The sequence below is a fragment of the Mesorhizobium sp. WSM4887 genome (assembly GCF_029625865.1).
Lineage (GTDB): Bacteria > Pseudomonadota > Alphaproteobacteria > Rhizobiales > Rhizobiaceae > Mesorhizobium.
Map to the genome: position 1 here is coordinate 421,814 of NZ_JARTVP010000003.1, position 114,178 is coordinate 535,991.

108 protein-coding genes, 1 tRNA gene, 2 rRNA genes and 1 pseudogene (2 of these 112 cut by a window edge) are annotated in these 114,178 nt (G+C 64.2%); 70 read left to right on the forward strand and 42 right to left on the reverse strand.

Going from position 1 to position 114,178, the window contains the following annotated elements; genetic code table 11:
* From P9230_RS15650 to P9230_RS15705, 12 genes are all read left to right on the forward strand, one after another.
* Positions 1-1,580 (forward strand): 23S ribosomal RNA (locus P9230_RS15650) (it extends 1,349 nt beyond the left edge of the window).
* Positions 1,581-1,805: 225 nt separating this feature from the next.
* A 5S ribosomal RNA gene (gene rrf, locus P9230_RS15655) occupies positions 1,806-1,920 on the forward strand.
* A gap of 210 nt (positions 1,921-2,130) precedes the next feature.
* Positions 2,131-2,207: transfer RNA gene (locus P9230_RS15660), tRNA-Met, on the forward strand.
* Positions 2,208-2,779: 572 nt separating this feature from the next.
* A complete protein-coding gene (locus P9230_RS15665) occupies positions 2,780-5,161 on the forward strand; it encodes a phosphoketolase family protein (RefSeq protein WP_278119809.1) in 2,382 nt (793 codons plus the stop codon).
* A gap of 59 nt (positions 5,162-5,220) precedes the next feature.
* Complete coding sequence (locus tag P9230_RS15670; protein WP_278119811.1) at positions 5,221-6,420, forward strand: acetate/propionate family kinase; 1,200 nt, start codon at positions 5,221-5,223, stop codon at positions 6,418-6,420.
* 166 nt (positions 6,421-6,586) lie between these two features.
* Positions 6,587-7,228, forward strand: coding sequence for a ThuA domain-containing protein (locus P9230_RS15675; RefSeq protein WP_067319633.1), 642 nt, complete (start codon positions 6,587-6,589; stop codon positions 7,226-7,228).
* 169 nt (positions 7,229-7,397) lie between these two features.
* Entirely contained in the window at positions 7,398-8,141 is a 744-nt protein-coding gene (locus P9230_RS15680; protein WP_082953630.1) for a FadR/GntR family transcriptional regulator, read from the forward strand.
* A gap of 90 nt (positions 8,142-8,231) precedes the next feature.
* Positions 8,232-9,395, forward strand: a complete 1,164-nt coding sequence (gene dgoD, locus P9230_RS15685; protein WP_278120035.1) for a galactonate dehydratase — start codon at positions 8,232-8,234, stop codon at positions 9,393-9,395.
* A 2-nt stretch (positions 9,396-9,397) separates the two neighbouring features.
* Positions 9,398-10,174 (forward strand): SDR family oxidoreductase, encoded by a 777-nt coding sequence (locus tag P9230_RS15690; protein ID WP_278119813.1) that lies wholly within the window; start codon positions 9,398-9,400, stop codon positions 10,172-10,174.
* Between the two features lie 84 nt (positions 10,175-10,258).
* Positions 10,259-11,251, forward strand: a complete 993-nt coding sequence (locus P9230_RS15695) for a substrate-binding domain-containing protein (RefSeq protein WP_082953661.1) — start codon at positions 10,259-10,261, stop codon at positions 11,249-11,251.
* A gap of 64 nt (positions 11,252-11,315) precedes the next feature.
* Positions 11,316-12,836 (forward strand): sugar ABC transporter ATP-binding protein, encoded by a 1,521-nt coding sequence (locus P9230_RS15700; protein ID WP_278119815.1) that lies wholly within the window; start codon positions 11,316-11,318, stop codon positions 12,834-12,836.
* Complete coding sequence (locus P9230_RS15705; protein WP_082953629.1) at positions 12,833-13,822, forward strand: ABC transporter permease; 990 nt, start codon at positions 12,833-12,835, stop codon at positions 13,820-13,822. The genes P9230_RS15700 and P9230_RS15705 overlap by 4 nt, the downstream gene beginning before the upstream one ends.
* A 12-nt stretch (positions 13,823-13,834) precedes the next feature.
* Here P9230_RS15705 and P9230_RS15710 read toward each other — a convergent pair whose 3' ends face one another.
* The 3 genes from P9230_RS15710 to P9230_RS15720 form a co-directional block, all read right to left on the reverse strand.
* Entirely contained in the window at positions 13,835-15,190 is a 1,356-nt protein-coding gene (locus tag P9230_RS15710; RefSeq protein WP_278119817.1) for a glutamine synthetase family protein, read from the reverse strand.
* A 289-nt stretch (positions 15,191-15,479) separates the two neighbouring features.
* On the reverse strand, positions 15,480-16,178 hold the full coding sequence (locus P9230_RS15715) for a GntR family transcriptional regulator (protein WP_066990043.1): 699 nt from the start codon (positions 16,176-16,178) through the stop codon (positions 15,480-15,482).
* 204 nt (positions 16,179-16,382) lie between these two features.
* Positions 16,383-17,192, reverse strand: coding sequence for a helix-turn-helix transcriptional regulator (locus P9230_RS15720; protein ID WP_278119820.1), 810 nt, complete (start codon positions 17,190-17,192; stop codon positions 16,383-16,385).
* Positions 17,193-17,311: 119 nt separating this feature from the next.
* Between P9230_RS15720 and P9230_RS15725 the strand changes: the two genes are divergently transcribed.
* The 5 genes from P9230_RS15725 (at position 17,312) to P9230_RS15745 (ending at position 22,115) form a co-directional block, all read left to right on the forward strand.
* Positions 17,312-18,448 carry an ABC transporter ATP-binding protein gene (locus tag P9230_RS15725; protein ID WP_278119822.1) on the forward strand — a complete coding sequence of 379 codons (1,137 nt, stop codon included), beginning with the start codon at positions 17,312-17,314 and terminating at the stop codon, positions 18,446-18,448.
* Positions 18,429-19,592, forward strand: coding sequence for a spermidine/putrescine ABC transporter substrate-binding protein (locus P9230_RS15730; protein WP_095800622.1), 1,164 nt, complete (start codon positions 18,429-18,431; stop codon positions 19,590-19,592). The genes P9230_RS15725 and P9230_RS15730 overlap by 20 nt, the downstream gene beginning before the upstream one ends.
* Positions 19,593-19,666: 74 nt before the next feature.
* On the forward strand, positions 19,667-20,530 hold the full coding sequence (locus P9230_RS15735; protein ID WP_095823603.1) for an ABC transporter permease: 864 nt from the start codon (positions 19,667-19,669) through the stop codon (positions 20,528-20,530).
* Entirely contained in the window at positions 20,530-21,342 is an 813-nt protein-coding gene (locus tag P9230_RS15740) for an ABC transporter permease (protein WP_127335397.1), read from the forward strand. The genes P9230_RS15735 and P9230_RS15740 overlap by 1 nt, the downstream gene beginning before the upstream one ends.
* A gap of 11 nt (positions 21,343-21,353) precedes the next feature.
* Positions 21,354-22,115: a glucose 1-dehydrogenase gene (locus P9230_RS15745; RefSeq protein WP_095823547.1), complete on the forward strand. Its 762-nt coding sequence runs from the start codon at positions 21,354-21,356 to the stop codon at positions 22,113-22,115.
* A gap of 19 nt (positions 22,116-22,134) precedes the next feature.
* On the opposite strand, the gene P9230_RS15750 is transcribed toward P9230_RS15745, so the two are convergent.
* Positions 22,135-22,575, reverse strand: a complete 441-nt coding sequence (locus P9230_RS15750) for a GFA family protein (RefSeq protein ID WP_067319017.1) — start codon at positions 22,573-22,575, stop codon at positions 22,135-22,137.
* 499 nt (positions 22,576-23,074) lie between these two features.
* Here P9230_RS15750 and P9230_RS15755 point away from each other — a divergent pair, with 499 nt between their 5' ends.
* Positions 23,075-24,448: a glutamine synthetase family protein gene (locus P9230_RS15755; protein ID WP_278119826.1), complete on the forward strand. Its 1,374-nt coding sequence runs from the start codon at positions 23,075-23,077 to the stop codon at positions 24,446-24,448.
* A 2-nt stretch (positions 24,449-24,450) separates the two neighbouring features.
* Positions 24,451-25,743, forward strand: coding sequence for an FAD-binding oxidoreductase (locus tag P9230_RS15760; RefSeq protein WP_164746883.1), 1,293 nt, complete (start codon positions 24,451-24,453; stop codon positions 25,741-25,743).
* 81 nt (positions 25,744-25,824) lie between these two features.
* On the opposite strand, the gene P9230_RS15765 is transcribed toward P9230_RS15760, so the two are convergent.
* The 6 genes from P9230_RS15765 to P9230_RS15790 form a co-directional block, all read right to left on the reverse strand.
* Positions 25,825-26,331, reverse strand: a complete 507-nt coding sequence (locus P9230_RS15765; RefSeq protein ID WP_127241440.1) for an L-2-amino-thiazoline-4-carboxylic acid hydrolase — start codon at positions 26,329-26,331, stop codon at positions 25,825-25,827.
* Positions 26,328-27,107 carry an ATP-binding cassette domain-containing protein gene (locus P9230_RS15770; protein WP_127403892.1) on the reverse strand — a complete coding sequence of 260 codons (780 nt, stop codon included), beginning with the start codon at positions 27,105-27,107 and terminating at the stop codon, positions 26,328-26,330. The genes P9230_RS15765 and P9230_RS15770 overlap by 4 nt, the downstream gene beginning before the upstream one ends.
* Positions 27,104-27,982, reverse strand: coding sequence for an ABC transporter ATP-binding protein (locus tag P9230_RS15775; RefSeq protein ID WP_278119828.1), 879 nt, complete (start codon positions 27,980-27,982; stop codon positions 27,104-27,106). The genes P9230_RS15770 and P9230_RS15775 overlap by 4 nt, the downstream gene beginning before the upstream one ends.
* On the reverse strand, positions 27,979-28,809 hold the full coding sequence (locus tag P9230_RS15780) for an ABC transporter permease (protein WP_278087021.1): 831 nt from the start codon (positions 28,807-28,809) through the stop codon (positions 27,979-27,981). The genes P9230_RS15775 and P9230_RS15780 overlap by 4 nt, the downstream gene beginning before the upstream one ends.
* Positions 28,806-29,792 carry an ABC transporter permease gene (locus P9230_RS15785; protein ID WP_278119830.1) on the reverse strand — a complete coding sequence of 329 codons (987 nt, stop codon included), beginning with the start codon at positions 29,790-29,792 and terminating at the stop codon, positions 28,806-28,808. Before P9230_RS15785 ends, P9230_RS15780 begins: the two co-directional genes overlap by 4 nt.
* A 117-nt stretch (positions 29,793-29,909) precedes the next feature.
* On the reverse strand, positions 29,910-31,520 hold the full coding sequence (locus P9230_RS15790; RefSeq protein WP_095800612.1) for an ABC transporter substrate-binding protein: 1,611 nt from the start codon (positions 31,518-31,520) through the stop codon (positions 29,910-29,912).
* A gap of 340 nt (positions 31,521-31,860) precedes the next feature.
* On the opposite strand from P9230_RS15790, the gene P9230_RS15795 reads away from it, so the two are divergent.
* The gene (locus P9230_RS15795) at positions 31,861-33,051 is read left to right on the forward strand and encodes a Xaa-Pro peptidase family protein (RefSeq protein ID WP_278119833.1); all 1,191 of its coding nucleotides are present in this window, start codon (positions 31,861-31,863) and stop codon (positions 33,049-33,051) included.
* 184 nt (positions 33,052-33,235) lie between these two features.
* Positions 33,236-33,643 (forward strand): nuclear transport factor 2 family protein, encoded by a 408-nt coding sequence (locus P9230_RS15800; protein WP_067318995.1) that lies wholly within the window; start codon positions 33,236-33,238, stop codon positions 33,641-33,643.
* A gap of 142 nt (positions 33,644-33,785) precedes the next feature.
* Here P9230_RS15800 and P9230_RS15805 read toward each other — a convergent pair whose 3' ends face one another.
* Genes P9230_RS15805 through P9230_RS15815 form a run of 3 tightly spaced genes read right to left on the reverse strand, consistent with a single transcriptional unit; the run spans position 33,786 to position 36,285 of the window.
* Positions 33,786-34,208 (reverse strand): cupin domain-containing protein, encoded by a 423-nt coding sequence (locus P9230_RS15805; protein ID WP_067318993.1) that lies wholly within the window; start codon positions 34,206-34,208, stop codon positions 33,786-33,788.
* Between the two features lie 4 nt (positions 34,209-34,212).
* Positions 34,213-35,076, reverse strand: coding sequence for a phosphoenolpyruvate hydrolase family protein (locus P9230_RS15810; RefSeq protein WP_127241780.1), 864 nt, complete (start codon positions 35,074-35,076; stop codon positions 34,213-34,215).
* Between the two features lie 12 nt (positions 35,077-35,088).
* Positions 35,089-36,285, reverse strand: coding sequence for a Tm-1-like ATP-binding domain-containing protein (locus tag P9230_RS15815; RefSeq protein WP_278119835.1), 1,197 nt, complete (start codon positions 36,283-36,285; stop codon positions 35,089-35,091).
* 118 nt (positions 36,286-36,403) lie between these two features.
* Here P9230_RS15815 and P9230_RS15820 point away from each other — a divergent pair, with 118 nt between their 5' ends.
* The 7 genes from P9230_RS15820 (at position 36,404) to P9230_RS15850 (ending at position 43,115) form a co-directional block, all read left to right on the forward strand.
* On the forward strand, positions 36,404-37,093 hold the full coding sequence (locus tag P9230_RS15820) for a TetR/AcrR family transcriptional regulator (RefSeq protein ID WP_278119837.1): 690 nt from the start codon (positions 36,404-36,406) through the stop codon (positions 37,091-37,093).
* Between the two features lie 353 nt (positions 37,094-37,446).
* A complete protein-coding gene (locus P9230_RS15825) occupies positions 37,447-38,763 on the forward strand; it encodes an extracellular solute-binding protein (protein WP_066989980.1) in 1,317 nt (438 codons plus the stop codon).
* Positions 38,764-38,830: 67 nt separating this feature from the next.
* Complete coding sequence (locus P9230_RS15830; protein ID WP_095780122.1) at positions 38,831-39,736, forward strand: sugar ABC transporter permease; 906 nt, start codon at positions 38,831-38,833, stop codon at positions 39,734-39,736.
* Between the two features lies 1 nt (position 39,737).
* Positions 39,738-40,694 carry a carbohydrate ABC transporter permease gene (locus P9230_RS15835; protein ID WP_066989974.1) on the forward strand — a complete coding sequence of 319 codons (957 nt, stop codon included), beginning with the start codon at positions 39,738-39,740 and terminating at the stop codon, positions 40,692-40,694.
* The gene (locus P9230_RS15840; RefSeq protein ID WP_066989971.1) at positions 40,691-40,912 is read left to right on the forward strand and encodes a hypothetical protein; all 222 of its coding nucleotides are present in this window, start codon (positions 40,691-40,693) and stop codon (positions 40,910-40,912) included. Before P9230_RS15835 ends, P9230_RS15840 begins: the two co-directional genes overlap by 4 nt.
* The gene (locus tag P9230_RS15845; RefSeq protein WP_067318983.1) at positions 40,909-42,012 is read left to right on the forward strand and encodes an ABC transporter ATP-binding protein; all 1,104 of its coding nucleotides are present in this window, start codon (positions 40,909-40,911) and stop codon (positions 42,010-42,012) included. Before P9230_RS15840 ends, P9230_RS15845 begins: the two co-directional genes overlap by 4 nt.
* Positions 42,012-43,115 carry an ABC transporter ATP-binding protein gene (locus tag P9230_RS15850; protein WP_278119840.1) on the forward strand — a complete coding sequence of 368 codons (1,104 nt, stop codon included), beginning with the start codon at positions 42,012-42,014 and terminating at the stop codon, positions 43,113-43,115. The genes P9230_RS15845 and P9230_RS15850 overlap by 1 nt, the downstream gene beginning before the upstream one ends.
* Positions 43,116-43,146: 31 nt before the next feature.
* On the opposite strand, the gene P9230_RS15855 is transcribed toward P9230_RS15850, so the two are convergent.
* A complete protein-coding gene (locus P9230_RS15855; protein ID WP_095826818.1) occupies positions 43,147-43,578 on the reverse strand; it encodes a DUF4437 domain-containing protein in 432 nt (143 codons plus the stop codon).
* A gap of 110 nt (positions 43,579-43,688) precedes the next feature.
* Entirely contained in the window at positions 43,689-44,654 is a 966-nt protein-coding gene (locus tag P9230_RS15860; RefSeq protein ID WP_278119842.1) for an AraC family transcriptional regulator, read from the reverse strand.
* 137 nt (positions 44,655-44,791) lie between these two features.
* On the opposite strand from P9230_RS15860, the gene P9230_RS15865 reads away from it, so the two are divergent.
* Positions 44,792-46,006: an MFS transporter gene (locus P9230_RS15865; protein ID WP_095823533.1), complete on the forward strand. Its 1,215-nt coding sequence runs from the start codon at positions 44,792-44,794 to the stop codon at positions 46,004-46,006.
* Positions 46,007-46,067: 61 nt separating this feature from the next.
* Here the strand turns inward: P9230_RS15865 and P9230_RS15870 are convergent, their stop codons facing one another.
* Positions 46,068-46,415: a GFA family protein gene (locus P9230_RS15870; protein WP_095823532.1), complete on the reverse strand. Its 348-nt coding sequence runs from the start codon at positions 46,413-46,415 to the stop codon at positions 46,068-46,070.
* A 112-nt stretch (positions 46,416-46,527) separates the two neighbouring features.
* On the opposite strand from P9230_RS15870, the gene P9230_RS15875 reads away from it, so the two are divergent.
* Positions 46,528-47,823, forward strand: a complete 1,296-nt coding sequence (locus P9230_RS15875; protein ID WP_278119844.1) for an amidase — start codon at positions 46,528-46,530, stop codon at positions 47,821-47,823.
* An 18-nt stretch (positions 47,824-47,841) separates the two neighbouring features.
* Here P9230_RS15875 and P9230_RS15880 read toward each other — a convergent pair whose 3' ends face one another.
* The 4 genes from P9230_RS15880 to P9230_RS15895 are packed head-to-tail and all read right to left on the reverse strand — an operon-like array spanning position 47,842 to position 51,661.
* Complete coding sequence (locus tag P9230_RS15880) at positions 47,842-48,819, reverse strand: hydroxyacid dehydrogenase (protein WP_278119846.1); 978 nt, start codon at positions 48,817-48,819, stop codon at positions 47,842-47,844.
* Between the two features lie 5 nt (positions 48,820-48,824).
* Entirely contained in the window at positions 48,825-49,541 is a 717-nt protein-coding gene (locus P9230_RS15885; protein WP_067318961.1) for a FadR/GntR family transcriptional regulator, read from the reverse strand.
* 2 nt (positions 49,542-49,543) lie between these two features.
* The gene (locus tag P9230_RS15890; protein WP_127243361.1) at positions 49,544-50,713 is read right to left on the reverse strand and encodes a mandelate racemase/muconate lactonizing enzyme family protein; all 1,170 of its coding nucleotides are present in this window, start codon (positions 50,711-50,713) and stop codon (positions 49,544-49,546) included.
* Positions 50,714-50,773: 60 nt separating this feature from the next.
* Positions 50,774-51,661 (reverse strand): sugar phosphate isomerase/epimerase, encoded by an 888-nt coding sequence (locus P9230_RS15895; RefSeq protein ID WP_066989944.1) that lies wholly within the window; start codon positions 51,659-51,661, stop codon positions 50,774-50,776.
* Positions 51,662-52,060: 399 nt separating this feature from the next.
* Here P9230_RS15895 and P9230_RS15900 point away from each other — a divergent pair, with 399 nt between their 5' ends.
* The 3 genes from P9230_RS15900 (at position 52,061) to P9230_RS15910 (ending at position 55,392) form a co-directional block, all read left to right on the forward strand.
* A complete protein-coding gene (locus P9230_RS15900; RefSeq protein ID WP_127215387.1) occupies positions 52,061-53,116 on the forward strand; it encodes a sugar phosphate isomerase/epimerase in 1,056 nt (351 codons plus the stop codon).
* Positions 53,117-53,268: 152 nt separating this feature from the next.
* Complete coding sequence (locus P9230_RS15905) at positions 53,269-54,456, forward strand: Gfo/Idh/MocA family oxidoreductase (protein ID WP_127215391.1); 1,188 nt, start codon at positions 53,269-53,271, stop codon at positions 54,454-54,456.
* Positions 54,457-54,540: 84 nt separating this feature from the next.
* Complete coding sequence (locus tag P9230_RS15910) at positions 54,541-55,392, forward strand: sugar phosphate isomerase/epimerase (RefSeq protein WP_127215388.1); 852 nt, start codon at positions 54,541-54,543, stop codon at positions 55,390-55,392.
* Between the two features lie 146 nt (positions 55,393-55,538).
* Here P9230_RS15910 and P9230_RS15915 read toward each other — a convergent pair.
* The 7 genes and pseudogenes from P9230_RS15915 to P9230_RS15945 all read right to left on the reverse strand — a co-directional run.
* Positions 55,539-55,778: pseudogene (locus P9230_RS15915) on the reverse strand (transposase); the annotation flags it as partial.
* 84 nt (positions 55,779-55,862) lie between these two features.
* The gene (locus P9230_RS15920; RefSeq protein WP_278119850.1) at positions 55,863-56,879 is read right to left on the reverse strand and encodes a zinc-binding alcohol dehydrogenase family protein; all 1,017 of its coding nucleotides are present in this window, start codon (positions 56,877-56,879) and stop codon (positions 55,863-55,865) included.
* 68 nt (positions 56,880-56,947) lie between these two features.
* Positions 56,948-57,913 (reverse strand): ABC transporter permease, encoded by a 966-nt coding sequence (locus P9230_RS15925; RefSeq protein WP_127215389.1) that lies wholly within the window; start codon positions 57,911-57,913, stop codon positions 56,948-56,950.
* Entirely contained in the window at positions 57,910-59,463 is a 1,554-nt protein-coding gene (locus P9230_RS15930) for a sugar ABC transporter ATP-binding protein (protein WP_095800596.1), read from the reverse strand. The genes P9230_RS15925 and P9230_RS15930 overlap by 4 nt, the downstream gene beginning before the upstream one ends.
* A 154-nt stretch (positions 59,464-59,617) precedes the next feature.
* Complete coding sequence (locus P9230_RS15935) at positions 59,618-60,613, reverse strand: ABC transporter substrate-binding protein (protein ID WP_067004132.1); 996 nt, start codon at positions 60,611-60,613, stop codon at positions 59,618-59,620.
* 191 nt (positions 60,614-60,804) lie between these two features.
* Positions 60,805-61,803, reverse strand: a complete 999-nt coding sequence (locus P9230_RS15940) for an aldo/keto reductase (protein WP_095800595.1) — start codon at positions 61,801-61,803, stop codon at positions 60,805-60,807.
* 43 nt (positions 61,804-61,846) lie between these two features.
* Positions 61,847-63,352, reverse strand: a complete 1,506-nt coding sequence (locus P9230_RS15945; protein ID WP_067004128.1) for an altronate dehydratase family protein — start codon at positions 63,350-63,352, stop codon at positions 61,847-61,849.
* A 247-nt stretch (positions 63,353-63,599) separates the two neighbouring features.
* On the opposite strand from P9230_RS15945, the gene P9230_RS15950 reads away from it, so the two are divergent.
* From P9230_RS15950 to gndA, 6 genes are all read left to right on the forward strand, one after another.
* Complete coding sequence (locus P9230_RS15950; RefSeq protein WP_067318943.1) at positions 63,600-64,502, forward strand: GntR family transcriptional regulator; 903 nt, start codon at positions 63,600-63,602, stop codon at positions 64,500-64,502.
* 128 nt (positions 64,503-64,630) lie between these two features.
* Positions 64,631-64,978 (forward strand): DUF2946 family protein, encoded by a 348-nt coding sequence (locus tag P9230_RS15955; RefSeq protein WP_278119854.1) that lies wholly within the window; start codon positions 64,631-64,633, stop codon positions 64,976-64,978.
* 93 nt (positions 64,979-65,071) lie between these two features.
* Entirely contained in the window at positions 65,072-65,599 is a 528-nt protein-coding gene (locus tag P9230_RS15960; protein ID WP_127247063.1) for a copper chaperone PCu(A)C, read from the forward strand.
* A 26-nt stretch (positions 65,600-65,625) separates the two neighbouring features.
* Positions 65,626-66,144: a YcnI family protein gene (locus tag P9230_RS15965; protein WP_067318938.1), complete on the forward strand. Its 519-nt coding sequence runs from the start codon at positions 65,626-65,628 to the stop codon at positions 66,142-66,144.
* Positions 66,145-66,196: 52 nt separating this feature from the next.
* Positions 66,197-67,834, forward strand: a complete 1,638-nt coding sequence (locus P9230_RS15970) for a copper resistance CopC/CopD family protein (RefSeq protein WP_278119857.1) — start codon at positions 66,197-66,199, stop codon at positions 67,832-67,834.
* 108 nt (positions 67,835-67,942) lie between these two features.
* Positions 67,943-69,364 (forward strand): NADP-dependent phosphogluconate dehydrogenase, encoded by a 1,422-nt coding sequence (gene gndA, locus P9230_RS15975; protein ID WP_278119860.1) that lies wholly within the window; start codon positions 67,943-67,945, stop codon positions 69,362-69,364.
* A gap of 116 nt (positions 69,365-69,480) precedes the next feature.
* Here the strand turns inward: gndA and P9230_RS15980 are convergent, their stop codons facing one another.
* Positions 69,481-70,524, reverse strand: coding sequence for a LacI family transcriptional regulator (locus P9230_RS15980; protein WP_278119861.1), 1,044 nt, complete (start codon positions 70,522-70,524; stop codon positions 69,481-69,483).
* Between the two features lie 381 nt (positions 70,525-70,905).
* Between P9230_RS15980 and P9230_RS15985 the strand changes: the two genes are divergently transcribed.
* The 8 genes from P9230_RS15985 (at position 70,906) to P9230_RS16020 (ending at position 78,802) form a co-directional block, all read left to right on the forward strand.
* On the forward strand, positions 70,906-72,144 hold the full coding sequence (locus tag P9230_RS15985) for an ABC transporter substrate-binding protein (protein ID WP_127216906.1): 1,239 nt from the start codon (positions 70,906-70,908) through the stop codon (positions 72,142-72,144).
* An 85-nt stretch (positions 72,145-72,229) separates the two neighbouring features.
* Positions 72,230-73,123, forward strand: coding sequence for a sugar ABC transporter permease (locus P9230_RS15990; protein WP_278119864.1), 894 nt, complete (start codon positions 72,230-72,232; stop codon positions 73,121-73,123).
* A complete protein-coding gene (locus P9230_RS15995) occupies positions 73,116-74,060 on the forward strand; it encodes a carbohydrate ABC transporter permease (RefSeq protein WP_095800588.1) in 945 nt (314 codons plus the stop codon). Before P9230_RS15990 ends, P9230_RS15995 begins: the two co-directional genes overlap by 8 nt.
* On the forward strand, positions 74,060-75,169 hold the full coding sequence (locus tag P9230_RS16000; protein ID WP_278120037.1) for an ABC transporter ATP-binding protein: 1,110 nt from the start codon (positions 74,060-74,062) through the stop codon (positions 75,167-75,169). The genes P9230_RS15995 and P9230_RS16000 overlap by 1 nt, the downstream gene beginning before the upstream one ends.
* 47 nt (positions 75,170-75,216) lie before the next feature.
* Positions 75,217-75,963 carry a sugar phosphate isomerase/epimerase gene (locus P9230_RS16005; protein WP_278119866.1) on the forward strand — a complete coding sequence of 249 codons (747 nt, stop codon included), beginning with the start codon at positions 75,217-75,219 and terminating at the stop codon, positions 75,961-75,963.
* A gap of 11 nt (positions 75,964-75,974) precedes the next feature.
* The gene (locus tag P9230_RS16010) at positions 75,975-77,117 is read left to right on the forward strand and encodes a Gfo/Idh/MocA family oxidoreductase (protein ID WP_278119868.1); all 1,143 of its coding nucleotides are present in this window, start codon (positions 75,975-75,977) and stop codon (positions 77,115-77,117) included.
* Between the two features lie 106 nt (positions 77,118-77,223).
* Complete coding sequence (mgrA, locus tag P9230_RS16015; protein WP_278119870.1) at positions 77,224-78,270, forward strand: L-glyceraldehyde 3-phosphate reductase; 1,047 nt, start codon at positions 77,224-77,226, stop codon at positions 78,268-78,270.
* Between the two features lie 127 nt (positions 78,271-78,397).
* A complete protein-coding gene (locus P9230_RS16020) occupies positions 78,398-78,802 on the forward strand; it encodes a Fur family transcriptional regulator (RefSeq protein ID WP_059184736.1) in 405 nt (134 codons plus the stop codon).
* Between the two features lie 47 nt (positions 78,803-78,849).
* On the opposite strand, the gene polA is transcribed toward P9230_RS16020, so the two are convergent.
* The gene (polA, locus tag P9230_RS16025) at positions 78,850-81,813 is read right to left on the reverse strand and encodes a DNA polymerase I (RefSeq protein WP_278119872.1); all 2,964 of its coding nucleotides are present in this window, start codon (positions 81,811-81,813) and stop codon (positions 78,850-78,852) included.
* Between the two features lie 434 nt (positions 81,814-82,247).
* On the opposite strand from polA, the gene P9230_RS16030 reads away from it, so the two are divergent.
* From P9230_RS16030 to P9230_RS16070, 9 genes are all read left to right on the forward strand, one after another.
* Positions 82,248-83,633 carry a M20/M25/M40 family metallo-hydrolase gene (locus tag P9230_RS16030; protein WP_278087041.1) on the forward strand — a complete coding sequence of 462 codons (1,386 nt, stop codon included), beginning with the start codon at positions 82,248-82,250 and terminating at the stop codon, positions 83,631-83,633.
* Positions 83,634-83,774: 141 nt separating this feature from the next.
* On the forward strand, positions 83,775-84,395 hold the full coding sequence (locus P9230_RS16035) for a ribonuclease D (protein ID WP_278119875.1): 621 nt from the start codon (positions 83,775-83,777) through the stop codon (positions 84,393-84,395).
* A 64-nt stretch (positions 84,396-84,459) separates the two neighbouring features.
* Positions 84,460-84,666 carry a hypothetical protein gene (locus P9230_RS16040; RefSeq protein WP_095778715.1) on the forward strand — a complete coding sequence of 69 codons (207 nt, stop codon included), beginning with the start codon at positions 84,460-84,462 and terminating at the stop codon, positions 84,664-84,666.
* Positions 84,667-84,723: 57 nt separating this feature from the next.
* On the forward strand, positions 84,724-84,870 hold the full coding sequence (locus tag P9230_RS16045; RefSeq protein ID WP_082980768.1) for a hypothetical protein: 147 nt from the start codon (positions 84,724-84,726) through the stop codon (positions 84,868-84,870).
* Between the two features lie 117 nt (positions 84,871-84,987).
* Entirely contained in the window at positions 84,988-85,617 is a 630-nt protein-coding gene (locus P9230_RS16050) for a hypothetical protein (protein ID WP_278119877.1), read from the forward strand.
* Positions 85,618-85,717: 100 nt separating this feature from the next.
* Positions 85,718-85,969, forward strand: coding sequence for a hypothetical protein (locus P9230_RS16055; protein ID WP_278119879.1), 252 nt, complete (start codon positions 85,718-85,720; stop codon positions 85,967-85,969).
* Between the two features lie 189 nt (positions 85,970-86,158).
* On the forward strand, positions 86,159-86,542 hold the full coding sequence (locus tag P9230_RS16060; RefSeq protein WP_067004095.1) for a hypothetical protein: 384 nt from the start codon (positions 86,159-86,161) through the stop codon (positions 86,540-86,542).
* Positions 86,543-86,740: 198 nt separating this feature from the next.
* The gene (locus tag P9230_RS16065; RefSeq protein WP_278119881.1) at positions 86,741-88,987 is read left to right on the forward strand and encodes a transglycosylase domain-containing protein; all 2,247 of its coding nucleotides are present in this window, start codon (positions 86,741-86,743) and stop codon (positions 88,985-88,987) included.
* A gap of 63 nt (positions 88,988-89,050) precedes the next feature.
* Complete coding sequence (locus tag P9230_RS16070) at positions 89,051-89,800, forward strand: SDR family oxidoreductase (protein WP_278119883.1); 750 nt, start codon at positions 89,051-89,053, stop codon at positions 89,798-89,800.
* A 66-nt stretch (positions 89,801-89,866) separates the two neighbouring features.
* On the opposite strand, the gene ybaL is transcribed toward P9230_RS16070, so the two are convergent.
* Positions 89,867-91,669, reverse strand: coding sequence for a YbaL family putative K(+) efflux transporter (gene ybaL, locus P9230_RS16075; protein WP_278087042.1), 1,803 nt, complete (start codon positions 91,667-91,669; stop codon positions 89,867-89,869).
* Between the two features lie 211 nt (positions 91,670-91,880).
* Positions 91,881-92,321: a host attachment family protein gene (locus tag P9230_RS16080; protein ID WP_164747059.1), complete on the reverse strand. Its 441-nt coding sequence runs from the start codon at positions 92,319-92,321 to the stop codon at positions 91,881-91,883.
* A gap of 418 nt (positions 92,322-92,739) precedes the next feature.
* Between P9230_RS16080 and cysG the strand changes: the two genes are divergently transcribed.
* The 6 genes from cysG (at position 92,740) to P9230_RS16110 (ending at position 98,522) form a co-directional block, all read left to right on the forward strand.
* Positions 92,740-94,188 carry a siroheme synthase CysG gene (gene cysG, locus P9230_RS16085; protein WP_278119885.1) on the forward strand — a complete coding sequence of 483 codons (1,449 nt, stop codon included), beginning with the start codon at positions 92,740-92,742 and terminating at the stop codon, positions 94,186-94,188.
* A complete protein-coding gene (locus P9230_RS16090; protein WP_095800580.1) occupies positions 94,185-94,490 on the forward strand; it encodes a DUF2849 domain-containing protein in 306 nt (101 codons plus the stop codon). Before cysG ends, P9230_RS16090 begins: the two co-directional genes overlap by 4 nt.
* A 39-nt stretch (positions 94,491-94,529) precedes the next feature.
* The gene (locus P9230_RS16095) at positions 94,530-96,200 is read left to right on the forward strand and encodes a nitrite/sulfite reductase (protein ID WP_278119888.1); all 1,671 of its coding nucleotides are present in this window, start codon (positions 94,530-94,532) and stop codon (positions 96,198-96,200) included.
* On the forward strand, positions 96,175-96,939 hold the full coding sequence (locus P9230_RS16100; RefSeq protein ID WP_127324656.1) for a phosphoadenylyl-sulfate reductase: 765 nt from the start codon (positions 96,175-96,177) through the stop codon (positions 96,937-96,939). The genes P9230_RS16095 and P9230_RS16100 overlap by 26 nt, the downstream gene beginning before the upstream one ends.
* 186 nt (positions 96,940-97,125) lie before the next feature.
* Positions 97,126-97,659 (forward strand): DUF934 domain-containing protein, encoded by a 534-nt coding sequence (locus P9230_RS16105; protein ID WP_067318908.1) that lies wholly within the window; start codon positions 97,126-97,128, stop codon positions 97,657-97,659.
* Positions 97,660-97,901: 242 nt separating this feature from the next.
* Positions 97,902-98,522, forward strand: a complete 621-nt coding sequence (locus P9230_RS16110; RefSeq protein WP_127216994.1) for a DJ-1/PfpI family protein — start codon at positions 97,902-97,904, stop codon at positions 98,520-98,522.
* A gap of 40 nt (positions 98,523-98,562) precedes the next feature.
* On the opposite strand, the gene P9230_RS16115 is transcribed toward P9230_RS16110, so the two are convergent.
* A complete protein-coding gene (locus P9230_RS16115) occupies positions 98,563-98,760 on the reverse strand; it encodes a hypothetical protein (RefSeq protein WP_278119891.1) in 198 nt (65 codons plus the stop codon).
* A 218-nt stretch (positions 98,761-98,978) separates the two neighbouring features.
* Here P9230_RS16115 and grpE point away from each other — a divergent pair, with 218 nt between their 5' ends.
* Both grpE and P9230_RS16125 read left to right on the forward strand, forming a co-directional pair.
* Positions 98,979-99,629, forward strand: a complete 651-nt coding sequence (gene grpE, locus P9230_RS16120) for a nucleotide exchange factor GrpE (RefSeq protein WP_067318900.1) — start codon at positions 98,979-98,981, stop codon at positions 99,627-99,629.
* 111 nt (positions 99,630-99,740) lie between these two features.
* Positions 99,741-100,373, forward strand: coding sequence for a trimeric intracellular cation channel family protein (locus P9230_RS16125; protein WP_067318898.1), 633 nt, complete (start codon positions 99,741-99,743; stop codon positions 100,371-100,373).
* Positions 100,374-100,489: 116 nt separating this feature from the next.
* Here P9230_RS16125 and P9230_RS16130 read toward each other — a convergent pair whose 3' ends face one another.
* From P9230_RS16130 to P9230_RS16155, 6 genes are all read right to left on the reverse strand, one after another.
* Positions 100,490-101,374 carry a GNAT family N-acetyltransferase gene (locus P9230_RS16130; protein WP_082953625.1) on the reverse strand — a complete coding sequence of 295 codons (885 nt, stop codon included), beginning with the start codon at positions 101,372-101,374 and terminating at the stop codon, positions 100,490-100,492.
* Between the two features lie 186 nt (positions 101,375-101,560).
* Positions 101,561-103,840 (reverse strand): PAS domain-containing hybrid sensor histidine kinase/response regulator, encoded by a 2,280-nt coding sequence (locus P9230_RS16135; RefSeq protein WP_095800575.1) that lies wholly within the window; start codon positions 103,838-103,840, stop codon positions 101,561-101,563.
* A gap of 143 nt (positions 103,841-103,983) precedes the next feature.
* Complete coding sequence (locus P9230_RS16140; protein WP_278119894.1) at positions 103,984-104,973, reverse strand: MDR family oxidoreductase; 990 nt, start codon at positions 104,971-104,973, stop codon at positions 103,984-103,986.
* 52 nt (positions 104,974-105,025) lie between these two features.
* Positions 105,026-105,514, reverse strand: a complete 489-nt coding sequence (gene lspA, locus P9230_RS16145) for a signal peptidase II (protein WP_067318893.1) — start codon at positions 105,512-105,514, stop codon at positions 105,026-105,028.
* 13 nt (positions 105,515-105,527) lie between these two features.
* Positions 105,528-106,388 carry an RNA methyltransferase gene (locus P9230_RS16150; protein ID WP_127216572.1) on the reverse strand — a complete coding sequence of 287 codons (861 nt, stop codon included), beginning with the start codon at positions 106,386-106,388 and terminating at the stop codon, positions 105,528-105,530.
* Positions 106,389-107,447: a class I SAM-dependent rRNA methyltransferase gene (locus P9230_RS16155; protein WP_278119897.1), complete on the reverse strand. Its 1,059-nt coding sequence runs from the start codon at positions 107,445-107,447 to the stop codon at positions 106,389-106,391.
* A 124-nt stretch (positions 107,448-107,571) separates the two neighbouring features.
* Between P9230_RS16155 and P9230_RS16160 the strand changes: the two genes are divergently transcribed.
* On the forward strand, positions 107,572-108,282 hold the full coding sequence (locus tag P9230_RS16160; RefSeq protein ID WP_278119899.1) for a YafY family protein: 711 nt from the start codon (positions 107,572-107,574) through the stop codon (positions 108,280-108,282).
* Positions 108,283-108,351: 69 nt separating this feature from the next.
* Positions 108,352-108,732, forward strand: coding sequence for a VOC family protein (locus P9230_RS16165; protein ID WP_278119901.1), 381 nt, complete (start codon positions 108,352-108,354; stop codon positions 108,730-108,732).
* Between the two features lie 66 nt (positions 108,733-108,798).
* Here P9230_RS16165 and P9230_RS16170 read toward each other — a convergent pair whose 3' ends face one another.
* The 4 genes from P9230_RS16170 to sppA form a co-directional block, all read right to left on the reverse strand.
* On the reverse strand, positions 108,799-109,770 hold the full coding sequence (locus tag P9230_RS16170) for an ornithine cyclodeaminase family protein (RefSeq protein WP_278119903.1): 972 nt from the start codon (positions 109,768-109,770) through the stop codon (positions 108,799-108,801).
* A gap of 22 nt (positions 109,771-109,792) precedes the next feature.
* Positions 109,793-110,125: a DUF1049 domain-containing protein gene (locus P9230_RS16175; protein WP_067004057.1), complete on the reverse strand. Its 333-nt coding sequence runs from the start codon at positions 110,123-110,125 to the stop codon at positions 109,793-109,795.
* Positions 110,126-110,185: 60 nt separating this feature from the next.
* Positions 110,186-110,470: an integration host factor subunit beta gene (locus P9230_RS16180; RefSeq protein WP_027165368.1), complete on the reverse strand. Its 285-nt coding sequence runs from the start codon at positions 110,468-110,470 to the stop codon at positions 110,186-110,188.
* 75 nt (positions 110,471-110,545) lie between these two features.
* Positions 110,546-111,499 carry a signal peptide peptidase SppA gene (gene sppA / locus P9230_RS16185; protein ID WP_278119905.1) on the reverse strand — a complete coding sequence of 318 codons (954 nt, stop codon included), beginning with the start codon at positions 111,497-111,499 and terminating at the stop codon, positions 110,546-110,548.
* 306 nt (positions 111,500-111,805) lie between these two features.
* Here sppA and lptC point away from each other — a divergent pair, with 306 nt between their 5' ends.
* The 4 genes from lptC to rpoN form a co-directional block, all read left to right on the forward strand.
* On the forward strand, positions 111,806-112,519 hold the full coding sequence (gene lptC / locus P9230_RS16190) for an LPS export ABC transporter periplasmic protein LptC (RefSeq protein ID WP_067004053.1): 714 nt from the start codon (positions 111,806-111,808) through the stop codon (positions 112,517-112,519).
* Positions 112,506-113,123: an LptA/OstA family protein gene (locus tag P9230_RS16195; protein ID WP_067004051.1), complete on the forward strand. Its 618-nt coding sequence runs from the start codon at positions 112,506-112,508 to the stop codon at positions 113,121-113,123. The genes lptC and P9230_RS16195 overlap by 14 nt, the downstream gene beginning before the upstream one ends.
* Positions 113,123-113,941, forward strand: a complete 819-nt coding sequence (gene lptB / locus P9230_RS16200) for an LPS export ABC transporter ATP-binding protein (protein ID WP_067318880.1) — start codon at positions 113,123-113,125, stop codon at positions 113,939-113,941. Before P9230_RS16195 ends, lptB begins: the two co-directional genes overlap by 1 nt.
* A gap of 189 nt (positions 113,942-114,130) precedes the next feature.
* Positions 114,131-114,178: the beginning of an RNA polymerase factor sigma-54 gene (rpoN, locus tag P9230_RS16205; protein ID WP_095823503.1), read on the forward strand. 1,482 nt of this gene lie beyond the right edge of the window; the window shows 48 of its 1,530 coding nt (coding positions 1-48); the start codon lies at positions 114,131-114,133; its stop codon lies beyond the right edge, outside the window.

The following is a 114,178-nucleotide window of genomic DNA, read 5'->3' on the forward strand; positions in this document are numbered from 1 at the left end:
TCACGAGCGGTAGCGGAGCGTTCTGTAAGCCAGTGAAGCCGTACCCGTGAGGGGCGGTGGAGGTATCAGAAGTGCGAATGCTGACATGAGTAACGTAAGGGGAGTGAGAGACTCCCCCGCCGAAAGACCAAGGGTTCCTGCTTAAAGTTAATCTGAGCAGGGTTAGCCGGCCCCTAAGACGAGGCGGAAACGCGTAGTCGATGGGAATCACGTTAATATTCGTGAGCCTGGAGGTAGTGACGGATCACACAAGTTGTCCAATCTTATCGGATTGAAAGGGCAGCGGAGTGGTTCCAGGAAATAGCTCCTCCTTATAGACCGTACCCGAAACCGACACTGGTGGTCTGGTAGAGTATACCAAGGCGCTTGAGAGAACTATGCTGAAGGAACTCGGCAAATTGCACGCGTAACTTCGGAAGAAGCGTGACCCTTTTTTGCGCAAGCAGAGGAGGGTGGCACAGACCAGGGGGTAGCGACTGTTTATCAAAAACACAGGGCTCTGCGAAGTCGCAAGACGACGTATAGGGTCTGACGCCTGCCCGGTGCTGGAAGGTTAAGAGGAGGGGTGCAAGCTCTGAATCGAAGCCCCAGTAAACGGCGGCCGTAACTATAACGGTCCTAAGGTAGCGAAATTCCTTGTCGGGTAAGTTCCGACCTGCACGAATGGCGTAACGACTTCCCCGCTGTCTCCAGCATAGACTCAGTGAAATTGAATTCCCCGTGAAGATGCGGGGTTCCTGCGGTTAGACGGAAAGACCCCGTGCACCTTTACTATAGCTTTACATTGGCATTCGTAGTGGCATGTGTAGGATAGGTGGTAGGCTTTGAAGCCTGGGCGCCAGCTCAGGTGGAGCCACCCTTGAAATACCACCCTTATCACTATGGATGTCTAACCGCGGCCCGTTATCCGGGTCCGGGACAATGTATGGTGGGTAGTTTGACTGGGGCGGTCGCCTCCTAAAGAGTAACGGAGGCGCGCGATGGTGGGCTCAGAACGGTCGGAAATCGTTCGCTGAGTGCAATGGCATAAGCCTGCCTGACTGCGAGACTGACAAGTCGAGCAGAGACGAAAGTCGGTCATAGTGATCCGGTGGTCCCGTGTGGAAGGGCCATCGCTCAACGGATAAAAGGTACGCCGGGGATAACAGGCTGATGACCCCCAAGAGTCCATATCGACGGGGTTGTTTGGCACCTCGATGTCGACTCATCGCATCCTGGGGCTGGAGCAGGTCCCAAGGGTATGGCTGTTCGCCATTTAAAGCGGTACGTGAGTTGGGTTCAGAACGTCGTGAGACAGTTCGGTCCCTATCTGCCGTGGGTGTAGGAATATTGAAAGGATCTGTCCCTAGTACGAGAGGACCGGGATGGACGGATCTCTGGTGGACCTGTTGTGGCGCCAGCCGCATTGCAGGGTAGCTATATCCGGACGGGATAACCGCTGAAGGCATCTAAGCGGGAAACCCACCTTGAAACGAGTATTCCCTGAGAACCGTGGAAGACGACCACGTTGATAGGCCGGGTGTGGAAGAGCGGCAACGCTTGAAGCTTACCGGTACTAATAGTTCGATCGGCTTGATCGTTCTCATTCCTAATATCCATCCGACAAAGTCGGATGGTCTGCCTGCGCTCACGCATGAGCGGCCCTTACGGGCCTATGCTCCGCGAGGGCGCCGGACGACCGGCGACGCGCAGTCGCGCTTGCGGGCTTCGCCCGTAGGCAAAACGCAGACGTCGCCTTGGCACAAAACGACGATCCTTTGGATCGCGCTTGAACAGCTTCTCGATTTGAACGTGCGTTTCGCCGACCTGGTGGTTATGGCGGAGCGGCTGCACCCGATCCCATTCCGAACTCGGCCGTGAAACGCTCCAGCGCTGATGGTACTTCGTCTCAAGACGCGGGAGAGTAGGTCGCTGCCAGGTCTGCCAAGCGCACGTTCATCTCACATCCGGATCCGGATGCAGACAAATCTTCTCCTTGCGATTGTTGTGATGCATGTCGTTGCCTCAAAACCGCTAACACTTTTGAGCGACATGCATTAGGCCCGCCAAACGGGATCCCGGGCCGCGCAAGCGGCCCTTTCATTGGGCGGTCCCTTGAATACGGTAAGCGCAAACTTACCTCTATGGTGACGCGGGGTGGAGCAGCCCGGTAGCTCGTCAGGCTCATAACCTGAAGGTCACAGGTTCAAATCCTGTCCCCGCAACCAATCCAAAAACGCCCGCCTCGTGCGGGCGTTTTTGTATCTGGCCATACTGGCCGGCTGATGTGAGCGGTCATCAGGCCCGCAAGCAGCGAACCGACGCAGCGCCGGCAGACAAGCCAAATCCTGTCCCCCACACCAATCCACGGCCCGCCAACGCAGGCCGTTTGCGTTTCGGCCCTACATTGCCCTCAAGCTCGACTCGACTTTTTGCTGCGATGGTCGCCCGGGCGTGCGTCGTCGGAACGATGCTCGAGGAGGAGAGCTTCGCCGTGCGCGTGGAAAGCACCACCGGGGCCTTCGTGGAGCCGGCGGTGCCGAAGTCGGCCTGATGGTGCAAAGCTTGCAAAGCTGAAGAGGCCAACCTCACCAAAGCGGTCGAAACGGCGCTGGCCTTGGCGGCTATAACGCGGCATTGCCGGACGCGTTTCGCGCATCGACGCTACCAGTTCATGTGCTGGCAGTGGGCCGCGTGTCGCAATGGGGCCCGCTCGCGGCGCCGACCGGTCATGAACCGGCGGCGACGTCCATGCGTTGTGTCTCAGCCGGGTGAGTTTGGAACAGCGAAGGAGTCGGAAATGACCACGCATCCCAGCACCAATCGCTTGTCCGCACAGGAGCTGCACGACATCGATGCCTACTGGCGTGCCGCCAACTACCTGACCGTCGGGCAGATCTATCTGCTCGACAATCCGCTGCTTCGCGAGCCGCTTCGGCTGGCGCACGTCAAGCCCAGGCTGCTTGGGCATTGGGGAACCTCGCCGGGCCTCAGCTTCATATACGCGCATCTCAACCGCGCGATCAGACTTCGCGATGTCAACGTCATTTACATCTGCGGCCCCGGCCATGGCGGACCGGCCATGGTTGCAAACAGCTATCTCGAAGGCACCTATAGCGAGATCAATCCGGATATTTCCCTCGAAGAGGCCGGAATGAGGACGCTCTTCCGGCAGTTTTCCTTTCCGGGAGGCATCCCGAGCCATGCCGCTCCCGATGTGCCCGGGTCGATCCATGAAGGCGGCGAGCTCGGCTACGCGCTTTCGCATGCCTTTGGCGCGGCCTTCGACAACCCGGATCTTATCGTCGCCTGCGTCGTCGGCGACGGCGAGGCGGAAACCGGCCCGCTCGCCACATCCTGGCACTGTAACAAGTTCCTCAACCCGGCGCAGGACGGCGCGGTGCTGCCGATCCTCCATCTCAACGGCTATAAGATCGCCAGTCCCACCATTCTCGCCCGCATCTCTGACGAAGAATTGCGGGCGCTATTCGTCGGCTATGGCTACGAACCGCTGTTCGTCGAGGGTGACGATCCGCCCCTGATGCATGAGCGGATGGCCGTCGTACTCGACGATGCGCTGGACCGCATCCAGGCAATTCAGCAGGCGGCGCGCAGCGGCGGAGAGACTGCCGACGGCCGGCCGAAATGGCCGATGATCATCCTTAGAAGCCCGAAGGGCTGGACAGGCCCCAAGGAGGTCGACGGGCTGAAGACCGAAGGATTCTGGCGCGCGCATCAGGTTCCGCTCTCCGGTCTCGCCGAAAACCCTGCGCATCTGAAGATGCTCGAGGAGTGGCTGAGAAGTTATCGGCCCGAAGAGCTTTTCGATGCCGAGGGCGCGCCAGTGGCCATGATCCGCGCCACTGCCCCGCAAGGCGGCAGACGCATGAGCGCCAATCCGCATGCCAATGGCGGCCTGCTGCGCCGCTCCCTCCAACTGCCAAGCCTGCAAGAGCATGCCGTATCTGTCCAGCAGCCCGGCGGCGTGAAAGCAGAGTCGACCCGTGTGATGGGCGGTTTCCTGCGCGACGTCATGGCATTGAACCAAAGCGCCAAAAACTTCCGCATTGTCGGTCCCGACGAGACGGCTTCGAACCGGCTGCAGGACGTCTTCGAGGTGACCGAGCGCGCCTGGATGGAAAAGATTCTGCCCGAAGATGTGCATCTCGGCCGCGAAGGCAGGGTTCTGGAAATCCTGTCCGAGCATACCTGTCAGGGCTGGCTGGAAGGCTACCTGCTTACCGGCCGGCACGGCCTGTTCTCCTGCTACGAGGCCTTCACGCACATTGTCGATTCCATGTTTAACCAGCATGCGAAATGGCTGGATGCCTGCGGCAAGCTGCCGTGGCGGCGGCCGATTGCGTCCTTGAACTATTTGTTGTCGAGCCATGTCTGGCAGCAGGAGCACAATGGCTTCAGCCATCAGGATCCGGGCTTCATCGATGTCGCCTTGAACAAGAAGGCGGACATCGTGCGCGTCTATCTGCCGGCGGATGCCAACAGCCTGCTTTGCTTGACGGATCATGTGCTTCGGACATGGAACCGCATCAACGTGATCGTCGCCGGCAAAGCCAATTCGTGGCAGTGGCTGTCGATCACCGAGGCGAAAGTCCACTGCAAGGCCGGTATCGGCATATGGGAGTGGGCGTCGACCGACGGCGGGGCAGAGCCGGATGTGGTGATGGCCTGCGCCGGCGACGTGCCGACGCTCGAGACGCTGGCCGCGGTCCAAATTCTGAAACGCCACGTTCCCGGCCTCAAGGTGCGGGTGGTCAACATAGTCGACCTGATGACTTTGCAGCCCAAGGAACACCACCCGCACGGCCTGTCGGATCGTGAATTCGACGCGTTTTTCACGGCCGATAAGCCAGTCATCTTCGCGTATCACGGCTATCCATGGACCATCCATCGCCTGACTTACCGGCGGACCAACCACGACAACATCCACGTGCGCGGCTACAATGAGGAAGGGACGACGACGACGCCCTTCGACATGACCGTCCTCAATGGCCTCGACCGCTATCATCTCGTCTTGGGCGTGCTCGACCGCATTCCCGACCCGGCCGGCGCGCATATCCGGCTGAAGCAGGCGATGGAAGGCAAGCTGATCGAGCACCGGGCCTATATCCGCGAGCATGGGCAGGACATGCCCGAGGTCCTCGGCTGGAAATGGGAGCAGTAGTCGATGCCGAAGCGCCAGGCCAAATGGACGAGCGCACGATTGGCCGGGACCGGCCGACCATGACCGATGCCATTCTCGTCCTCAACGGCGGCTCCTCAAGCCTGAAGTTCGCCGTGTTTCAGCAGCAAGACGAGCTTCACCTGCTGGTGCGCGGCAGCGTGTCGTCGATCGGACATCATCCACGATTGCATGTCGCGCCCTCAGAATTGTCACGCGAAATCGACAGGAGCCTGGGGGACGAACCGATCGGGATAGCAAAGGCGTTCGAGGCCATAGTTTCCTATCTCGAGGATCACGCTCTTTTGCGCCGGATCGGCACGGTCGGGCACCGCATCGTCCATGGCGGGCAAGAACTTACCCAAGCGACCTTGCTCGACGAGCGCACGCTCGACGCGCTGCATAGGCTTGAGCCGCTCGCACCGATCCATCAGGCGATCAACCTGGAGATCGTCCAACTGGCCGGTCGGCTTTTGCCCGAAGCCAAGCAGGTCGGTTGCTTCGATACGGCCTTTCACACGGCGCGGCCGGAGCTTGCCAGGCTCTATGGCTTGCCGCGAGAGATGTCGGAACAGGGCATCGTCTCCTACGGCTTCCACGGGCTCTCCTACAGGCACATCGCAGCGAAGCTCCGCGAGCGCTACGGCGACGCTGCCGGTGGCCGAACGATTGCCGCCCATCTCGGCAGCGGCGCGAGCCTGTGTGCGATGAAGGCAGGAGTAAGCCTCGCCACGACCATGGGTTTTTCGACGCTTGACGGCCTCGTCATGAGCACCCGTTGCGGCGCCATCGATCCTGGCGTGATCCTGCACCTTCTGCAGGAGCGCAAGCTGTCGGCCGACCGAGTGACCGAATTGCTCTACGAGCAGTCCGGCCTGCTGGGCGTATCCGGCATTTCCGGAGACATGCAGGCGCTGCTTGGGTCGAAAGACCCGGCGGCGGCGCGTGCCGTCGCGCTCTTCGTCTATCGCGCCGGACGTGAGATCGGATCGCTCGCGGCCGCGCTTGGAGGCCTCGACACGCTCGTGTTCACCGCCGGCATCGGCGAAAATGCATGGCAGATCCGGCAAGAGATCTGCGAGGCTGCTGCCTGGCTTGGTGTCGTGGTCGACCATGGTTTAAATCGCAGCGGCGAAGCGCTGGTCAGCGCGCGAGAGTCCAGCGTCGATGTTCTTGTCATTCCGGCCGACGAGGAACGTGCCGTGGCCACGCAGCTCCTCGACTTCGACCCCGCGGCAGGATCGCAGGGATCAGCTCGGTAACTGGCGCAGAGCTTCCGCTGAACCAGGACGAGCGTCGGGCGATCGGGCGTCGCGCGGGCCGTTTTCGTTCGCGTCACTTTCCCTTCAAGCTCGACTCGGCGATGGTCAGCCCGGCGCCTCGCTGCCCTATATCCGGCCGCGCGGCCAAATGCATAAGGAGCGGAAGATGCGGCAGGCACTGATCGTATGGGGCGGCTGGGAAGGGCATGAACCCGAAGCCGGGGCGCGCCTCCTCAAAGCGATGCTTGAGGAGGAAGGCTTTGCCGTGCGCTTGGAAAATACGACCGCGGTGTTCGCCGACCCGGCGATCGCCGACCTCAGCCTGATCGTGCCGATCTACACCATGTCCAAGCTCGCCAAGGCCGAAGAGGCGAACCTCACCAAAGCGGTCGAAAACGGCGTCGGCCTCGGCGGCTATCACGGCGGCATGGGCGACGCGTTTCGCGAATCGACGGACTACCAGTTCATGTGCGGCGGCCAGTGGGTTGCCCATCCCGGCAACATCATCGACTATCGTGTGAATATCGTGCGGCGCGACGACCCGATCGTGGCAGGCATCGACGATTTCCAATACCGCTCCGAGCAATATTACATGCATGTCGATCCATCGAACGACGTGCTGGCGACCACCACCTTCTCGGGCGAGCACGCGCCGTGGATCGCCGGCGTTGTCATGCCCGTGGTTTGGAGGCGCCGGCACGGCAAAGGGCGGGTGTTCTATTCGTCGCTCGGCCACGCGGCCAAGGAATTCGAGGTGCCGCAGATGCGCACCATCCTGCGCCGCGGACTTGTGTGGGCGGCGCGCTGAGCGCGCCCGTCGGTGCGGGCTGACGCCGGTGGCGGCCGGATTTCCCGAACCGAAAGCATCACCGACCCGCTCCTATGATCATGACAGATCGTATGAATGAGTGATTTACATAAGACGTAAGCTTTCATACAACTGCCGGCAGCAACTTGCTCTATCGGGAGAGGATTGCGTGGAAAATATCGTTCCTTCGGACGCAACCGGGTGGATGCCTTCGGTCGACCAGGGCGGCGCAAGCGTGCACAACGCCGTCGTCAGCGTGCTGGGCAGCCGCATCCTGGGCGGCGACTATGCTCCCGGTGCAGCCTTGCCGCGCGAGGAGGAGCTCTGCGCCATGCTGGGCGTCAGCCGCACCTCGGTTCGGGAAGCGGTCAAGGTGCTGTCGGCGAAAGGTCTTGTCGAGGCCAGGCGGCGGGCGGGCGTGCGCGTGCTGCCGCGCGACAGCTGGCGCCTGCTCGACCCGGTGGTGCTCGGCTGGCACCCTTCCATCCAGGATGACGAGGAGCTGGTTTCCGGCCTGCTCGAGGCGCGCCGCATCTTTGAGCCGGCGGCGGCCGAGCTTGCGGCAAGGCGCGCCAGCGCCGCCGATCTCGCCGAAATCGAACGCGCGGTCGTCGGCATGCGCGACAATATCCCGGGCGACCTCAACGCGGTCTGCCAGGCGGACCTTGCCTTCCACAAGGGCGTCATCGCCGCCAGCCATAATGTCGTGCTCAAGGGGCTGGTTGGCATGCTGGAAGCTGCCCTGCGCGCCACCTTCCTGGTCACCAATCCGTTGATGGAGGCGCAATCGCGCGCGCTGTCGGCGCATGTCGCGGTGCTGGAGGCGATCCGCGTCCGCGATACCGCCGGCGCCCGCGGCGCCATGAACAGGCTGCTTGACATCGCCGCCGACGATCTTCACGCCAGAGGGTGACGTTTCCGGCTTGACGCCATTTTTTATCATATGATATTCCAATTTCATATGATCTAATTAGCGTCATGGGAGGAGTTGCGCTTGAGGATCGTGGCCATCACCACGCGCGTCGTGAACGCGGATATGCGCAACTGGGTGTTCGTGCGTGTCGAGACCGACCAGCCGGGCCTCTACGGTTGGGGCGAGGCGACGCTGGAATGGAAGACCCAGGCCGTCGTCGGCGCCGTCAACGACCTCGCGCCGCTTCTGGTCGGCCGCGACCCGCGCGACATCGAGCAGGCGGTGCGCATCCTCAAAAAGCACTCGTTCTGGCGGCTCGGCGTCATCGGCATGTCGGCGGTTTCCGGCGTCGAGCTGGCGCTCTGGGACATTTTTGGCAAATGGCTCGATCAGCCGGTCTGGCGCTTGCTCGGCGGCAAGGTGCGCGACCGGGTCAAGGTCTACACGCATCTCGGCCTCGGCGACATGCGCGCCGTCTACGAGACGTTGGAGACCGAGCCGTTGGTGCGGCGCGCCTCCGAAGTGGTTGCCACGGGCTATCGCGCGCTGAAGGCCGTCTTCATCCCCTACAGCCACTATCATGCGCCGCTCGTCGAGGTCGACAAGGTCGGCCGCCTAATGGAGGCGCTGCGCAAGACAGTCGGTCCCGAAGTCGAGATCATGGTCGATTTCCACGGCCGTCCCGCCTCGGCCTCCACCGCGCTCGCCTATATCGACGCGCTTGCGCCCTACCGACCGATGTTCGTCGAAGAGCCGCTGCCGCCGGGCGAGACCGGCGCGCTGGCGCAGCTCGTCGCCAAATCGCGCGTGCCGATCGCCACCGGCGAGCGGCTGATCGATCGTCCCGAATTCGACGACCTTTTCAGGGCAAGGGCGGTCGACATCGTGCAGCCGGACATCTGCCACTGCGGCGGCCTGCTCGAGGCGAAGAAAATCGCCGCCATGGCCGAGGCGGTCTCGGTCGGTGTGGCGCCGCACAATCCGCTCGGTCCGATCGCCGGCGCTGCGGCGCTGCATTTCGCGGTCTCCACGCCCAACCACCTGATCCAGGAAGAGATGGTCGGTGCCGTGCCCTGGTATTTCGAGGTGGTGAAGGGGCCGATCCGCATGATCGACGGCTGCTGGCAGGTGCCGGATGCGCCCGGGCTCGGCGTCGAGGTCGACGAAGCGGTCGCCGACCGGCATCCCTACAGGCCGGAGGTCATGCACACCACCAATGCCGTCCTTGCCGACGGCACCATCGTGGACTGGTGACCATGGCCGGGCGTCTGAAGGACAAGGTGGTGATTGTCACCGGCGCCGGGCGCGGCATCGGCGAGGCGACGGCGCGCGCGATGGCCGCCGAGGGTGCGGCGATCGTCGTGGCCGAAAAGGATGCGTTCAGCGGAAAGAGCGTTGCCGGGTCGCTGGACGAAGCCGGCGCTCGGGCGCTGTTCGTAGAGACCGACGTCGCCGATATCGCATCCTGCAAAGCGATGGCCGAGCAAGCGGTTGCCGCCTTCGGCCGCATCGACGTGCTGGTCGCCAATGCCGGCATCAACGTTTTCCACGAACCGCTGGAAACCACGGAAGAGGAATGGCGGCGCTGCTTTGCCGTCGATCTCGACGGGGTGTGGTATTCGGCGCGCGCCGTGCTGCCGGCGATGCGGGCTCAGACGCAGGGTTCGATCGTGGCCATCGCTTCCTGCCATTCTTTCGCGATCATCCCCTCGACCTTCCCCTATCCGGTTGCCAAGCACGGACTGCTCGGCCTGGTTCGATCGCTCGGCATTCAATACGCGGCCGAGGGCGTCCGCGTAAACGCGATCGCACCCGGCTACATCGAGACGCAGATCGCGGTCGACTACTGGAACACCTTTCCTGATCCGCAGGCGGAGCGCCAGCGCACCTACGACCTGCACCCGCCGCGCCGCATCGGGCGGCCGGAGGAGGTGGCGATGACTGCCGTCTTCCTCGGCTCCGACGAGGCCCCGTTCATCAACGCGGCCTGCATCGTCATCGATGGCGGGCGCTCGGTTCTCTACCACGAATGAGGTTTCGCACCGGCGGCCGGTCGCCGGAAACGTCTTCAAGCAAAAAGACTCCCGCCGGCCGGGATCGATATTGAGGAGGAAACCATGAAACGCATGATCAGGACGTGGCTTGCTGTGGCCGCGACCGCAGCCGTCGCGCTGACGGTCCACGGCGCCGGCGCGCAGGACAAGATGAAGTTCGGCTATATCAACAAGATGGGCGACCATCCCTGGTTCGTCCGCGAGGTGAAGGGCGCCAAGGACAAGGCCGCCGAGCTCGGCGTCGACCTGCTTGTCCAGGACGTTCAGTTCGACGCCAACCTCGCCGTGACCACCTTCGACACCTATGTCGGCGACGGCGTCAAGGGCATCGCCGTGGTGGTGCCGGACCGCTCGCTCGGCCCGGTCGTCGCCGACAAAGCAAAGGCCGCCAAGATCGGCCTGATTGCTGTCGACGACGACATCGCCTTCGCCGACGGCACGCCGGTCGCTTATGTTGGCATGAACGCGCTCAACATCGGCAAGCAGGTCGGCGGCGAGATTGCCCGCATCGTCAAGGCCGAAGGCTGGGACAAGGACCTCTCCAAGGTTCGCGTCGGCTCGATCGAGGACCAGAAGGCCGACACCTGCATGCGCCGCAACAAGGGCGCGGAGGAAGCGCTGGTCGCGGCGATCCCGGAGATCAAGTCGCGCATCGTCTCGATTCCCTACGACAACACGATGGTCAACTCGATCGATGTCGTGTCGACGACGCTGACGGCCAATCCGGACGCCGAGAAGTGGATCTTCTACTCCTGCAATGACGACGGCGTGCTCGGCGGCGTGCGCGCCACGGAGAATGCCGGCATGAAGCCGGAGAACGTCATCGGCATCGGCATCGACGGTTCCCGCTCCTGCGAGGCCTTCGGTTCCGGCAAGCCGACGGGTTTCCGTGGCACGATGTGGCTGGACAGCGCCAAGCATGGCGCCGCCGCCATCCAGGCGCTCTACGACCAAGCCACCGGCAAGGAGATGCAGAAGGACTATTTCCAGGACGCCACGCTGATCAGCGGCGAGAACTTCGCCAAGTTCAAGGACACTCTCGGTTGCAAGTCCTAGGCTCCCTTTTGGGCTCGGAGCGGATGGCCTTTGGGCGGGCGGCTTCAAAGGTAGCCTCCCGCCCATGACCGTGCCCGTCGTTTCCGTCGAAGGCGTCAGCAAGCGCTTCGGCGCAGTGCAGGCGCTGCGCGACGTGTCGGTCGCTTTCAACGTCGGCGAGATCACCGCGCTGATCGGCGAGAACGGCGCCGGCAAGTCGACGCTGATGCGCGTGCTGGAGGGCGAGCATCGGCCGGATAGCGGCCGGGTTCTGGTCGACGGGCAGCCGGTGCAGCTCAGCTCGCCGCGCGCCGCACACGGCTCGGGCATCCGCGTCATCCACCAGGAGCCGGAGATCATCCCGGAGCTTACGGTGGCGGAAAACATCTTCATCGGCGACATCAAGGCGCGGGGCGCAATTTTTCTCGACCGCGCTGATCTCGAAAGGCGCAGTCTCGACCTGTTGCGCACCTTTGGCGTGGTCGACGTGCTTTCGCCCGGGCAGCGCTGCCATGGCCTGAGCCCGGCGCTGAGGCAGCTGATCGAAATCATGCGCGCGCTGCGGCCGGGCGCGCGGCTGCTTGCCTTCGACGAGCCGACCTCGTCTTTGACGGAGGACGAGGCGCAACGGCTGTTCCGCGTCATCCGGCGCCTGAAGGCCGATGGTGTCGCGGTGATCTACATCTCGCACCGGCTGCGCGAGATCATCGAGCTTGCCGATCGGTGCGTGGTGATGCGCGACGGCAGCCGCGTCGCCGACGAACCAATCGCGGCGCTCGACGAGCAGCGCATGGTGCGGCTGATGGTCGGCAGGCCGGTAAGCGACCTGTTCAACCGAAAAGTGCGTGCGCTCGGGCCGGTCCGGCTGGCGCTCGAAGGCGTCACGACACGCCGCGTCGACGGGATCAGCTTCGAGGTCAGGGCAGGCGAGATCGTCGGCCTGGGCGGATTGGTCGGCGCGGGACGGACGGAAGTCGCGCGCGCCGTCGTCGGCCTCGATCCACTGCTCTCCGGGCGGATGGCCGTCGGCGGCCGGCCTTACAGGCCGCGCGAGCCGGCGGATGCGGTTGCCGCCGGAATCGGGCTGGTGCCGGAGGACCGCAAGCAGGAGGCCCTGCTTTTGATGCAGGCGGTGCGCGACAATGTCAGCCTCGTGGTACCCGACAAGGTGTCGCGCTACGGCTTCTTCAGCCGCAGGCGCGAGCGCGCGCTGGTCGCCCGCCATGTCGCCGAGCTCCGGGTCAAGACGCCGTCGATCGAGCAGGCCGTCGGGAAATTGTCCGGCGGCAACCAGCAGAAAGTCGTCTTCGCGCGCTGGCAGGCACGGGGGCCGGCGGTCCTGATCCTCGACGAGCCGACGCGCGGCATCGATGTCGGCGCCAAGGCGGAGATCTACAGGCTCATCGAAAGCCTGGCCGACCAGGGCCTCGCCATCCTGCTCATCTCCTCGGAGATGCCAGAGCTGCTCGGCCTTGCCGACCGCGTCCTGGTCATGCAGAGCGGCCGCATCAGTGGCGAGCTGCCGTGGCAAGAGGCGAGCGAGGAGGCGGTGCTGGCACTGGCCATGCGCTCGGACAAGAAAGCAATCGAAAGGAGGGTGTCGTGACCGATACCGCGACCGCCGGACGCGAGCGCGCGCCGGCCAGCCTGTTTGGCCGCATCGGCGCGCAAAACATCAGCCTGCTGATCGCTCTGGTCGTGCTGCTGGCGATCTTTGGCGTGTTGAGGCCGGACGTCTTCTTCACGCCGCGCAACCTGATCAACATAGGCCTCGCGGTCACCATTCTCGGCATCCTGGCAATGGCGCAGACCGTCGTCATCGTATCGGGCGGGCTCGACATCTCGGTCGGGTCGATCGTCGGCCTGAGCACGATGGTGCTGGCCGTCGCCGCCCAGGAAACCGGCTCGATCCCCGCCGGCATCCTCGCCGGCCTGCTCGCCGGATTGCTGGCAGGCGCAGTCAACGGGCTGATCATCGTCTACGGGCCGGTCAATGCGGTGATCGCGACGCTTGGCACGATGTCGGCCTTCCGCGGCCTCGCCTATCTGATGAACAACGGCAATTCCATACCGATCACCGGCGACAGCCTGCGCGCGCTGGGCATCGGCACGCTGTTCGGGCTGCCCTTCGCCATCTGGCTGCTGATCGCGGCGATGGCGGCTTTCATCGTTTTCACCCGTGAGACGGTCGTCGGCCGCAACATCTACGCGCTCGGCGGCAATCCGACGGTGGCGCGGCTCGCCGGCATCCCGATCCGCCGCTACCAGATCTCGATTTATGCGATGAGCGGCTTCGCCGCGGCGGTGGCGGGTCTGGTGCTCGCCAGCCGCACCATGTCCGGACAGCCCGCCTCCGGCAGCCAGGGGCTGGAGCTCGAGGCTATCACCGCCGCGATCCTCGGCGGCTGCGCGCTGCAGGGCGGCAAGGGCACGATCATCGGCGCCATGTTAGGGGTGCTGATCATCGGCGTCCTCAACAACGGCATGATCCTGACCTCCGTGCCGACCTTCTACCAGCTGCTCGCCAAGGGCGCGCTGCTGATCCTGGCCGTCATCGTGCAAGAGCGCCAGCGGGCCCGGTCGGGAGAATAGCCCCGCGCGGGGTTAGACGCTTTCGAGATAGGTCTCGATCTCGAAGTCGCTGACATTGAGCGCGAAGGTGTTCAACTCCTGGCGTTTGCAGGCGATGAAAGCGTCGCGCAGCACGGCCGGGAAGATTTCGGCGACGCGCTTGCCGGTCTCGAAGGCGGCGATCGCCGAGGCCCAGTCAGGCGGCAGCTTGGCAAGCGTGAGGCCCTGTCCCTCGCCGCCGGTCGGCTCGCCAGGCGACAGCTGCCGCTCGATGCCCATCAGCGCGGCACCCAGGATCGCCGCCAGCACCAGATAGGGATTGGCGTCGGCCCCGGAAACGCGATGCTCGATGCGGCGCGCGGCAGACGGGCCGCCTGGAATGCGGATCGCCACCATGCGGTTTTCGTAGCCCCAGGCGACAGCCGTCGGCGCATAGGACCGTGGCCGCAGCCGGCGATAAGAATTGAAATGCGGCGCGAACACCAGCGTGCTTTCGGCCATGGCCGCGAGCAGGCCGCCGACGGCGTGGCGCATGGTGTCGGAGCCCTGGTCGCTGCCGTCGTCGAAGATGTTGCGGCCGTCCTTGTCGAGCACGCTGAAATGAACATGGAAACCGTTGCCGGCGCGCTCGCCATAGGGCTTGGCCATGAAGCAGGCGGCAAAGCCGTGCTTGCGCGCGATGCCCTTGACCGTGCGCTTGAAAAGCACGGCGTCGTCCGCGGCGCGCAAGGCATCCGGAACGTGGTTGAGGTTGATCTCGAACTGGCCGACGCCGTTCTCGGCGATCGCCGTATCGACCGGAATGCCCTGCATGCGGCAGGCTTCGTAGATGTCGTGGATGAAGCCTTCGAAATCGTCGATTTCGTCGATCGAAAGCGCCGCATCGGAATCGAGACGCCGGCCGGTGACCGGCGAGACAGGACCGACCGGACGCTGCGATGTCGGATCGACGAGATAGAATTCAAGCTCGGTCGCGGTAACCGGCGTCAGACCAAGCGCTGCGTAGCGGTCGAGGATGCGGGCGAGCGCGCGGCGCGGATCGCCGAGATAGGGTGCGCCGGCCTCGTCGGCGAGCCACAGGGGCAAAAGCGCCGTCGGATACGCCGTCCAGTTGACGGGCAGGATGCCGCGTCCGGTCCAATGGCAAAGCCCGTCGGCGTCACCGGTCGAGAAAACCTGGGCGTTGCCTTCGATGTCCTCTCCCCAGATGTCGAGCCCGATCAGCGAATAAGGCATGCGCAGCTTGCCTTCGAGCGCCTTGCGCGCCTGCTCGACCGGGATGCGCTTGCCGCGCATGATGCCGTTCAGGTCGCACACCGCGGCCCGCAGGCTCTGGATGTCGCTTCTGCTTTCAAGCCAGTTCAAAACGTCCGCAATTGCATCGCCCAATTTCCAGCCCCTGTTCTTTCGGAGGTGCTGCAGCCGTTCCGGCTACGATATCCATTCTACAGCTTGTGAGTTTATGAAGGTCGCCACGGATGGTTCCAGGCGATGTTCCTTCATTTTTTCAATTCACTAGCTGGGATATCGGGCGGCATTTTGGGTCCATAGCTGCGATCTGCGATCGCAACATAGCTGGCCGCTAGGGGAAAGCCAAGGGGGCATTTGCGCGGTCAACGGTGAGCTGGCTGCCGGTATCGTGATGGCCGAGGGCAATCCCTCGATCTACGCTGAGGCATTAGTGCCGCAATTCAGGAAACTTGATCTGTTTGAGAATGTGCGTCGCGCCCTCGTCGATGTCGCGCACGATGGCCGCGCGGGCTCGTTCGCCGTCCTGGACCTCGATCGCCGCCACGACCTCTTCATGATAGTCGATGCCGAGAATGCCGGCGAGGTCGTCCTCGAAGCCGATGCGCAGGTTGCGGAGGAAGGGGCCCACCTGCATCCACACGGTCTCGATCAGGAAGATCATCTGCTCGTTGCCGCAGTGGCGGTATATCGAGAATTTGAAGTCGTGATTCTTGCGCAGGTAGTCGTCGATGTCGCCGCTGCGGGCGGCCTGGGTGAGTTCGGCGCAATGACGGCGGATGGCGCGCAGGTTGTTGCCGTTGATGAGGCCGGTGGCGAGCTCAGTGGCCGTGCCTTCCAGGACCGTGCGCACGTCGGTGAGCTGCTGGAAACGGTCCGCCGAAATCATCGGCACCTCGACGCTGCCGTTCGGCATCGGGCTCAGCGCCCTGAGCGCCTGCAGCCGCATGAAGGCGCTGCGCACAGGCATGTCGCTGGTGCCGAGCTCCTTGGCGAGCTTGCGCGAGGTCAGCTTCTGGCCGGGCTGGAGCTGACCCGACATCAGCGCCCGCACCAGTTCCAGATAGACTTTCTCATGCAGCGGTACTGTGTCGAGGGCAGTCAGTCCGAATTGTGTTTTGTCGGCCATTGGCTATGCGCTACTTCGTCCGTCCCTGAAATCTGGTTTAGCCGCTCTGTCTGCAACCACGACACTTGGCCGGCGGCCTCGATCGCACGATAGACGGTTAACGCGCGGCGCCGCAAGTGAGGCAGGGGCGGCCTTCCCTGCCTGACCCGAACGGCGCCCCTGGGCATGCGCGCCGTGGAGCGGTTCCAGTTAGCTGGAGACGCACTATCCGATGCGCGCGTCGATGATCTCGACGAAGCGCGCGAAGAGGCCGGCCTGCGACTTGATCTTGAGCTTGCGATAGATGTTGCGGCGATGGACCTTCACGGTCCCTGGGACGATCCTGAGCGCCCTGGCGATCGATTCCGTCGAGTGACCCTGGAGCACCAGGTCGACGACCTGTTTCTCGCGCGAGGTCAGCGACAGGCTCTTCCAGATGTGGGCGCGATCCAGCTCATTGGTCACCGCCGCGGCTTCGCCCGGCGGCGCAACCGTGGTCTCTTCGGCAGGCAAGGCTGGCCAGCGCTGTCGGCAGAAGCCGACCACCGCGGGAGCCATGTCGCGCAACAGCCTGGCGTCGGCTGTTCCGAACGGCCCCGAGGCGCGCAGCCGCATCAGCGACAGCACCAGCGCATCCTTGCCGGCCAGCGGAACGAAGAAGCCGACCTCCTCGGCGAGCCGGGTCTGGCTGTAGTACGAGCGGTAGTACTCGCTGGCATAGAAGCGGTCCGGCGCCAACTCGCGCATGCGCCAGAAGCCTTCCCTGCGCTCGACCGCGGCGTGATGGAAGGGGTCGAGCAGATAGGGCCCTTCCTGATAGAGCGCGACGAAGATGTGGCTTTCGGCCGGCGAGAAGGTCTCGAACAGAAGCGGCGGCCGCGCAGCACCCCGATAGCCGAAGACGACGCAGTGATCGAAGCGGACATGCCCGCGCAGCCAGCCGACGATCGCCTTGCCGAAATGATCGCCGGTCTCGCGCGCCGCGGCAATCACGGCGCCGAGCGCGTTGTAGTCGTCGCTGCGGGAGGCGCTCAATTCATACCCCTCGAAATGCTAAGATCAATTAAATATACCACCCGCGAGGTATATACTAGGCGCCATTGGCTCTGCTAGCTTTGCAAAGATTGCCTCACGCTGTCGCTGGAGCCCGTGGCTTGACTGCAGTGCCCGATATCGAGTTTCGCGCGGTCACCAAGCGCTACGGCGCCGTCACGGCGGTCAGCGGCATCGACCTTGCCATCCCGCCCGCGGCCTTCGTCGCCCTGCTCGGACCATCCGGCTGCGGCAAGACGACATGCCTGCGCATGATCGGCGGCTTCGAGCAGCCGAGCGAGGGCCAGGTGCTGATCCGCGGCCGCGACATGGCCGGAACGCCGCCTTACCGGCGTCCGGTCAACATGGTGTTCCAGCAGTACGCGCTGTTTCCGCATCTCGATGTCGAGGAGAACATCTCCTACGGACTGCGCCAGGCAAGGCCGCGTCTGTCGTCGCGCGAGATCAGCCTGAAGGCAGGTGAGGCGTTGGCCATGGTGCAGCTTGCGGGCTACGGACGCCGCCAGATTCACGAGCTTTCCGGCGGCCAGCAGCAGCGCGTCGCGCTCGCCCGGGCGCTGGTCAACAAGCCTGCGGTGCTGCTGCTCGACGAGCCGCTGGCGGCGCTCGACAAGAAGCTGCGCACAGACATGCAGATCGAGCTGCAGAACCTGCAGCGCGAAATCGGCATCACCTTCGTTCTGGTCACCCACGACCAGGAGGAGGCGCTGTCGATGAGCGACTTCGTGTGCGTCATGAATGGCGGCCGCGTGGTGCAACTCGGCCAGCCGAGCGAGATCTATGACGAGCCGGCCGATCTGTTCGTTGCCGATTTCGTCGGCAAGACGAATCTGCTCAGCGGCAAGGTGGCCGGGCTCTCCGGCGACCTCGTCGATGTGGCGCTCGCCGACGGCACGGTGATTTCGGCGCGCAAGCGGGTACCGCTCAGCCGGGGCGAGGCCGTATCCGTCAGCCTTCGGCCGGAATCGCTCAGCCTCTCGGCGCCCGGAGGCGGCGGCCTCAAGGGCATTGTCCGGAACCGCATCTTTCTTGGCTCGACCGCGGAATACGCGATCGAAGTGCAGGGCATTGGATCATTGCTTACCAAGGCCGATCACGTGACTGGCCGGGGCAACCTTTTCAAGCCGGGCGAACCCGTCGCCATCGGCTTCGCCGCCGGAGCGCCGCTGGCGTTTCCGCAACCTAAGAACAACGGGACCAACCAGAGGGAAGACCAACATGTCAAAATCCTATCGTGACGGACTGCCGATAAGCCCCGAAAAATTCGTCGACCAATTGATGCGCCTGAAGCGCGGCTCGATCAGCCGGCGCGACTTCCTCGGCCTCACCGGCCTCGGTGTCGCGACCGCGGTGATGGCGCGCGAGCTCGGCATCAGGCCGACACCGGCCTTTGCTGCCGAGAACCTCGGCGACCGCATGTCTATCGCCACCTGGCCGAACTATCACGACCCGCAGACCTTCGAGAACTTCAAGGCCGAGACGGGCGTGGCCGTCGAGGTCAACGTCTTCGGTTCGAACGAAGAGATGCTGGCCAAGCTGCAGGCCGGCGGCTCGGGCTGGAGCCTGTTCGTGCCGACCAACTACACCATCTCGACCTATAAGAAGCTCGGCATCATCGAGCCGCTGGACATGGCCAAGCTCGGCAATTTCGACGGCAGCAAGGAAGATGCCCGCTTCACCGCGGAAGGCACGATCGACGGCACGATCTACGCCGTGCCGAAGAACTGGGGCACGACCGGCTTTGCCGTCAACACCAAGAAGCTCGCCAAGCCGATGTCGAGCTGGAAGGAATTCTGGGACACGGCCATGGCGGAAGGCGACGGCCGCACCATGGTGCATGACTACCAGCTGACCACGATCGGCAATGCGCTGAAATATCACGGCTACTCGTTCAACTCGCTGAAGCAGGACGAGCTCGCCAAGGCCGAGGAACTGCTGCTCAAAGTCAAGCCGCATCTCTTCGCGGTGTCGAGCGACTATCAGCCGTCGATGCGCTCGGGCGACGCCTGGATGACGATGTGCTGGACCAATGACGGCGCGCAGCTTCATCGCGATATTCCTGAGATCGCCTATGTGCTCGGCAAGGAGGGCGGCGAGATCTGGACCGACTTCTACGCCATCCCGAAGGACGCGCCGAACAAGCCGGCCGGCTATGCGCTGCTCAACTACCTGATGAACCCGAAGGTCGCCGTCAAGGAGCATCTGGCCAATGGCGCGCCTTCGACCGACGCGCGGGTCAATGCGCTGCTGCCGAAGGAGGTGCTCGAGAACCCGATCCTCTATCCGGCCGCCGAGCTTCTGAAGCCGCTCGAGTTCGGCGCCGCCGCGACGCTCACCGATCCGGGCCGCGCCGAGCTGATGGCGCGCTTCAAGGCCGCGTGAATCAGGGCATCAACTCCGGTCAAGTTCTTACCGCCGGCGGGCAGAGGCCCGCCGGCGCCGAAGCGGCTTTTTCAATGCGCGGCAGTCTCCTTCGCAAAAATCTCCTGACCGCCCTACTGCTCGCTCCGGCGACGCTGTGGCTCGTCGTGTTCCTAGTCTTGCCGTTCGTCGCCATCGCCGTCTTCAGCGTCGGTGAGCGGGCACCCGAGGGCGGCTACCAGGCAGCGTTCACCTTCGCTCAATATGCCAACCTGCCGGCACGGGCGACCGCCTTCTGGAACACGATGGTGCTGGCGCCGGTCGGCGCGCTGGCCTGCCTCCTCGTTGCCTATCCCGTCGCCTATTACCTGGCGCTGCGCGCGCCGCAGCGCTGGCGGTTGATCCTGCTCGCGCTGATCGTCATCCCGTTCTGGACCAGCCTTCTGATGCGCACCTATGCCTGGATGTACATCCTTGGCGGGCGCGGCATTCCCGCCCTGCTCGCCTATATAGGCATCGAGGATCTCAGGCTGATCAACACGCCTGGCGCCGTGCTGCTCGGCATCGTCTATGGCTATCTTCCGCTGATGATCCTGCCGATTTATGTCAGCCTCGAACGGCTCGACCGGCGGCTGCTCGAGGCGTCCGCCGATCTGGGTGCTACGCCGCTATCGACCTTCCTCGGCGTCACGCTCCGGCTGTCGCTGCCGGGCGTGATGACCGGCTTCTCGCTGGTGATGATCCTGCTGCTCGGCGAGTATCTGATCCCGACGCTGCTTGGCGGCGGCAAGGTGTTCTTCATCGGCAACGCCTTGGTCGACCTCTTCTTGCAGTCACGCAACTGGCCGTTCGGATCGGCGATTGCCATCACGCTGGTGCTGGTCTCGGTCGTGGTGCTGATCATCGCCAACCGCCTCTCGACCCGGCTTTCGGGCGCCCGCCGCGTGGACCTAATCTGATGCGCGCCTTCGTCGTTGCCGTCTTTGCCTTCCTTTATCTGCCGATCGCGCTGGTCGTGCTGTTCTCGTTCAATGCCGGCCATCACGCCAGCGAGTTCACCGGCTTCTCCGAGCAATGGTACGGCAAAGCGCTGTCGAACCCGTTCCTGGTCGAGGCGCTGAAGAACAGCCTGTTCATCGCGACCACCAGCGCGCTGCTCGCGGCTTTCTGCGGCACGGCCGCGGCGCTCGGGCTGCAGCGTGTCGGCGCGCGGACAAGGGGCGTGTTCGACGCGTTGCTGGGTGCCGCGATCGTTGTGCCGGGCGTCGTCATTGGCATTTCGACGCTGGTGGCCCTGGTGCAGCTCTTCGCCGTCGTCAATCCGTTCCTCGCTTCGGTTTGGCCGACCGACCAGCCGCCGCGCCTGGCGCTCGGCTACGGCTCGATCATCGCCGCGCACGGCCTGTTCTCGATGGCGCTGGTGACGATGATCGTCGGCACGCGGCTCAGCAGCCTCGACCGCAACCTGGTCGAGGCCTCGAGCGATCTCTATGCAACACCGCTGACGACGTTCCGCTCGATCGTGCTGCCGCAGATCATGCCGGCGGTGATCGCCGGCTTCCTGCTCGCCTTCACCTTCTCCTTCGACGACTTCATCATCGCCTTCTTCGTCGCCGGCGCGCAGACGACCTTGCCGATCTATGTCTTTGCCTCGATCCGACGCGGCGTGACGCCGGAGATCAACGCCATCGCGACGATCGTGCTCGCCGCCTCGGTGCTGCTCGTCCTGCTCGCGCAATGGCAGCTCGGCCGACGAAAACCATTGCCGTGAAAGACAGATCCATGATTTTGAAAGATCGCATCGCCGTGGTGACGGGCGCCGGGTCGGGCATCGGGCGCGCCGGCGCCATGATCATGGCGCGGGAAGGGGCTGTCGTGGTGATCGCCGACCGGGATCCGGCGGCAGGCGAGGCCACGGCGGCCGCTATCCGCGCAGCCCGCGGCCGGGCCGAAGCGGTTGCGACTGATGTCGCCAACGACACGGCGGTCGAGGACCTCATAGCGGGAACGCTCGGCAAGCACGGCCGGATCGATATCCTGCACAGCCATGCCGGCATCCAGGTCGGCGGCACGCTGACGGAAGTCAGCACCGACGGCATGGATGCGTCGTGGCGGATCAATGTGCGGGCGCAGTTCCTCGCGGCGAAGACCGTCATGCCGGCGATGATCGCGCAGGGCGGCGGCGTCATACTCAACACTGCGTCCAATTCCGGCGTCTTCTACGATCGCGAGATGATCGCCTATGCTACGTCCAAGCATGCGGTGGTGGCGATGACCAGGCAGATGTCGCTCGACTACGCCAAGCACAATGTGCGCATCAACGCGCTCTGTCCGGGCTGGGTCGACACGCCGTTCAACGAGCCGTTCATCACCCAGATGGGCGGACGCAACGCGATCGAAAACTATGTCCGGACCAAGATCCCGATGGGGCGCTGGGCGAGCGCGCAGGAAATCGCCGAAGCAATCCTGTTCCTGGTCTCCGACCGCTCGTCCTTCATGACCGGCCAGGCGCTGGTCGTCGACGGCGGCGAAAGCATCGGCTGAGGCGCGCTTGGCGAGCGATCTACCGGTCGACTGGATTTCCGAATGCCGGATCGCGACGTCGCGAGTAGGTGTCGATACGCGGCAGATCGTCGGAGAATTCCAGCCAGGGCAGACGCAGCCGCCAATAGGCGTGGGCTTGTGGCCGAAACCGCTCCGGATGGTCCAAGAAGCCGATCGTGACATAAAGCTCGTCGTTCAGTCCCTCGTCGCGATAGGCGATCGAGGTGCCACATTTCTCGCAGAAGCTGCGGACGATGCCCCGGGTCTTCGAGAATTCCCTGGGCTGGCCGCGGGTCAAGCGGATCTGGTCCGGCCGGTAACCGATCCAGATGGTCAGCGGGCTTCCGATCGCCCGGCGGCAGTCGTCATCATGGTCGAAGCACGTCCAGAACGGATCGCCCTGCATCTCGGCCGCGATCGCCCCGCAAAAACATGCCCCCGTTTCGATCCTGCCTTCCATCCCATCGCTCCTGATCGTGCTGAATTCCGTCGGCCGCGCTGTGCGCCGGTGGCGTGCTCAGTGGGAACATCAAAACCGGCAGCGAGTTCCTTCGGGCGGGCAACGCGCGGAGCGGCCCCAGCGGGCGGGCTTGCGCCGGAAGCAACGATCGGTCAAACCATAGGCCAGGTTCCTTGAAGAGGTTTGCCGCGCAAATGGCAAAAAGACGCTCCGGCTCTCGGCTGTTTTCAATTTCGGCCGCAAGAAACCGTCTTTCGGCGGGGCATCACTAGTCATGCGCTGTTGCCGGCACGAGAATCTGCAACGCGCGGAGGAGACCAAGGTCGGTTCGCATGTCGTTCGTGACGGCTGGACCGAGGGGGTATGCGGAGCGCTCGATCCGGCCTGTTGGCCGGCCATCAGGCGGGCGTCCGTCGTTCAGATCACGTAGCTTACTCAGCGCTCAAACCGAAACGGACGTGCCCGCCGAAGCGACTTCTCCTTCGTACGGACATGACCGATGCCTGACAAACTGAATTCCTCATTTCCCAGCGCCGATCCGCAAAGCTGGCTGACCACGCATGGAATAAGCGAGGTCGAGTGCCTCGTGCCCGATGTCAACGGTGTGCTGCGCGGCAAGGCCTTGCCGGCGGCCAAGTTCCTGAAGTCGCTCGAGGACCTTGCGCTCTACCTGCCGAGCAGCGCTTTCCTGGTCGCGATCGACGGCCGCTATTCCGGCTCCATCGATGAAGGGTTCGCGTATCAGGACCCCGACATGCGCATGGTGCCCGACCTGTCGACGCTCAGCCTTGCGCCCGGCGGCAGGGTCGGCAAGGCCTATGTCTTTGCCGATACGTTTCACATGGACGGACGGCCGTCGATGGCTTCGCCGCGCCATGTGCTGAGGGCCGTGCTCGATCTTTACCGCCGGCGTGGCTGGCACGCCGTGACGGCGCCGGAGCTCGAATTCTACCTCACGGCGCCAAATCCCGATCCGGATCGGCCGCTGACCGCGCCGGTCGGGCGCAATGGACGGCCGGAAAGCGTGCAGCATCCCTATGACATGCAGGCGCTGGAGGAGTTCGAAGCGGTGACGCGTCGCCTCTATGAGCACGCCGCGGCGGCCGGCCTGCCGCTCGACACGCTGATCCATGAATCCGGCACGGCGCAGCTCGAGATCAACTTCCTCCATGGCGACCCGCTGGCGCTGGCCGACAAGGTGCTGTTGTTCAAGCGTATGGCCAGGCAGGCGGCGCAAGCGAGCGGTATGCACGCCACCTTCATGGCGAAGCCGATCGCGGCGCAGGCCGGCAGCTCGATGCATCTTCACATGTCCATCATCGACGAAGGCGGCGAGCCCCTGTTTGCCGGCAAAGACGGCGAGGACACAGAAATGTTCGCGCACTTCATCGGGGGCCTGCAGAAATACGTGCCTGAAATCATGCCGCTGTTTGCACCGAACGTGAACTCGTATCGCCGCATCCGGCCGGGCCACAGCGCGCCGGCCAATATCGAGTGGTCGCATGACAACCGCTCCTGCGCCCTGCGGGTGCCAATGGGCGGGCGCGCCGCGCGGCGGGTGGAGAACCGGCTGCCCGGGGCCGACGCCAATCCCTACCTCGCCATGGCCGGCTCGCTCATCGCCGGATATCTCGGCGTCGAGGAGAAGCTGGCCCGCTCGCCGGAGGCCTTCGGCAACGCCTATCGCAGCCAGAGCACGCTGCCCAAGACCATGGAGGAAGCGCTCGACCGTTTCGCCGCCTGCGAGCCGGTGCGGGTGCTGCTCGGGGAGGATTTCTTCCAAACCTATCTGCGCGTGAAAAGCGTAGAGCTCGACCTGTTCCAGACCGTGGTGACGTCGTGGGAACGCGACCATCTGCTGCTCAAGGTGTGACCATGGCTTCGACGGGTTTCAATTCCGGTCTTGATATCGGCAAATCCTATTATGTGGCGACTGCCAATCCGGCGCCGGACCATCCGGCGCTTACCGGCGATGCAGAAGCCGACCTGGTGGTCGTCGGTGGCGGCTGCACCGGGCTTTCGGCGGCGCTCCATGCGGCCGAACGCGGCCTTAAAGTGGTGCTGCTCGAAGGCGGCAAGATCGGCTGGGGTGCCTCTGGGCGCAATGGCGGCCAGATAATCCCCGGTCTGCGCAAGGGCGCCAAGGAGCTGGTCAGAGCGTTCGGGCCGGAGCGGGCGAAGGCGCTGTTCGACCTCGCCTTCGAGGCGCGAGGCTTGGTGCTCGACATTATCGAGCGCCACGGCATCGAGTGCGACTTGCGGCTGACCGGCCATCTGGTCGGCGCGGTCAACGGCTCCGACATGCGCGAATTCGAGGAAGAGGCCGAGTGCCTCGCCAAGGTGATGGACTTCCCGCATGTCGAGATCCTGTCGGCGGCGGAGGCGCGGCGCATGGTCGATACGCCTTATCTCGGTGCATCCTTCGAGACGCTCGGCGGACACATGCATCCGCTGAACTACACGCTGGGGCTCGCTGGGGCCGCTTCTGCCGCTGGCGTCACCATCCACGAGAACTCGGTCGCCGTCCGGCTGGAGCGCGAACCCTTTATCCGAGTGTTCACCGACAAGGGCTCGGTCCGTGCCAGGCATGTGGTGCTGGCCGGCGATGCGCTGCTCAACGGGCTCGAGCCGCGCGTCAACAGCCGCATCATGCCGATCGGCAACTACATCGTCGCCACCGAGCCGTTGGGCGCGCGCAACGTCATCCCGTCCAACGCCGCGGTTTCGGACACGCTTTTCGTGGTCAATTACTACCGCATGTCCGCGGATGGCCGCCTGCTGTTCGGCGGCGGCGAGCGCTATACGCCCTCGCCCCCCGCCGACATTGGCGGCTTCGTGCGGCCGCATATGGAAAAGACCTTCCCACAGCTTAGGGGGTGCCGGATCGACCATGCCTGGGGCGGGCTCGTGTCTGTGACGACGTCGCGCCTGCCGCATGTCGGGCATTATGGCGAGGTCTATTTCGCGCATGGCTATTCCGGCAAGGGCGTCATCCTGTCGACGCTGTCGGGCAAGCTGCTCGCGGAAGCGATCACCGGCGACGCCTCGCGGCTCGACCTGTTCTCGACGCTGACGCCGCTGCCGTTCCCCGGCGGCACGGCGCTGCGCGGGCCGCTCTATGTGCTCGGCATGCTGTGGTATGCGATGCGCGATCGACTCAGGCGTTGAGCGCCGACTTTCCCGTCGGTGCCAGCGACGAATCCGGCGCGGAACTGCACGTCTTCGGCCGAAAGTCAAATCGTCGGCTCGCTAGGTGTCGCGGTTGGTCAGCGCGATGTGGCAGCAGCCGGAGCCGTGGCCCGGCGTCCAGGTCACGTTGGCGAAGCGCACGCCGGTTGCTTCGAACAGTCCGCGGTCGAAGGCGCCGGCGATGCGGCAGAGCGTGGCAAGCTTTTCCTCGCCGACGCCGGCCTCGATCCAGGCATCCTTCAGCGGGCAGCGCTTCACCTTGAAAGCGATGCGGTCCGGCCTGCGCTCGACGTCGGTCGGATACATGCGCCCGCCATCCGGGCTGACGGAAAGGAACGCCTCGCCGATCGCCAGCGCATCATTGGGGCCGAAACCGGCGAAAGCGGCCGCTGCAACTTCCCGGCCGCGCTTTTCGATGGTGCGGATCATTAATGCTTCGGCCTTCTCGGCGCCAAGCTCGGCGGTCAACTCATCGAGGAAGAGGCGATAGAGATCGCCCCGGTAGCGAAAGGCGGAGTCGAGCTCGCGCGACAGTTTTTCGGCAATGGCTGCGTCGGAGTCGGTCATGGTGTTTTGATCCTATTCAGCCTCGGGGTTGCCGCCACCAGCGCCTTGCCGACCGCCGATTGCGGGCTGGCGATGACGGTGCGGGCGTCGCCGCTCTCGGCGACCCGGCCGGCATCGAGGAGAACGATGCGATGCGCGAGGGCGCGGATTACGCCGAGATCATGCGAAATGAAGAGATAGGCGATCCGTTCCTGTCTTTGCAGGTCGAGCAGCAAGTCCAGGATCTGTCCGCGCACCGAAACGTCGAGCGCCGAGACCGCCTCGTCGAGGACGATCAGCGACGGTCGGGTGGCGATGGCGCGGGCGATCGCTACCCGCTGGCGCTGGCCGCCGGAAATCTCGTGGATCGCGCGCGCGGCAAGGCCGGCATCGAGGCCGACCCGCTCCAGGAGGGCTGCGATGCGGCGCGGGCGCTCCGAGCGCGAGGCGATGCCGTGGATGCGCAACGGGTCGTCCAGCGCACGCGCCACGGTGGAGCGCGGGTTAAAGGCGGCGAGCGGATCCTGGAAGACCATCTGGAGGCGGGCACGGCGGGCGCGCAACGCGGCGCCCGACAAGTTAAGGAAGTCTGTGCCCTCGAATTGGATGCGCCCGGCGTCGGGCTCGAGCAGGCGCAGCACCAGCCGCGCAACGGTCGACTTGCCACTGCCGGACGGACCGGCGAGGGCCAGCGTTTCAGCCGGGCCGATCTCAAACGAGACATCGTCGACGGCCGCAAAGGGTTTGCCGCCGCGGCGATAGCGCTTGGAGAGATTGGAGACGGCGAGCACGGTCATGCCGGGGCGCCTTGCCGGTCAAGAAGCGGCTTGGCGTCGAGACCGAGATGGGCATCGAGCAGCGTGCGCGTATAGGCATGGCGCGGCGCGTTAAGGATCTGGTCCGTGTCGCCCAATTCGACCAACTCGCCATGACGCAGCACCGCGATGCGTTCGGCGAGCGTGGCGGCGAGCGCGATGTCGTGGCTGATGAAGGCGAGCGTCAGGCCGTCCTCGTTGACCAACCCGCGGATCAGGGAAACGATCTCGGCCTGGACGATGGTGTCGAGCGCGCTGGTCGCCTCGTCGGCAATCAGCAGTTTCGGGGCGGCGGCGATGGCCGCTGCGATTGCAACGCGCTGCTTCTGGCCGCCGGACAGCTGGTGCGGATAGGCGCGCAAGACGGCTTCGGAGTCGGGCAGGCGGACGCGCTCGAGCAGGGTTTTGGCTTTGGCATAGGCCTCGCGCCAGTTGAGGTTGAGATGCGTGCGTGCGACCTCGGCGATTTGCTTGCCGACCGGCATCACCGGGTCGAGGCTGAAGGAGGGGTCCTGGAAGACGAAGCCGATGTCGCGGCCACCAATGGGCTGAAAATGCGGAGGCTGGCGATCCTGCGCACCCCCCTCTATCCCGCCGGACGACTGGACGGAGGGGGGTGTGAGGGAATGAGACGATCGAGGTTTCTGCCACTCGATCGAACCTCCAACCTCGGCCGCTTCCGCCAACAATCCCGCAACCGCCAGCGCCAGCGTGCTCTTGCCCGAGCCGCTCTCACCGATGATCGCAAGGCGTTCCCCGGCTTCCACATCAAGGCTGATGCCCTTCAGCGCCGTTACCTCGACGCCGTCTCGCCGATACCGCACGGTCAGATCGCGGATCGAAAGCAGCGCAGTCACGACAGGCTCCTGCGTACCGCGGTGCTTTCCACCACGCCCTCGCCGGCGAGGTAAATGCCGAGAACGGTCAGCACCAGCGCGATACCGGGAACGATCGACAGGAAAGGCGCGGTGCGCAAGACAGTGCGGCCTTCGGCGATCATGCCGCCCCAGGTGACGCGGTTGGGATCACCGAGGCCGAGGAAGGAAAGCGCTGCTTCGGTGAGGATGGCGGCCGCGACGATCACCGAGGAAAGCGCCAGCACCGGCGGCAGCGCATTGGGGAGCACCTCGCGAAAGGCAATCTCGAGCGGATGCATGCCGATGACGCGAGCGCCGGCGACATAGTCGCGCTCGCGGATCGACAGGACTTCCGCGCGCGCCACCCGCGCCGGCCCGGTCCAGGCGCCGAGCGCGATGGCCGCGATCACCACACCAAGCGAGGGGCCGACGATGCTGACGAAGGCCAGCGCCAGCAAAAAACTAGGCACGGTCTGGAAGGCGTCGGTGATGCGCATCAGCACCTCGTCGATCAAGCCGCCGGCGAAACCGGCCAGCGTGCCCACCACCGCGCCGACCAGAAGCGCAGCTGCGGCCGCCGCTAGTCCAACCGCCAGCGAGGTGCGCGCGCCGTGGAAAAGTTCGGCCAGCACGTCGCGGCCGAGCCGGTCGGTGCCGAGCGGCAGCGACCAATTTTGCAACGGCGGCAGCAAGGCCGAGCCGGCGATCGCTTGCGGGTCGCCCGGAAAGAGCAGCGGCGCTGCCAGCGCGATCGCGACGAGCAAGGCGAGGATGAGTGCGCCGGCGATCGCTTCCGGCGTCTGGAAAAATCGATGCAGCCTCTTCATGCGACCGCCTCGCCGGCACCGACGCGCGGATCGAGGAAGGCGTAGGCGAGATCGACCAGGAGGTTGATGACGATAACGAGCACGGCGCTCACCAAAATGATGCCGAGCAGCAGCGGCGTGTCGCGTCCGGCGACGGCTTCCTGCGCCAGCCGGCCGAGGCCGGGGACGGCAAAGACGCTTTCGATGACAACGCTGCCGCCCAGCATCTGCGCCGATTGCAAGCCGAGCATGGTGACCAGCGGCAGCAGCGCGTTGCGGGCGACATGCGCAAGCACGATGCGCCGGCGCGGCAAGCCCCTGGCACGGGCGGCAAGCACGAAATCCTGCCGCCAGGCTTCCGCCATGCCGGCGCGCATCATGCGCAGATAGAGCGCGAGATAGATGAAGCCGAGCGCCGAGACCGGCAGCACAAGATGGGTGGCGATGTCGCCGGCCCGCGCCACCCCGGTCTTGGCCGATGCGATGGTCTCGATGCCGCCGATCGGCAGCCAGCGCAGGTCGACGACAAAGACGACGATCAGCACAAAGCCGAGCCAGAACCCCGGCACGGCGTAGAGCGCCAGCGAGCCGATCGACAGGAAGCGGTCGCGAAAGCTTCCGGGACGGGCGCCGGCATAGATGCCGAGCGCCGAGCCGAGGCCGAAGGAGAGCGCGGTTGCGCTGCCCATCAGGATGAGCGTGGTCGGCAGGCGTTCGAGGATGACGTCGCGGATCGGCCGCGAGAACGTGACGGACTGGCCAAGGTCGAGGTGCAAGAGCGCCCAGAGATAGTTGGCGAGCCGGGTCAGTTCCGACTGGTCGAGGCCCCAGCGGTGGCGCAGCAATTCGATCATGCCGGCATCGCCGCCGGTCGAGACGATATAGGCGTCGACCGCGTCGCCGGGGGCAGCTTCGAGCAGCAGGAAGCTGCCGATGACGACGATCAGCAGCACGAAGACGCTGCCGACGAGACGGCGGCGCAGGAGGGTGAGGGCTCGGGTCATGGCGACGCCATATCAGGGCCAACCCTTGGATGCCGCGTCCGGCAGGACAGAGGGGGGGCGCGACGGAACTCTCATTCTCAAAGCTCAGCACCCAGGCAGGCAATCCGCAAGTGCGGATCAACCCGCCAAAAAGGTGTCCGCCCAGTTCGATACCGCCCAGCGCGGGTTGTTGGCGATGTTGCCGACAGTGTCGCGGGCGACGGAAATGAAGCTCCACTCGGCGACGTTGATCAGCGGCAGGTCGGCCGCCACCATTTTCTGGAATTCCTTGTAGAGCTCGGTGCGGGCGGATGTGTCGAGCGTCTCTGACGCTTTGGCGATCAGCGCATCCAGGTCGGCGTTCTTGTAGCCGCCCTGGTTGGAGAAGGGCACGCCGTCGGGGATGCCGCTCTGCACCAGGATGGTGGTCGAGATCGCCGGGTCGCCGCGGAACACCGGCGGGCCGACGGCGAGGTCGAAGGCGTGGTCGGTATAGACCGCTTTCATATGGGCGGCCGAGTCGTTGTTGACGATTTGGGCGTCGATGCCGATTAGGGCCAGCGCCTGGCGCAGGTAATCGCCGAACTGCTTGGTCTCATTGAAATACGGCGCCGGCAGCAGCTTCAGTGCAAAGCGCTTGCCGTCGTCGGCCCGTTTGTAGCCGGCCTCGTCGAGCAGCTCGTTGGCCTTGGCGACGTCGAAGGGGTAGATCGGGACGTCAGCAGTGTAGAATTGCGGATCGTTCTTCGGCACCGGACCGGTTGCGGTCGCGGCGTAGCCGAGGAAAATTGTCTTGACGACGAAATCCTTGTCGATGGCATGCGCGATCGCCTGCCGCACTTTCAGGTCCGCCAGTTCCTTGCGGCGATGGTTGATCTCGACGACGAGCTGGTAGGTCAGCCCCTCATAGCCCTTGGTGATGACCTTCAGGCCCGGCACCTTTGAGATGCGGTCGAGGTCGGCGAGCGGCACGGCGGAGAAGGCGGCGAGCTGGATTTCTTCCGCCTCGAGCGCCGCAGCCGCAGAGGTTCGGTCGGGCAGCACCTGGTAGACGATCTCGTCGAGATAGGGCTCGTCCTTGTCCCAATAGGCATCGTTCCGCGCAAGCCGATAGTACTGGCCGGCCTTGTATTCGGCGAATTTGAACGGGCCGGTGCCGACCGGAGCGTTGTTGGCCGGGTTGTCCTCGATCTTGCCCACCTCATAGACGTGCTTCGGCACGACGCTGCTCAATGCCGGCAGCGCGTTGCGGATCAGCTGGAACGGCGTCGGCTTGGCGAATTTGAACACGGCCGTCAGCTTGTCGGGCGTGTCGACGGCTTCAAGGTCCTTGAACACCGTGCGGCCGAGATTCTGCAGAGGCTTCCAGACCTGCAGCGCGGAGAAGGCGACGTCGGCGGAGGTGAAGGGCTTGCCGTCATGCCATTTGACGCCGTCGCGCAACTTGAAGGTCACCGACCGGCCGTCGGCTGCGCCTTCCCAGGAAAGCGCAAGGCGCGGCTGAAGCCCGTCCTTGCCGTCGAAGGAGGCCTCGGCCAGCGCCTCGACCACCTTGCTGGAGATGAAGAAGACGCCGTTGGAAGCGACAATAGCCGGATTGAGGTTGCGCGGCTCGGAGTCGGCGGCCACGATCAACCTGCCACCCTTCTTCGGCGTCTGCGCCCGGCCGATGGCCGGCAAGGCGGTCGAGGCCAGAAGCAGTGCCGAGCCGGCCAGCAGGCCGCGGCGTGAAATCGGCAATCCGGACATCCTCAAGCTCCCCTCTTCACCCGCGACCGGCGCGGGCAACCTCAAAATCAGCGGGATTATGGCCCTTGGCAAAGGTTTCGCCAGAGACGGATTTGGCGCATGCTGGCTTGGCTCTGAAATTTTCGTCCGCTGGACCAGTTATATTCGGGCTGCGGTCGCGGCTATCTGGTAGGACCAGACTAAGCCGTACGCGGCCTCAAGCCAAGTAGGAGAGGGCGGGATCAGCCGGATACTGTCAATTCTGGCTGGACCAAAACGGTCAAGATGGTGCAGATTTGGCCGCAAACGGCAGTTTCATCATTTGACTGCTTGAGCGGCCGAGGAAATCAGGGAGGGAAAGATGAACATCGCTCCGGGCAAAACCGAGGCCAGCGGCATCCCGTTCGACCAGGCTCGGGTGGACCGGCTGATGGAGGAGGCCGGCATCGATGTGCTTTTCGCCACCTCCAAGCACAACACGCAATATCTGCTCGGCGGCTACAAGTTCATCTTTTTCGCGGCGATGGACGCCATCGGCCATAGCCGCTACCTGCCGATCGTCCTCTATGAAAAAGGCGGGCCGGAGCATGCGGCCTATATCGGCAACAAGATGGAAGGCGGCGAGCACGAGAACCATCCGTTCTGGACACCGACATTGCATGCGGCCTGCTGGGGCACGCTCGACGCCGCCAACCTTGCCGTCGAGCATCTGCAGAAGATCGGCAAGGGTGCTGCCCGCATCGGCATCGAGCCTGCTTTCCTGCCCTCGGACGCTTACTCGCTGATCCGCAAGGCCTTGCCGGATGCAAAGCTGATCGATGCCACCGGCATGCTGGAGCGCATGCGCGCCGTCAAGACCGAGGCCGAACTGGAGAAGCTGCGCATCGCCTCGGAACTAATCACCGATTCGATGCTGGCGACGATCGCCTGGGCGCGCGAGGGCACGACCAAGACCGACATCATCGAGCAGTTACGGCGCGAGGAGACCAATCGCGGCGCGCATTTCGAATATTGTCTGCTGACACTGGGTGCCAGCCACAACCGTGCCGCCTCGAGCCAGACGTGGAAGCAGGGCGAGGTGCTGTCGATCGATTCCGGCGGCAACTATCACGGCTATATCGGCGACCTCTGCCGCTTGGGTATTCTTGGCGAACCGGATGCCGAGCTCGAGGATCTGCTGTCCGAAGTCGAGTCGGTGCAGCAGGCCGCGTTCTCCAAGGTCAAAGCCGGCACGCTCGGCGGCGACATGATCGCGCATGCCGAGAGCGTGCTGAAGGCTTCCAAGGTCGCGGCCTATACGGATTTCTTCGCCCACGGCATGGGGCTGATCACGCATGAAGCGCCGTTTTTGATGACCAACCATCCGGTCACCTATGAAGGCACCTATGCGGCCAAGCCGCTGGAAAAGAACATGGTGCTTTCGGTCGAGACCACCATGCTCCACCCGACGCGCGGCTTCATCAAGCTCGAGGATACCGTGGCGGTGACCGACACAGGCTATGCGATGTTCGGCGATCGCGGGCGTGGGTGGAACAGGGGCGGGGTCGCCTAGAGCGCGCTCGGGAAACCAATCACTCCGAATGACCGAGTTCAAACCTCGGGGCGGCTTCTGCGGATTGATGGGAAACAAGCTTCGTCGTGCGCGCCCGCCGTCCTGGGTGTATCTTGCTGACTTGAGTTGTGGCCCGGCGCCTCCTACCAGACCGATTACGTCGGGCCGGTAGCAGGAGGAAGTTATGGCAGACGTAACATCAAGAAATCAGAACTCCGAGCTCATTCGGCGGGGTTACGCCGCCTTCAACTCCGGAGACATGGACACGCTTGCGCAAATCATCGACGAGAAATGCACGTGGCACAGCCCGGGAAGGAATCCGATCGCCGGGGATTACAAAGGCCGTGAGGCGACTTTTGCCCAGTTCGGCCGTTATGGCGGGCAAACCCTTGGCACCTTCAGGGCGAATCTTCTGCATGTCATGGAAAGTGAGGACGGTCGTGTAGTCGGCGTCCATCGCAATACCGGGGAACGCAACGGCAAACAGCTTGATGTGCTCTGTTGCATCGTCTTCGACATCAGGGCCGGCAAGGTAGTCGATGGCCGGGAACACTTCTACGACCTCTACGCCTGGGATGCATTCTGGGCTTAGCCTGGAGGTGCTATTCGCGGCAACTCGCACGAGACTGTGCGCGATATCTCCGCACACCTGTTTGCTGTAGCCCCCATACATACCTGGAGAGGTGATTGCGAAGCAAACCGGTGGGCGAATAACGCCCGCAAGCGATTTGCCATCAATTGCTTGCCTCTCGCGGCAGCAGCTTGAAATCCGGCAGGTCACGCAGCGCTAGCTCGGGGCCGGCCGGCGAATAGACGACGAAAAGCTGCATCGGCTGATCGCCCGTGTTGAGCGTCGAGTGGAAGCGGCTTTCCGGCACATAGACGGTGCAGCCGGGACCGACCTTGGCGACCACCGGATTGCCCTTCTCGTCCTCGACCATCTGTTCGCCATGGCCGGAAATCACGAAGATGATCTCCTCCGCGCCTGGGTGGTTGTGGCGGGTGTGCCCCTTGCCGGGCGGCAGGTCGACGACGCCGCCGGAGAAGCGCTCCGCGCCGTTCACTTCCGGCGCGACCGTGAGGGCCAGCTTGCCCCAGTCGAAGCCGAAGGCGCTGACCTCCTTCGGATAAACGAACACCTTGCTCTTGTCGGCCATTGCCTCATCCCTTGCTAGTTGCTGGCATTTTCGCTTTGCCGATTGCCGCTGCCTTGAAATCCGCCGTCTGCCTGGCGATCGCCGCCTCGGCCGGCAGCCGTTCCATCGAGCTTGCGCCGTAGAAGCCGTGCAGTCCTTCGCAGCGCTCGAGTATGTAGCGCGCGTCATGGGGCATGGAGATCGGCCCGCCATGGCAAAGCAGGATGACGTCCTTGCGCACCGAGCGCGCGGCGTCGGCAATGGCGTCGATCTCCTCGACGCAGGCATCCAGCGACTTCGCCGAGGTCGCGCCGATCGAGCCGCCTGTGGTCACGCCCATATGGGCTACGACCACGTCGGCGCCCGCCTTGGTCATGGCGCGCGCCTCGTCGGGGTTGAAGACGTAAGGCGTGGTGAGCAGGTCGAGCTTGTGCGCCTCGGCGATCATGTCGACCTCGAGGCCAAAACCCATGCCGGTCTCCTCGAAACTCTGCCGCATGGTGCCGTCGAAGAGGCCGACGGTCGGAAAATTCTGCACGCCGGAAAAGCCCATCGTCTTCAGTTCGGCGAGAAACAGCGGCATGATGACGAAGGGGTCGGTTCCGTTGACGCCGGCCAGCACCGGCGTCTTCTTTACCACCGGCAGCACCTCATAGGCCATTTCCTTGACGATCTCGTTGGCATTGCCATAGGCGAGCAGGCCGGCGGCCGAGCCGCGCCCGGCCATGCGGTAACGGCCGGAATTGTAGATGATGATGAGATCGATGCCGCCGGCTTCCTCGGCCTTGGCCGACAGGCCGGTACCGGCACCGCCGCCGACAATCGGAACGCCATCGGCGATCATCTTGCGGAACCTTTCCAGTATGGTTTTGCGCGGGATGGCGGCCATGTTTGTCGGATCTCACTTCTTGGCGATGTCGAGGAAAGCCTCGGCCGCGGCCTTGGCAAATGCAGGATCGTTGATGTGCAGCGGCAGGCGCGTCACGATACGGTTCCCGGTCGGCTTGATGGTGTGCTCGATGGCCTCGAACAGCGCCGCATCGGCTTGCGGATCGAAGAAGGCGCCGCCTTCGACATCGAGCGCCGACACGCCTTTTTCCGGGATCAGGAAGCGCACCGGGCCGTCGCAACGGGCGAGGCGGCCGCCGATCCATTCGCCGATCCGGCGGCTCTCCTCGGCGGTAGTGCGCATCAGCGTGACATTCGGATTATGCTCATAGAACAGCCGCCCGCGATATTTGTCGGGGATAGTCGGCGGCGCCCAGAAGTTCACCATGTCGAGCGCGCCGACCGAGCCGACATAGGGCAGTTTCGTGCGAGCAATGGCGCCGAAGCGATCCTCCGTCGCCGGCAGCACGCCGTCGAACAGCAAATCGCAGACCTCGGTTGTGGTGATATCAAGGACGCCGGCGAGCAGGCCGCTATCGGCAAGCTTCTCCATCGAGCGGCCACCTGTGCCGGTCGCATGGAAGACCATGCAGTCATAGTCGGCGCGCAAGCGCTCGACGATTGCCGTGACACAGGGCGTGGTGACGCCAAACATGGTCAAGCCGAGCGCCGGCTTGCCGGCAGTTGACGGGGCCGGCCTCGCCGCCATGCCGGCGATCGCCTGGGCGGCGTTGTGCAGGACGACGCGCGACAGACGATTGAGGCCGGCCATGTCGGTTACCGACGGCATCATGACGATGTCGGAGACATCGACGTAAGGCGCGGTATCGCCGGAGGCCAGCGTCGAGACCATGATCTTCGGTAGACCCAGCGGTAGGGCGCGCATGCCGGCGGTGACAATCGATGTGCCGCCGCCGCCGCCAATGCCGATCACGCCGGCGACGTCGTCGCGCGATTGGATGAAACGGATAAAGGCGACACCCATGCCGGCAACGGCGAGTCCGCGGTCGTCAGTGCCGAGCACGGCGCCGGCTCCATCGGGATGATGCGCGGCGACCTCGCTTGCCGCGACATCCACCGGGATGGTCGCGCCGCGTGTGCCGATATCGACGCGGACGACCGAGCCGCCGCCGACGGCGACGGCATCGGCCAGGAAGGCAAGCTCCTCACCCTTGGTGTCGGCGGTGCCGACCACATAGATACGCTTCATTCGCCTTTCCCCGTCGTCTCCTCGGTTAGCCGGCCTGCTCGGCGGTGCGGCCTGCCGCTTCGGGCCTGGCGCTTGGTCCGGCCATTGCAATTTTTTGAGACGCGCGTATCGTATTGATATGGATGTCTCACGTCAACAAGCCGCTTCCGATGACGCCGAGCAGCTGAGAGCCGGGAAGGGGCCCCGCGCCCGTACCAGGCGGCTGATGCTGGAAACGGCGACGCGGCTGATGCAGTCCGGCGTGACGCCTTCGGTCAGCGAGGTTGCAGAGGCTGCGGAAGTGTCGCGCGCGACCGCCTATCGCTACTTTCCGAGCCAGGCCGCGCTGGTGCAGGCGGTCGTCGACGAGGGGCTCGGACCGATCCTGACCTGGAAATCGAATTCGAAAGATCCGGAACAGCGGGTCGCCGAACTCTTCGCCTCCGCCATGCCGCGCATCGAGGCTTTCGAGGCGACGTTCAAGGCGGCGCTCAAGCTTTCGCTCGACCAGTGGGCGAGACGGCAGGCTGGCACGCTAGGCGCCGAACCGGCTTTCAAGCGCGGCCATCGGATCGACCTCCTGAAGGACGCGATCGCTCCGCTCAAGGGTCAGCTCAAGCCGCGCCAGTTCAGGCGTCTTGCCCAGGCGCTGTCGATGATGTTCGGTGTCGAGGTGCTGATCGTGCTGAAGGATATGTGGGGGCTGGACAGCCGTGACATGATGGCGGTCGCCGAGTGGACGGCGGGCGCGCTGGTGCGCGCGGCGGTAGCGGAATCAGGAGCGAAGGCGACTGGAGGTTCGGCACCAGCTGAAATAGACATGTCCTGAATCTGGTTCGACCAGATTGGAGAGGATGCCAACAACAATGACTGCAATACATCGCTGGAGACAAGGTTTCCGCATATCAAGGAGTACGAAAAATTATAGAAAACAGAGGGATATCGCTTTGAGCGGCTTGTGGAACCGTTTTGGACTGCACAAGAAAGAACTTGACGTCCCTCTTGAATTGGTAATACCAGATCAGGACGCGTAAAGCGGAGCGAAGGTGGAGGTTGCGATCGATTTTTCTGGTCGGGCGAGGAGGCCCGAAACCGGAAATGCCGTCACGGGAGGAACTGCCAGGGCCGACCCGCTATGCCGGCCCGCATGACAAGGTAGAAGGCGCACAAGGGAGGAAAACTATGCGCAAGATAGTGACCAGCGTGATCGCTGGTATCGGGCTGGCGCTTGCCTGCGGGACATCCGTCCGCGCGCAAGACAAGGAACTCACCATCTTCTGGGCGGAATGGGATCCGGCGAACTATCTGCAGGAACTCGTCAACGACTACACGGCCGAGACGGGCGTGAAAGTCACGGTGCAGACCACGCCGTGGCCTGATTTCCAGACCAAGGCCTTCACCGAGTTCAACGCGCATGGCGACGCCTACGACATGGTGGTCGGCGACTCGCAATGGCTGGGCGCCGGCTCGACGCAGGGCCACTATGTGGACCTGACCGACTTCTTCAACAAGCATAAGCTTGGCGATGTGATGGCGCCCGCGACCATCAAATATTATGCCGAGTACCCGGGCGGTTCCGGCAAGTACTGGGCGATCCCGCTGGAAGGCGATGCGATCGGCTGGTCTTACCGCAAGGACTGGTTCGAGGACCCGAAGGAGAAGGAAGCCTTCAAGGCGAAATACGGCTACGACCTCGATGTTCCGAAGACCTACGCGCAGCTGCGCGACATCGCCGAGTTCTTCCATCGTCCGGACCAGAAGCGCTACGGCGTCGCGATCTACACCGACAACTCGTACGACGCGATGGCGATGGGCGTCGAAAGCGCGATCTTCAGCTATGGCGGCGATCTCGGCGACTACGCGACCTACAAGGTCGACGGCATCACCAATTCCAAGGAGGCCGTCGCCGGCCTCGAAATGTACAAGGAACTCTACAAGTTCACGCCTCCCGGCTGGGGCAAGACGTTCTTCGTGGAGGACAACCAAGCCATCACCGGCGGGCTCGCCGCGATGAGCATGAACTTCTTCGCCTTCTTCCCGCCGCTGGTGAACAAAGCCACCAACCCCTATGCCGACGTGACCGGCTTCTTCGCCAACCCGGCCGGTCCGGACGGCAAGCGCTTCGCCGCTCTCGGCGGCCAGGGCATCTCCGTCGTCTCGTACTCGAAGAACAAGGACGAGGCGATGAAATTCCTTGAGTGGTTCATCAAGGACGAGACCCAGAAGAAGTGGGCCGAGCTCGGCGGCTATACCTGCAGCCAGGCCGTGCTGAAGTCGGAGGCCTTCCAGAACGCTACGCCGTATAACAAGGCCTTCTACGACACGATGTTCATGGTCAAGGACTTCTGGGCAACGCCTGAATATGCCGAAGTGCTCGATCAGCTGAACCAGAACATCTATCCGTTCGTGGTCGGCGGCAAGGGCACCGCCCAGGAAGCGCTCGACAAGACCGCCGCCGACTGGAAGGCGACGTTCACCAAATACAACCGCTACAAGTAGGCGTCACAGTCAGAATGCCGGAGGAGGGTTTCCCCTCCGGCATTCCTGTTTTCAGGGAGAACGACCGTTGGCTTCGGTAGCCCTTACCAATCTTGATCCAGCATCCAGGGCCGCCGCGCGAGGCTGGTCGGATCTGACCATCCGCAACATGTTCATCATCCCGACGCTGGTTTTCCTCATCGTCTTCAACATTTTTCCGCTGATCTATTCGCTCGGCTATTCCTTCACCAACTTCGCCGCGAACCGCAGCGAGCCCTGGCAATTCGTCGGCCTGCAGAATTACCGCGAGCTGCTCAGCGACGATCACATCTGGTCGAACTTCGTCATCACCGCGAAATATGTGATCGTGTCGGTGGCCGGGCAGATGATCGTAGGCTTCGGCCTCGCGCTTCTGCTCAACCGCAGCTTTCCGATGAAGGGCCTGATCACGACCTTGCTGTTGCTGCCGATGATGATGTCGGCGGCGGTCGTCGGCCTGTTCTGGCAGCTGCTCTACAGCCCGTCCTGGGGACCGATCAACTATGTCTTCGGCCTCGGTGACTTCGCCTGGCTCTCCAATCCCGACAGCGCGCTCTACGCCGTCGCGATCACCGACATCTGGATGTGGTCGCCCTTCGTCATGCTGCTGTCGCTCGCCGGCCTGTCGGCGGTGCCGCAGCACCTCTACGAAGCCGCCGCGATCGACCGCGCCAGCTGGTGGTACACCTTCACCCGCATCACGTTGCCGCTGGTCTCGCCGATCCTTTTGATCGCGCTGATCTTCCGCACCATGGAAGCCTTCAAGACCTTCGACATCGCCTACACGATGACGACTCAGCCGACCGCCGAGCTGATCGCGATCCGGCTCTACAAGCAGGCCTTCCAGCAGTGGGACACCGGCAAATCCTGCGCGCTCGCCTACATCGTGCTGATCATGGTGCTGGCCATCACCAACCTCTACGTAAAGTATCTCAACAAGGTGAAGGAGCGCTGAGATGGCCGCCGTCCGCACTTCTTCCGAGGTCGCGCTCAACCGTGTCGCCATCGCCGCGGTGCTGATCGCCACGCTGGTCTTCCTCGCACCGATCTATTGGATCGCCTCGACGGCATTCAAGCCGAAGGAGCTCGCCGTCAGCGTGCCGCCAACCGTGCTGTTCGAGCCCGAGGTGACGCCGTTCGTGCGGCTCTTCACCAAGCGCGTGCAGATGCAGAAGACCGTCGACCCGCAAGTCTACGAAGCCGCGCCCTGGTGGGAAAAGCGCATCTACGACGGCGGCGAGCGAGTGCTGAAGGTCGGCAAGGACGTGCAGCTTTCGCAATATCCCGACCGGTTCATGAACAGCCTGATCGTGGCGGTGGTCAGCACCGTTCTCGCCGTCGGCATGGGAACCTTCACCGCCTACGGCTTCTCGCGCTTCAAGATCGCCGGCGAGGCGGACCTTCTGTTCTTCATCCTCTCGACGCGCATGCTGCCGCCGGTGGTCGTCGCCATCCCGATGTTCCTGATGTACCGGGCAGTTGGCCTCAACGACTCCCATATCGGCCTGATCATCCTCTACGTCGCCTTCAACCTGTCCTTCTCGGTCTGGCTGATGAAGGGCTTCATGGATGAGATCCCGAAAGAGTATGAGGAGGCAGCACTTGTCGACGGCTATACGCGCATGCAGGCCTTCTTCAAGATCGTGCTGCCCGAGGCCGCAACCGGCATCGCCGCCACCGCCGTGTTCTGCTTCATCACCGCCTGGAACGAGTACGCTTTCGCGCTGATCATGACCAACCGGCGCGCCCAGACGGCGCCGCCCTTCATCCCGTCGCAGATCGGCTCCGGCCTGCCGGACTGGACCACGATCGCGGCGGGCACGTTCCTGTTCCTGCTGCCGGTTGCGATCTTCACCTTCCTGCTGCGCAACCACCTGCTTCGCGGCGTGACTTTCGGAGCGATCCGCAAATGAGTTTTCGCGCCGTCAACGAGAAGTACCTTTTGCCGGCATCGCAGATCCTCATGGTGCTCGGCATCGTCGCACTCTGCCAGCCATGGAGCCTCAGCCTGCATTCCTATGGGGTGACGATCATCCTGATCGGGTTGATCGGCTTCAACATCACGTCGAAAATCGCACCGGAGCAGAGAGAGGAAACCGGCGCCGTGACGCATGAGGGGGCCGGGCAGTGACGCAGATCGAACTTCGCGGCATCGAGAAATTCTTCGGTGCGGTCCAGGTCATCCATAATCTGAACCTCGCCATCGCCGACAACGAGTTCATCGTGCTGCTTGGACAGTCGGGCTGCGGCAAGACGACGACGCTGCGCGCGATTGCCGGGCTCGAGACGATCGATCAGGGCGACATCCTGATCGACGGCAAGGCGGTGCAGCATCTGAAAGCTGCAGACCGGGACATCGCCATGGTGTTCCAGTCCTTTTCGCTCTATCCGCATATGACGGTGTTCGAGAACATCGCCTTTCCGTTGCGGGCCACGCGGATGAGCAGCAGTGAAGTCGACACCTCGGTGCGCGAGATCGCAAGGGTGTTGCGGATCACCGACCTGCTGGACAAGCGACCGTCTGCGCTTTCGGGCGGCGACATGCAACGCGTGGCGATCGGCCGCGCGCTGGTGCGGCGGCCGAAGGCGATGCTGATGGATGAGCCGATCGGCGCCCTGGACGCCAAGCTGCGCGAGGAAATGCGGGCCGAGATCAAGCGGCTGCACATCAAGCAGGGATCGACCACGATCTATGTCACCCACGACCAGATCGAGGCGATGAGTCTGGCCGACCGCATCGTCATCATGCATGAGGGCTTCATCCAGCAGGTCGGCACGCCGGACGAGGTCTACTCGCATCCGGCAAACCTGTTCGTGGCGCAATTCGTCGGCAGCCCGGTGATGAACATCGCCGAGGCGAGCGTCGCCGATCTGGCCGGCGCGGCCTCCGTCACCGTCGGCGGTGCGCCGGCGGGTTTCGAGTTCCCGCGCGAGCTCCTGTCCAGGCTGAACGGGCATTCCAATGGTGGCTTGACGCTCGGCATCCGTCCGGAAGGCGTGCTCGTCCGGCATGATGCCGCTCCCGGCTACGTGCCGGTCGAAGCGCAGATCATCGAGCCGCTCGGCTCCTTCGACATTGTCGACCTCAAGGTCGGCTCCAAGATGCTGCGCGCCCGCACCAAGGCAGGCTACGTGTCGGGTCCGGGCGAGAAGGTTCATGCCCGCATCGACCCGGAACAGGCGCATTTCTTCGACACGGCAAGCGGCAAGTCGCTGGGAGTAAGGCTGTAATGGCCCATATCGAACTGAAGAACATCACCAAGAAGTTCGGCGGCCATACCGCGCTGACGGGTCTCAACCTCAATATCGCCGATGGCGAGTTCTTCGTGCTTTTGGGCGAAACCGGCGCCGGCAAGACGACGACGCTCCGGATGATCGCCGGCCTCGAGAAACCGACCGAGGGCCAGGTCTTCATCGACGGCGTCGACGTCGCCGACTGGAGCGCGGCCGAGCGCGACGTGGCCTTGGTGCTGCAGCAATATTCGCTCTATCCGCGCTACACGGTGCGGCAGAATCTCGAGTTTCCGCTGAGGCCAAAGATTCGCCGGCTGCCGGATGCCGAGATCAAGGACCGCGTCGCGCGCGCCGCCCGCACGCTGCGCATCGAGCACCTGCTCGACCGCAAGACCGACCGGCTCTCCGGTGGCGAGATGCAGCGCGTCTCGATCGGCCGCGCGATCGTGCGCAAACCACGCGTGTTCCTGATGGACGAGCCGCTGTCGGCGCTCGACGCCAAGCTACGCGAGGCGCTGCGCACGGAATTGAAGAACCTGCAGATGCAGCTCGGTGCCACCTTCCTGTTCGTCACCCACGACCAGATCGAAGCGATGTCGATGGGCGACAAGGTCGGCGTGCTGAACCATGGCCGCATCGTTCAGACCGGCACGCCGCAGGAGATCTACAACAATCCGCGCGATACCTATGTCGCAAGCTTCGTCGGCTCGCCGCCGATGAACCTCATCGACGGCAAGCTGGTCGACGACCGCGCGGTGATGGCGCCGATGAGTTTCGAATTGCCGGTTGGCGGGGGCGCCAGGGCTTCTTGGGGGCTAAAGACGAGCGGCGCGAGCGACGGTCGCCCGCTCGTCTTCGGGATCCGTCCGGAGGACGTCTATCTGGAAGGCGGCGCGCCGGTCGAGGCTAAGGTGCACGATGTCGAGAACCACGGCGTCGAGAAGATCGTGACGCTGAGGGTCGGCGACACGATGCTGAGAGCCACCGTGCCGGCGAGAACCGCCGTCGAGATCGAGCAGCCGGTCCGCTTTGCCTGGAACGCGGACAAGGTGGTGCTGTTCGATAAGGGCAGCGGTGTCAGCTTGCGGCACGCCGGATAGCGCGGACCGGCCGATTGCTGTCGGCCTGCACTTACTTCGGCAGATAGGTCTCGTAGGGCGTGTCGTTGATCAGCAGGATCACGCATTCGGTGTCGGACAGGCAGGCATCGTCATGCATCTCGTTGGCTTTCTGGGTCCAGTAGGAGCCCGGCGGCAGCTCGACCCTGGTCGCCTCGCCGCCTTGGATCTGCCAATGCGCCCAGAGCCCCTTGATGACCACGGCGCGATAGTCGGCGGTGTGCGCGTGGACCGGTGCGCGCCAGTTGCCGGGAACTTTGAGCAGCGTGCCGGCCGCGCCCTCGGTCCGCGAGCCCCATAGCGGGCCGAGGCGCTGCGGCTGGTCCGGCGCTTCAACGACATAAGGGATCTTGTCGGCCGGCAGATAGCTGTCTTCGAGTCCGAATGCCTGCCCCGGAGAGATGGTGAGCGCGGCGAGCGCAAGCGCTGCGAGTTGATTAGCCATGAGCGGTTCCTCCTCGGCTCAGCTTAGGCAATCCCTGTCGGTGAAGAATGACGCGTCGTCCAAAAGACTTGGCAATTCCTCCAGCCTGGTAGCGACCTGAACGCCGGCTGTCAGGATTGCTCGCCGCCGCCATTGCGCAGATGGCTCGGCGCGACACCCATCACCCGCTTGAAGGCGCGGCTGAAGGAAGCTTCCGAATCGTAGGCCAGTTTCGCCGCCACGACAGACACCCGCATGCCGTCGCGGGCGAGCCATTGCCGCGCCTGATGCATGCGCACGCGCAGCACATATTTGGCCGGCGTCTCGCCGACCACGGTGGCGAAGCGCTGCGCGAAGGCGGAGCGAGACGCGCCCATCAATCGGGCCAGGGCCGCCACCGTCCAATCGCGGTCGGGCTGCAGATGAATGGCGGCGAGCACCTTGCCGACGTCAGGATTGCGGACCGCGGCGATCCATCCGGTCGCGTCGCCGCAGCCGTTCTCTACCCAGGAGCGGATGATTGTGGCGGCGAGCACGTCAGCCAGGCGGGCGAGAATGCCGCCCGAGCCGACCCGGTCCATCGTCACCTCGCCGGCCATCGCATCGAGCAGATGCTGGATGCCCGGCGCGTTCGCCATCAGCTTATGCGCTTGCATCAGGTCGGGCATCATGTCGAGCAGCGGATGCGAGCCGTCGAGATTGAAATGCATGCTGCCGCAAAACAGCAAGGTCTTGCAGCCGTCGCAGCCGTTGGAGACGTCATAGATGTTCTCGCAGACCGGCTCGATCGTATAGCGGCCGATCGGCACGGGCGGAACGCCCGGCGCGCTCGCCAGCACATGCTCATCGCCACGCGGGATCAAGAGCGCGTCGCCGACAGAGAGCTCGATCCATTCCTTGGCCGGTGAGAACAGCCAGCAGCCCTGTTGGCCGATGAAATGGAACCGCGCCGCCTTCTGCGCGGGGAAGGAAACGGCCCACGGTTCGCCCAGCACGCAGCGGCCATAGTCGACGCCGTCGAGCCGCAATCCGCGCAGCATGTCGGTCAGCGGATCGCCGGACGCCGGGAATGTGGTTTTGGACGAATTGTAATTCATTCCGGCGTTTCTAGCATGGAAACTCCAGCCGGTCACTCCCTATGTTGCACTGCAGCGTCGCGCGCCAGGCCTGTAACGGGTGGATCCCGAACTGGCGGTCTTCCAAATGGCGCCGCAAAACAGATCGGAGATTTCCCATGACCGAACCCGCCACAGGCGTCATCGATGCCGCTGTTCTCGATAGAACCGAAGCCGAGGAGCGAAGCGAGCCTGTATGGGGCGCGGTGGTCTCGCTGGCGCTCGGCGTGTTTGGCTTGGTGACCGCCGAATTTCTGCCCGCTAGCCTGCTGACGCGGCTGGCGCAGGATCTCGGCGTCAGCGAAGGCGCCGCCGGCCAGGCCGTGACGGCGACGGCCGTCGTCGGCGCGATCGCAGCACCCACGATGGCCATCGTCACCAAGCGGCTGGACCGCAGGCTGGTCATGTGGCTGCTCACCTTGCTTCTGATCGTCTCCAACCTGCTTGCCGCCTTCGCCTCCTCGCTCACGATGCTGCTTCTTGCCCGCGTGGTGCTGGGCGTCGCGCTCGGCGGCTTCTGGTCGATGTCGGCCGCCATGGCGATGCGACTGGTGCCGATGCGGCTGATGCCGCGCGCAATGTCGATCATCCTGACCGGCGTATCGGTGGCGACCGTCACCGCGGCGCCGGTCGGCGCCTATGTCGGCGACATCTGGGGCTGGCGTACGGCCTTCATGATCGCGGCGGTCGTCGGCGCGCTGACGCTGCTTGTACAGCTTGCCACCATCCCCAGCCTGCCGCCGACGGCCGTGGCGAGCTTTCGCACGCTGATCGAGGTATTGAAGCGGCGGACGATCCGCATCGCCCTGCTGGTCGTGCTGCTCGTCGCCTCGGGACAGTTTGCGGGCTTCACCTATGTGCGGCCATTCCTGGAGACGGTGCCGGTCATGCCGATCGAGACCATCTCGCTGGTTCTGCTCGCCTATGGCATCGGCGGCTTCTTCGGCAATTTCGCCGGCGCTTTCCTGGCCGAGCGCAATCTGAAGCTTGCGGTCGGACTGGCGCCGCTGCTGATCGCGCTGTCGGCGCTTGCCATGCTCACCATCGGCGCTTCACCGGTGATTGCGGCAATCGCAGTTGCGGCATGGGGCTTTGCCTTCGGCGCGGTGCCGGTCGGGCTGCAGACTTGGCTGGTGCGCGCCGCTCCCGACCAGGCCGAGAGCGCCGGCGGCCTGATGGTCGCGACGTTCCAGGTGGCGATCGCGCTGGGCGCAGTCTTCGGCGGCCTGCTGGTCGACCATGCCGGCGTCGCCAGCGCATTCGGCTACGGTGCCATGGCAACGCTGCTCGCAGCGCTGGTGACTTTCGCCGTCGGGCCGAAACAGGCTGAATAACCTTGGACGCCGACAAGCCAGCCGGTACGGCCGGCTTGTCGGCAGGGCGATGCAGTCTGGGCTAAGCCGAGCGGCCGTCGAACTCGAAAACCTCGATAGCGGCGAGATCGATGCCGTCGAGGCAATTGATGTTGATGTAGGCGCTGCGCTCGCTGCCTTGACTGACATCCTCGGCGAAGGGATGGATGCCGCAGGTCCGGCAGAAGCGATGCGCGATCGAGCCCTTGCCGAAGGTGTATTTGCCGAGGTCGTCGCCCCAGGCAACCAGGCGCATGCTGGCGTGTGGCACGGCCCAGAGCAGCGCCCCCTTGCGCGCGCAGATCGAGCAGTTGCAGCGCACCGCGCCGCCGAGCTCGCCTGCGACCTCGAAAGCCACCTTGCCGCAGTGGCAACTGCCTTTGTACAGCATCAGTCTCTTCCTATCGCTGGCAGGTGCAAAGGCACCCTTGCCGGGTTATCCATCCGCTAGCCAAATTGGCTGCCTTAAAAGACGTTGCATCCTTGCGGAGTCCGACATCGACATGCAATCCGTGCGCGACCGTCTCGAAATCATCCTGTCACGTCTTGCCAATCGCGCGGCTGACGAAAAGGTCTACGTCAAGCAGTATGCGCAGGCGGCGCTCGCCGCAGCGGATGCAGCCGACGCGCGGCAAAGAGCCGGGGTCTGCCTCGGGCCGCTCGATGGCGTGGTCGTGTCGATCAAGGATCTGTTCGATGTCGCCGGCGAGCCGACCCGGGCAGGCTCGGCGATGCTCGCCGGTGCTCAGCCCGCCGCGCAGGACGCGGCGATCGTGCGCCGGCTGCGCCAGGCGGGCGCAGTGATCCTCGGCAAGACCAACATGACCGAATTCGCCTTCACCGCGATCGGCGACAACCTGCACTACGGCACACCGGGCAATGCGGCGGATGCCAGCCTGATCCCGGGCGGTTCTTCATCGGGCGCCGGCGTTGCGGTGGGCGAAGGCAGCAGCCAGATCTCGATCGGCTCGGACACGGGCGGCTCGGTTCGCATCCCGGCCTCGCTCAACGGCGTCGTCGGCTTCAAGCCGACGGCCCGGCGCGTGCCTTTGGACGGCGCCTTTCCGTTGTCGGCGACACTGGATTCGATCGGGCCGCTCGCCCGCAGCGTCGCTGATTGCGCGGTTGCCGACGCGATCATGGCGGGGGAGGAGCCGATGGCGCTTCAACCGATCCCGCTCGCCGGTCTGCGCATCGGTGTTCCGCGCGGCCGGCTCTTTGATGACACGCAAGCCGACGTCGCCGCGGCCTTTGAGGCGTGCACCAGCCAGATGGAGCGGGCAGGGGCGCGCGTTGCCGATCTATCGATCGATGACCTCATTGGCGGGATGCGCGCGGCGACCATGCGCGCCTCGATCGCGTCGATGGAGGGTGCGGAGGTGCATGCCGACTGGCTGGCGACCGGGGCCTCGGTGCCCGTCGACCCACATGTCAGCGGGCCTTTGTCGCGCGCGCGGACGGTTCCCGCTTCCGCCTATATCAGGACAATCCGTCGCCGGGCGGAACTGGTCGCGGCCATGACGGAACGGCTGCAAGCGGTCGACGCGCTTGCTCTGCCGACCGTGCCGATGGTCGCGCCGTCGATCGTGGCGATGGCCGGCGACGAAGCGCTACGCGACAGGACGGGAGGCTTGCTCCTGCGCAACACGCAGGTCGCCAACCAGTTCGATCTCTGTGCAATCTCGCTGCCGATGCCGGGCACCAAGCTGCCGGCCGGGCTGATGCTGGTGGCGAGGCATGGGCACGACCGACGTCTGCTCGGAATTGCTGCCGCGGTGCAGGCTTTGCTGAGCGGTTGAGGTGGTGCAGCGGCGCAATCAGTCGGCCGGAAAGCGCCGACGGTAACGCTCGATCACTTCCGGATTCCGCAGGTTGACCGGCAGCTTGTCGGCAAGCACCAGCAAGGCCTCGTTCGCAGCGCCGACGCCCATGCGCATCATCGATTCCTCGGTGATGCCGGCCATATGCGGAGTGATGATGACGTTGTCGAAGCTGAAATAGGGATGGCTCGGCGGCAGCGGCTGGGTCGCAAAGACGTCGAGCGCCGCACCGCCGATACGGCCTTTTCGCAGCGCTTCAATCAGCGCCTCGTCATCGACCACCGGCCCGCGCGAGACATTGATCAACAGCGCATTGGGCTTCATGCGGGCGATGCGCTCGCGGCTGATCAGGCCGCGCGTCTCCTCAGTCAGCGGGCAGCAGAGCACGATGATGTCGCTCTGCTCGACCAGCGCGTCGATCGACAGGAAGCCGACGCGCTCGGGCGCCGGGCGCAGGCTGCGCGTCGTCGCCACGACCTTGAGATCGAAGCCGTGCGCGGCGATGTGGCCGACGGCTTGGCCGACGGCCCCAAGGCCGACGATGCCGATCGTTTTGCCGGCGAGCTCGCTGGTCGAATTGGCATGCTCGCGCCCGGCGAGCCAGCCCTTGGCGCGCAGGTCGCGATCCATGATGCGGAAGCGCCTGAGCAGCGCCAGCGCCGTGAACATTACATGTTCGGCCACCGAGCGGGCATTGACGGCCGGCACGTTCGCCACCAGCACGCCGGCGGCGGTGGCCGCCTCGACCGGGATCATGTCCAGTCCCGCGCCATGGCGGATCGCGGCGCGCAACAGGGACGCGCCCGCGAACAGCTCCGGCGGCAGCGGCGCTCGGACGATGACGATGTCGGCGTCTTTCGCCTCGGCAGCCAGCGTTCTTGCATCGAGCGCGGACGCGACGACCAGCCGGCCGGCTCCCGCCAGCATGCTTGTCGCGCGCGGATGTAGCGGGTGCGTCGACAGGATCTTGCGCATGAAGCTCAGGCCCTTTCGAGCGCCGCGCTCTTCGGCTCGGTCCAGCGACCTTCGATGATCCCCTTCCAGTAGCTCTCGGCGCCTTGCAGGTGCGCACTCATCAGCGCCTGGGCGAGGTTGCCGTCGCGGCGCAACAGCGCCTCGTAGATCTGGATGTGTTCGGCATGCGAGCGCATGCTGCGCTCCAGATCGTTGAAATAGATCGGCAGGCGCTGCTCGCCCATCAGGTAATAGACGCTGCAGATGTTGTGGAAGACGCCGTTCTTGGTCGCTCGCACGATTTCGAGGTGGAACTCGCGGTCTTCCTTGGCGAGGCCTTCGCCGGCGGCGATGCGCTCCTCGGAAGCCTTCAGGATCTCGCGCAGCCGCTCGAAATTCTCCTCGGTGGCGCGTGAGCAGGCAAGCTCGGCCGCCTTGATCTCGTGGATCTTGCGCAGCTCGACGGTCTCGTAGATCTGCACCGGATCCAGCGGCAGGCCCGCGCGGGCGAAAAGCGCTAACGCTTCCACGCTCGCCTGCTTGGTATCGATATAGATGCCGGACTTGGCGCGGCGCTCGACGATGCGCATCGCTTCGAGGATGGCAAGCGCCTCGCGGATCTGGCCGCGGCTGACGGCGAAATGCTCCGCCAGCTCGCGCTCCGACGGCGTGCGGCCCGACTCCTTGTCCGAGTTGGAGAACAGATAGGCGGCGAGTTCCGCAAGAAGGTTCTTTTCTTTCATCGTCAAATGCGTAGCGCGTGCGCCTCCAGGAATCGCTCCGAAACGGTGAAACCCAATCCGGGCTTTTCAGGGATCGCTATCATACCGTCCTTTGCTTCGACAGTCTCCTCGACGAGATCGTGGATCATCGGATTGGCGCCCAGCGAATACTCGACGATGAAGGTCGCGGGGGAAGCCGCGCAGACATGCAGTCCGGCGAAGAAGCAGGGCGCGCCGGCCCACAGATGCGGCGCGAAGCGCAGGTTGAAGGCGCTGGCGATGGTGCCGATCTTCATCGCCTCGCTGATGCCGCCGCAGAAGGCGGGATCAGGCTGGAAGATGTCGGCCGATTTCAGCACGGCCAGATCGCGAAAGGCATAGCGGGTCGCCTCGCTCTCGCCGGTGGCGATCGGGGTAGAACCGGACGCGCGCACCTCGGCCATACCGTGCTTGTCGTCGGCGATCACCGGCTCCTCGAACCAAGCCAGATCGAGATCGGCGGTGAGGCTGATGAAGCGCTTGGCCTCGGCGACGGTGTAGGTGCCGTGCGCGTCCACCATCAGTTCGACGTCAGGACCGATCGCTTCCCTGGCGGCGCGGACGCGCGCGGCCGAGATATGCGGGGCGCCGTCCATGGCGCCGATGCGCATCTTCAGCGCCTTGAAGCCGCCTTTGGCGATATAGGATTTGAGCTGGTCGCCGATGGTATCGGCTGGCGCCCAGCCGCCCGAGGCATAGGCTTGCATGCGCTCGACCTTGCGGCCGCCGAGCAGCCGCCAGACCGGCTGCCCCAGCGACTTGCCGAGGATGTCCCAAAGCGCGATGTCGACCGCGCTGATCGCCGCCACGCTCATGCCGCGCCGCGCCAGCTGGGGCATGGCATGGCCGGCATGGGCCGCCGTGTGGTGTCGCACGCCGTTGTAGAGCATCTCCCAGATGATACCGATATCGGCCGGATCGCGGCCGATGAGCTGCGGCGCAATCTCGTGGTTCAGCATGTGGACCAGCGCGCCATAGCTGCCGGCGCTGCCGGCGGCGTTCTTGCCCTCGCCCCAGCCGACCAGGCCGTCATCGGTCTCGACGCGCAGGATGGCGGCGTCGAACGTCGTCACCTGACCGAAGTCGCTGCGATGCTGCTTTGCGACTTCGATCGGTATGCGAACCCACCAGGCCTGGACGCTTCTTATACGCATCTTGATCCCCGGACCCGCCGCCCGGCGAGGACGGTAGGGCTAAGCTCCAATCGGACCGGTCTACTTGATCAGCGGCAGCAGCGTTTCGGCGGTGATGCGCATCTGATCGGTGTAGAACTTCTCGGTGAGCACGCTGGAGCCGTGATCCTGGATGAATTTGAGCTGCTCGGGCGAGATGTCGACCGGGTTGCGCTCCACCATCTCCGGATAAGGGGCGGCCGGCGTGCGGTCGACCGGCGCGACGAACTCGTTGGTCAGCGCGCCGTCATAGCCGATCTCCTTCAGCGTGCCGACGATCTTCGGCCAGTCGATCTGGCCGAGACCCGCGGCAAAGCGGTTGTTGTCGGCGACATGGAAGTCGTAGAGGCGCTTGCCGACCTGGCGGATGGCGTCATAGACGTTAAATTCCTCCATATGGATGTGGTAGGCGTCGAGGCAGACGCCGCATTCCGGGCTCACCGCATCCGCGAGCGCGAGCGCCTGGGCACCACGATTGAAGAGGTAGGTCTCGAAGCGGTTGAGCGGCTCGACGGCGATCTTGACGCCGACCTTCTTGGCATGCGCGAAGCATTCGCGCGTGGCGTCCACCACCCAGCCCCACTCTTCCGCCTCGGTGCCGTCGGGCACCACCTTGCCGACGGTGGCGGGAACCAGCGTGATGATCTCGCCGTCAAGCTCGCTCACCATGGTCAGCACGTCCTTGACATATTGTACCGATCGCTCGCGCTGGCCCTGGTTCTTGGCAGCAAGGTTGCGTTCGCCCAGCATCAGCGTCACCGAACCCCAGCAACGTATGCCGTGCTCCTTCAGGAGCGCGCGCGTTTCCTTGGTCTTGTACTGCTCGGGCTCGCCGGAAATCTCGATCGACTCATAGCCGAACTTCTTGATGCGCTTCAGCGTCACCTCCAGCGGCTCCGCCCGCATCCAGTTGTGCGTCGAAAGATGCATGGTCTATCCTTCCCAGAATTCGCCTGTCACGTTTTTCGCGACGTTCTCCACCGAGCCCGTCGTATGATCTCCTCCCCACGGCGTTCCAGTGTTTTTCTCGAAACTGGTTCGACCAATTGGGCCTGACAGAACCTCTACAGCAAATTCACAGTAACGGCAAGGAGACCACCTATTGGGCTCAACTCATCAGTCAATGCTTTGATTTGAATAGATTAAGATACCTTTCGGCAATCGTGCGGATCGCATTCCAGCTGTTTCTGGCCGCTTGACCAAACAGCCGTATTTGGTAATACCAGAATGCCGCTACTTGTCGGCGCCGAGACGAACGGTCGAAGAGGCTAGCCCTCGCTTCAATCGGCGCTATGCTTGGTCCATGAGAACGAGAGAGGAAGGATGCCGATGCCGACGACGATGAAGGGTCCCGGCCTGTTTCTGGCGCAGTTCGCGGGCGACGCCGCGCCGTTCAATTCGCTGGCTTCAATCACCAAATGGGCGGCCGGGCTCGGCTACAAGGGCGTACAGATCCCGACCTGGGACGGACGCCTGTTCGACCTGAAAAAGGCGGCGTCATCGAAAACCTATTGCGACGAGGTCAAGGGCATCTGCACTGAAGCCGGCGTCGAGATTACCGAACTGTCGACGCACCTGCAGGGGCAGTTGGTGGCGGTGCATCCGGCTTACGACGCGCAGTTCGACGGGTTTGCGCCACCCGAGGTGCACAACAATCCGAAGGCCCGGCAGAAATGGGCGGTCGAGCAGATGGAATTCGGCGCCAAAGCATCGAAGAATCTCGGCCTCAAGGCGTCGGTAAGCTTCAGCGGCGCGCTCGCCTTCCCGTACCTCTATCCGTGGCCACAGCGGCCGCCTGGGCTGATCGAGGAGGCGTTTGCCGAGCTTGGCAAGCGCTGGAAGCCGATCCTCGACGTCTATGATGAGAACGGCGTCGATATCGGCTACGAGATCCATCCAGGCGAGGACGTGTTCGACGGCGCGACCTTCGAGATGTTTCTCGACGCGGTCGGCGGCCACAAGCGCTGCAACATCAATTACGACCCGTCGCACTTCCTGTTGCAGCAGCTCGACTATCTCGAGTTCATCGACATCTACCACGAGCGGATCAAGGCCTTCCACGTCAAGGATGCCGAGTTCAACCCGACGGGGCGGCAAGGCGTCTATTCGGGCTATCAGGGCTGGGTGAACCGTGCCGGGCGTTTCCGTTCACTCGGCGACGGGCAGGTCGATTTCAGCGGCATCTTCTCCAAGCTCACCCAGTACAACTACGGTTCCTGGGCGGTGCTGGAATGGGAATGCTGCCTCAAGCATCCCGAGGACGGCGCGGCCGAAGGCGCACCCTTCATCCAGCATCATATCATCCGGGTCACCGAAAGGGCCTTTGATGATTTCGCCGGCGGCACCAGCGACAAGAAGCTGCTGCGCGCGATGATGGGGATTTAGCACCTTTATCCTCCCCTCGAGGGGAGAGTGGCCCAAAGGGCCGGGCTGGGTCGGTTTATGCCGAGATCCACGCCCGGCGACCCCACCCGATCCGCTGTGCGGATCGACCTCCCCTCAAGGGGGAGCTAACCAACATGAGGGAGAACGAAAGCATGGTCGGCGCATCGAAATCGGAAACGGGAGGCGGCCCGATCCGCTACGGCATGGTCGGCGGCGGGCAGGGCGCTTTCATCGGCGCGGTGCACCGGATTGCGGCGCGCATGGACAACGACTTCGTGCTGGTGGCCGGCGCGCTGTCGTCGGACCCGGCGCGCGCGAAGGCCTCGGCCGAAGAACTCGGGCTCGATCCGTCACGCAGCTACGGCTCCTATGCCGAGATGGCCAAGGCCGAAGCCAAACGCCCGGACGGCATCGAGGCAGTGGCGATCGTCACGCCCAACAATGTGCATGTGCCGGCGGCCAAAGCCTTCCTGGAGGCGGGTATCCACGTCATCTGCGACAAGCCGCTCGCGACCTCGCTCGCCGAGGCGAAGAAGCTTGCCGCACTGGTCGAGAAGGCTGGAAAGGTGTTCGTGCTCACCCACAACTACACAGCCTATCCGATGGTGCGGCAGGCGCGCGAGATGGTGGCCAAGGGCATGCTCGGCGACATCCGCATCGTGCAGTCGGAATATCCGCAGGACTGGCTGACCGAAGACCTAGCCGCGACCGGTCAGAAGCAGGCCTCATGGCGCTCCGACCCCAAGCAGGCCGGCGCCGGCGGCGCGCTCGGCGACATTGGCACGCACGCCTACAACCTCGCCCGCTTCGTCTCGGGGCTCGAGCTGGATTCCCTTTCGGCCGACCTCGACGCCTTCGTGCCGGGACGCCAGCTCGACGACAACGTCAATGTGCTGTTGCGCTTCAAGCCGGTCGGCAACAAGCATCCGGCCAAGGGCATGATCTGGGCGAGCCAGGTGGCGCCCGGCCACGAGAACGGGCTGAAGCTGCGCATCTACGGCTCGAAGGGCGGGCTCGAATGGGTCCAGGCCGACCCGAACTATCTTTGGTACACGCCCTTCGGCCAGCCGAAGCAGTTGCTGACCCGGGCGGGCGCCGGCGCGATGCCGGTAGCGGCGCGCGTCAGCCGCGTGCCCTCCGGCCATCCGGAGGGCTATCTCGAAGGCTTCGCCAATATCTACCAGGAAGCGGCCCGCGCCATCCGCGCGGCGCGCAAAAAGGGCGGCAAGCTTGCCAAGGATGTCGCCTTCCCGACGATCGCGGACGGCGTCGAAGGCATGGCCTTCATCGAGGCGTGCGTGAAGTCTTCGAGGAAGAACGGGGCGTGGACGAGGCTATAAAGGCGGGCTCGGCGACGGCACGGGCCGGATGAGGGGGATTGTGACCCGCTAGCGCAAGTGGTTGGCCGCAGAGGAGGGGTGTCGATGAAAATCGGCATGTGCATGTTCTTGTGGACGACGAGCGTCTCGAAAAAGCACGAGGCGCTGCTGAAGGACATCAAGGCAACCGGCTTCGACGGCGTCGAGATACCGGTCTTCGCGGGCGAACCGGATGACTACAAGAAGCTCGGCGAGATGCTCGATCGCATCGGACTGGAGCGCACCGCGGTCTCGGCGATGGGAGATCCGGCGATGAACCTGATCTCTGCGGATGCCGCGACGCGCAAGGCCGGCATCGATTACATGAAATGGGCGATCGACTGCAGCGCGGCGCTCGGCGCGGACAGGCTGAGCGGGCCGCTGCATTCCACGCTGGGCGCCTTTTCCGGCAGCGGGCCGACAGCGGCCGAGAAGAAGCGCTCGGTCGCCTCGCAGCGGGCCATTGGCGATCATGCCGGCAAGAGGGGCGTCACCATCGGGCTTGAGGCGCTGAACCGCTTCGAGTGCTATCTGGTCAACACGATGGACGACCTGTCCGAGCATGTCGACGTGATCGACCGGCCGCACATCAAGGCGATGTACGACACCTTTCACGCCAATATCGAGGAGGCCGATCCGATCGGCGCCTATACGCGCAATCGCCGGAACGTCGTCCACATCCACATCTCGGAAAACGACCGCGGCGTGCCGGGGCGCGGCAACATCCCCTGGAAGGAGACTTTCGCGGCGATCCGCAAGAGCGGCTATGACGATTGGCTTACGATCGAGTCGTTCGGCCGGTCACTGAAGGATCTGGCGGCAGCGACCAAGGTGTGGCGGGATTTCGCAGAGAGCCCGGAGGCAGTTTATCGCGAAGGGTATCGGCATATCAGAGATGGGTGGAAGGCTGCCGCTTAAACGCCCTCTCCATTCGTCATCCACGGGCGGAGCGGGAGCGAAGCGGACGCCGAGACCCGAGGACCCATTCCGTGACGTCGACGCTCCGCCACGATGCAATTCTGCACCGGCTGCATTCTACGGCTTAGGGAACGGCATTACTGTGTTCATGCGAAGGCTGTTTTGTCTCGAATGATGGCATTGAGGACGACCAGGAGCTTCCTTGCAACGGCGATGATGGCCAGTTCTTGGACCCTGAGCGGCTGCGAGGTTTGTGCGGCATCGAGACGATCGGTCTTGGCGCGCCGTCTTGTCGACTTCGCATAGTGGTGGGTGTGTGCCGGGTTGTGCGGCGAGAACGGCACGCCGGACTTGGCCAGCGCATGGCGCAACAACCGCTCATGGACGCCAGTCGCCTCCGACTAGCCTTCGACGTCGTCATCAAGGGCGACAACCCCTGAGGTCGTCATCGACGGGCGGGTCGGGCCTCCCTATCCGACCTCGATAACCGCTTTGATCAACCCGGATTTTTCGTGCGCCCAGCGCGCTAGATCGCGCGGCGTATCGGCAAGGGTCGTGCGGTGGGTGACGAGTTTCTCCAGCGGCACGGCGCCGTTGCGGATCGAGGCGGCGACATGGTCGAAGTCTGCTCTGAGCGCATTGCGGCTGCCGACCAGCGTCATCTCGCGCTTGTGAAACTCGGGATCGGAGAAGGTGATGTCGTCCTTGACGACGCTGACCAAAACCAGCGCTCCGCCATGCGCGACATGGGTGAAGGCGGACTGCACCGACTGCGTGTTGCCGGTGGCGTCGAACACAAGGTCGAAGCCTTCGCCGCCGGACGCCTGCCGCACCAGATCGGCTGCCTGTGCTTTCGAGCCGTCGAGCGCGGCAAAGCCGAGCTCGCTTTCGGCGAAAGCGAGCCGTTCGGTGCTCATGTCGAGCAGGCTGACATCGAGGCCGGCGATGCGGGCGAACAGTGCCGTGCCAAGGCCGATCGGACCGGCGCCGATGACCAGCGTGCGCTGGCCGGGCGCACTAAGCGAGCGCCGCACGGCGTGTGCGCCGATGGCCAGGAATTCGACGGCGGCGGCATCACCCAGCGATAGGCCATTTGCCGGATAAAGATTTTGCGCCGGCACCAGGATCTCGTCGCACATGGCGCCGTCGCGATGGACGCCGAGCACCTCGATCCTCACGCAGCAGTTCGGCTTGCCGTGCCGGCAGGCAACGCATTGGCCGCAGGCGAGATACGGGTTGATGATCACCGGCTCGCCGATAGCAAGCTCGACGCCGTCACCTCGCTCGACGACCGTGCCCGAGACCTCGTGGCCCATGATGCGCGGATAGGCGAGGAACGGGTGCTTGCCTTCGAAGATGTGATAGTCGGTGCCGCAGATGCCGACATGGCTGACTGCGATGCGCGCCCAGCCGGGCGGCGGCGCGCCGGGTTCGGCGCGGTCTTCGAGAACAAGGTCGCCAGGCGAGCGGCAGACGACGGCTTTCATGCGCTGATCCAGTGTTTAAGGGGCGTCGGCCCCGCTCGATCGGGGCCGGCGCGTCATTTCAGGAACGATTACTTGCCGCGACGGCGCAGGCCGTCGAAGTAGACGATGACGATGATCAGCAGGCCGGTGATGACGCGCTGCCAGAAGGTGTTGACGTTGAGCAGGTTGGCGCCGTTGTTGATCGTCGAAAGAATGAAGGAGCCGATCAGCGGTCCATGCACCGAGCCGATGGCGCCGAACAGCGAGGTGCCGCCGATCACCGACGAGGCGATAGCCTGCAGCTCATAGGTGTCGCCCTGGGTCGGGTTGCCGATGCCGATGCGCGAGGCAAGCAGCACACCCACGAAAGCCGCGAGCAGGCCGGACAGGATATAGGCCATGAAGATGGTGCGCGGCACGTTCACGCCGGAAAGGCGCGCTGCCTCCGCATTGGAGCCGACCGAGAACAAATAGCGGCCCCAGCGCGTGTGGTGCAGGAACACGTAGGACGGTATGGCGACCAGGATCACCATCCAGAACAGATAGGGGATGCCGAGAACCGAGCCGCGCGAGAAGGCCTGGAAAGGGTCGCTGTTGATCGAGATCGAATTGCCGTTGGTCATCAAGAGGCCGATGCCGCGCAGCGACGTCATCGTGGCCAGGGTGATGATGAAGGGCGGCAGGCCCATCTTGACGATGCCGAAGCCGTGGAACAGGCCGATGGCGACGCCGGCGAGCAAGGTAATGAGCACAGCCGCCCAGATCGGCCAGCCGGCATTGATCAGAAGCGCTACAATGACGGTGGTGAAGCCGACCACGGCACCGACCGAGAGGTCGATGCCGCCGGTGATGATGACGAAGGTCTGGCCGACCGCGAGGATGGCGATCAGCGAACCCTGACGCAAAAGATTGGTGATGTTGAGCGTCGTGGCGAAGGAGGGTGTGGCGACCGCCAGCACGATCCACATCAAAAGCAACAAGCCGAGCAGCGTCAGCCCGAACAGGGCGTTGTAATTGCGCTTCGGCTTTTCGGCGGGGATCGCCTCGGTGCTCATTTTTGTCCTCCCGTCTTTTCTTGTTTCTCGGCCAGCGCTTGGCCCAAAATGTCCTCATGGCTGGCGGTGCGGAAGCCATGCGTGGCGACCAGCTTGCCGCGGCGGAACACATGCAGCGTGTCGGCGAGCTCGTAGACTTCCGGCAGGTAGGACGAGATCAGGATGATGCCGGCGCCCTTGGACAGAAGCGTCGAGAACAGCCGGTAAATCTCGGCCTTGGTGCCGACATCGACGCCGACCGTCGGCTCGTCGAAGATGAACAGCTTGGCGCCATGCGCCAGCCATTTGCCGATGACGATCTTCTGCTGGTTGCCGCCCGACAGGCTGGAGGCCAGCGCGTGGCGGGTCGGCGTCTTGATCCTGAGATCGGCTATCTGGCGATCGGCCTCGGCCTTCTCGCGCGAGCCTGAGATCAGAAGATTGCTCGAGATGCGCTTGTAGATCGGCAGGTTCAGATTCGTGCCGACCGGCAGGTTGAGGCAGAGGCCTTGGTCGCGGCGGCTTTCGGGGGCGAGGGCCATGCCGAGCCTTATCGCGTCATGCTCGGAGTTGACTTGCACCTCCTTGCCTTGCCACAGGATCTGACCGGCCGACTTCCTGTGGCGGCCGTAAAGCGTGGTGACGAACTCGCTGCGGCCGGCTCCGATCAAGCCGTAAAGTCCGACGATCTCGCCCGCGCGGACAGTCACCGAGACGTTCTCGAAACCCTTGCCGGAGAGATTCCGAGTCTCGACGATCGTCGCGCCCGGCGTGAAATGCTCCTTGTGGTAGATCTGCTCGATCGAGCGGTTGATCATCAGCTTGACCAGTTCCGGCTCGCTGGTCTCGGCTATGTTGCGCGTGCCGACGAGGGTGCCGTCGCGCAGCACCGAAACACGGTCGGCAAGCTCGAACACCTCCTCCATGCGGTGGCTGATATAGATGATGGTGACGCCTTCGCCTTTCAGACGGCGGATCAGCTTGAACAGCTGGTCGGCCTCCTTGCGGGTGAGGTAGGCGGTCGGCTCGTCGAAGATGAGGAACTTTGTCCCGCGTACCGTGGCGCGGGCGGCGGCGATCAGCTGCTGCTGGCCGATGGTGAGGTCGCCCAGCATGACATGCGCGGGCAGGTCGAAGCCGAGCCCATCGATGATCTTCTGCGCTTCTTTCACCATGGCGCGCTGCTGCAACAGACCGAAGCGGGAATTCTCCTCGCCGAGGAACATGTTGGCGGCGACGGTGAGGTGGCGGCAAAGCACGACCTCCTGGTGGACGGCATTGATGCCGAGCGCCATCGCCTCGTGCGGCGTGGCCAGCGCCTCGGGTTTACCTTCCCAGACGACTTCGCCGGAGGTGCGCGGCATGACGCCGGTTAAAAGCTTTATCAGCGTCGATTTGCCGGCGCCGTTCTCGCCGACGATGGCGTGGATCTCGCCCGACTTGAAGGCAAGGTCCACCGGCTTCAGCGCATGCGTGCCGGGATAGCGCTTTTCCAGGCCTTTCAACTCGAGGATGGTCCTGCCCGGTTTCAGCGTGGGGGGCGGGTGCAGTTCCTGCGCCGTCGACGTCATAACAATCCTCCCAGATTGATCCAACCGTTGGATACGCAGCGATGCGTCTGGCGCGCATCTAGAAGGCAGAGCCTAAAGTAAGCCGGCGGATTTCCAAACTGTCCGCGGCGATGTTTCCGGGGCGGCGAAGCCCCGGAAACGAATGTCGCGAAGATCAGTTGAGCTTCGGGTTGAGCAGCGCGTCGATCTTCGGATCCTTCATGTTGTCCTTGGTCACGAGATTGGCGCCGGTGTCGACATTGGCCTCGACCTTCTCGCCCTTCGAGGCGGCTAAGGCGGTCTTGATGCCGTCGTAGCCCATCCGGTATGGATCCTGGACGACGAGGCCGGAGATGACGCCGTCGTTGAGGAACTTGATCAGCTTCTCGTCGCTGTCGAAACCGATCAGCGCCACCTTGCCGGCGAGGTTGTTCTCGGCGATCGCCTGGCCAACGCCCTGCGCCATGATCAGGTTCGAGGCGAAGATGCCCTTGAGGTCCGGATTGGCGGTGATCAGGTCGGTCGCGATGTTGAGGCCGGTGGTGGCCTGACCGTCGGCATATTTGTCGGCGACCAGTTCGAGGCCGGGATATTTCGCCTTGAGCTGTTCCTTGAACCCTTGCGCGCGCTGCTCGAGCGAGCCGGCGCCGGGCAGCGCGGTGATCAGCGCAACCTTGCCCTCGACTTTGCCGCCATTGGCGGCGCCGATCGCGGCAGCGAGACCGTCAGCCGCGACACGGCCGCCCTGGACGTTGTCGGTGGTGAGGAAGGAGGTGAAGGCCTTGGATTCGGCGCTGGAGTCGATGCCGATGACCTTGACCTTGGTCGCCGCCTCGTCGATCGGCTTGCCGAGCGCCTTGGCCTCGGTCGGCGCGATCACGATCGCGGCCGGATTGCCGGCGACGGCGTTCTCGAGGATCGAGATCTGACCGTTGACGTCGGTTTCGGCCTGGGCGCCGAGCTCCGGCACGTTGATGCCGAGATCCTTGCCGGCCTTGCGGGCGCCGGCCAGCACGATTTGCCAGTAGAACGAAGTCGTGTCCTTGACGATGATTGGGATGGTCACGTCGGCCGCCGAGGCGGGTGCCGAATGCATCGCACCGGCGAGCATTGAGGCGGCGGCTAAAGCCACGAAGGCGCGGCGGTTGAGAAGGCTGGTTACGAATTTCATTAGGTTCCTCCCTAAAATCGCCCGGTGAAGGTTCGGAAGCTCCATCTGGATAGGCGCAAGCCAAACAGAACTTTATCAATAAAAAACATTTGCTCGATTTTGATAGTGCATTGCCCTGATCGATGCAAGCGGTGTCTCATGCCGTTTGCGTGATGGCGTGGCAGCTGATCGGTCTGCTGGATCTCCGCATCTCAGCCAAGCTGCTGGACGATCGTATAAGGATCGTATTTGGCAAATTCCGCCGCCGCTACCTTGACATCCAGCAGTTCGAGATTGCGCGTCAGATTAGCGGGCTTGGCGGTGCCGGTCAGCACCGAGGCAACGACAGGCTCGTGCAGAGGGAATTGGAACGCGGCAGCGGCCAGCGGATAGCCACCTCCGATGGCGATGCGCTCCATTGCGCTGACGCGGTCGAGAATATCCTTGCTCGCCGGCAGATAGTCGAAATGCGCGCCATGCACCGGTCCCGTCGCCAATATGCCCGAGTTGAAGACGCCGCCGATGATCAGCGAGGTCCGCCGCTCGCGGCAAAGCGGCAGCAGGTCGGCCTCGGCGCTGCGATCAAGCAGCGAATAGCGGCTGGCGAGCAGGATGCAGTCGAGCGGCGCGCGGCGAAGCACGTCAAGGCAGATCTGGACCTCGTTGACGCCAAGACCGTAGGCGGAAATCGTGCCGGACGATTTCAGCTCCTCCAGCGCCTTCAGCCCGCCGTCCATCAGCTGACGGAAATGCAGCTTCGTCTTCTCGACGCCATGCGTGTAGACGCCGATGTCGTGGACGAACAGGATGTCGATCTTGTTGAGGCCGAGCCGCGCGTAGGAAAAATCCACTGAGCGCATGATGCCGTCATAGGAATAGTCGTAGTCGAGCGCGAAGGGTAGCGGATCGACATAGGAGTGATCGGGAACCTGGTCCTCCGGCACCGGCCGGAACAGGCGGCCGACCTTGGTCGAGAGCACATAGGAGGAGCGCGGCTTCTCACGCAGGAAATCGCCTGTGCGCCGCTCCGACAGGCCGAAGCCGTAGAAGGGCGCGGTGTCGAAGTAACGCAGCCCGCCGTCCCAGGCCGCTTGCAGCGTTTCCATTGCGGGCTCGCGCGGACAGGCGCGATAAAGGCCGCCGATGGCGGCGCCGCCGAAGCTGACTTCGGTGACTTCGAGCGCGGTCGCGCCGATCCGGCGTTTGTTCATCAAAGCCTCCCTTTGCCGTTCGACCGGCGGTCGTTTCGACTATTTAGAGCGTCGCGCCGAGATGCCAGGGCACGAACTCGTTGTCGCCGTAGCCGAACGCCTCGCTCTTGGTCTTGCGTCCGGACGCCGTCTCGATGATCAGCTCGAAGATCTCGCGGCCCATGCCGGCGATCGTCTTCTCGCCGGAAGCGATGACACCGCAATTGACGTCCATGTCCTCTTCCATCTGGTGGTACATGGTCGAGTTCGTGGCGACCTTGATCGACGGCGTCGGACGGCAGCCGAAGCAGGAGCCGCGGCCGGTGGTGAAGACGATGACATTGGCGCCGCCGGCCACCTGGCCGGTGGCCGAGACCGGATCGTAGCCGGGCGTGTCCATGAACACCAAGCCGCTGCCGCTGACCTTCTCGGCGTAACCGAAGACGCCGTTGAGCGGCGTCTGACCGCCCTTGGCAACAGCACCCAGCGATTTCTCCAGGATCGTGGTCAGGCCGCCGCGCTTGTTGCCCGGCGAGGGATTGTTGTCGATCGAGGCGCCGTGCTTGGCTGTATGGTCCTCCCACCATTTCACAAAGCCGTCGAGCTTGGCTGCGATCTCGGGCGAGGCGGCGCGATAGGCAAGCAGATGCTCGGCGCCGTAGATCTCGGTCGTCTCGGACAGGATGCCGATGCCGCCGCAGCCGGCCAGAATATCGACCGCCGCCCCCAGCGCCGGATTGGCGGTGATGCCGGACATGCCGTCCGAGCCGCCGCATTGCAGGCCGACGACGATCTCGCTGACCGGGATCGGTTCGCGCTGCAACTGGCCGACCTCCTCGGCGATCTCGGCCAGCACGCCCATCGCCCGCTCGACGGATTTGCGCGAGCCGCCGGCCTCCTGGATGTTGAAGTGCCGCTTTCCCGCCGCGACGCCCTTTTGGCCATAAAGGGTGAGCTGGTTGACCTCGCAGCCCAGACCGACCATCAGCACGCCGCCGAAATTCGGGTGGCGAGCATAGCCGGCCAGCGTGCGGTGCAGCACCATCATGCCGTCGCCGGTGGCGCTCATGCCGCAGCCCTGGCCGTGGACGATGGGCACGAAACCGTCGATGCCGGGATATTTCGGCAAAAGCGTGCGATTGGCCTCGTCGGCGATCGCATGGCAGACGGTGGACGAGCAATTGACGCTGGCGATGATGCCGATGAAGTTGCGCGTTCCGGCGCGACCATCGGCGCGGCGATAGCCCATGAAGGTGCGCTTGCGGTCCGCTTCGGTGGCGTGCTCGGCCTCGCTCGGCGGCACCACCGGCAGGCGGCCACTCTCGAACACCAGATTGTGCGAGTGGACGTGCTCGCCCGGCGCGATGGCTTGAGTGGCGCGGCCGATCGCCTGCGCATATTTCACCACCGCTTCGCCCGCCGCGATCGGCTTGATCGCCACCTTGTGCCCAGGGTCGATCGCCGCCACCGCAACCGCGCCGCCGGGCAGCGCCGCACCGATCTCGATGCGGCCATTGGCGACCGCGACATTGTCGGCGGGGGAAAGAAGAATGGTGCTTGCGGCGTTCACGGGCGGCTGTCCTGGGTAAACCTGGGAGTGTGGGCGGATTGACATGCGCCCGTTTGAGGATAATGTCTTTTATCGTGAAAAAACATTTTTGCGTCAATTGTTTTTTCATCGCGCGCCGCGCCCTTGGGTGCGTGGCCGCCCGTTAGATAAAGCCGGCGAAATTCGTTCCGCATTTCGGAGGCTTGCGCTAGGAACACCGATCATATTGCGCTTCCGGCCGGCTGCCGCAAGCGTTGGGGATACGGGCATGTCGAAGAGCAACAACGTCTACAAGGACGCCTTCAACCGCGGACTGCGGCTGCTCGACGAAACCAGGAGCCTGCCGTCCGAGCCCGAGCTCGGAACGCTGCTCGGCGTCAGCCGCACCACGGTGCGCAGCATTCTTTCGCGCATGGAAGAAACCGGGCTGATCGCCTGGAACAAGCGCAACAAAACGGTGCTGCGGGCGCCGAAGGCGGAAGATTTCTTCCCCGAGGAAGAGACCGACTCGCTGGCCGAGATCATCGAGCGCTCCTTCATGCGCCGGCTGCTCGCCGGCGGCGCGGAAGCGGGCATGCAGATCAACGAGCTCGAGCTGGCGCGCGAGATCGGCGTCGGCACCACCAGCGTGCGCGAATTCCTGATCCGCTTCTCGCGCTTCGGCCTGATCGAGAAGCGGCGCAACAGCCATTGGGTGCTCAAGGGCTTCACCCGCGCTTTCGCGCTTGAGCTGACCGAGATCCGCGAGATGTTCGAGCTGCGTTCGGCGGCTGCCTTCGTCGCGCTGCCGCAGGATAGCGCGGTCTGGGCCGATCTCGACCGGCTGGAGATCGAACATCGCCAACTGGCGAGCGAGATCGCGACGCGCTTCAACGAATTCTCCGAGCTCGATGAGCGCTTCCACCGGCTGATCCACCGCGCCTCGCACAACCGCTTCATCGTCGATTTCTACGATGTGATCGCGATGATCTTCCACTACCACTACCAATGGAACAAGGCGCAGGAACGCGAGCGCAACGAGGTCGCAGTCCAGGAGCATCTGGCCTATATCGCGGCGCTGAAATCGCGCGATCCCGCCAAGGTGGACGCCGCCTGCCGCAAGCACCTGAAGTCGGCGCGCCAGACGCTGTTGAGCTCAATTCCGGAAGGGCGGCAGGTGCAGCCCGCCTGATCAGGCGCGTCGCGCCGCGTTGCCGCAGCCCGGTTTTGACGATTTTCCGGCCGCCGCCCCCATGCTAGGCTCGGTGGAATTGCTGGAAAGAGGCAGGTCATTTGGATATCCGGCTGAGACGATGGAGCATGCCGGCCGCGTTCGTCGCGGCGCTGCTGCTGTTGCTTCAGTCGGCGCTTGGCGCCTTCGCCTTTGGCGCTCCTTCGCAGCTTGATGCCTTCGGCAACGTCATCTGCACCCATGACGGGGCGGTCAAGCTTCCGGGCGGCGATCCGCACCGGCAGCATATGCCGGCTTGCTGCTTGGCTGGCTGCAGCCTGGTTTCGCCGGCGCATCTGCCGCAGCCGGATACCCGTGCGCCCGTCAGGGTGCTGGTGTTCGACGCGGTCGCTTTCCCGCCTTTCGCCTTTCGGCATCTCGATTTTGCCCGCGACCGCTCTCCGGCCAATCCGCGCGCGCCGCCGGCCGCAGTCTGACAAAAACCCGCGAAACCTTTCGCAGGCGCATTCATCCAAGATCAGACTGCTCGCGGCCGGATCACGGCGCGATCTCATACTCATGGAGCAACCATGTCCAATCTTCTTCCCGCCGCGCGAGCGCAAGCTCGTCCGCGCGGTTTCGAACGGCTCGGCCTTGCCGTGTTCGCTCTTCTTCTGTTCGCATGCGTTCCCGGCGCCCAGGCGCATGAATTCAAGGCCGGTGACCTGGAAGTCGGGCACCCGTGGTCCCGCGCAACGCCGCCCGGCGCCAAGGTGGCCGGCGGCTATTTCACCGTCACCAACAAGGGCGGCTCGCCCGACCGGCTGCTGTCGATTTCCTCCGACATCTCCGACAAGGCCGAATTGCATGAGATGAGTGTCAAGGACGGCGTCATGACTATGCGGCCGGTGAGCGGCGGGCTCGTGATCCCGGCCGGCGGCAAGGTCGCACTGAAGCCGGGTGGCTATCACCTGATGTTCATCGGCCTGAGGCGACAGCCCAAGCAGGGCGAGAAATTTCCGGCCACGCTGACCTTCGAGAAGGCCGGCAGCGTCAAAGTTGAGTTCGCCGTCGAGGGCATGGGCGAGATGGGCGGCATGGACGATCACGCCGAGTGATCATTTCGAAATTAGAGGGACAATTCATGAAGAAGTATCTTTTGGCGGTGGGCGCGGTTCTGGCGCTCGGGACAAACGCCACGCTTGCGCACATCACGCTCGAAACCCAGGAAGCGGCCGTCGGCTCGACCTATAAGGCCGTCCTGCGCGTGCCGCATGGCTGTGAGGGCAAGGCGACGACCGCGGTGCGCGTGCAGATTCCGGAAGGCGTCATTTCGGTCAAGCCGATGCCAAAGCCCGGCTGGACGCTGCAGACCAAGAAAGGCCGATACGAGAAATCCTACCAGCTCTATGGCGAGACGCTGACCACCGGCGTCAAGGAAGTCGACTGGAGCGGCGGCAACCTGCCGGACGAATTCTATGACGAGTTCATTTTCCGTGCTTCGCTCGCCGCCGATCTTCCGGCCGGCCAGATGCTCTATTTCCCGGTGGTCCAGGAATGCGGCGATGCCGCCGATCGCTGGATCGAGATTCCGGCGGCGGGACAGGATGAGGATGCACTGGAAAATCCGGCGCCCGGCATCAAATTGCTGCCGAAGAAATGATCTCTCGATGGCGCGTCCCATTCGGGCGCGCCGTCCCTTCTCGAAAGACCGCATGAACGCAGCAGCAACTTTCCCAATCCGCCTGACGGGCATGCGCATCGGGCCAGTCGCCAGCGGCCTGTTCGCGGCTTTCGTACTCGTGCTGCTGCTGGTGCTTCCCGGCCGCGCCCTCGCGCATGCGGCTTTGGTCGCGACCGATCCGCCCGATGGTGCGGTGCTGTCGCAGAGTCCCGCGCGGTTCTCGCTGACCTTCAGCGAGCCGGTTTCGCCCCTGGTGCTCACTCTGGTGCGGCCGGACGGCACGCAACTTTCGCTGACCTCCTTCCGGCTCAACGATCAGACCGTCGAGATCGATAATCCGGAAAGGCTCGAATCCGGCACGCATGTGCTGAGCTGGCGGGTGATTTCGGAGGACGGCCATCCGGTCGGCGGCTCGGCGCTGTTTTCCGTCGGCGCGCCAAGTGCTGCGCCGGTAGCGGGCGAAGCCGTCGATTTGTCGCTGCGCACGGCAATCTGGATGGGTAAGCTCCTTCTCTATGCCGGGCTGTTCCTCGGCGCCGGCGGCGCCTTCGCGCTCGCCTGGCTCGCTGGAGACTGTCGCTGCGGCCAGGGTTTCGTTATCGGCGCTCTTCTGTGCGGACTGGCCGCCGCCCCGTTCTCGCTCGGATTTCAGGGGTTGGACGCGCTCGGCGCGCCGCTCGCCCGGTTTGCGGCGCCCATCGTGTGGGAGACCGCGCTTGCCACCAGCTTCGGCTGGACGGTGCTTGCCGCCCTGATTGCACTCGGCCTTGCCTTGCTGTCCCTCGCCGGACCGCGCGCTCTTGGCAAGCTGCTTGCGCTCGCCGGGCTCGTCGGTGTGGGCACGGCGCTTGCGGCAAGCGGCCACGCCAGTGCCGCCGAGCCGCAATGGCTGACGCGGCCGCTGGTTTTCCTGCATGGCACAGCCATCGCCTTCTGGAGCGGCGCGCTCGCACCGCTCGGCCTTGCGTTGCGTTGTCAGCCGGCGAAGGCCAAAATCTTCTTGCGCCGGTTTTCGCGCGCGATCCTGCCCGTGGTTGCCGTGCTTGCGATAAGCGGCATCGTGCTGGCGATCATCCAAGTGCGCGAACCGGCAGCGCTGATCAACACCGCCTATGGCCGCCTGCTGCTGCTGAAACTGGCCCTGCTTTTGTTCCTGTTCACCCTTGCCTCCGTCAACCGATGGACGCTGACCGCGCCTGCCGAAACGGGCGACACGGAAGTGCAGCGGCGGCTGGCGCGTTCGATCGGCATCGAGACGCTGATCGTGCTTGCCATCTTCGGCGTCGCCGCCGGCTGGCGCTTCACGCCGCCGCCACGCGCGCTGGCGATCGCCGCAGCGCGGCCGGCCTCGATCCACATCCACACCCTGCAGGGGATGGCCGATCTCAGCATCACGCCCGGCCATGCCGGCCAGGTTGCCGCCTCGATGGTGATCATGACCGGCGATTTCGGCCCGATGGATGCCAAGCAGGTGACCTTGGTGCTGTCGAAGCCGGATTCCGGCATCGAGCCGATCAAGCGGCCGGGGACGAAACGCGGCGACGGCACCTGGCGCGTCGACGATCTCGTCATCCCGCTGCCCGGCCGCTGGAACGCTCGGCTCGACATCCTGGTTTCCGATTTCGAGATGGTGAAGATTGAAGCGCCAATTGATATCAGAGCCGACTGACCTGGGCCGCGACACAATTCGGCGAGGCGGTTGACGCCGTCGCGAAGGCCCGTCAATCATCCGTCCAAAGCGCGGCTTCAACAAAAGTTCGAAAGCAGGGAAGAAACGATGGAAAAAGCCGAAATCGGCCTGATCGGCCTTGGCACGATGGGCTCCAACCTGGCGCTCAACATCGCCGAGCATGGGCACCGCATCGCCGTGTTCAATCGCACCGGTTCGCGCACCGACGCCTTCGTCGAGAGCGCAGGCGCGCTCAGGGACATGGTTGTGCCCTGCTACAGCCTGGAGGAACTCGCCGCAGCGATCCGGCCGCCTCGGCCGATCATCATCATGGTGCTGGCCGGCAAGCCGGTCGACGAGCAGATCGCGGCGCTGCGCGGCGTGCTCTCCGACAACGACATCGTCATCGATGCCGGCAATGCCAATTTCCGCGACACGATGCGGCGCTTCTCCGAGCTGTCGGGCTCCGGCCTGACCTTCATCGGCATGGGCGTCTCGGGCGGCGAGGAGGGCGCGCGCCACGGGCCGTCAATCATGGTCGGGGGCACGGAAGACTCCTGGAAGCGCGTCGAGAGGGTGCTGACGGCGATTTCCGCCAAGTTCAAGGACGAGCCTTGCGCCGCCTGGCTCGGCACCGACGGCGCCGGCCATTTCGTCAAGACCATCCACAACGGCATCGAATATGCCGACATGCAGATGATCGCCGAGATCTACGGCATACTGCGCGACGGTCTCGGCATGGAGCCGAAGGAGATCGGCAGGGTCTTCGACGGCTGGAACAAGGGCAGGCTCAACTCCTACCTGATCGAGATCACCGCCAAGGTTCTCGCAGCCGACGATCCCAAGACCGGCAGGCCGGTGGTCGACATCATCCTCGATCGCGCCGGCCAGAAGGGCACCGGCAAATGGTCGATCATCGAAGCGCAGCAGCTCGGCATTCCGGCGACGGCCATCGAGGCTGCCGTCGCGGCGCGCGTGCTGTCGTCGATCAAGGACGAACGGCAGGCGGCGGAAAAGGCCTACGGCAATATCGGCGTCGAGAAGATTTCCGGCGACAAGGCGGCGCTGCTGAAGGATCTCGAGCTGGCGCTGTTCGCCGGCAAGATCGCGGCTTACGCGCAAGGTTTTGCTGTGATGAGCGGCGCCTCAAAGGAATTCAACTGGAGCCTGCCGATGCCGACCATCGCCAACATATGGCGTGCCGGCTGCATCATCCGCTCGCAGATGCTGGACACAATGGCGGAGGCCTTCGGCTCAGGCGGCGCCTCGACCAATCTCCTGATGGCGCCGGCCTTCATCGCCATGATGAAGGAGGCGCATCCGTCGCTCAGGCGCATCGTGGCGCGAGCCTCCGAGGCCGGCTCACCGGTGCCGGCGCTGTCCTCGGCGCTCGCCTATTTCGACAGCTATCGCCAGGGCCGCGGCACGTCGAACCTGATCCAGGCGCAGCGCGATTTCTTCGGCGCGCACGGTTTCGAGCGCATCGGCGAGCAGGGGGCGTTCCATGGGCTGTGGGGAAGCGCCGCCTAGAGTCAGGTTATGCCAGGGTGCAAAGGCGGCTTCCTGCGCTCCCGGTGCTACTCAAGCGCGCTTCCGGTTCTCGGAAGCCGCCGACTCGGCCTGACCTGACTCTCAAGTCGCGCCAGTCAACCCCGATAGGGCAGGACCTCGCTCGGTTTGCTCAGCGATTGCAGTGAGCCAGGTTCCTTGCCGCCGATCCAGCCGAGCACAGCGCGGGCAAGCTCGGAGCCGGCGAGCCGGAAATTCTCGTTCACGACCAGCAGTTCGCGCCGGAACAAATGCAGCAGTTCCGAGGACTGTTTCGACACCACGTCGACATCGCGGCCGAGTTTCAGGCCGGCGTCCTCGATGCCTGCAACAACGGCGAGCGTGGCGGCGGCGGCGCTGCTGACGATGCCGTCCGGACGGCTCTCGCGGCGCATGAGCTGCGCAGTTCGCATCCTGATCTGCTCGATCGTGTGGTCGATGGAGACGGTGTTGAACGGCACCTCGCTGGCGCCGACTTCGCTCAGCGCATCGGCAAAACCGTTCACCGTGTGGTCGTAATAGGTGAGGCCGACCGGCGGCGTCACCAGAGCCAGCCGGCGCCGGCCCATGCCGGCGAGATGGCGCACCGCCTCGCCGGCGAAAGCATAGTTGTCGAAGTCGTGATAGGGATGCACCAGCCCCATGTCGGTGCGGCCATGCGTGGCAAATGGGATGCCGCGTTCCAGCATATAGCGGGCGCGCGGGTCGTTGGGCTGCGTGCGTGAAATGATGACGCCGTCGGCGGAGCCCGTCTCCACCAGATAGCGCACCGGATCCAGCGGGTCCTGCGAGCGCGAATAGGGCGTGACGATCAGGTGATAGGGCGTGTCGGCGATCACCTCGGTGACGCCGTAGATGATGTCCGAGACGAAGCTCATCAGCTCGTGCTCGGTGTTGAGCACCAGGCTGATGACGTTGGTCTTGCCCGTCCTCAGCCTCACGCCGGCGCGGTTCGGGCGATAGCCGATCTGCTTGGCGACGAGCTGCACGCGCCGCCTGGTCTCGGCGCCGATCTCCGGCGCGTCCTTCAGCGCGCGCGAGACGGTGGTGACGCCGAGCCCGGTCATGAAGGCAAGCGTCTTCAGCGTCGGCCGTTCCTTAGCCGACGTGTCGTCGTCCTTCTCGTTTGCTCGTCTGTCCATTCGTCCCGCCCGTCAGGCGCATAGCAGCCGCGAAGCCGGCCGGCAATCGCGCCCATCGCATTTGCGCGGCCTTCAGCCCGTGACACGGTGCAATATACTGAAACGTTACAGATTGCCAACGCCCGTGATCAATGGGCAGGTCGCACTCGTTGCGGTCAGCGCCGGAGGGGTGGACTGAAAGCCACTGGGATCATAAACAAATCTCGATTTACCTCTGCTTTTGCATCGATTGGCCGCACCATCGACTCCCCGGCAGGCCTTTGGAGAGGATTTTGTTCGCGCCTCGAAGAAATCTCATGCCGTCCCATTCGAGGGGTTGCCTATATCGGGCATTTGCCGTATCGAAAATCTGTAACGTTTCAGATTCTGGGAGGAACCGAAATGCGATACAAATTCCTGACTGCCGCGTTCGCCGCGACGGCCGCGCTGAACTTCGCCGGACCGGCGGCCGCGACCGATCTCGAAGTCACCCATTGGTGGACTTCGGGCGGCGAGGCGGCGGCAGTGGCTGAACTTGCCAAGGCGTTCGACGCGACCGGCAATCACTGGGTCGACGGCGCCATCGCCGGTTCCGGCGGCACGGCGCGGCCGATCATGATCAGCCGCATCACCGGCGGCGATCCGATGGGCGCCACCCAGTTCAACCACGGCCGGCAGGCGGAGGAGCTCGTCCAGGCCGGGCTGATGCGCGACCTCACCGATCTCGCCACCAAGGAAAAGTGGACGGAAATCGTGCGGCCGAAGAGCCTGCTCGACTCGTGCACCATCGGCGGCAAGATCTATTGCGTGCCGGTCAACATCCATTCCTGGCAGTGGCTGTGGCTGTCGAACGAAGCCTTCCAGAAGGCCGGCGTGCCGATGCCGAAGGACTGGAATGAATTCGTGGCGGCTGCGCCGGCGCTGGAAAAGGCCGGCATCATCCCGCTCGCGGTCGGCGGGCAGCCCTGGCAGGCGTCCGGCGCCTTCGACGTGCTGCTTGCCGCCGTCGGCGGCACCGACGCCTTCCTCAAGGTCTACAAGGATAAGGACGCCAAATTCGCAAGCGGTCCCGAAATCGCCAAGGTGTTCAAGGCCGCCGACGACGCCCGCAAGATGGCCAAGAACACCAATGTGCAGGACTGGAACCAGGCGACCAATCTGGTCATCACCGGCAAGGCCGGCGGCCAGATCATGGGCGATTGGGCGCAGGGCGAGTTCCAGGTCGCCGGCAAGACCGCCGGCAAGGACTACACCTGCCTGCCCGGTCTCGGCCTGAACGAGGTCATCGCCACCGGCGGCGACGCGTTCTACTTCCCGCTGCTCAAGGATGCCGACAAGGCCAAGGCTCAGGAAGTTCTGGCCGAGACGCTGCTCGACCCGAAGACCCAGGTCGCCTTCAATCTCAAGAAGGGCTCGCTTCCGGTGCGCGGCGACGTCGACCTCAACACGGCGAACGACTGCATGAAGAAGGGCCTCGCCATCCTCGCGAAAGGCGCGGTGATCCCGTGGACCGACCAGCTCTTGTCGCAGGACAGCCAGAAGCAGAAGGAGGATCTGTTCTCCGAATTCTTCGCCAAGCCCGACATGACGCTCGAAGAGGCGCAGAAGCGCTTCGCCGACATCATCGCGTCGGCAGACTGATCAACGGCGCCCCCGCCAGCTCCCGGCCCCCGCCTATCCGGGGTCGGGGGCGTGATGCCCTCATTGTCCCAGCCCGGCTGCCGAGATGAGCAACAGCGAACGCCCCAACCAGCTTTTACGCAACCTCAACGCCAAGGTCGCATCGATCCCGATGATCCTGACCGCGCTGGTCGTCTTCGTCGGCGGCACGGCCTGGACGGTGCTCTATTCCTTCACCAATTCGAAGCTCTTGCCGCGGCTGAACTTCGTCGGCCTCGACCAATATTACCGGCTATGGGCGACGCCGCGCTGGCTGGTGTCGATCGAGAACCTTTTGATCTACGGCGTGATCTCGCTGGTGTTCTCGCTGGTGATCGGCTTCATCCTCGCGGCATTGCTCGATCAGAAGATCCGCTTCGAGGACACGTTTCGCACGATCTTCCTCTATCCTTTCGCACTTTCTTTTATCGTCACCGGGCTGGTCTGGCAGTGGCTGCTCAATCCCGATTTCGGCATCCAGCGCGTCGTGCGCGACCTCGGCTGGACGAGCTTCAGCTTCGATCCGCTCTACAATTCCAGCATCGTCATCTACGGCATTTCGATCGCGGCGCTCTGGCAAGGCGCGGGACTGATCATGTGCCTGATGCTCGCCGGCCTGCGCGGCATCGACGAGGACATCTGGAAGGCCGCACGGGTTGACGGCATACCGATGTGGAAGACCTATGTCTTCATCATCATTCCGATGATGCGGCCGGTCTTTATCACCACCTTGGTGATCATCGCCGCCGGCATCGTCAAGGTCTACGACCTTGTGGTGGCGCAGACCAGCGGCGGTCCGGGCATCGCTTCCGAAGTGCCGGCGAAATACGTCTACGACTACATGTTTTTCGCCCAGAATCTCGGCCAGGGCTTTGCCGCCTCGACCATGATGCTGCTCTCGGTGGTAATCGTCATCGTGCCTTGGGCCTATCTCGAATTCGGAGGCAAAAAGCATGGCTGAAGCTGCTGCCTCCATGTCCGGTGATGCTCTTCGGCGCGAAGCCGTGTCGCGCGATGCATCGGGGCCGAGCGGAACGAAGCCGCGGCACGTGCTCTCGCGTCGCAACATCTTCCTCTACGGCACGCTGATCGTCGTGGCGCTCTATTATCTGCTGCCGCTCTACGTGATGATCGTCACATCGCTGAAGGGCATGCCGGAAATCCGCCTCGGCAACATCTTCTCGCCGCCGCTGGAGATCACCTTCGAGCCTTGGGTCAAGGCGTGGTCGCAGGCCTGCACCGGGCTCAATTGCGACGGGCTGTCGCGCGGCTTCTGGAACTCGGTGCGCATCACCGTGCCGTCGGTGCTGCTGTCGATCGCGATCGCGTCGGTCAACGGCTATGCCTTGGCCAACTGGCGCTTCAAGGGCGCCGACACCTTCTTCATCATCCTGATCGTCGGCGCCTTCATTCCCTATCAGGTGATGATCTACCCGATCGTCATCATCCTGCGCGAGATCGGCATCTACGGCACGCTGACCGGCCTGGTGATTGTGCATTCGATCTTCGGCATGCCGATCCTGACGCTCCTGTTCCGCAACTATTTCACGTCCATGCCGGAGGAACTGTTCCGCGCCGCGCGCGTCGACGGCGCCGGTTTCTGGGGCATCTATCTACGCATCATGCTGCCGATGTCGCTGCCGATCTTCGTCGTCGCCATCATCCTGCAGGTGACCGGCATCTGGAACGACTTCCTGTTCGGCGTCGTCTACACCCGCCCCGACACCTATCCGATGACGGTGCAGCTCAACAATATCGTCAACTCGGTACAGGGCGTGAAGGAGTACAACGTCAACATGGCCGCGACCATCCTGACCGGCCTTGTGCCGCTCATCGTCTACTTCGTTTCCGGCAAGCTCTTCGTGCGCGGCATCGCCGCCGGCGCGGTGAAAGGATGATGATGGCAGCAGCGATCGCCAATCCCAGCGTTTCGATCCAGGACCTGTCGCTGAATTTCGGCGTCATGTCGGTGCTGAAGACGCTCAATCTCGACGTCGCCGAGGGCGAGTTCATCGTGCTGCTCGGGCCATCCGGCTGCGGCAAGTCGACCTTGCTCAACTGCATCGCCGGCCTGCTCGACATCTCCGAGGGCCGCATCTTCATCAAGGGCAAGAATGTCACCTGGGAGGAGCCGAAGGATCGCGGCATTGGCATGGTGTTCCAGTCCTACGCCCTCTACCCGCAGATGACGGTGGAAAAGAACCTCTCCTTCGGCCTGCGCGTCGCCGGCGTGCCCAAGGACGAGATCGCCAAACGCATCGCGCGCGCGGCGGAGATCCTGCAGATCGAGCCGCTGTTGCAGAGGAAGCCGTCGGCGCTTTCCGGAGGCCAGCGCCAGCGCGTGGCGATCGGGCGGGCACTGGTGCGCGACGTCGACGTCTTCCTGTTCGACGAGCCGCTCTCCAACCTCGACGCCAAGCTGCGGTCGGAATTGCGCGTCGAGATCAAGCTTTTGCACCGCAGGCTGCAGAACACGATGATCTACGTCACCCACGACCAGATCGAGGCGATGACGCTGGCCGACCGTATCGCGGTGATGAAGGGCGGCGTCATCCAGCAGCTCGATGCGCCCCAGACGATCTACAATCGCCCGGTCAACCGCTTCGTCGCCGGCTTCCTCGGCTCGCCGGCGATGAATTTTATCAAGGGACACCTGGAAGCAAGCGACGCGCCGGTGTTCAAGGCCGACGGTGTTTCGGTGCCGCTCGGCCGTTATCAGTTCGACAACGAAAGCGGGCGCGCCGCCAAACCCTGCGTGTTCGGCATCCGACCGGAGCATATCGCTTTTGGCGAAGCGGCGAGGGCCATGCCGTTCACCGCCGAGTCCACTGTCGAGATTGTCGATCCGATGGGCTCCGACACGCTGGTGTGGACGAAGCTCGGCGGCCAGATCCTCTCCTTCCGCGTCGAAGCCGACAAGACGCTGCGCAGCGGCGATGCGATCCGCATCGGCTTCGATCCGGCGCGCGCCTCGCTGTTCGACGCCGAGACCGACAGCAGGCTCTAACCTCCCACCACAACCTCCCGGAACCATCAAACAGAACGGACAGACAGATGAACTGGTCATTCCAACTTTATAGTGCCCGCAACTTCCAGCCATGGGACGGCGTGCTGAAAATGCTCGGCGAACTGGGCTACAAAGAAGTCGAAGGTTTCGGCGGCGTCTATGACGATCCCAAGGCTTTCCGCGCCGAGCTCGACAAGAACGGGCTCGCCATGCCGACCGGGCATTTCTCGATCGATGCGCTCGAGAAGGATTTCGACGGCGTGCGCAGGATTGCCGATGCGCTCGGCATCTCGCTGCTCATCTGCCCCTACCTGATGCCCGATGCGCGGCCGGGCGACGCCGCCGGCTGGCGCGGCTTCGGCGAGCGGCTTGCCAAGGTGGGCGACACCGCGAAGAAGGCCGGCTACGGCTTTGCCTGGCACAACCATGATTTCGAGTTCAAGCCGCTCGTCGACGGCTCGCTGCCGCAGGAGCACATCCTGTCCGCCGCGCCCGACATCGGCTGGGAGATGGACGTCGCCTGGGTGGTGCGCGGCGGCGCCGATCCGCTGCCCTGGATCGAAAAGCACGGCAAGCGCATCAGTGCCGTCCACGTCAAGGATATGGCGAAGCCGGGGGAGGGGCTGGACGAGGACGGCTGGTCGGATGTCGGCCACGGCACCATCGACTGGGCCGGCCTGATCAAGACGTTGCGCGCGAAAAGCGCGACGAAGTACTTCGTCATGGAGCAGGACAACCCCAACAACATCGAGCGCTTCGCCCGTCGCTCGATCCAATCCGTCAAGAATTACTAGGACATACCATCATGGCAAACAAACTTGGCGTAGGCGTCGTCGGCTGCGGCAACATCTCGAAGGCGTATTTCTCGCTGGCGCCGCTCTTCCGCGGCATCGAGATGCGCGCCTGCGCGGACATCAACATGGACGCGGCGAAGATGCGGGCGAAGGAGTTCAAGCTTCGCGCCGAAACGGTCAACGACCTTCTCAAAGATGACGACATCGATATCGTCGTTAATCTCACCATTCCGGCCGTGCACTATGACGTGTCGAAGGCGATGCTCGACGCTGGCAAGCACGTCTATTCGGAAAAGCCCTTCGTGCTGTCGGTCAAGGAAGGACTGGATCTCAAGAAGCGGGCGGAGAAGAAGGGGCTTCGCATCGGCTCGGCTCCCGACACGTTTTTCGGCGGCGCGCATCAGCTGGCCCGCGATCTGATCGACAGCGGCAAGCTTGGCAAGATCACCAGCGGCACCTGCCATGTGATGGGCCATGGCATGGAACACTGGCACCCCAATCCCGACTTCTTCTTCCAGCCGGGCGCCGGTCCGGTGCTCGACATCGGCCCGTACTATGTCACCAACCTGATCCAGCTGATCGGGCCGGTGAAGCAGGTCGCGGCTTTCGCGGCGACGCCGGCCAAGGAGCGCACCATCAGCTCCAAACCGCGCGCGGGCGAAAAAATCCCGGTCAACACGCCGACCACCATCCATGCGCTGCTGGAATTCGCGAATGGCGCGGTGGTGACACTCAACACCTCGTGGGACGTGTGGAGCCACGGCCATGCGCCGATGGAGCTCTACGGCGAGGCGGGCACCGTCTTTGTGCCGGACCCGAATTTCTTCGGCGGCGAAGTCCGCTTCACCGATGCGACCAAGCCGGTGAAGAAGCTTCCCAAGTGGGATCATCCGTTCGGCGTGCCCAATGAGATGCACAGCCAAGGCATGATGGCCAACTACCGCACGGCAGGTCTTGCCGACATGGCGATCGCGATCGGCGAAGGGCGGCCGCACCGCTGCTCGATGGAGCTGGCGCTGCATGCCGTCGATGTCATGACCGGCGTCCTGCGCTCCGGCGAAAGCGGCAAGTTCGTCGCCATGCAGACGACCTGCGAGCGGCCGGCGGCGCTCGGCATCAAGGAAGCGAAGGCGCTGCTGGCGAAGAAAAAGTAGGTGGCAACCCCTCTCCCCGTTTCGGCGGGGAGAGGGTAAAGGTGCGGGGCGAGCATCGATTCAAGTCACTTAGCGGCGATCCCGGCCGCCTTCCCAAGGATTCCCTATGCCCTATGTCGCCGCCGAGAATCGCTACGAGAAGATGATCTACAACCGGTGCGGACGGTCCGGCCTCAAGCTGCCGGCCATCTCGCTCGGGCTGTGGCACAATTTCGGCAATGACACGCCGCACAAGACCAAGCAGGCGATCGTGCGCAGAGCCTTCGACCTCGGCATCACGCATTTCGATCTCGCCAACAATTACGGCCCACCGCCCGGCTCGGCCGAGACCGCCTTTGGCGAGATCCTGCGCACCGATTTCGCCGCCTATCGTGACGAGCTGATCATCTCGACCAAGGCCGGCTATGAGATGTGGGCCGGCCCCTACGGCGAATGGGGCAGCCGCAAATATGTGCTCGCGAGCCTCGACCAGAGCCTCAAGCGGATGGGGCTCGATTACGTCGATATCTTCTATTCCCACCGTTTCGATCCCGAGACGCCGCTGGAAGAAACGATGAGCGCGCTCGACCATGCGGTGCGCTCGGGCAAGGCGCTCTATGCCGGCATCTCCTCCTACAATTCGCAGCGCACCCGCGAAGCGGCCGACATCCTGCGGCGACTCGGCACGCCCTGCCTGATCCACCAGCCGAGCTATTCCATGCTCAACCGCTGGGTCGAGGAAGATGGGCTGCTCGATACGCTGGAAGGGCTCGGCATCGGCTCGATCGTGTTCTCGCCGCTGGCGCAGGGCATGCTGACCGATAAATATCTCGGCGGCATCCCGGAAGGCAGCCGCGCATCCCAGGGCAAGTCGCTGCGTCCGGCCTTCATCAACGATAAGTCGGTCACCAACATCAAGGCATTGAACGCCATCGCTAGCCGGCGCGGCCAAACACTGGCGCAGATGGCGCTGGCCTGGGTGCTGCGCAAGGGACGCGTGACGACGGCGCTGATCGGCGCCAGCCGGCCGGAACAGGTCGAGGATTGCGTCGGCGCTCTCAAGGCGCTCGACTTCAGCGACGCCGAGCTTGCCGAGATCGACACCTATGCGCGCGAGGCCAACATCAATCTTTGGGCGGCCTCCGCCGAGCGCAAGGGGCCGCCACGCAAGTAGTGGCCCGCGCCAGGCCGCCAGCTGCGGAAACAGTGGCAAAGATGCGCGTTCGTCGCTATCTCATGGACCAAAGGCCGTTCGCGTGCGCAGTCGGCACGCGAAACGACGCGACGACCGGACGGACAAGATGACGGCAAGGGATGCGCTGACCAAGAACCAGTTGTGCGTGCTTGAGAAGCTCGAAGCCGCCAGCGGGCCGCTGAGCGCCTATATGCTGCTCGATCAACTGCGCGAGCGCGGCTTCCGGGCGCCGCTGCAGGTCTACCGCGCGCTGGACACGCTGGTGAAGTCGGGCTTCGTGCACCGGCTCGAAAGCTTGAACTCCTTCGTCGCCTGCGCCGAGCCGCACGACCACAGTCATTCGATGACCGCATTCGCCATCTGCGACAGCTGCGGCCAGGTAACCGAAATGTCCGACCATGATGTCGACCACCGGCTGGACGAATGGGTGCGCTCGACCGGCTTCGCCGCCAAGAAGGCGGTGATCGAGTTTCGCGGGGTTTGCGCGAAGTGTAGAGCTGAGGCGGCTTAGCCCCTCGAGTCGTCATCCTCGGGTCAAGCCCGTGGATGACGAAGGTATCAGTGCGCCTCGTCCCAGTTGTCGGCGGCCCGCGCATCGACATGCAGCGGCACCGACATCGAGACCGCCGGCATCGGCGCGTTCTCCATCACGCGGCGCACCACGGGAATTGTCGCTTCGACTTCCGCTTCCACCGTCTCGAAGATAAGCTCGTCATGCACCTGCAAGAGCATGCGGGCCGACAGCTTCGCCTTCTCCAGCGCCTCTTCCATGTGCACCATGGCGCGGCGGATGATGTCGGCCGCAGTGCCCTGGAGCCTCGCATTGATCGAAGCGCGCTCGTTGAAGGCGCGAACCGACGGGTTGGAGGACCTTATCTCCGGATAGTGGACGCGGCGGCCGAAGATCGTTTCGACGAAGCCGTATTCGCGCGCATAGGCCTTGGTTTCCTCGATATAGTCGCGGATGCCCGGGAAGCGCTCGAAATAGCGCTTGATGTAGGCGCTCGCCTCCTCGCGCGGGATCGACAGCTGGTTCGCCAGACCGAAGGCCGAGATGCCGTAGATGATGCCGAAATTGATCGCCTTAGCACGCCGCCGCACTTCCGAAGGCATGCCTGCGACCGGCACGTTGAACATTTCGGACGCGGTGATGGCGTGGATATCGGCGCCGTCCGCAAAAGCCTGCTTGAGCTGCGGGATTTCGGCGACATGGGCCAGCACGCGCAATTCAATCTGGCTGTAGTCGGCCGAGACCAGCTTGTGGCCCTTTTCGGCGATGAAGGCGGTCCTGATCTTGCGGCCTTCGGCGGTGCGCACCGGGATGTTCTGCAGGTTGGGATCGGAGGATGACAGACGACCGGTCGTCGTCGCGGCCAGCGCATAGGAAGTGTGGACGCGGTTGGTGCCGGCATTGATGAAGCCGGGCAAGGCGTCGGTATAGGTCGATTTCAGCTTGGTGAGCTGGCGCCAGTCGACGATCTTGCGCGGCAGCTCGTGGCCTTCGGCGGCGAGGTCTTCCAGCAGCTGCGCCGAGGTCGACCACTGGCCGGTCTTGGTCTTGGAGCCGCCCGGCAGCCCCATCTTGCCGAACAATATGTCGCCGAGCTGCTTCGGCGAGCCGATGTTGATGCGCTCGCCGACGATGCCATAGATCTCTTCCTCGGCGCGGGCGGCGCCTTGCGCCAGCTCACCCGACAGTCTGGAGAGAATCTGGCGATCGACCGAAATGCCGCGCTGCTCCATGCGGGCGAGCACGGGCACAAGCGGCCGCTCCAGCCTTTCATAGACGGAGACGAGACCCTTGGCGGCGAGCCGCGGCTTCAGCAATTGCCACAGCCGCAGCGCCAGATCGGCCTGCTCGCCGGCATAGGCAGTCGCCCGCTCGATGTCGACCTGGTCGAAGCCGACCGCGCCCTTGCCCGAGCCGGCAAGCTCCTTCTTCGTGCCTGGCGCATGGCCGAGCCACTTCTCCGACAGCGAGGCGAGGTCATGCCCGCCGGATGTGCCGGCGTCGAGCACGTAGGAGATCAGCATCGTGTCGTCGAACGGGCCGACCTCGATACCATGCCGGCTCATCACGACGATGTCGTATTTCATGTCCTGGACGATCTTGAGGACCGACCGGTCCTCGAGCAGGGGCTTGAGCAGAGCCAGCGCGTCGCGGACCGGGACCTGGTCCGCCAGCATGCCGCCGCCAAGCAGGTCGCCATTGCCGCTCGTGTGGGCGAGCGGCACGTAGGCGGCGCGGCCCGGCGCGATCGCCATGGACAGGCCGATCAAGTCGGCCTGCATCGGATCGGACGAAGAGGTCTCGGCGTCGAAGGCAAGGATGCCGGCTTCCCTCGCTTCGGCGATCCAGGCCTTCAGCGCGGCCGTATCGCGAATGGCGACATAGGCCGCGGGATCGATCTTGCGCGCCGTCGCCTGCTCCAGCCGCAGCGCGGAGAGCAGGGAAGGCGTATCGCCCTGCGGTGGGGCATCCTGGGGCCTGACCGGTGCTGCAGGCTTCGCGGCGCCGTTCGGCGTCGCCGCCGGTCTTGAGGCAGTCGGCGTGCCGGCGCCGACATCGGGACCATGTGCGGTGTCGGCGCGCTCGATGGTGACACTGGAAGCCTGGACGTCGCCGATCTCGGTTGCAGTCGCTTCCGCGACGCGGCGTGTCAGCGTGGTGAACTCCATCGTCTTCAGGAAGCCGATCAGCTTCGGCCCGTCCGGGGCATGCAGCACAAGGTCGTCCAGCCCCTCCTTGAGCGGCACGTCGTTCTTCAACGTCACCAGCTCGCGCGAGATGCGCGCCTTGTCGGCATTGGCGATGATCGATTCGCGCCGCTTTTCCTGCTTGATCTCGCCGGCGCGCGCCAGCAGGCCGTCAAGGTCTCCGAACTGCTCCAGAAGTTGCGCCGCGGTCTTCGGGCCGATGCCGGGCACGCCGGGCACGTTGTCGACGGAGTCGCCGGTCAGCGCCTGCAGGTCGATCATCTTTTCCGGTGGCACGCCCCATTTCTCGATTACCTCGGGAATGCCGATCTGGCGATCCTTCATCGGGTCGTACATGCCGACCGTCGGGCCGACCAATTGCATCAGGTCCTTGTCGGAGGAGATGATGGTGGTGTCGGCGCCGACCTCGCAGGCTAGGCGGCAATAGGTGGCGATGATGTCGTCAGCCTCGAAGCCTTCCATCTCGATGCAGGGCAGGTTGAAGGCCACGGTCGCCTGGCGGATCAGGCCGAATTGCGGGATCAGGTCTTCCGGCGGCGCCGAGCGGTTGGCCTTGTATTCGGGATAAAGATCGCTGCGGAAGGTCTTCGCCGAATAGTCGAAGATGACGGCAAAATGGGTCGGCACGATGCCCACGTTCGTGTTGCGGGCGTCCTGCATCAGCTTCCATACCATGTTGCAGAAGCCGAGCACGGCGCTGGTGGGCAGGCCGTCGGATTTGCGGTTGAGCGGCGGCAGCGCGTGGTAGGCGCGGAAAATGTAGCCGGAGCCGTCGACAAGAAAGAGATGATCGCCTTTTTTCATGCCGGCAGGGATAGCGCGGCCAAGCTTCGCGGTCCATGCCAAAGGCTGCGCAAACGGCCGGTTCCGGCAACACCCCTGACAGACAGGTCTCGGACAAAATTCAGCCGCTCACGGGCATGTTACAAAAGTGTAATCTTCGTGCCCTTGAATCGCCATTTTCACAGACCCAAATAGCTGTCATCGGCAATTTTCGCCGAAGTCCGGAGTAAGGCCCGTCCCCCGCCTATCCCGGGCAACTGCGGCAGCCTATCCCCCCTCTCCGGGCTGCCGCAACGTTTCGAGTAAAGACCGCCGTGGTTCCCCTCCACCACGGCGGTTCTTTTTTGTCTCCCAGCCCGCGTGTTACCGACGCCGGAACGCGTGGCCCAACGATCGCGGCTTTGCGTTTTCTGCTCGCCCCTTTAGGGTCGGGCCAGAATCGAAAGGCTGAAGAAATGTCCAGACTCTCCCCCGTCCTTGACCGTCTCGACCAGAACCTCGACCAGAGCCTGGAGCGGCTTTTCGGCTTGCTTGGTATCAAGTCGATCTCCACCGACCCGGCCTTTGCCGCCGATTGCCGCAAGGGCGCCGAATGGCTGGCGGCCGAGCTCAAGCTGATCGGCTTCGACGCCAGGGTGCGCGACACGCCCGGCCACCCGATGGTGGTGGCGCATCACCCAGGACCGGCCGGGGCGCCGCATGTGCTGTTCTACGGCCATTACGACGTGCAGCCGGTCGATCCGATCGAGCTGTGGGAAACGGACCCGTTCGCGCCGGCGATCAAGGAGGTCCAGCCCGGACGCAAGGTGATCGCCGGGCGCGGCTCGGCGGACGACAAGGGTCAGCTGATGACCTTCGTCGAGGCCTGCCGCGCCTGGAAGCAGGTGCACGGCAATCTGCCGTGCCGCGTCACGATCCTGTTCGAGGGCGAGGAAGAGTCCGGCTCGCCGTCGCTCAAGCCTTTTCTCGAGGCCAACGCCGCCGAGCTGAAAGCGGATTTCGCGCTGGTCTGCGACACCAGCATGTGGAACCGCGAGACGCCGTCGATCTGCGTGTCGCTACGCGGCATGGTCGGCGAGGAAGTCACCGTCAAGGCAGCCAGCCGCGACCTGCATTCAGGCCTCTATGGCGGCCCGGCCGCCAATCCGATCCGGATCCTGACCAAAATTCTCGCCGACATTCATGATCAAGACGGCCGCATCACCATCCCGGGCTTCTATGACGGCGTCGAAGAGACGCCCTCGCAGGTGCTGAAATCCTGGGAGGGGCTCGGCGAGACCGCCGAGACCTTCCTCGGACCGGTCGGGCTTTCCATTCCCGCCGGCGAAAAGGGCCGCTCCGTGCTCGAACTCACCTGGGCACGGCCGACGGCCGAGTTCAACGGCATCATCGGCGGCTATACCGGCAAGGGCTTCAAGACGGTGATCGCGGCGGAAGCATCGGCGAAAGTGTCGTTCCGGCTCGTCCACAAGCAGGATCCGAGAAAAATCCGCGCCGCCTTCCAGGCTTTCGTGCGCGATCGGATTCCCGGCGACTGCTCCGTCGAATTCCATCCGCATGGCGGCTCGCCGGCGATCCAGCTTTCCTACGACTCGCCGTTCCTGGCCAAGGCCAAGGATGCGCTCTCCGACGAATGGGAAAAGCAGGCCGTCACCACCGGCGGCGGCGGCTCCATCCCCGTGGTCGGCGATTTTAAGACCTATCTCGGCATGGAATCGCTGCTGGTCGGCTTCGGCCTCGATGACGACCGCATCCATTCGCCCAACGAGAAGTACGAACTCACCTCCTTCCACAAGGGGCAGCGTTCCTGGGCGCGCATTCTCGATGCTCTGACACGCTGAGGTGAACCCGCGGCGGACCGCGAAAATCAACTTTCTGTTGATTTTTTTCCGGATCGCGGCAAGGACGGGCGTGATAGCGCAATGCGCGGCGCCTTCGCGTCCAAAGACGGGTGCGCCGCTGGCTGCGATCCGGAGAAGAGAATGACCGACATCCGTTTCCACAAGAACGATCTGCCGGACCTTTCCCGCTACAATGTCGGTGCGGTCGCCATCGACACGGAAACGCTGGGCTTGAACCCGCATCGTGACCGGCTCTGCGTGGTTCAGATCTCGCCCGGCGACGGCAGCGCCGACGTCATCCAGATCGCGCCGGGCCAGAAGGAGGCGCCCAACCTCGTCAGCCTTCTCAGGAACGACGCCGTGGTGAAGCTGTTTCACTACGGCCGTTTCGACATTGCCGTCCTTTATCACGCTTTCGGCGTCATGGCCGAACCGGTTTTCTGCACAAAGATCGCCTCGCGGCTGACCCGTACCTACACCGACCGCCACGGGCTGAAGGATATATGCAACGAACTGCTCGGTATTAGCCTCTCCAAGGCGCAGCAATCGTCGGACTGGGCGGCGGAAACACTGTCGCCCGAGCAGCTCGAATATGCCGCCTCCGACGTGCTTTACCTGCACCGGCTGCGCGAGGTGCTGGCCGCGCGGCTTGCGCGCGAGGGTCGCACCAAGGAGGCCGAAGCCTGCTTCCGCTTCCTGCCGACGCGCGCCAAGCTCGATCTGATGGGCTGGGCGGAAGAGGATATCTTCGCGCATAGCTGACGACCCGGCGCGTCGAGCGACGTTCCTGCCGGTCCATTGTCGGCGTGAGATGAGGAGGGATTGAATGGCAGAGCGCAAACCGATAGCGAGCGCGCCGAAGGACGGCTCGCAGGTCACGATCCTGTGGAACGACGAGCACGGCGTGGTCAACGAATCCGTCGGGCAATACCGCGACGGCGGCTGGTGGGTCTACACCGACAGCAACACCCAGAAAAAAGTCGAGCCGACCAGTTGGCGGCCTGCATCGGCCAATGATGACAGCGACCAGTGAGCGACCGCCGCAGGGCCTCGAAGCAGGCGCGAGACTCGGCAGCAAGAAGGGGGCGAGATGAGACAGAACATGCTCTACCTCATCATCGGCGCGTTGGTCGTTGTGGTCATCGCGCTTGGCATCTACATCTACCGCGAGCAGACCAGGCCGAAGGGCGTGGAGCTCAAGATCGACGACAAGGGCATTTCGATCCAGCAGAATTGATCTCACTACGTCCGCATCTCGCGGACTTGACCGGTCGGCTCCGGATAGCGCCTATTGCATCCGGGTCCGCTTGCTGGGGCGGGGGTGGTTTTTGATATGATTCCCCGGATCGATTTCGTGGCCACCGGTGCCGTGAACGATGCGCTCGCCGCGATCGGGCGGACCGAGGACCTGCGCTTTTCGCCCGACAACCGCTTGCTTGCCGTCGCCGGATATGGACGCAGGCGATGCCTGATGCTGCGCATCGACATAGAGCCGACGGCCGGTGCAGCGAGGATCGTTATCCGCGATTTCGTGGAGCTCAGATCGGACAGCATGGGCGAGGTGCATGGCCTCGATTTCATCGACAACAGGACTTTTGTGGTCGCCAATCGCGATGGGCTGGTTGCCGTCTTCGCCCTGCCGCAAGGCGATCCGGCCGGACAAGGGCACGAAATCTCGCCACTTCGCGTGATCAAAGGCAGCCGATTTTGCAGATTGAGAACGCCCGGCTCGGTCGCCGTCAGGCGTGAGTCGCATGGCCGGCTCAGCCTGCTGGTCTGTAACAACTACACGCATCGGGTGACCCGCCATGTGATTCACGGGCGATGGGGATACCGCGCCCTGTGGAATCAGGTTCTCCTGGAGCAGGGCCTCGACATCCCGGACGGCATCGCGCTCAGCCATGACGGGCGGTGGGTCGCCGTCAGCAGCCACGGCACCAACGACGTGAAGATCTACGACATGTCGGCACCGCTTTGGCGGTGAGACCCGGCCCGCCGGTGTCCTGGAAAATGCCAACTACCCGCACGGCCTGCGCTTCACGCAGGACGGCAGCCACATCCTCGTCGCCGACGCCGGCAGCCCGATGGTTCACGTCTATGCAAGCGAGGAAGGCTGGAAGGGGCGCCGCACGCCGTCGCGTTCGGTCGCCGTGCTCGACGACGAAAGCTTTCTGCGCGGCAGGGCCAGCGTCGAGGAAGGTGGGCCGAAGGGCCTCGACATAGACAGGTCGAACAGGGTCGTGGCGGTGACTTGTCAGGAACAGCCGCTGGCTTTCTACGGCCTGTCGTCGATCGTCGGTCGAAGGGCGGCGGAGCCCGAGTTCAGCGTTCCTTGACGTCCAGGATAAGCGTCTGATTTCGTCTCCATTCTGGCGAACGGCATGAAGACTGGCGGGGGCCGCGCGCAGCCCCCATCAAATCTTGCGGGGGTGGACGGCAAACGGATGACGTCCGCGCGGTTCGGCGATATCATGCTGCGCATAGGGAGTTTTGGGGCCGACCAACCTAGCCTCTAGGAGGTTGCCATGAAGCACCAAACACTGGACCAGTTGCACGCCGTTGCCGAGGTCCGCACTGCCAAACCCGTCATGAGCCGAACCCAGCGCCTCGCACGTTGGGCGGAGCTTCTCGAACGTGAGCCAAACCGGCTCCTGACCGCGCTGATCGGCACCGAATATCGTGCCCCGCGGGAACGCAATGTCATGCGGGGCGCCGGCTCGCCCATATCCGTCGCCCTGGAAGACCCCGTTCTGCACGACGAGGGTTTGAAGAACGACACCTACGGCGAAGCAAAACGCTTCTTCGAGCTGACCGACTATCAGCTGCACGAGATCGTCTGCTACTGCCATGTCGGCGATGTCATGCGGGCATCGAGAGCTGCGCTCTCGGTCCGTGCCGTGCTCGACTAGTCCGAGCCGACTCGCCCGCCTATGCAAACGCTGGAGCGCGGCCGGAATGCCACGCCGATCGCGCTCCGTCAGGTGGCCACTTACCAAACATTTGCTTTTCAATCACTTCGATTTTTCCCCACTTAACGCGCCTTTAAACCGCCGCATCTACTCTGCAACCCGAGCGCCATCGGCATCGGGGACAGCAAGCACAGCGCAATGGCGAACCGCAGAGACAGTCGCATCGAACCGAGCTTCGAGGGCTCGCCGCGGGCGAAATCCTCCGACGGCTTTTCGGTCAGCGAGGAGGATCGCGTCGTGCCGGCAAATCGTAAATCCGCAGCGAAACGCAAATCCGCCAAGGCGAAATCGCGCGGCCGGGGGCGCGATCGCAGCCAGCGCGGGCTGTTTTCCATCTTCGGCCGCCTGCTCTACTGGTGCTTCGTTTTCTGCATCTGGGGCGGCATCGCGGTGGCCGGCGTCGTCGTCTATTACGGCGCCAAGATGCCGGCGGCGACCACATGGTCGATCCCCGACCGCGCGCCCAACATCAAGATCGTCTCGGTCGACGGGCAACTCATCGCAAATCGCGGCATGAGCGGCGGCGAGGCCGTCGGCCTCAATGAAATGTCGCCCTATATTCCCGAGGCTGTCGTCGCCATCGAGGATCGGCGGTTCTATTCGCATTTCGGCATCGACCCGATCGGCCTGGCGCGCGCCATGGTCACCAACGTCCTTGGCGGTCATTTCTCGCAGGGCGGCTCGACGCTGACGCAGCAGCTGGCCAAGAACCTGTTCCTGACGCCGGATCGCACGCTGGAGCGCAAGGTGCAGGAAGTGCTGCTGGCGCTGTGGCTGGAGCACAAGCACAGCAAGGACCAGATCCTCGAAATGTATCTCAACCGGGTCTATTTCGGGTCCGGCGCCTATGGCGTGGAGGCCGCCTCGCGGCGGTATTTCGGCAAGAGCGCGCGCGATGTCACGCTTTCCGAGGCAGCGCTTCTGGCCGGTCTGCTCAAGGCGCCGTCGCGGCTTTCGCCGGCGCGCGATCCCAAGGCGGCGGAAGAACGCGCACAGCTCGTGCTCGCCGCCATGCGCGAGGAAGGCAAGATCGGCGACAAGGAATACAAAATGGCGCTGAGCGCGCCGGCGACGCGCTCGCCCTCCTACTGGACCGGCTCGGAGAATTATGTCGCCGACACGGTCATGGAGGAACTTCCCGACCTGATCGGCGACGTGCGCGGCGACATCGTCATCGACACCACCGTGGATCTGACGCTGCAGAAGCTCGCCGAGCAGTCGATCCGCCGGCTGATCGACGAGAGCGGCAGAAAGCTCAACGTCACCCAGGGCGCGTTGGTGTCGATCGATGATTCCGGCGCCGTTCGCGCCATGGTCGGCGGTTACGACTATTCGACCAGCCAGTTCGATCGCGCCTCGGAAGCGCGGCGCCAGCCGGGATCGGCCTTCAAGCCTTTCGTCTACATGGCGGCGCTGGAAGCAGGCCGCACACCGGACAGCGTGCGCAACGACGCCCCGATCAGAATAGGCAAATGGACGCCGGAGAACTATGGCGGCAAATATTATGGCAAGGTGACGCTGGCCACCGCACTGGCGAAGTCGCTGAACTCGGTGGCGGCGCAACTCACCATGGAGGTCGGCCCCGACGCCGTGGTTGAGGCCGCGCACCGCATGGGCATCCAATCCGACCTGCAGTCGAACACCTCGATCGCGCTCGGCACCTCGGAAGTGACGCCGCTGGAACTGACCGCCGCCTATGTGCCTTTCGCCAATGGCGGCTACAAGCCGGATATCCATTTCATCCAGCGCGTCACCACGGCTAGCGGCAAGGTGCTCTACGAAAACAATGGCGGCAGCGCGCCGCGCGTCCTCAAGGCCGACATCGTCGGCATGATGAACTCTATGATGACGGGCACGGTCGAAGTCGGCACCGCCAAGAAGGCGGCCTTCAACTGGCCCTCGGCCGGCAAGACCGGCACCAGCCAGAATTCACGCGACGCCTGGTTCGTCGGCTATACCGCCAACCTCACGACGGGTGTGTGGTTCGGCAATGACGACGGCAGCCCGATGAAGAAGGTGACCGGCGGCGCCTTGCCGGCGCAGGCCTGGCACGAATTCATGGTCGCCGCGCATGAAGGCTTGCCGGTCAGGCCGTTGCCCGGCACGTGGAAATCGACGCCGCCCGATACGGTTGTGCCGGACGAGATACCCTCGGCGGACAACTCGCAGCCGGCGCCGCCCGCGCCCGTCGGCCAGTCGAGCCCTGTCGCCCAGGCGCCCGCACGGCAGGCGCGTCCAGCCCAGACGGTCGATGCCGATGGCTTCGATATGCCGAGCGACGGCGGTACCACCGCCTCGGTCGGGCATCCGGTGCCGCCCGGCGATGTCGGCGGCCCGAAGAAAAGGCGGCAGACGTCGATTCTCGACATCCTCAGCGGCGGTTGAGCGGCAACTCGCCTCTCGCAATGGCTGGCGCCTTCGGCTACATGTCCGGCCGGAGATCAAGCCATGGCCGAAATCGACAGCAGAAAAACCATCGTGCTCACCGGCGCCAGCCGCGGCATCGGCCATGCGACGGTGAAACGCTTTTCACGCGAGGGCTGGCGCGTCATCACCTGCTCGCGACAGGCCTTTGCCGAGGACTGTCCATGGCCGGCCGGTCCCGAAGACCACATCAAGGTCGACCTTGCCGACCAGGAGGATGTCGGCATTGCCGTCTCGGAAATCCGCCACCGGCTGGAGGCGCATGGCGGGCAGTTGCACTCGCTGGTCAACAATGCTGGCATTTCGCCGAAGCTCAAGGACGGCGGCCGGATGAACTCGATCGAGACGCCGATGCATGTCTGGCGCGACGTGTTCCAGGTCAATTTCTTCGCGCCGATCATGCTGGCGAGAGGGCTGTTCAAGGAACTCGCCGCCGCCAAGGGCTCAATCGTCAACGTCACCTCGATCGCCGGCACGCGCGTGCATCCATTTGCCGGCACGGCCTATGCGACGTCGAAGGCGGCGCTGGGTTCTCTGACGCGCGAGATGGCGCATGACTTCGGGCCGCACGGCATCCGCGTCAATGCGATCGCGCCGGGCGAGATCGACACGGCGATCCTGTCGCCCGGCACCGACAAGATCGTCGAGACGATCCCGCTGAGAAGGCTGGGCGCCACGTCGGAAGTGGCCGACATCATCTTTTTCCTGTGTTCGGGCCAGGCGTCCTACGTGACCGGCTCGGAAATCCACATCAATGGCGGCCAGCACGTGTGACTTCCATCTCAGCGACATCGCTTCCGTTATTCGTTTCCTGATCCGCTTGGTTTGTGCAGACGAGCGTCAGGCAGGCCGCGGCCTGATCTCGACAGCGGCGTCGTCCAGCCGAGCGGGTGACATGCCGGTAACCGCCTCGACAATGCCGCGTGCTATTTCGCGCTCGCCCATGATCACGGTGTCGGCGCCGAGAGCCTTGAGATGCTCGACCTCGGCATCGGAATGGGCGCGCGCAATGACGCTGATGCCGGGATTGGCCGCGCGCGCCCGCAGCACCACCTGTCCCGCCTCGAAGGCGTTGGGGATGGCGAGGATCAGCCGTTTGGCGCCTTCCGGATTGGCGGCCGCGAAGACGTCCGCATTGGCGGCGTTGCCGGCCACCGTTTCGACGCCCTCGGCCCTCAGCTTCGACAGCGTCTTGTCGGCATCCTCGACAACCAGGAAGGGCAGGGCGGCTTGTTTCAGCGCGGCACCCACGAGGCTGCCGACACGTCCATAGCCGATCAGGATGGAATGGTCGGTGAGTCCCGTTCGCGGCGGCAGACCATTCTCGCTTTCAGACACTGCCGCCGCCGAGGCCACCTGGCCGGGCTCGGTCGCCGGGCCGATCGGCCTTGATTCCTCGGGCTCTGCCGTTTTGCCGGCGCGCTTTTCCAGCCACGGCTTCATCCTGTCGACGATCAGGAACATCAGCGGGTTGAGCAGGATCGACAGGATGGCGCCGGCCAGAATGAGGTCGCGGCCCTGTTCGGGCAGAAGCTTCAACCCGACGCCGAGCTCGGCCAGGATGAAGGAGAATTCGCCGATCTGGGCAAGGCTGGCCGAGATCATCAGCGCGGTCGCGACCGGATAGCGGAAGGCGATCACGATGACGAAAGCGGCGAGCGTTTTGCCGATGAGGATGATGGCTAAGGTCGCCAGGATCGGCAGGCCGTTGCTGACCAGGCTGAACGGATCGAACAGCATGCCGACGGAAACGAAGAACAGCACGGAAAAAGCGTCGCGCAGCGGCAGCGATTCTTCCGCCGCCCGGTGGCTGAGCTCGGACTCGCTCATGACCATGCCGGCGAAGAAGGCGCCGAGCGCCAGCGAGACGCCGAACAGCTTCGCCGCGCCGAAGGCGACGCCGAGCGCGATGGCAAGCACCGAGAGCCGGAACAGCTCGCGTGAGCCGGTATGGGCGACATAGTGCAGGATCCAGGGGATGACCCTGCGGCCTACGACCAGCATGACGACGACGAAGGCGACGACCTTGGCCAGCGTTATGCCGACCACGCCCCATATGCCGTGGCTGGCGGGCAGCGAAAGCAGGCTCGCATGGTCGTCGGCCTGCGGCTGGCCGCCAAGCACGCCGGCGAGCGCCGGCAAAAGCACCAGCGCCAGCACCATGGCCAAATCCTCGACGATCAGCCAGCCGACGGCGATGCGGCCGCGCTCGGTCTCGATCAGCCGCCGCTCCTGCATGGCGCGCAGCAGGACGACGGTCGAGGCGACGGAGAGCGCGAGGCCGAAGACAAGGCCGGCGCCGAGCGACCAGCCAAGCAGCCAGGCGAGGCCGACGCCGAGCAGCGTGGCAAAGCCGATCTGCACGACGGCGCCGGGCACGGCGATTGCGCGGACCGACAAAAGATCCTTCAGCGAGAAATGCAGGCCGACGCCGAACATCAGCAGGATGACGCCGATCTCGGCGAGCTCGTTGGCAAGGCTGGCGTCGGCGACGAAGCCCGGCGTGTTCGGCCCGACCAGCACGCCGGCCACCAGATAGCCGACCAGCGGCGGGATGCGGAATCGGTTGGCCAATGCTCCGAAAACGAAGGCAAGCCCCAAACCGGCGACGATGGTGGCGATCAGGGGCGTGTCATGCGGCATTGTCTATGGAGCGCCTTTCGAGAATTCACGATGTCGATAAGCGCCGCCCGAGGGCCGTCGCCCCTTCGCAATATGGTCGGGGGAGGGGCGGTGACGCAACCACCGCTACACGGAAATCGGCGCCGCGATCGGGCGCCGGATGAGAAAATCAGAGCGAGTCGCCACAGGGGCACGGCATCAATCCCTTGCACTGTGCGTTCCTGCGTGCCGCTCAGGCCGCTTTGAGCAGATTCTCGATGTCGAAGACGGTATGATTGGTCAGCGTCTTGGGGATTTCGGCCTGCACTTTTTCACTGACTTCCTTGTGCAGCTTCTGACGCATCTCGCCGAGCACCTGCGGCGGCGCGATCAGCACGAGCTGGTCGAACTCACCCCGATGTGCAAGCTTGTAGAGCCGATCGGCAATATCGCTTGCGAAACGTTCCTTGCCAAGGCGATGCCAGTCGGTTTCTTCGATCGCGCTGCGTGGCCCTTCGGCATACCGGCCCGGTTTATCGGTGCCTTGCTCCCTGGTGGCGGGATTTTCCTGCTCCATCTCCTGAACCACCTCGAGGTTTGGAAACTTGCTGTCGCCTTCATTGCGGAGGAAAAGCGCCTTCTCGCCGTCGGCCACGACCACCCAGAGACCGCGTTTAAGCTTGATGTTCATGATTTTCCTCCTTGCCTTGAGCACAAATCGACCCCCGCGAGAGCGGCTCGACCGACGGGATGGATCGTTAGCGAAACGTGCCGCCGAGCATGATAGTTCCGGATCAACTAACGACTGCAGGATGTGCTGCAAGCGGCAGCGATCTCACCCACCAGCAAGACGCGTCTTAATCTACTTAATCGGTAGAATTTAGAAAAAACCGTTTTGCCGTGTCGGCTGCACGGCGCTAAAAACTATGCCGGACTTCAATAGCTCTCGGAGAGGTGCCCGACCTCAAGCTCCGACGTAGAATTTTTTTCTCCTGCCTTTCGCGGCTGCGAAAAAGCGATTGCCTGCCATCAAGGGATGCGCGACTGCTTGCCTTCTGGTTTTTCCCAGGCCCGCATAAAACTGCCAGACTGTTCTCGGACTGTTTATCGCCATGTCGCCAGCCAATGCCAAGCTCAACGCCTTCCCCGTCTTCCTGCGGGTCGACGGCGAAGCCGTGGCCATCGTCGGCAATGGCGAGGAGGCACTGGCCAAGGCCAGGCTGCTTGCTCAGTCAAACGCGACGCTGCGCATCATTGCGGACAATGCCGATCCCGAGCTTCTGAATTTCATTGCAACCGCCGGCGCTGTCCACGTCGACGTCGCCTACGATGCCGCGCACCTCGAGGACGCGGCCATGGTGTTTGCCGCCAGCGGCGACGAGGCGCTCGACCGTCGCGTCGTCGAAGACGCCCGCCGGCTGGGCATTCCGGTTAACGCCGTCGACCGGCCTGTGCTCTGCGATTTCTTCACCCCGGCGCTGGTCAACCGCGCGCCGGTCGCCATCGCCATCGGCACCGAGGGCGCCGGCCCTGTGCTGGCGCAGCTGCTGCGGGTGCGCATCGATCGCATGCTGTCGCCGTCGCTTGGCCGGCTGGCGGCCTTGGCGTCGTCGTTTCGCACTGCTGCCGAGCGGCTGCCGAAGGGCAATCGCCGCCGCCGGTTCTGGAGCGATTTCTTCGCCGGCCTCCCGGCCAAGGCGGTTGAAGCCGGAGAGTTCGCCAGGGCGCATAGTGCTGCGCTCGAACTTCTGACTTCGGACGCGCCGACCGCAGGTCACATCGCTCTGGTCGGCGCCGGCCCGGGCGCGGAGGATCTTTTGACGCTGCGCGCCCACCGCCTGCTGATGGAGGCCGACGCGATCGTCTATGACGCGCTGGTGCCGGAAGCGATCGTCGCCATGGGGCGCCGCGATGCCGAGCGCTTGCCTGTCGGCAAGCGCAAGGGCTGCCATTCCAAGAGCCAGGAAGAAATCAACGCTCTGCTCATCGAGCTTGGCCGCGCCGGCAAGCGCGTGGTGCGGCTGAAATCAGGCGATCCGCTTGTGTTCGGGCGGGCGGGCGAGGAAATGGCAGCACTTCGCGAGGCCGGCATCGCCTATGAGGTGGTTCCGGGCGTGACTGCCGCCTTCGCCGCGGCCGCCGATTTCGAATTGCCGCTGACGCTCCGCGGCGTGACGTCCTCGATGGTGTTCACCACCGGGCATGACCTCAAGGGCAACTCACTGCCCGATTGGGCAAAACTTGCCATTTCCGGCGCCACCGTCGCCGTCTATATGGGCCGCTCGGTCGCAGCCGAGGTCGCCGGTCGGCTGATCGAAGCCGGGCTGTCGCCCGATACTGCCGTCGCCGTGGTGGAGAATGCCAGCCTTGGCAATCGCCGCCGCTTCCACGGCACGCTCGCCGACCTGCCGTCGCTGGAAGCGCGCGCCGATCTTACCGGTCCGGTCATGACCATCATCGGCGACGCGGTCGCCGGCGCCAATTTCGAACAATCCGAGCCGCTTGCGGCGCACACGCGTGAAGATACGGCCGGCGTAGCGGCCGAAGGAGTTGAGCAATGAAGGTTCTGACCGCGAACAGGCTCTCGGACGGTATCGCCGTCTGGTACGCCGATGGCGGCTGGGCGGAGACCGTCACTCGTGCCGACATCGCCCATGACAAGGCGGCGGAGGATCGGCTCGAGGCCATCGGCGCCGCGGCCGCTGCCAACAACGAAGTCGTCGACGTCAACCTGATCGATGTGACCGTGATCAACGGCGCGGTCGAGCCGGTGCGGCTGCGCGAGAAGATCCGCGCCGCGGGCCCCACCATCCGCACCGACCTCGGCAAGCAGGCGAGCCCGGCTCCGGCACGGGCGGCATAGACACAAGAAAGCGGGCGGACGCGCCCTGAAAGACGAAGCATGTACCGTTACGACGAGTTCGACCACGATTTCGTAAAGGCCCGCGTCGCCGAGTTCAGCGACCAGGTGCAGCGCCGGCTTGCCGGCGAGATCACCGAGGACCAGTTCCGGCCGCTCCGGCTGATGAACGGCGTCTATTTGCAGCTGCACGCCTATATGCTGCGTATCGCCGTGCCCTACGGCACGCTGAACAGCAGGCAATTGCGCATGCTCGGCCACATCGCCCGCAAATACGACAAGGGCTACGGCCACTTCACCACGCGCCAGAACATCCAGTTCAACTGGCCGGCGCTGTCCGACATCCCGGCGATCCTTGCTGATCTGGCGAGCGTCGAGATGCATGCCATCCAGACCAGCGGTAACTGCATCCGCAACGTCACCGCGGACCATTTCGCCGGCGCGGCCGCCGACGAGGTTGCCGATCCGCGTCCCTATGCGGAGATCCTGCGCCAGTGGTCGTCGGTGCATCCGGAGTTCTCGTACCTGCCGCGCAAGTTCAAGATCGCGGTGACCGGCGCCGAGCGTGATCGCGCCGCCATCCAGACGCACGACATCGGGCTGCATCTGAAGAAGAACGCGGCCGGCGAGCTGGGCTTTGCCGTCTATGTCGGTGGCGGCCAGGGCCGCACGCCGATGGTCGCCAAGAAGATCCGCGACTTCCTGCCGGAAGCCGAGCTGTTGTCCTACTGCACGGCGATCCTGCGCGTTTACAACCTCTATGGCCGCCGCGACAACAAGTACAAGGCGCGTATCAAGATCCTCGTCCACGAGACCGGGGTCGAGGAGATAACCCGCCAGATCGAGGCCGAATGGCAGGAGTTGAAGGACGCGGAGCTGAAGCTGCCGGACGACGACATCCAGGCGATCAATGCCTATTTCGCGCCGCCGGCATTGCCTGACCGGCCGGAAGGCGACGCGCAGGTGAACGAGGCGCGGCTCGATTCCAAGAGTTTTTCGGAGTGGCTCTACCAGAATGTCATAACGCATCGCCACCCCGACTATGCGGCGGTGACGATCTCGCTCAAGGGCATCGGCGAGGTGCCCGGTGACGCCTCCGACAGCCAGATGGAGGCGGTTGCCGACATAGCCGAGAAATACGCCTTCGACGAGCTGCGCGTCAGTCACGAGCAGAACCTGATCCTGCCGCATGTGGCGCGCGCCGACCTCAAGGCCGTCTATGACGCGCTGGTCGAGATCGGCTTGGCGACCGCCAATTCCAACCTGATCAGCGACATCATCTCTTGCCCCGGCCTCGACTATTGCGCGCTTGCCACGGCGCGTTCGATTCCGGTCGCGCAGGAAATCTCGCGCCGCTTCGCCTCGCTGGAGCGGCAGCGCGAGATCGGTGAGTTGAAGCTGAAGATCTCCGGCTGCATCAACGCCTGCGGCCACCACCATGTCGGCCATATCGGCATTCTCGGCGTGGAGAAGAAGGGCTCCGAGCTCTACCAGGTCACGCTCGGCGGCTCGGCCGACGAGAACACGTCGGTCGGCGAGATCATCGGCCGCGGTTTCTCTTCGGAAGAAATCACCGATGCCATCGAGCAGATCGTCGACACCTATCTCGGCCTTCGGCTCGATCCCAGTGAACGTTTTATCGACGCCTACCGCCGTGTCGGTCCCGCGCCGTTCAAGGAGGCGCTCTATGCTGGCGAAACCAAGGCCGCTTGACCGGATCGGCGGCGTCGAGGCCGGCGTTGCCGCGGAAGCGGCGGGGCTCGACGCGCTGCTCGGCCATCTGAAGCCGATCGAGATCATCGAGCGCTCGGCGCGTGAATTTTTCCGCGGCGAGGTTGCCGCCGTGTCGTCCTTCGGCGCCGATTCGGCAGTCCTCCTGCACATGATTGCCGAGATCGACCGCTCGCTGCCGGTGATCTTTCTCGACACCGGCAAGCATTTCGAGGAGACGCTGGGCTACCGCGACGCGCTGGTCGCCGATTTCGGCCTGACCGATGTCAGAGTGATCAAGCCGAACGAAGCGGCGCTCGAACGCGTCGATCCGACCGGGCGGCTGCATGAGACCGATACCGACGCCTGCTGCAACCTGCGCAAGGTCGAGCCGCTGGCGCGTGGCGTCGAGCCGTTCCGCGCCTGGTTCACCGGGCGCAAGCGCTTCCAGGCTTCGACGCGCGCGGCACTCCCGGTCTTCGAGGCCGTCGGCTCGCGCATCCGCATCAATCCGCTCGCGCATTGGACGACATCCGACCAGGCCGACTACATGCGCGCGCATGCGCTGCGCGAAAACCCGCTGGTCGCCTATGGCTATCTGTCGATCGGCTGCTTCCCCTGCACGCAGCCGGTACAGCCAGGCGAGGATGCGCGCAGCGGCCGCTGGGCGGGGCACGCCAAGACCGAGTGCGGCATCCATCTGTCGGGGCTGGAGAAGTCGCTGACCGACGCATCACTTTAAGGACAGCCGCTACTCAGGTGAGGCCGGCCTGCAAATGGCGGGTTCCTGCGCTTTCGGAGCTCGCGTAGTTGAAGTACGCTCCGCTCCCGTTCTCGAAAGCCACCTTTTTCGACTCCGGGCCGACCTGAACAGCGACATATCCTTTCATTCTTAGGGCATTAGGATCTTAGGGCATTAGGAATTTTGATGACTGAGCCGACCAAATCGGAAACCCGCCTCTGGACCCCGAACGGTTTCCGCGAGGACGAATGGACCCATGCCGAGAGCGCCGAAGCGCTTGCCGGCAATGGCCGCTTCATCCTCCCGTTGCAGGCCTTTCTCGGGCTCGATGACGATATCCGCAGGTCGGCCAAGGAGCGCCTCGGCGTGCTCCTGCTCCCCGGCGACGAGCTCGACAAGATCGTCGGCCTGCTCGACCAGCTGTCGCTGGTGGCGCTTGCCTTCCCGGCCTTCAACGACGGCCGCTCCTTCTCCAAGGGCGAATTGCTGCGCACCCGGCATAACTTCAAAGGCGCGGTGCGCGCCACGGGCCAGGTCCTGGTCGATCAATTGCCGCATATGCTGCGGCTCGGCTTCGACGAGTTCGAGGTCTCCAATCCGGTGCTGTTGAAGCGGCTGGAGGAAGGGCGCACAGGAGGCTTGCCAGTCTATTACCAGCCGGCGGTGGAGCCGGAAGCCAAGGGCCCGAAATATTCCTGGCGGCGCAAACGCCCGGGCTGAGCCGTCCCCGCGCTGACCGCCGAAGGCAGCCATCCGGTAAACCAAGCGAGCCTGCAGCTTTGGTCTGACCAAGCACCTTGCTTTTGACGTCTTGGCGCGGTCGGTTCAGTTCTACGCGCCTCTTTGCAACAATCTGGTCAGACCACTTCTGCGAATTTCACTTTCTCTTTTGCCGTCTTGCCCTTAGGATACGGTGATTATTTCGCGCTCCGAAATAAACAGCCGGCAAAGGAGGAAACGGCATGGCAGGCAAGAAGATACTGATGCTCGTTGGCGAGTTCAGCGAAGAATACGAGATTTTCGTTTTTGAGCAGGCGATGCATGCGGTCGGCCACACAGTCCATGTCGTCTGCCCGGACAAGAAGGCCGGCGACGTGCTCAAGACCTCGCTGCACGACTTCGAGGGCCATCAGACCTATACGGAAAAGCTCGGCCACGACTATATCCTCAACAAGACATTCGCCGAGGTGAATCCCGCCGATTACGACGCGGTCTACGCTGCGGGCGGACGCGGGCCGGAATATATTCGCATCGACAAGCGCGTGCAGGCGCTGGTCAGGCATTTCCACGAGACCGGCAAGCCGATCTTCACCATCTGCCACGGTGTGCAAATCCTGATCGCGGTCGACGGCGTGGTGCGCGGCAGGGAGGTGGCGGCGCTGCAGTATTGCGAGCCCGAAGTGACGCTTGCCGGGGGCACCTATATCGACGTGTCGCCGACCGGCGCGCATGTCGACGGCAATCTGGTTTCGGCAAAGGGATGGCCCGGCCTTGCGTCGTTCATGCGGGAGTGCCTCAAGGTGCTTGGCACCGAGATCCGTCATGGCGAGGCTCTGATGCGCGACGAGCGCAGAGCCGCATAGCTCCTCAGCGCCTTACGCTGTGGAACTGGGGAAGGGCGGTCTAGTGCTGCCGCTGGCCGTCCTTGTCCGTCTCGGCGCCGTCCAGGCGGTCGAGCAGATCCGTGAACTGCTTGGGCACTTCTTTTTCCAGGCGAAATGCCGGAAGCGTGCGCAGAAGGCGCTTGGTCGCTTCGGTGCCAACCTGTCGCCTGATATCGTCGGCGAGCTTGGCGCGCCTTTCGCCGATGTTGCCCTTCATGGTCCCAAAATCCTGTGTCGGCTTCGAAACTCTCGCAGCCCGGCAATGGTTCCCGCATAGGCCCTTAGCGGCAAGCAAAGCCGTCCGGTACGGTAAAATTTGAATTAATTTGGAACGATCGCGGAAGGGCCGTCATCGGTGCTTGCCCCTTGATTTTTGGCCCCTAAACATCGATATCGGGCGCAAATCCAAACCAATCCGAATGACGGGAAACGGCGATGAGCGACCAGGCAAAAGACGAACGCGCGCCCGAGGAAATCGAAGCCAGCCAGGCTTCCGAGGCCCGGGCTTCCGGCGAACGTGCGGAAGGCGGCGTCGACGGCGACTATGAGGCGCTTGTGCGGTTGCTGAAGGAAAACGAGGAACTGAAGGATCGGGCGCTTCGCGTAGCTGCCGAAATGGAGAATCTGCGGCGCCGTACCGCGCGTGATGTACATGACGCACGCACCTACGCTGTGGCCAATTTCGCGCGCGACATGCTGTCGGTGTCGGACAATTTGCGCCGCGCGCTGGACGCCATTCCGACCGAGGCCAAGGCCTCCGGCGATGCCGGCTTCAAGGCGCTGATCGAGGGCGTCGACCTCACCGAGCGCGCCATGCTGGCGGCGCTGGAGCGGCACGGGGTGAAGAAGCTTGCGCCCGAAGGCGAGAAGTTCGACCCGAACTTCCATCAGGCGATGTTCGAAGTGCCCAACCCCGACGTTCCGGCCGGGACCGTGGTCCAGGTCGTGCAACCCGGCTATTCGATCGGCGAGCGCGTGTTGAGGCCGGCGATGGTCGGCGTCTCCAAGGGCGGCCCAAAGGCCGCCGCCGCCGAAGCGCCGGTCGAGCCGGGTCCGGTGAACGAGCAGGCCGAGAAGGATGCGTGAAGGGAGCCAATAGCGAATAGGGAATAGCGAATAGGGAAGGACGGTACCAACCGCACCGCTTCGTGATATTCACTGTGCACTGACTATTCGCCAATCACTATTCGCTCGCCCATGAATCCCATCGAGCTGCTCGACTATGCCGGCGTCGCCGTCTTCGCGGCGACCGGCGCGCTTGCCGCGTCACGCAAAGAGCTCGATATCATCGGCTTCCTGTTTCTGGCCAGCATCACCGGCATTGGTGGCGGAACGCTGCGCGACGTCATTCTCAACCTGCCGGTGTTCTGGGTCGCCAACAGCGGCTATGTGCTGATCTGCGCCGTGATGGCAGTGCTTGTCTTCTTCAGCGCCCATCGTGTGGAATCCCGCTACAAGCTGCTGCTCTGGCTCGATGCGATCGGACTTGCCGCCTTTGCGGTGATGGGGGCTGCAAAGGGCCTGGCGATCACCGGATCCCCGGTCGTTTCGGTCATCACCGGGGTGCTCACCGCGACCTTCGGCGGCATATTGCGCGACCTGATCGCAGGCGAGCCTTCCGTGCTGCTCAGGCCCGAAATCTATGTCACCGCGGCGCTTGCGGGTGCAGCGCTCTTCACGGTTGGCGATCTCGTTGGCATGTCGGCCCTGCCATCCAGCCTGCTCGGCTTTGCGGCGGCCTTCCTGGTGCGGGGCGGGGCGCTCAAATTCGGCTGGTCGTTCCCGGCCTATAAGAGCCGGCCCGGGCGAAGGCCGGAGGATATTCCGTGATAGCAAACAGCGAATAGCGAATAGAGAGTAGCGAATAGGGCTGTTGTAGTCAGCCTACTATCGTTAGTTCCTTCGCTATTCGCTATTCGCTATTCGCTATTCGCTATTCGCTAGACTCACGCCGCGAAACGCTGGCCTTCGCCGCCATAGTAGTTGACGTAGCGGGCGCCGATCTCCTTGACCGGCATGACGACGAAAATGTCGACGGTCGAGAATTCGTGGTCGATGACGCAGCCGTCGCCGATGCGGGCGCCGACACGCAGATAGCCTTTGACGAGCGGCGGCATGGCGGCGATCGCGGCCTTGGCATTGACCGCCTCGATCGGCATCAAGTCCATCGAGCAGTAGCGGCCGGCCACCGCCCGGACATCCCAGGCCTGGTCGGTGCGGCAGTGATGGGCGAGATAGGTAAGCGCCTCCGCATGCGCCGCCGGCACGGTGCCGTGGAAGGAGGCGCAGCCGGTCATCACGCCGATGCCATAGTGGTTGATATAGGCCCAGATGCCTTGCCAGAGCGCCTCGATGGTGCGCTTGGAGCGGTATTCCGGCAGCACGCAGGAGCGCCCGAGTTCCAGGAAGCGTTGGCCCGGATGGCGCGCCACCAGCTTGGTCAGCTCGAACTCGCCCTCGGAGTAGAAGCCGCCCGCCGCGGTGGCGATCTCCTGCCGCAGCAGGCGATAGGTGCCGACGATACGGCGGTGCTCTGGGCCGGGAAGCGAGGTGTCGAAAACCAGGAGATGATCGCAGAGCGGGTCGAAGCGGTCGGCATCGCGCCGATCCTGCGCCTGGAACAAATCCTTCCTCGCGCCGAGCTCGTCATAGAATACCCGATAACGCACTTCCTGGGCGGCGGCGATCTCGGCCCCGTTGCGGGCGAGCCGCACTTCCAGGTTGCCGATGCGGCCCAGCGGTGCGCCGCTTGCGAAAGCGTCGGCGGCACGCGCGCCGAGAAGGGCGCTGGCGTTCGGCCGAGTATCGCATTCAGGCATGACTGTATGCACGAGTGATTCTCCTTCGAGCCATCCCTCTTGGCACGGGGATACGGTGTAGGTGCAACAGGATTATGACAGTACCGTGATACGGCGATCCCGGCAATACTTCGTCGGCTGGGCAACACCCTCAACCGGCTATCTTATGGCTGCGAAAGCCAAGCAATCCAAGGCGTTCCGGAAAGTCTAAAAAATTCGTTACGCCGCTGCCTGGCTCTCGACGGCCTGGACGAGCGCATCGGGGTCGAGAGGCTTGGTGACGAAGCCGCTGGCGCCGTGGGCCAAAACCGTGTGGCGCGTCTTTTCCTGGCTGTCGGCGGAAAGCACCATGATCGGGATCGGCGGCACGGCAAGCGCTTCCTCATGGCGGCGGATGGCGGCGATCGCGTCCAGCCCGTCCATCACCGGCATGTGGAGATCCATCAGCACGACATCGAAACGATGCTTGAGGCCGGCGTCGGTGACGGCTTCGACCGCGGCCTTGCCGTTGCTGACGATCTTGACGCGATGTCCAGCCTTGAGCAGCGTGGCGCGGGCAAGCATCGCGTTGATGTCATTGTCCTCCGCGATCAGCACGGACAGGCCCTTGTCGCGGCGGCGGACGGACGCGGTGCCGCGCGGTTCCGACCGCGGCTCGGCGGGTGCCGGCACATGGCTGGTCAACAGCACGCGCAGCAGCGTTTCGCCGCGCACCGGCCGGGCGAGGAACGTCGCGTAGCCGTTGGCGCGGAATTCGCCAAGCATGCCGCGATCGGCGGGTGCGATCAGGGTGATGGCCTGGCAGTCGACAAAACCGCTCTGACGCAGCCGCTTGAGCAGGCGGCCGTCGCTGTTCTCGAGCGCGGCGTCGACCAGAAGCACGTTGCAGCCGGCGGCGAAGGCAATGGCCTGGTCCGGCGTGGCCGCGATCTCGACGGCACCGCCATGCGCGCGGATGGTGCGAGCGATGGCATCGGCCTCGACGGCATTCTTGGACACGATCACCGCGCGTCGGCCCGAGAGGATGTCCCGGCGATACTGTGGCGGTTGGGTTGCCGCGGTCGCCGGAATGTCGAAGACGAATTCGGATCCCTCGCCTAGCCGGCTCGAAACCGAGATCGTGCCGCCCATGGCGATCACCAGGCGCTTGGAGATGGCGAGGCCGAGACCGGCGCCGCCGTGCACCCTGGTCGAAGTACCGTCGGATTGCTCGAATTCCTCGAAGATGCGCTCCATATCCTCTTCGCGCAGCCCCGGACCGGTGTCGGCGATGGTGAAGCGGATGCGGTCGGTGCTCTCGGTGCTGGCGCGCGCGACGGTAAGCAGCACGCCGCCTGTGTCGGTGAACTTGACGGCATTGCCGATGAGGTTGAGCAGCACCTGGCGCACGCGACCGGGGTCGGCGGTGATCATCTGCGGCACGTCGGGTTCGACGTGACAGCCGAGGCCGATGGTCTTGGAGAAGGCCTTCGCGGCCAGCAGCTCGATGATGTTGTCGGCGATCTCACGCAGTGATGTCGGCTGCGGCTCGGGATCGAAGCGGCCGGCCTCGATCTTGGAGTAGTCGAGCAGATCCTCGATCAGCGCCAGCAGCGAGCTTGCGGAAGTCGAGACGGCGCCGACATAGGTACGCTGCTCGGGCGACAGGTCGGTGTCGGCAAGCAGCTTCGCCATGCCCATGATGCCATTCATCGGCGTGCGGATCTCGTGGCTGACGGTGGCAAGGAAGCGCGACTTGGCCTGGCTGGCGTATTCGGCCCGCTCGCGGGCGGTGATCAGCGACGATTCGGCGCGCTTGCGGGCGGTGATGTCACGGGCGATCGCCCGGTGCGAAACAGCACCGGTGTCCCTGTCCCGCACCGAGAGCTCGATCCAGGAGAACCAGCGCGGCCCGTTCGGCGTGCGGATGGCGACATCGGTGGAGCTCAGGCATTCATGATCCGAAAAGGCGGCCTCGGGCACGACGCCGACGTCGATGCCGAGCTCGGAAAGCGTCTTGCCTGCGAGGTCGCGCTGATCGATCTCGACGAGCGAGGCGAACACCTTGTTGGCGTAGACGATATGGCCGTCGCGGTCGCGATGGACAACGAGGTCGCCGAGCGCATCGATCAGACCGCGAAAACGCTCTTCGCTCTCCTGCATCTCCCACATGCGATCGGCGAGGGTCTCGATCTCGGCGCGGCTACGGGCGGCCGTCTCGTCGAGAAGTGCGGCGGTGCGCCGCTCGGCGCGCTGGTTGCGCAGATGCATCATCAGGCCGCCCAGACCCGTCGCCAGGAGGCCTATGGTGATGAAGATCGGCGCTCCGGTGAGATGCGCCAGCCCGGCCAGGACGACTATGGCGACGATCGTCAGGAACGGCAGGCCTTCATGACTGTCCGCTTGCAATGCGGGGACCAGCGGCGGCGCGACAAGCACCTGCCGCTTCGGCGCGTCAGGACCCAGTCCGTCGTCGCCTGCGGCTTTGCTGTCCTGTCTGAAGTCGGAGTCCGCGAGCATGCGGAAAACCTTGCCAGACAGAGATTATGGAAGATTGCGGCGGATCGTTCGAATTTTAGTCGTCCGTGCCGATAACCGGCAGTTTTTGCCTGATTTTGGGCAGTTCGGACGGGAAATCGCCGAACGCTATTCCTGGGATCGCCCTACAGATCGACGACCACGCGGCCTCTGATCCTGCCCTCCACAATATCGCGCGCGGCGCCGATGATGCCGTCGAAGCCGATCGAGCGCGACAGGGTCGACAGTTTCTGGAGGTCGAGGTCGGCGCCGATGCGGCGCCACGCCTCGAGGCGGACCGCTTTCGGCGCCATGACGGAATCGATGCCGAGCAGCGATACGCCGCGCAGGATGAAGGGGGCGACGCTCGTCGGAAGGTCCATGCCGCCGGCCAGGCCGCACGCGGCGATCGCGCCGCCATAGGACGTCATCGACAGCACGTTGGCCAGTGTATGGGTGCCGACCGAGTCGACGCCGCCGGCCCAGCGTTCCTTGGCCAGCGGCTTGGCCGGCTGGCTGAGGTCGTCCCGTGAGATCACCTCAGCCGCGCCGAGGTCGATCAGATAGGGGCTTTCAGCATTGCGCCCGGTCGAGGCGATCACATGGTAGCCGAGGGTGGAAAGGATCGAGATGGCGACCGAGCCGACGCCGCCGGCGGCCCCCGTCACCACCACCGGTCCGCGATCCGGCACGATGCCATGCCGCTCCAGCGCCATGACGGCGAGCATTGCCGTATAGCCGGCGGTGCCGACTGCCATCGCATCATGCGGGCTCATCCCGTCGGGCAGCGGCACCAGCCAGTCGCCCTTGACGCGGGCGCGGGCGGCAAAGGCGCCGTAATGCGTCTCGCCGACGCCCCAGCCATTGAGGATGACCTTGTCGCCCTTGCGCCAGTCGGGGTGCCAAGATTCGATGACAGTGCCGGCGAAATCGATGCCGGGCACCAGCGGCCAGCGGCGCACGACCGGGGCCTTGCCGGTGATGGCCAGCCCATCCTTGTAATTCACCGTCGTCGCCTCGACGGCGACGGTGACATCGCCTTCCATCAGGTCAGCTTCGGTGAGGTCGACGATCTCGACCGACTGCTTCTTCTCGGCGTCGCGCGAAACGAGGATGGCTTTGAAGGTATCGGACACTTTGGTCTCCTCGTTTTGTTTGAAACAAATTTGCGGCGGTGGCCGCGCTTGGTCAATTGCCTGGATCCTGGGACCTGGTTTCCCGCCGCCAGCCGATCAGCTCGTCGAACACGACCAGCGCGGCGCCGACCGAAATGAAGGCGTCGGCAAAGTTGAACACCGCGAAGGACCAGACCGGCGTGTGGAAAAGAATATAGTCGATCACGTGGCCGTAGACCGCGCGGTCGATCAGATTGCCGAGCGCGCCGCCGACGATCAGGGCGAAGCCGATCCGGGCAAGGACGTGGCCGGCGGGCGTGCGCACCGCCAGATACAGCACGAAGGCGACGACAAGCGCGGCGATGGCCACCAGGCCGGTGTCGCCGAAGGACGAGAACATCGAGAAGGCGATGCCGGTGTTGTAGGTGCGAAACAGCGCCAGGAAAGGCAGAAGATCGACCTTTTCCTGGAAGGCGAGGCCGTTTTCCACCAGCTGTTTTATCCACTGGTCGAGTGCGATAGCGAGCACGACCAGCAGGGCGTAAGGGGACCAGGATTTCACGTTTTCGCAGCCCTCATCGCGAGTCGGCAGTGGGGTCGAGCTTCAACGCGCCACGCCGGATTTCGAACAGCATGACGCCGGTGGCAACCGCCAGATTGAGAGAATCGGCGCGTCCGGCCTGCGGGATCCTGAGCAGCCGGTCGCAACTGTCGGCAAGGCTGTCGGGCAGGCCCTGCTGCTCATTGCCCATCAACAGCAGCACCGGGCCTCTCGAAAAGTCGACCGACCGGTAGTCGACCGCGCCCTTCAGATGCGTTCCGGCGACGAGGCCCGGAAAGTCGCGCCGCCAGGCCAGAAAAGCCTGCTCCGTCGCCTTCGCGACCGGCACGGCAAAGATCGAGCCCATGCTGGCGCGCACGGTTTCCAGCGAAAACGGATCGGTGGTGTCGCCGACCAGGATGACGCCCCTCGCGCCGACGGCGTCGACGGTACGGATGACGGTGCCGAGATTGCCGGGATCGCGAACGCGGTCGAGCGCGACCCAGACGTCGCCGTCCGTGGCGCGGATATCCTTCAGCGGCAGCGTCTGCTGGACGAAGACGCCTACGACCATTTGCGGATTTTCCCGGCGGGTGATTGCCGCCAGCACCTTTTCCGAGACTTCGAGCACAGTGCCGCCGGCGGCGACAGTGCGCGCCGCGACCTTTTCTATCGCCGCGTTGCCGCGCCCGGCCTTGGCGAAGACGAGCGTCCTGATCGACCAGCCGAGGTCGAGTGCGTCGATGACCAGCTTCAGGCCTTCCGCCATGAAGGCGTTTTGCTGGTCGCGAAACTTCTTCAGCGCCAGCGCCTTGATGTCTTTGACCAGCGGATTGGCGAGGCTGGTGACTTCCTTGACCTGCCCGACGGGCCGGGCGCCATCATGCGGGACCATTCAAGCCACCCAGCGCGAGAACAGCGAGGTCGACAGCGCGCGGCCGGCGGATTTCTCGCGGATGATCAGCTCGCCGGATTCGACCGTGCCGCCCATGCCGGCGAAGGCGTCCCGCATCAAGGCATGGATGGCGAAGAAGGAGGCGCGGATCGAATATGCGGTCAGCACCACGGCGATCGGCTTCGGCGTCAGGATCGAGCGGCAGAGATCGGTGAGGCCCGGCAGATCCTCGAACAATTGCCAGACTTCGCCCTTGGGACCGCGGCCATAGGCGGGCGGGTCGAAGAGCACGATGTCGTAGTGGCTGCCACGGCGCTCCTCACGCTCGGCGAACTTAACCGCGTCCTCGACGATCCAGCGGATCGGCTTGTCGGAGAGGCCGGCTCTCTCCTGGTTCTCGCGCGCCCATCCGATCGCCTTCTTCGAGGCGTCGACATGAGTGACCTCTGCGCCGGCGCGCGCCGCCACCAGCGAGGCAAGGCCGGTATAACCGAAGAGGTTCAGCACCTTGATCGGGCGCTTTGCCGCGGCGATCAGGCCGGCCATGTGGTCCCAATGCGAGGCTTGTTCGGGAAAGACGCCGACATGGCGGAATGAGGTGAAGCGGCCGAGATAGTCGATGCCGTCATGCTTCATCGGCCAGGTCTCGCCGAGCGGCGTTTTTGGAAAACGCCAGCGGCCGATGCCTTCCTCGTCGGTGTCGCCGGTGAAGATGGCGTCGGCGCGCCGCCATTCCTTGGCGGGAAGCGCCCGCTGCCAGATAGCCTGGCCTTCGGGGCGCACGATGCGGTAGGGCCCATACTGCTCCAGTTTTTCGCCGGCGCCGCTGTCCAGCAGAGCATAGTCGGCGTTGGGCGCAACCTCGAGGATCAGCGGCAGGCGCTCGGCGGGCAACGGGCCTTCGCGGCGTGCAAGAGGGCGCTGCGCTGGTTTTGCTTCCTGACGATGATGCGGCTCCGACCTCTCCGCCGAAGCCGCCTCCCGCAGCCGCGACTGGCTGGGGGGATTCGCCGGCTGGCGCGGACGGTTGTCGCGGTTTCGGTCGCGAAAGGACTTCAAGAACAATCTCCGGAACGGCACGCCGCTTTTGGCATAGGCCCTTGACCTTCGCAACCGCATGGTCCGGCGCTGTTCTGTCGCGATGCGATGGACCTCGCCCGAAGAAACGGGCAAGTCTCCGGTCATGTCCCGTTCCGAACGCCTGCTCGACCTGATCCAGATTCTGCGCCGCCACCGCCGGCCGGTCAGCGGCCGCACGCTTGCGGAGGAAATGGGCGTGTCGATCCGCACGCTCTATCGCGACATCGCGACGCTGCAGGGGCAGGGCGCGCCGATCGAAGGCGAGGCGGGGCTGGGCTATGTGCTGAAGCCCGGCTTCATGCTGCCGCCGCTGATGTTCACCGACGAGGAGATCGAGGCGATCGTGCTCGGCTCGCGCTGGGTGGCGAAACAGCCGGACAAGCGGCTGGCCGCGGCGGCGGCGGATGCGTTGTCCAAGATAGCGGCGGTCTTGCCGGACGATCTGCGTGACGATCTCGACGCCACGACGCTGCTGGTCGGGCCGAATTCAGCGAGCGACGAGGCGATCGATCTCGGCATCGTCAGGCAGGCGATCCGCAGCGAGCGCAAGCTCGGCTTCCTCTACCGCGACGCCGGCGGCGCGGCCTCGGAGCGCATGGTCTGGCCGTTCGCGCTCGGCTTCTTCGACAAGGTGCGGGTGATGGTGGCGTGGTGCGAGCTGCGCCAGGATTTCCGGCATTTCCGCGCCGACCGCATGGCCGATCTCACAGCCACCGAGATCCGCTATCCGCGCCGCCGCCAGGCGATGCTCAAGGAATGGCGAGCGACGCTCGATGAATCGGCCCTGAAAACGGCGCAGGAGCCTACTGGCTGATCGCTGCTGCCACAATCTGACAGTGGGATGATCTAGCTTGGCCAAGGTTCAAACACCTTGGAGACCGACATGACCACGCCCAATTTCGTCATCCTCTATGTCGACAGCCCCGAGAAGAGCGGCGCGTTCTACGCCTCGCTGCTCGGGCGCCAGCCGGTAGAGGCCTCGCCCACCTTCGCCATGTTCGTCCTCGACAACGGCTTCAAGCTCGGCTTGTGGTCGCGCCACACGGTTGAACCGGCGGCCGCCGCCGCGGGCGGGGGCGGCGAGCTCGTGCTTGCGATGGAGAATGCGGCCGCGGTCGACGCCACGCATGCGGACTGGGCGGAACGGGGGCTGAGAATCCCACAGGCACCGACCGACATGGATTTCGGACGCACCTTCGTGGCGCTCGATCCCGACGGTCATCGGCTGCGTGTCTATTGGCCGAACGAGGCAGCAGGGCAGTAGGGCGGTAGGGCGGTAGGGCGGGGGCGGTAGGGGTGTGAGCTTCCTGATTGCTCACTACCCTATCTCTTACTGGCTTGTGCTGAGCGCCTTGTAGACGGCGATGCCGGCGGCGAGATCTTCAAGCGCTGCGCCGACCGACTTGAACAGCGTGATCTCGCTCTCGCTTTGCCGGCCCTGTTTCTCGCCACGCGCCAGTTCGTGCAGGTCGGCGATGACCGCTTCCGGCTTCAGGACACCGGAAGCCAATGGCTGCACGATGTCGCCGGCCTCCTTGGTGGCGCCGGCGCGGGTATCGACATAGACGCGGGCGCGGGAAATGGCATCGTCGTCGCTCTCGCGCATCTGCGGCGTGAAGCCGCCGACCAGGTCGACATGGGCGCCCGGCTTCAACAGCGCGCCCCTGATCAGCGGCGCGGTCGTGATCGTCGCCGACGAGACGATGTCGGCCTCGCCAAGCTCGGTTTCGAGGTCGCCTGCCACGCTTGCTGGAAAGCCTTCGGCATGCAGCGCCGCCGCGACCTTTTCGGCATTGGCCGGCGTGCGGTTCCAGATGCGGATCGACTTAACGGGCCTCACCGCCGAATGCGCCTTGGCGAGGAAGGGTGACAGCGCGCCGGCGCCGATCACCAAGAGCCGCGAGGCGTCCTCGCGGGCGAGATAGGATGCGGCGAGCGCCGAGGCGCAGGCGGTCCGCCATTGCGTCAGCCGCTGGCCGTCGATCAGAGCCTGGGGTTCGCCGGTCACGCCGTCGAGCAGCAGATAGAGGCCCATCACCGCCGGCTTGCCGATCGCGTTATTGTCCGGCGAGACGGTGACGATCTTGACGCCGATATGGCCGCCGGCCGAGGTGCCGGCGGCGTCGAAGTCGGTCCAGGCCGGCATCAACAAAAGCGTCGAGGCGGCGCCGTCCGGCCGCTCGATCGCGTGATGGTGGCGCACCGGCTGCACGGCGCCTTCGCGGAAGGCGGTGCGCAGTGTCTCGACCAGACCTGAAAAGGTCAGCGCGCGGTCGACCTCGGCGGCCGAAATAGTCAGCATGGAAAGCTCCGTAAGGCGCTGTTTAGTTCGTCGGCTTGGGCAGCGCCGGTCCTTTCGGCGCAGCGGGTGCGCGGCTAACTGCCTGGCGCAAGTTCTCGGCCTCCAGCCCGCGCTGGCGCGCGAGCTTGCGGTAGCGGCCCTGCTTCACCCAGGTCGCCATGCTACCGACGATCATGCCGATGGCCAAAGCCAGGAACAGCAAGATGAAGAGCGGCAAATTCAGCGTCAGCGCCGGATTGCCAGGGTGGAACGGGTCGAGCGTGAAGGCGACGAGGCCGCGATTGGCGACGGCAAGCGCGATCAGGATGACGGCCAGCGGCACGAAGACCACGACGAGCATGACGCGATTGAACATCAAATCTCCTGGAGGTGGCTTAAACGCCGAAACGTCGTTTCCGACCTGCCGGCGCGGCGCCTATTTGCCGCCGTTCAGCCTTTCGCGCAACTCCTTGCCGGTCTTGAAGAACGGCACCCACTTCTCCTCGACCTCGACGGATTCGCCGGTGCGGGGGTTGCGGCCGGTGCGGGCAGGACGGTTTTTCACCGAAAAGGCACCGAAACCGCGCAACTCGACCCTGTTGCCTTCGGCGAGCGCGTCGGTGATCTCGTCAAAGATCGCGCCGACGATGTTTTCAACGTCGCGGAGGAAAAGATGGGGGTTGCGCGCGGCAATGATCTGCACAAGCTCGGACTTGATCATGAACGTTCCCCGTAAACCACTGCGGTCAAATATCAGGATGATTTTATTGCTTTATTTGGCTCGTCCCAATGGTTGTCAAGGGTGCCAGACCGAAACGAGACCGTCAAGGAACAAGCGGTCGGCGCCAAGCTCGTGAATGATGTCGCCGCCGGCATCCGGCAGGCCGAGCGCGTTGGCGACGGCTTTGGTCATGCTTCTCGAAAACAGGAGGCCGTGCCCCTCCGTATCCTTCCATTCGACGACCTTGAGCTTGCTGTCGACGCCTTTGGTCGCCAGCCAGTTGATCGCCTCGGGTTCGCCGCCAACGGCATCAACCAAGTGATTGGCGAGTGCCTGGCGGCCGGTGAAGACCGAACCGTCGGCCAGCGCCTGCGCCTGCTCGCGGGTCATCTTGCGCCGTTCGGCGACAATGCCGACGAACCAGTCATAGCTGTCGAGGATGAGCTTGCGCACCATGGTGCGCTCGTCGTCATTGGTCGGCTTGAACGGCGAGGGCGCAGCCTTGAGCGGCGAGGACTTCACTTCCTCGAGCTTGATGCCGAGCTTGTCCATCAGGCCGCTCACGTCGGGATACTGGATCAGCACGCCGATCGATCCGACGATCGAGGTCTTGCGGGCGACGATGTGGTCGGCCGCGCTTGCGATCATATAGCCGGCGGACGCGGCCAGCGTGCCGACCTCGGCCACCACCGGCTTGTCGGCGGCGAGCTTGCGCACTTCCTCATAGATCGACTCGCCGCCGACCGTGGTGCCTCCGGGCGAATCGATCGACAGGATGACGCCCTTCACCGTTGCGGACTTGCGGATCGTCTCCAGTCTTTTGATCAGCTCCTCGTCCTCGGTGATGGTGCCTTCAATCTTGACCTTCGCGATGTGGTCGATCGCCTGACCGGTGAAATCGTCACCATAGATCCATGCCGAAAACGCGATCAGCGCTGCCGCCAGAATTACAAACGCGGTCACGCGCCAGAACGTCAGCTTGCGGCGCAAGCGGCGGCGGTCGATCAGGTCGTCGGCTCTCATTGCCATGGTCAGCCTCACATTCGGTGGGAAAGGACGCTTTTAAAGCAACCATCCGCGCGGGGCTACCGTTTCCTGACGCCCTGGCCCTGACAGGTCTTGGCGCAACGCGGCGGTCACGACGACCTCACGAAAAATTAACGCAGCCCGTTCCTATCTGCTATGAAGAGCTGGCAGTGCAGCCGGATTCGTCTTAGTCGTACGGTAGTAGCCGTCACATTTTTGCAGTTTTCCTCCGCTTGTGCTTGCTTGCGGGGACCGGCATACCACCTATAGGCGGTGTTTGGCGGGGCAAGGGCTCATTAGAAAATAGTCATGTTGGCGCGATCTGACGAAACGAGCGATGCCGAAACGGTATCGGCTGCCGCTGGCGAAAGCGGCACGCGCGGCGATGCGTTCGATCGTGCGCAGCGGCATTCGCGCCGCGTGCGCGTGTTGAAATTCGCCGTGCCGCTGCTGGCGGCGGCAATTGCGATCGCCTTTCCGGTCTATTCTTATCTCGCCGCGCCGGTGTCGATCTCGGTGCAGGCCGACGGCACGGCGTTTTCGGACGGCAAGCTGGTGATGGCCAACCCCAAGCTCAACGGCTTCACCAAGCAGAAACTGCCTTATTCGCTGACGGCGACCAGGGCGACACAGGATGTCGGCAAGCAGGGTATCATCGACCTCGAGGGCATCAATGCCAAGCTGCCCGTCGCGAGCGACAATGTGGTGGCGGTCAACGCCGCGCATGGCATCTACGACCGCGACGCCAACACGATGGACCTCACAAGCGATGTCCTGGTGACGACGAGCGACGGCATGGAAGCCAAGTTCAAATCGGTCTTCCTAGACATGGGCAAAGGCTCTATGAAGACCGACAATCCGGTCGATGTCAGCCGCGGCGGATCGCGCATCACCGCCGACTCGATGTCGGTGGAAGAAAACGGCAAGGTCGTGGTCTTCGAGAACCGGGTGCGCGTCAACATCGACGCGGCAAGTCTGAAGGCGGCAGAGGCAAAGGGCGGAGAGCAGAATGCGTCGCAGTAGTTCGGCAAGGCTTGCAGCGGCGGCCTCTCTCTTCATGTTGCTCGGGGCGGCGCCGGCGCTTGCCCAATCCGGCGGCACCAGCCAGATGTCCGGCCTGAAATTGTCAGGCGACCAGCCGATCCAGATCGAAAGCGACAAGCTCGAGGTCCGCCAGGCCGACAGCGCGGCTATCTTCAGCGGCAACGTCACCGTCAATCAGGGGCCGACGCTGCTCAAGGCCGGCAAGATGACGGTCTATTACGTCAAGGATCCAAACGCTCCCAAGGGCGCGGCGGCGGGCGCATCGGCGATGACCGGGGCAGCCAATATCGACCACCTCGTGGTCGAGAACAAAGTCTATATTAAATCGAACGACCAGATCGCCACCGGCGACAAGGGCACGTTCGACATGAAGACCCAGGTGCTCGTTCTTTCCGGCAGCGAAGTCGTGCTCTCGCAGGGCGACAACGTGCTCAAGGGCTGCAAGCTCACCGTTCAGATGAAAAGCGGCCTTGCCAATGTCGACGGCTGCGGCACCGGCGGTCGGGTTATCATGTCGATTACGCCGCAGAAGCAGGGCGCGCCCCAAAAGGGCACGGCCCAGCAGGGAGCGTCGAGCAACTAATGGTCGGCGTATCGTCGCTGCTGGCCCGCCTCCCGGGGCGGACGGCCGCAAAAGCGTCTGCGCCGGCGACGATCGGCGCCGACAAGGCAAAGTTCAAGGGCACCCTGATCGCCAAGGGCCTGACCAAGAGCTATAAGGGCCGCAAGGTGGTGAGCGGCGTGACGCTCGGCGTGCGGGCCGGCGAGGCCGTCGGACTGCTTGGGCCCAACGGCGCCGGCAAGACCACCTGTTTCTACATGGTCACCGGTCTCGTGCCGGTGGACGAAGGCACGATCGAGATCGACGGCTTCGACGTCACCTCGATGCCGATGTACCGGCGCGCCCGCCTCGGCATCGGCTATCTGCCGCAGGAAGCGTCGATCTTCCGGGGCCTCAACGTCGAGCAGAACATTCGCGCCGTTCTGGAAGTGGTGGAAAAGAGCCGCAAGGAACGTGAGCGCACGCTCGACGAGCTGCTCGAGGAATTCCACATCAGCCATCTGCGCAAGGCGCCGTCGATGTCGCTGTCCGGCGGCGAAAGACGCCGCCTCGAGATCGCGCGGGCGCTGGCGACGCGGCCGGCCTATATGCTGCTCGACGAGCCCTTCGCCGGTATCGATCCGATCGCGGTCGCCGACATCCAGCAGCTCGTCCGCCATCTGACCGCGCGCGGCATCGGCGTGCTGATCACCGACCACAATGTGCGTGAGACGCTCGGCCTGATCGACCGCGCCTATATCATCCATGCCGGCCAGGTGCTCACGCATGGCCGCGCCGACGAGATCGTCGCCAACGCCGATGTGCGGCGGCTCTATCTCGGCGAGGGTTTTACGCTCTAGACGCGAAAATTCCGGTTCCGCGGCAATTTCTCGCTGAATTTTCCGGCTTTATGCCTGCTCTGTCCGCGAATAACGCTCCGGTAAGCCGTCTCTGCTAGCGTTTTCCTTGACAAGCAAAAGCCGGGCCAGTTTCTATGCCCGACCGAAAAACGGCAGCTCGATGCGTAGACGAGGCGTTTGAATCCAACCATGGCGCTGGCGGCCAAACTGCAGCTCAGACAGTCCCAGTCGCTGGTG

Coding starts and splice junctions, on each gene's coding strand:
- P9230_RS15665 (WP_278119809.1), top strand. CDS start 2,780: ATGACCACGCATCCCAGCACCAATCGCTTGTCCGCACAGGAGCTGCAC.
- P9230_RS15670 (WP_278119811.1), top strand. CDS start 5,221: ATGACCGATGCCATTCTCGTCCTCAACGGCGGCTCCTCAAGCCTGAAG.
- P9230_RS15675 (WP_067319633.1), top strand. CDS start 6,587: ATGCGGCAGGCACTGATCGTATGGGGCGGCTGGGAAGGGCATGAACCC.
- P9230_RS15690 (WP_278119813.1), top strand. CDS start 9,398: ATGGCCGGGCGTCTGAAGGACAAGGTGGTGATTGTCACCGGCGCCGGG.
- P9230_RS15695 (WP_082953661.1), top strand. CDS start 10,259: ATGAAACGCATGATCAGGACGTGGCTTGCTGTGGCCGCGACCGCAGCC.
- P9230_RS15700 (WP_278119815.1), top strand. CDS start 11,316: ATGACCGTGCCCGTCGTTTCCGTCGAAGGCGTCAGCAAGCGCTTCGGC.
- P9230_RS15715 (WP_066990043.1), bottom strand. CDS start 16,178: ATGGCCGACAAAACACAATTCGGACTGACTGCCCTCGACACAGTACCG.
- P9230_RS15730 (WP_095800622.1), top strand. CDS start 18,429: ATGTCAAAATCCTATCGTGACGGACTGCCGATAAGCCCCGAAAAATTC.
- P9230_RS15735 (WP_095823603.1), top strand. CDS start 19,667: ATGCGCGGCAGTCTCCTTCGCAAAAATCTCCTGACCGCCCTACTGCTC.
- P9230_RS15740 (WP_127335397.1), top strand. CDS start 20,530: ATGCGCGCCTTCGTCGTTGCCGTCTTTGCCTTCCTTTATCTGCCGATC.
- P9230_RS15745 (WP_095823547.1), top strand. CDS start 21,354: ATGATTTTGAAAGATCGCATCGCCGTGGTGACGGGCGCCGGGTCGGGC.
- P9230_RS15750 (WP_067319017.1), bottom strand. CDS start 22,575: ATGGAAGGCAGGATCGAAACGGGGGCATGTTTTTGCGGGGCGATCGCG.
- P9230_RS15755 (WP_278119826.1), top strand. CDS start 23,075: ATGCCTGACAAACTGAATTCCTCATTTCCCAGCGCCGATCCGCAAAGC.
- P9230_RS15760 (WP_164746883.1), top strand. CDS start 24,451: ATGGCTTCGACGGGTTTCAATTCCGGTCTTGATATCGGCAAATCCTAT.
- P9230_RS15765 (WP_127241440.1), bottom strand. CDS start 26,331: ATGACCGACTCCGACGCAGCCATTGCCGAAAAACTGTCGCGCGAGCTC.
- P9230_RS15770 (WP_127403892.1), bottom strand. CDS start 27,107: ATGACCGTGCTCGCCGTCTCCAATCTCTCCAAGCGCTATCGCCGCGGC.
- P9230_RS15780 (WP_278087021.1), bottom strand. CDS start 28,809: ATGAAGAGGCTGCATCGATTTTTCCAGACGCCGGAAGCGATCGCCGGC.
- P9230_RS15785 (WP_278119830.1), bottom strand. CDS start 29,792: ATGACCCGAGCCCTCACCCTCCTGCGCCGCCGTCTCGTCGGCAGCGTC.
- P9230_RS15790 (WP_095800612.1), bottom strand. CDS start 31,520: ATGTCCGGATTGCCGATTTCACGCCGCGGCCTGCTGGCCGGCTCGGCA.
- P9230_RS15795 (WP_278119833.1), top strand. CDS start 31,861: ATGAACATCGCTCCGGGCAAAACCGAGGCCAGCGGCATCCCGTTCGAC.
- P9230_RS15800 (WP_067318995.1), top strand. CDS start 33,236: ATGGCAGACGTAACATCAAGAAATCAGAACTCCGAGCTCATTCGGCGG.
- P9230_RS15805 (WP_067318993.1), bottom strand. CDS start 34,208: ATGGCCGACAAGAGCAAGGTGTTCGTTTATCCGAAGGAGGTCAGCGCC.
- P9230_RS15810 (WP_127241780.1), bottom strand. CDS start 35,076: ATGGCCGCCATCCCGCGCAAAACCATACTGGAAAGGTTCCGCAAGATG.
- P9230_RS15815 (WP_278119835.1), bottom strand. CDS start 36,285: ATGAAGCGTATCTATGTGGTCGGCACCGCCGACACCAAGGGTGAGGAG.
- P9230_RS15820 (WP_278119837.1), top strand. CDS start 36,404: ATGGATGTCTCACGTCAACAAGCCGCTTCCGATGACGCCGAGCAGCTG.
- P9230_RS15825 (WP_066989980.1), top strand. CDS start 37,447: ATGCGCAAGATAGTGACCAGCGTGATCGCTGGTATCGGGCTGGCGCTT.
- P9230_RS15835 (WP_066989974.1), top strand. CDS start 39,738: ATGGCCGCCGTCCGCACTTCTTCCGAGGTCGCGCTCAACCGTGTCGCC.
- P9230_RS15840 (WP_066989971.1), top strand. CDS start 40,691: ATGAGTTTTCGCGCCGTCAACGAGAAGTACCTTTTGCCGGCATCGCAG.
- P9230_RS15850 (WP_278119840.1), top strand. CDS start 42,012: ATGGCCCATATCGAACTGAAGAACATCACCAAGAAGTTCGGCGGCCAT.
- P9230_RS15855 (WP_095826818.1), bottom strand. CDS start 43,578: ATGGCTAATCAACTCGCAGCGCTTGCGCTCGCCGCGCTCACCATCTCT.
- P9230_RS15860 (WP_278119842.1), bottom strand. CDS start 44,654: ATGAATTACAATTCGTCCAAAACCACATTCCCGGCGTCCGGCGATCCG.
- P9230_RS15865 (WP_095823533.1), top strand. CDS start 44,792: ATGACCGAACCCGCCACAGGCGTCATCGATGCCGCTGTTCTCGATAGA.
- P9230_RS15870 (WP_095823532.1), bottom strand. CDS start 46,415: ATGCTGTACAAAGGCAGTTGCCACTGCGGCAAGGTGGCTTTCGAGGTC.
- P9230_RS15875 (WP_278119844.1), top strand. CDS start 46,528: ATGCAATCCGTGCGCGACCGTCTCGAAATCATCCTGTCACGTCTTGCC.
- P9230_RS15880 (WP_278119846.1), bottom strand. CDS start 48,819: ATGCGCAAGATCCTGTCGACGCACCCGCTACATCCGCGCGCGACAAGC.
- P9230_RS15885 (WP_067318961.1), bottom strand. CDS start 49,541: ATGAAAGAAAAGAACCTTCTTGCGGAACTCGCCGCCTATCTGTTCTCC.
- P9230_RS15890 (WP_127243361.1), bottom strand. CDS start 50,713: ATGCGTATAAGAAGCGTCCAGGCCTGGTGGGTTCGCATACCGATCGAA.
- P9230_RS15895 (WP_066989944.1), bottom strand. CDS start 51,661: ATGCATCTTTCGACGCACAACTGGATGCGGGCGGAGCCGCTGGAGGTG.
- P9230_RS15900 (WP_127215387.1), top strand. CDS start 52,061: ATGCCGACGACGATGAAGGGTCCCGGCCTGTTTCTGGCGCAGTTCGCG.
- P9230_RS15905 (WP_127215391.1), top strand. CDS start 53,269: ATGGTCGGCGCATCGAAATCGGAAACGGGAGGCGGCCCGATCCGCTAC.
- P9230_RS15910 (WP_127215388.1), top strand. CDS start 54,541: ATGAAAATCGGCATGTGCATGTTCTTGTGGACGACGAGCGTCTCGAAA.
- P9230_RS15920 (WP_278119850.1), bottom strand. CDS start 56,879: ATGAAAGCCGTCGTCTGCCGCTCGCCTGGCGACCTTGTTCTCGAAGAC.
- P9230_RS15925 (WP_127215389.1), bottom strand. CDS start 57,913: ATGAGCACCGAGGCGATCCCCGCCGAAAAGCCGAAGCGCAATTACAAC.
- P9230_RS15930 (WP_095800596.1), bottom strand. CDS start 59,463: ATGACGTCGACGGCGCAGGAACTGCACCCGCCCCCCACGCTGAAACCG.
- P9230_RS15935 (WP_067004132.1), bottom strand. CDS start 60,613: ATGAAATTCGTAACCAGCCTTCTCAACCGCCGCGCCTTCGTGGCTTTA.
- P9230_RS15940 (WP_095800595.1), bottom strand. CDS start 61,803: ATGAACAAACGCCGGATCGGCGCGACCGCGCTCGAAGTCACCGAAGTC.
- P9230_RS15950 (WP_067318943.1), top strand. CDS start 63,600: ATGTCGAAGAGCAACAACGTCTACAAGGACGCCTTCAACCGCGGACTG.
- P9230_RS15955 (WP_278119854.1), top strand. CDS start 64,631: ATGCCGGCCGCGTTCGTCGCGGCGCTGCTGCTGTTGCTTCAGTCGGCG.
- P9230_RS15960 (WP_127247063.1), top strand. CDS start 65,072: ATGTCCAATCTTCTTCCCGCCGCGCGAGCGCAAGCTCGTCCGCGCGGT.
- P9230_RS15965 (WP_067318938.1), top strand. CDS start 65,626: ATGAAGAAGTATCTTTTGGCGGTGGGCGCGGTTCTGGCGCTCGGGACA.
- P9230_RS15970 (WP_278119857.1), top strand. CDS start 66,197: ATGAACGCAGCAGCAACTTTCCCAATCCGCCTGACGGGCATGCGCATC.
- gndA (WP_278119860.1), top strand. CDS start 67,943: ATGGAAAAAGCCGAAATCGGCCTGATCGGCCTTGGCACGATGGGCTCC.
- P9230_RS15980 (WP_278119861.1), bottom strand. CDS start 70,524: ATGGACAGACGAGCAAACGAGAAGGACGACGACACGTCGGCTAAGGAA.
- P9230_RS15985 (WP_127216906.1), top strand. CDS start 70,906: ATGCGATACAAATTCCTGACTGCCGCGTTCGCCGCGACGGCCGCGCTG.
- P9230_RS15990 (WP_278119864.1), top strand. CDS start 72,230: ATGAGCAACAGCGAACGCCCCAACCAGCTTTTACGCAACCTCAACGCC.
- P9230_RS15995 (WP_095800588.1), top strand. CDS start 73,116: ATGGCTGAAGCTGCTGCCTCCATGTCCGGTGATGCTCTTCGGCGCGAA.
- P9230_RS16000 (WP_278120037.1), top strand. CDS start 74,060: ATGATGGCAGCAGCGATCGCCAATCCCAGCGTTTCGATCCAGGACCTG.
- P9230_RS16005 (WP_278119866.1), top strand. CDS start 75,217: ATGAACTGGTCATTCCAACTTTATAGTGCCCGCAACTTCCAGCCATGG.
- P9230_RS16010 (WP_278119868.1), top strand. CDS start 75,975: ATGGCAAACAAACTTGGCGTAGGCGTCGTCGGCTGCGGCAACATCTCG.
- mgrA (WP_278119870.1), top strand. CDS start 77,224: ATGCCCTATGTCGCCGCCGAGAATCGCTACGAGAAGATGATCTACAAC.
- P9230_RS16020 (WP_059184736.1), top strand. CDS start 78,398: ATGACGGCAAGGGATGCGCTGACCAAGAACCAGTTGTGCGTGCTTGAG.
- polA (WP_278119872.1), bottom strand. CDS start 81,813: ATGAAAAAAGGCGATCATCTCTTTCTTGTCGACGGCTCCGGCTACATT.
- P9230_RS16030 (WP_278087041.1), top strand. CDS start 82,248: ATGTCCAGACTCTCCCCCGTCCTTGACCGTCTCGACCAGAACCTCGAC.
- P9230_RS16035 (WP_278119875.1), top strand. CDS start 83,775: ATGACCGACATCCGTTTCCACAAGAACGATCTGCCGGACCTTTCCCGC.
- P9230_RS16040 (WP_095778715.1), top strand. CDS start 84,460: ATGGCAGAGCGCAAACCGATAGCGAGCGCGCCGAAGGACGGCTCGCAG.
- P9230_RS16045 (WP_082980768.1), top strand. CDS start 84,724: ATGAGACAGAACATGCTCTACCTCATCATCGGCGCGTTGGTCGTTGTG.
- P9230_RS16055 (WP_278119879.1), top strand. CDS start 85,718: ATGGTTCACGTCTATGCAAGCGAGGAAGGCTGGAAGGGGCGCCGCACG.
- P9230_RS16060 (WP_067004095.1), top strand. CDS start 86,159: ATGAAGCACCAAACACTGGACCAGTTGCACGCCGTTGCCGAGGTCCGC.
- P9230_RS16065 (WP_278119881.1), top strand. CDS start 86,741: ATGGCGAACCGCAGAGACAGTCGCATCGAACCGAGCTTCGAGGGCTCG.
- P9230_RS16070 (WP_278119883.1), top strand. CDS start 89,051: ATGGCCGAAATCGACAGCAGAAAAACCATCGTGCTCACCGGCGCCAGC.
- ybaL (WP_278087042.1), bottom strand. CDS start 91,669: ATGCCGCATGACACGCCCCTGATCGCCACCATCGTCGCCGGTTTGGGG.
- cysG (WP_278119885.1), top strand. CDS start 92,740: ATGTCGCCAGCCAATGCCAAGCTCAACGCCTTCCCCGTCTTCCTGCGG.
- P9230_RS16090 (WP_095800580.1), top strand. CDS start 94,185: ATGAAGGTTCTGACCGCGAACAGGCTCTCGGACGGTATCGCCGTCTGG.
- P9230_RS16095 (WP_278119888.1), top strand. CDS start 94,530: ATGTACCGTTACGACGAGTTCGACCACGATTTCGTAAAGGCCCGCGTC.
- P9230_RS16100 (WP_127324656.1), top strand. CDS start 96,175: ATGCTGGCGAAACCAAGGCCGCTTGACCGGATCGGCGGCGTCGAGGCC.
- P9230_RS16105 (WP_067318908.1), top strand. CDS start 97,126: ATGACTGAGCCGACCAAATCGGAAACCCGCCTCTGGACCCCGAACGGT.
- P9230_RS16110 (WP_127216994.1), top strand. CDS start 97,902: ATGGCAGGCAAGAAGATACTGATGCTCGTTGGCGAGTTCAGCGAAGAA.
- P9230_RS16115 (WP_278119891.1), bottom strand. CDS start 98,760: ATGAAGGGCAACATCGGCGAAAGGCGCGCCAAGCTCGCCGACGATATC.
- grpE (WP_067318900.1), top strand. CDS start 98,979: ATGAGCGACCAGGCAAAAGACGAACGCGCGCCCGAGGAAATCGAAGCC.
- P9230_RS16125 (WP_067318898.1), top strand. CDS start 99,741: ATGAATCCCATCGAGCTGCTCGACTATGCCGGCGTCGCCGTCTTCGCG.
- P9230_RS16135 (WP_095800575.1), bottom strand. CDS start 103,840: ATGCTCGCGGACTCCGACTTCAGACAGGACAGCAAAGCCGCAGGCGAC.
- P9230_RS16150 (WP_127216572.1), bottom strand. CDS start 106,388: ATGGTCCCGCATGATGGCGCCCGGCCCGTCGGGCAGGTCAAGGAAGTC.
- P9230_RS16160 (WP_278119899.1), top strand. CDS start 107,572: ATGTCCCGTTCCGAACGCCTGCTCGACCTGATCCAGATTCTGCGCCGC.
- P9230_RS16165 (WP_278119901.1), top strand. CDS start 108,352: ATGACCACGCCCAATTTCGTCATCCTCTATGTCGACAGCCCCGAGAAG.
- P9230_RS16170 (WP_278119903.1), bottom strand. CDS start 109,770: ATGCTGACTATTTCGGCCGCCGAGGTCGACCGCGCGCTGACCTTTTCA.
- P9230_RS16175 (WP_067004057.1), bottom strand. CDS start 110,125: ATGTTCAATCGCGTCATGCTCGTCGTGGTCTTCGTGCCGCTGGCCGTC.
- P9230_RS16180 (WP_027165368.1), bottom strand. CDS start 110,470: ATGATCAAGTCCGAGCTTGTGCAGATCATTGCCGCGCGCAACCCCCAT.
- sppA (WP_278119905.1), bottom strand. CDS start 111,499: ATGGCAATGAGAGCCGACGACCTGATCGACCGCCGCCGCTTGCGCCGC.
- lptC (WP_067004053.1), top strand. CDS start 111,806: ATGTTGGCGCGATCTGACGAAACGAGCGATGCCGAAACGGTATCGGCT.
- P9230_RS16195 (WP_067004051.1), top strand. CDS start 112,506: ATGCGTCGCAGTAGTTCGGCAAGGCTTGCAGCGGCGGCCTCTCTCTTC.
- lptB (WP_067318880.1), top strand. CDS start 113,123: ATGGTCGGCGTATCGTCGCTGCTGGCCCGCCTCCCGGGGCGGACGGCC.